Source organism: Curtobacterium uvaldense, assembly GCF_028307415.1.
Taxonomy (GTDB): Bacteria; Actinomycetota; Actinomycetes; order Actinomycetales; family Microbacteriaceae; genus Curtobacterium.
The window spans coordinates 1-98419 of sequence record NZ_JAQMHU010000012.1 but is presented as its reverse complement, the minus strand read 5'-3'; the positions used below and the strand labels follow the sequence as shown (position 1 = coordinate 98419).

Here is a 98419-nt window from a genome sequence, read left to right as displayed (position 1 = left end):
GGCCCGCCGGCCCGCCGGCCCGCCGGCCCGCCGGCCCGCCGGCCCGCCGGCCCGCCGGTCAGCCTCCGTAGTCGGCGTACCGCGTCGTCTCGACGACGTTCCCGAGCACGAACGGGTGCGTCCGACCGTGCTCGACGGCCCACTGCACCCACGCCGTCTGCACGGGCATGAGCAGCCACACCGCCACGGTGACGCCGAGCACGCCGGCGAGGGTGAGTCCCATCACGGTGTGCTCGTCGAACCGGCTCGCGCCTCGGCGGGCGACCGCGACGGCGAACCCGACGAGGGCGATGCCGATGGTCAGGAGCGTCGTCCCGAAGGCCGGCGACGACCGGAAGTCGAACTCCTGCCCGGCGTGGACGAAGGTCGCGCTCCAGCTCGAGCCGGGCTGCTGGAACAGGATGCAGAGCACCACGATGAGGACCAGCCAGCGGGCGTCCTTCGTGAGCTGCGACGGCTCGGGCCGCGGGCGCAGCACCGGTTCGGTCAGCTGTCGTTCGTCCCCCATGGCGTGACCGTAGCACCGCGGGAGGCGCGTGGCGGGGGTGATCCGCGCCTCCCGTCCGAAGCCGCACACCGAGACTCGGCCGAGCGGACAGTTTCGTCCTGCACAGGGGACGGAAGTGTCCGCCTGGCCGAGTCTCGGGCGACCGGGCTCGCGCTACCGCAGGTGGCGCTCGGCCGCCTCGACGACGTTCTTCATGAGCATCGCGCGGGTCATCGGCCCGACCCCGCCGGGCGTGGGCGACAGGAACCCGGCGACGGACGCCACGGCGGGGTCGACGTCGCCGCGCAGCTTCGCCTTGCCCGTCTCCGGGGAGACGACGCGGCTGATGCCGACGTCGATGACCGCAGCACCCGGCTTGACCCAGTCCGGCTGCACGAGCCCGGCGACCCCGGCCGCGGCGACGATGATGTCGGCGCGACGGCACTCGGCGGCGACGTCCTCGGTCAGCGAGTGCGTGAGGGTGGCGGTCGCCTCGAGCCGGGTGAGCAGCAGGCCGAGCGGACGACCGACCGTCAGGCCCTGGCCGATGATCGTCACGTGCTGCCCGCGGATCGGGACGTCGTAGGCCTCGAGCATCGCGACGATGCCCCGCGGGGTGCACGGCAGCGGGGCGTCGATCGTGCCGGCCCCACCGGGCACGGCGAGCACGAGCTCACCGAGGTTCGTCGGGTGCAGGCCGTCGGCGTCCTTCGCCGGGTTCATCAGCTCGAGCATCGGGATCGGGTCGATGCCCTGCGGCAGCGGGAGCTGCACGATGAACGCGGTGACCCGGGGGTCGTCGTTCATCTGCAGGATCGCGGCGCGGATGTCGGCGGCCGAAGCGGTCTCCGGGAGGTCGATGCGGACCGAGTCGAGCCCGATCTGTGCCGAGTCCTTGTGCTTGCCGGCGACGTACGACACCGACCCCGGGTTCGCGCCGACCATGATCGTGCCGAGCCCGGGCCGGAACCCGTGGTCGTGCAGGCGGTCGATGCGGACCTTCAGGTCGTCGAGCGTGCGCGCGGCGAGGGCGGTGCCGTCGATGCGGACGGCACTGCCCTCCCCCGCCCAGCGCTCACGTGGGAGCGCGGCGCTCACGCGTACAGGGGGAACGCGTCGGTCAGGGCCTTCACCCGTGCCGAGAGCGCTGCGATGTCCGGGTTCGGCATGAGCGTCAGCGCGATGATGTCGGCCACCTCGGTGAACTCGGCGTCGCCGAAGCCGCGGGTCGCCAGCGCCGGGGTGCCGATGCGGACACCGGAGGTGACCATCGGCGGGCGCGGGTCGAAGGGGACGGAGTTGCGGTTCACGGTGATGCCGACCTCGTGCAGAAGGTCCTCGGCCTGCTTGCCGTCGACCTCGGACTCACGGAGGTCGACGAGCACCAGGTGCACGTCGGTGCCACCGGTGAGGACGTCGATGCCGGCGGCCTTCGCGTCGGGCTGCGTGAGCCGGTCCGCCAGCAGGCGGGCACCGCGCAGCGTGCGCTCCTGGCGGTCCTTGAACTCCGGCTGGCCGGCGAGCAGGAACGCGGTGGCCTTCGCCGCGATCACGTGCATGAGCGGACCGCCCTGCTGGCCCGGGAACACCGCGGAGTTCAGCTTCTTGAAGAGCGACTCCTCGTTGGACAGGATGATGCCCGAGCGGGGACCGGCGAGCGTCTTGTGCACCGTCGACGACACGACGTGGGCGTGCGGCAGGGGCGACGGGTGCAGGCCCGCGGCGACGAGCCCGGCGAAGTGCGCCATGTCCACCCAGAGCGTCGCGCCGACCTCGTCCGCGATCTCGCGGAACTTCGCGAAGTCGAGCTGGCGGGGGTACGCCGACCAGCCGGCGATGAGGACCTTCGGCTGGTGCTCGATGGCCTTCGCACGGATGTCGTCGTAGTCGACCTCGAACGTCTCCGGGTCGACGCCGTAGGACACCGCGTCGTAGATGCGGCCGGAGAAGTTGAGCTTCATGCCGTGCGTCAGGTGACCGCCGTGGGCGAGCTCGAGGCCGAGGATCGTGTCCCCGGCGGAGGCGATGGCGTGCAGCACCGCGGCGTTCGCGCTCGCGCCGGAGTGCGGCTGCACGTTCGCGTAGGCGGCACCGAACAGGGCCTTCGCCCGGTCGATGGCGAGCTGCTCGGCGACGTCGACGAACTCGCAGCCGCCGTAGTAGCGCTTGCCCGGGTAGCCCTCGGCGTACTTGTTCGTCAGGACGGAGCCCTGCGACTCGAGGACGGCGCGCGGGACGAAGTTCTCGGACGCGATCATCTCGAGGGTGTCGCGCTGGCGGCCGAGCTCGTTCTGCAGCACGGCGGCGATCTCGGGGTCGACCTCGGCGAGCGGGGCGTTGAACGTGGACTGCGCGGTGGCGGGCGTCAGATCGGTGATGGACACGGGACTCCTCGTTGTCTGAGTCGCCGCGCGGACGCGACGAGGTGGACGGGTGGGCGCGGCCCAGGCGTACGGCCGCGCTCCGTGTCAGGTGTCGCTCCCCGATGGTGACCCATCCAACGCCAGTCGCGACCCGTCGATCGTACCGAGCGCGCACGTTCGTGTCACCCTTGGGGACATGCACCCGAGCATCCCCGTCGACGCATGACGCTGATCAGCCCCGACGTCGAGGAGCGCACCGACCTCGCCGCGCGCCTCGACGTGCCGTGGGTCACCGTGGTCTGGGACGACCCGGTGAACCTGATGTCCTACGTCACCTACGTCTTCCAGAGCTACTTCGGCTTCTCGCACGCCCGGGCCGAGCGACTCATGCGCCAGGTGCACGACGACGGCCGGGCGATCGTCGCGACCGGCGCCCGCGAGGCCATGGAGCGCCACGTCGAGGCCATGCACGGCTACGGCCTGCAGGCCACCGTCGACCGCGCGGCGGGACCGGACGCGTGATCCCCTTCAGCCGGCGCCAGGACGGTGTGCACCTCGCCATGTCCGAGGGCGAGCGCGCCGTCCTCACGTCGCTCACCGAACAGCTGCAGCAGGTGCTCGGCGGTGACCTCGCGTCCGACCCCGTCGCCGCGCGGATGTTCCCGGACGCCTACCCGTCGGACACCGAGGCGAGCGACGAGTTCCGCCGTTGGACGCAGGCGGACCTGCTCACCCAGAAGACCGCGAACGCCGACGTCGTGCACGACTGGCTGACCGGTGCGCGGGACGGCGCGATGACCCCGCCGGACGAGCAGGCCTGGCTGCGGTGCCTCACCGACCTGCGGCTGACGATCGCGGAGCGGCTCGGCATCACCGACGCCGCGTCGGAGGAGGCCTCGTCCTCCGGGGACGCCGGCCTCGGTCTGCGCGACGTCTACGACTGGATCGGGTACGTGCAGGAACACCTCGTCACGACCCTCACCACCCGCTGACGGGACGGCCGGGAGGCGCGGCGCACGTTCCGCCTCGTCCGCCCCGGCCCGTCAACTGGTCGCGGTGGTCGCGGTGGCCGCGGTGGTCGCGGTGGTCGCGCATCCGGGCGAGCAACGAGGGGTCGGCACCATCTGATCAGAAGGCAACCTTGCAAGGTGCCCTGTTCAGTCGTACTGTTCCACCGTGGAACCGATCGACACGCTCGCGGACGACCTGCTGACCCTGCACGGTCGCATCCGCCGCACGCTGCTCGCCGGGAAGGCCGACGAGGTCACCGCGTCCCAGACCGCCGCGCTCGGTCGGCTCCTGCGCCACGGCGAGAGCACCGTCGCCGACCTCGCGCGCGCCGAGGGAGTCCGCCCGCAGTCGATGGGCGCGACCGTGCAGGCCCTCGTCGACCTCGGGCTCGCCGAGCGTCGCCCCGACCCGACGGACGGCCGCCGCACGCTCGTCCGGGCCACGGAGACGGGCTCCCGAGCCCGCGCCGACGCGTGGACCACCCGGACCCGGGTGCTCGCGGACCGTCTCGCCGCGCTGCCCGACGAGGACCGGGTGACGGTCGCGCGCGCCCTCGCGATCCTCACGCCGCTCACCGACGACTGACCCCAGGAAGAAGCCCGCCACGTCCACGTCGACCTCCCCCGTCCCGACCGTCCCCGACGCCGGCACCACCGGCGGCAGCGGCTTCGGCCCGAAGCTGCTCGTCCCCGTCCTGGTCGGTCCGCTGCTCAACCCGATCAACACGACGATGGTGTCCGTCGCCCTCGCGCCGATCTCCCGCGACCTCGGCATCGGTGCCTCGCAGGCGATCTGGCTCGTCGCCGCGCTCTACCTGGCGAGCGCGGTCGCGCAGCCGACGATGGGCAAGCTCGCCGACCGGTTCGGCCCGAAGAAGGTCTTCCTCACCGGACTCGTGATCGTCGGCGTCGCCGGTGTCGTGCCCGAGGTGCTGACCGGGTTCGGCGGGGCGGTCGCCGCACGGGTGCTGATCGGGATCGGGACGTCGTCGGCGTACCCGGCCGCCCTCACCACCCTGCGGCAGCACTCCGCCAGGATCGGGAAGCCGACACCGCCGCTCGTGCTCGGGGCGCTCTCGATCACCTCGCTGGTCTCCGCTGCGGCCGGGCCGCCCCTCGGCGGCGCACTGATCGCGGCGTTCGGCTGGCACGCGATCTTCCTGGTGAACGTCCCGCTCGCCGTGTTCGGCCTCGTCGTCGCCGCGATGTGGCTGCCGTCCGACCGGCTCCGACCCCGTGACGCCGAGCAGCTGCCGGTCCGGACCGCGCTCGACCCGCTCGGCATGGTGCTCATGACCGGCACGGTGTCGGCGCTCCTGGTGTTCCTGCTCGACCTCGGCGCCGGACTCTGGTGGCTGCTCGCGGTCGCCGTCGTGCTGCTCGTGGCGCTCGTGCTCTGGGAACTGCGCGCGACGAAGCCCTTCGTCGACGTCCGCCTGCTCGTCCGGAACGGCGCGCTGTCCCGCACCTACGCGCGACTGTTCCTGACCTACCTGCTCGCCTACACGATGACGTACGGGTTCTCGCAGTGGGTGCAGGACGTCGCGGGCTACCCGAGCGACGTCGCCGGGTACCTGCAGCTCCCGGCAGCCGTCGTCGCCGGGGTGGTGTCGTTCATGGTCGCCCGACGCACCGCCGTCCGCCGGCCGCTCGTCGTCGCGGCGCTCGTCCCCCTGGTCGGCGCCGGGCTCCTGCTCCTGCTGCACGCCGGGTCGCCGCTCGTGCTGCTGCTCGTCGTGCCGGCGCTGTTCGGGGTGCCGCAGGCGCTGGCGTCGGTGTCGAACCAGGCGGCGCTGTACACGGTGGTGCCCTCGGAGTACATCGGTACCGCCGCCGGACTGTCGCGCACGAGCATCTACATCGGCGCGATCGCGGCGTCCTCGCTGATCGGCGGGGTGTTCGGCCAGGCCCCGACCACGCCGGACCTGCACGTGCTCGCGTGGGTGATGCTCGGCGTCGGCGTGCTGCTCAGCGTGCTGACGCTCGCGGACCGGGCGCTGGCGCGGGCGGACCGGCGCTGACGTGGCGCGTCAGTGCTCGGCGCCGAACGCCGCTTCGATCTGGTCGGCCCAGTCGGTCAGCCTCCGCTCGACACCCGCCAACTCGGCGGGGGTCACGCCGTACTCACGCACACGCCGCGAACCGATCCTCCGCACCTGTCGGAGCGCCTCGGCGAAGAGCTGTCGATCGAAGCCGTCGTCGTGTTCGGCTGCGCCGTCGAGGAGCTCGGCGTCCGAGAACCTCCCGCTCCGGCGGATCGCGTCGACGTCGAGGTAGTCTCGCGCTTCCGCACGCGAGAACAAGGCTGCAACCTTGTTCGACACCGCGTCGTACTCGTCGAGCACCGGGCCGAGGGCGAGCACGACGGGTTGCCGAGCGCGCCAGTCGACGCCCAGGTCGACCTCGACCACCTCACCATCGAGCGTGACCCGCAGCCTGGCGAAGAGCTCGAAGCGTCTGGCGACGGTGACGACGAAGCCCTCGGAGGCGAGCTGCGCGATGACATCGCCGAGAGCGCGCTCGAACCCACCTGCGTCCCGTCGGTCCGTGAAGAGGTCCACGTCAGCAGTAGGACGGCACGTGAACCCGTGCTCACGGATGGCGCCGGAACCAGCGAGCGCGAACCCGGAGTCGTTCGTCGCGGCGAGCGCGATCGACGCCACGCGTCGCTGCATCGCCTCGCTCGCGATCACGAGACGAGTTCGGGGAACCGGCTCTCCCACGCACATCGGATCCGGACGGGCAGGAAGAGCCGCGACCACCATCGCCGGAGGACCGCCGGACTGACCAGGGCCTGGACGTCAGCGAGCGTGCCCTCACGCAGGGTTGCTTCGTACGCCTTCGCGACATCGTCCCAGTAGGCCAGGTCGACGACCGGGTCGGGCCCCCAGTACACCGTGTCGGGGAGCCGGAGCGAGCCCTCGGCCGGGCCCGTGAGATCGTCCAAGCTGGCGGGCACGGCGAAGCCGCGCGTGGCCTGGGTGCGGACCCGCACCGCTGAGTCGATCGTCATCGCACCCTCCCCTCTCCAGGGTACCGATGCCCCCCACGACAGGACCAGCCCCTGTGGACGCGGCGCCCGAGGGGTCAGCCCCGGCCTGTCGGCGACGTGGGCCGCACGTCGGACGCGCCACGGGCCTCCCGGCCGAACCGCAGGAACGCCGGAGCGCCCCGGTACCCTGATCTCCGTGACCGCCCCGAACCCCACGCACTGGACCCTCACGCTCGTCTGCGACGACCAGCCCGGGATCGTGCACGCCGTCTCCGGAGCCGTGGTCGCGGCCAACGGCAACATCACCGAGTCGCAACAGTTCTCGAGCGCCGACACGAACTCGTTCTTCATGCGCCTGCAGGTCATGGCGCCGGTCGACCGCGAGACGTTCGAGCAGGCCCTCGCACCCGTCGTCGAGCGCTACGGCATGCGGGTCCAGCTCGACGTGGTCGGGCGTCCGATGCGCACCCTGGTGCTCGTGTCGAAGGCCGGGCACTGCCTGAACGACCTGCTCTACCGGCAGCGCGGCGGCCAGCTGCCGATCGAGGTACCCCTCGTGCTGTCGAACCACGCCGACCTGTCCGGGCTGGCGGCGTTCTACTCCGTGCCGTTCGAGCACCGGCCGGTCACCGACGCGGACGCGAAGCGGGCGATGGAGCAGCGGATCCTCGAGGCCGTCGAGGAGCACGACATCGAACTCGTCGTCCTCGCCCGCTACATGCAGATCCTGTCGCCGGAGCTCTGCGCCGCGCTCGAGGGCCGCGCCGTCAACATCCACCACTCGTTCCTGCCCGGCTTCAAGGGCGCCAACCCGTACCGGCAGGCGCACGCGCGCGGCGTCAAGCTCATCGGTGCGACGGCGCACTTCGTGACGAGCGACCTCGACGAGGGCCCGATCATCGAGCAGAACGTCGTCCGGGTCGACCACACGAAGGAGCCCGCCGAGCTGGTCTCGATCGGCCAGGACGAGGAGTCCCGGACGCTGACGCAGGCGGTGCGCTGGATCGCGGAGGACCGCGTCCTCCTCGACGGCGCCCGCACGATCATCTTCAGGTAGGCACCGCATGACGAACGCACCGCAGAGTCCCGTCGACCGGGGCGACGTCCCGCCGCCCACCGATCCGGCACCCGCACGCCGCCGGGCCTCCGTCTCCGGCTGGACGGTGCTGCGCGTGCTGGTGTGCGCGTTCGGGCTGCTGTCACTGGCGTACTGGGGCTACCTCGCGTGGCCGTTCCCGTTCCCCGGCGCGCTGTTCATGGTCGGGGCACCGCTGTTCGCCGCGGTCGTCTGGTTCCTCTTCCGCTCGCCGCGCTCGCCGATCGACACCGACGTGGTGGGCAAGGTGGTCGTCGAGACCGCGCTGGTCATCGCGGCCGGCGGCGCCTGGGTGTCGCTCGGGCACCCGGTGGTCGGGTTGGTCTTCGTGCTGGTCGCGGCGCTCTCCGGCGTGGTCGCGTTCCGGCGGGAGACGGCGTGAGCTCCGGGCCTGCGTCGGTGTCCGGCCTCGGCTCCGGGTCCGGGTTCGGCTCCGGGTCAGGGTCCGGGTCCGGCTCCGGGTCCGGCTCCGGCTCCGGGTCCGGTCTGGAGGCGCGGCGCACGCTGGTCCGAGCCGGTCGCCTGGTCGACGAGGCCGGCTCCACGGCCGACGGGTGGGTCCTGCTCGCCGGCGACGTGATCGAAGCGGTGGGGTCCGGCGCCGACGCGCCCAGCGCCCCGGACGTGGTCGACCTCGGCGACGCCGTCCTGACGCCCGGGTTCATCGACCTGCACGGGCACGGTGGTGGTGGCGCGGCCTACGAGGACGACACCTTCGACGCGGCGCTCGCCGTGCACCGGGCGCACGGGACGACCCGCTCGGTCCTGTCCCTCGTCGCGAACCCCTCGGCAGCGCTCGCGACGTCGCTCGAGCGCATCCGCACCGTCGCCGCGACGGACCCGCTCGTGCTCGGCGCGCACCTGGAGGGGCCGTTCCTCTCCCCCGACAACCGGGGCGCCCACAACGCCGCCCACCTGGTCGATCCGTCGCCGGCGGCCGTGGACGCCCTGCTCGACGCGGGTGCCGGGGTCCTGCGGCAGGTCACGATCGCGCCCGAGCTGCCGGGAGCGCTGGACGCCGTCCGCCGCTTCGTCGACGCCGGGGTCGCCGTCGCCGTCGGACACACCGTCTGCTCGTACGACCAGGCCCGGGCGGCCTTCGACGCCGGTGCCACCGTGCTCACCCACGCGTGCAACGCAATGCCGGGGTTGCACCACCGGGCGCCGGGTCCGATCGCCGCGGCGACCGAGGACGACCGCGTGACGCTCGAGCTCATCCTCGACGGTGTGCACGTGCACCCCGCCGTCGCCCGCGTGCTGCTCCGTGCGGCGCCGGGGCGCGTCGCACTGATCACCGACGCGATGGCCGCGGCCGGGTCGCCCGACGGCTCCTACGCGCTCGGGTCGCTGACGGTGGACGTGGTGGACGGCGTCGCGCGCGTCGCCGGGACGGACACGATCGCGGGCTCGACGCTGACGCAGGACGCGGCGCTGCGGCTCGCCGTGTCGGCCGCCGGAGCGTCGCTGCCCGAGGCGGTCGCGGCGCTGACGAGCGTGCCGGCATCGGCGCTCGGGCTCGGGGACCGGCTGGGCCGGGTCGCGCCCGGGTACGCAGCGGACCTCGTGGCGCTCTCCCCCGCGCTCGAGGTGCACCGGGTGTGGGGCGCCGGCCGGGAGCTGGTGCCCGCAAGGTCTTGACCCGGGCGGCGCGCGGCGGGACCATCTCCGCATGGCGCTCTACGTCTCCTGCCCGGTCGAGAGCGTCGAGCGCGCCACCGCGTTCTACACGGCCCTCGGGTGGACCATCGACCCGCGGATGTCCCGGGACGACGTCGCGTGCGTCGTGTTCGGGACCGACCAGTACCTGATGCTCAGCAGCCGCGAGGCCTACGCGAGCGTCGGCGGCACGGAGGACATGGTGGGTGGACCGGACACCCCGTCGAAGGTCACGCTCTCGTTCGACCTCGACAGCCGACAGGCCGTCGACGAGCTGGTCGAGCGGGCCCGCGCTGCCGGCGGGCGGACCGGGGACACCGACGAGTACCCGTTCATGTACCAGCGGCAGTTCGACGACCCGGACGGGTACCACTGGTCGCCGTTCTGGATGCACGCCGACACCGCCGGCGCGTGACCTCGTCCACGCGCTCCCGCCGGACGGTCACTGGTGCAGGTGGTCCTGGCGGGGCTGCTCCGTCTCCGGCGCGAAGCGGATCCGCAGCACGGGTCCGCTGTCCTCGGTCGTGGAGCCGCTGACCTCCACCTCGAGGGCGTCCGGGGTCCGGTCCCACCGCGTGACGGTCCCGGAGCCGAGCACCGCGACGTCGCTGATCGTGCGGGTGAGCAGCGCCGACGCCGACCCGAGCGACCGCAGTCGTACGACGCCGTCGTCGGGCTGGGCGAGCAGGACCGCGTAGAGGGAGTCGCCCGTGACGTCGTGCCGCACGGTGTAGCGGACGTCCTCCGCCGTGTACGCCGGAGCGGCAGCGTCGACGAACGACCCGGCGGTCACCGCGGTCGGTCCCTCGGACGGTACGGTCCAGGGCCGGGTGCCGTAGATCGCCTCGCCGTGCAGGCCGAGCCAGTGCCCGATGCCCTCGAGCAGGCGCTGCTCCTCGACCGGGATCGTGCCGTCCGGCTTCGGGCCGACGTTGAGCAGCAGGACCCCGCGCTTCGCGACGACGTCGACGAGCTCGGCGACGAGTTCGCGCACGCTCTTGTACTCGTGCCCCTCGACCCAGCACCAGGAGGTCCGTGACACCGACGTGTCGTTCTGCCACACGGTCGGCTCGGTGCCCGCCACGGCTCCGCGCTCGATGTCGTACACCGCGGTGCCGGGCGCGAAGGCTCCCCACTTGTAGTTGATGACGACCTCGCGTCCCCACTCGGCCGCCCGGTTGTAGTAGTACGCGGCGAGGGTCTGCAGCACCGGGGCGAACGCCGGTTGCTCGATCCACCAGTCGAACCAGAGCACCTGCGGCCGGTACTTCTCGATGACCTCGACGGTGCGCAGGAGCCAGTCCTCGAGGAACCGCTCGTTCGGAGCCGTCTCCTCACGCTGCGCGGGACCGTAGAAGTCCGACCACCGCGGGTCGAGCACGTCGGAGTCGAACCGGGCACCGCCGTTCATGAAGAACCAGTGCTCGGCACGGTGCGACGAGGCGCCGCGGACCATCCACGCCTCGTCGACCGCTCGGGAGAGGTCGCCGAAGACGTCGCGCCGTGGCCCCATCCGTGCGGCGCTCCAGCGGGACCGGTCCGTGTCGTACATCGCGAACCCGTCGTGGTGCTCGGCGACGGGCACGACGAACTGCGCACCCGCACGACGGAACAGCGCTGCCCACGCGGCCGGGTCGAAGTGCTCCATCGTGAACGACGGGATGAAGTCCTTGTACCCGAAGTCGCGGTGCTCGCCGTGGGTCGCGACGTGGTGGTCGAAGGCCTCGGTGCCCTGCCGGTACATCTCGCGGGAGTACCACTCGTTGCCGAACGCCGGGACGGAGTACACGCCCCAGTGCAGGAAGACCCCGAACTTGGCGTCCTCGTACCAGCGTGGAGGCTCGTAGGCGGCGAGGGACTCCCACGTCGCGTCGAAGGGTCCGGCGGCGACGACCTCGTGCACGGCACGCAGCGCCTCGGTGTTGTCGCTGACGTCGACCGGCTCCGGGAGCGACTCCGGGTCGAGCGGTGCGTGGCGGTCCGGCATGGGGCACTCCTTCGTGCGTCGGATGCGGTCCCCCACTTCTACCGGTCGAGGTCGGGAGTCGGGTGGGTCACGGATGCCGGCGGTCAGGGCAGCCGGACGACGACCTCGGCGGTCGAGGGCCCACCGCACTGCTCGGACCCGCCGTGCCGTACCCACGTGAAGTGGACGCCACGCTCGACGAGCACCCGGCCGTCCGCGCCGAGGACCGCCACGTGCCCGCGTCCCGCGGTGTCCGACGAGGTCGGCACGGACCACACGTCCCCGTCGTGTTCGACCATGGGGAGCACTGCCGTCGGCGCCGTGCCGTCCGGCAGTGTCCCGACCGCTGGCGCGCCCGGTGTGGCTTCCCCAGGGGCGGTCGGCACGGCTGGTTCGGGCGGCACCCCGGGCGTGCAGTCCGGGCCCTGGCAGACGACGATGCCCGCGACGCCGGACGCCGGGTCCGCGGAACCCGGGACCTCGACGGCGACGGTGTCGGTCCGACCGATCGCCGTGCACGCCGTCGGCCCGATGCCGGCGCAGCCGGTCGTCACGAGCACCAGCACGGCCGATGCCGTGGCGAGTCCCCTCGTCCCCCGACGCATGCGTCCATCGTCACCGATCGATCGCGGACGGGTGGTCACGATCCGGCGACGGTGTCAGGCCGCGACGACGGACAGCAGCCGGAGTCGGTCGTGGCTCTCGGTCCCGGGGACGGCGGTGTAGACGAGCAGCACGTGCGCCTGCTCCGGGTCGAGGAGCACCTGGCAGTGCAGCTCGAGTCGGCCGACCTCCGGGTGGTCGTAGCGCTTGACGGTCCCCGGGACGAGGCCGACCTCCTGCCGGTCCCACAGCGTCCGGAACTCGTCGGAGCGTTGCAGGAGCTCGTCCGCGAGCCGCGCTGCCCGGGACCCGGGACCGCGCCGGGTCGCGACCTCACGCAGTGACGACACGTACAGCCGCGCGGTGGTGTCGCGGTCCTCCGGCGGGAAGAGGTCCCGCGCACCCGGTTCGGTGAACCAGCGCCAGCCGATCGAGCGCGACGGCCCCTGCCGCTGACTCGCGTCCCCGAACAGTGCGGCGGCGAGCGGCGTCTGCAGGAGCGTCTCGCCGAGTTCCGTGACGACCTCGGCCGGCGTGTCCACCAGGCGGTCGAAGATGCGCATCATGCCCGGGCCCACGTGGTCCGAGCCCGCGCCGGACTCCGGCGGTCGGTGCCCGGCGAGGCGGAAGACGTGGTCGCGTTCCGCCCGGCTCAGGTGGAGCCCCTGCGCGATCGCGGCGACCATCTGCTCGGAGGGCTGCGGACCGGTGCCCCGTTCGAGCCGGGCGTAGTAGTCCGGGGACATGTGGCAGACCGCCGCGACCTCCTCGCGGCGCAGCCCGGAGGTCCGGCGCCGCTGTCCCGGCGGGAGGCCGACGTCGGACGGTTGCAGGGCCTCCCGGCGTCCGCGGAGGAAGGCGCCGAGCGCCGGTCGATCGATCACGGGCCCATCCTCGCCGGTCCGCGTCCTCCGCAGCCACGGTCCGTCAGGTCCTGGTTGCGGTCCGGCCGCCGACGCAGGCTGGCACCAGCCCGACGACGGGCGACGATCCCGAGGAGACCACCGTGCCGACACGACCCATCGACATCACCCTGCCGCGACTGGACGGCACCCGCGCCGTCGTCACCGGTGCGAGCGACGGCATCGGCCTGGGCATCGCGACGGCACTCGCGGGCGCCGGCGCCACGGTCGTGCTCCCCGTGCGCAACCCGAGCAAGGGCGAGGCCGCACGCATCCGGGTGCTCCGCGAACACCCGGACGCCGACGTGCAGCTCGGCGCGATGGACCTGTCGTCCCTCGCCTCGGTGGACGCGTTCGCGGAGTCGATGCGGTCGGCCGGTCAGCCGGTCGGCCTGCTCGTGGGCAACGCCGGGGTCATGACCCCACCCGAGCGGCAGACCACGGCCGACGGCTTCGAGCTGCAGCTCGGCACGAACCACCTCGGACACGTCGCACTCGTCCGCGGACTCCTGCCGCTGCTCCGTGCGGCGCGCGGCCACGTCACGTCGCAGATCAGCATCGTCGCGCGCAGCGGCGCCGTGCACTGGGAGGACCCGAACTGGGAGCGGAGCTACGACGGGATGCGCGCGTACCGGCAGTCGAAGATCGCGTTCGGCCTGTTCGGGCTCGAGCTCGCCCGACGGAGCGCCGACCGCGGATGGGGCATCACGAGCAACCTCGCGCACCCGGGCGTCGCGCCGACGAGCCTGCTCGCCGCGCGCCCGGAGCTCGGCCGGAGCGGGGACACCCCGCAGGTCCGGGTGATCCGCTGGTTGTCCGCTCGGGGCCTGCTCGTCGGGACCCCGAGGACCGCCGGGTTGCCGGCGCTCGTCGCAGCCACCGACCCGGCCGTGCGGGACGGCGGGTTCGTGGGTCCGACGGGTGCCGGCGGTGTCGGCGGAGCGCCCGGACGGACGCCGCTGTGGAAGCCGCTCCGCAGTGCCGAGGACGCCCGACGCGTGTGGGAACTGTCCGAGGAACTGCTCGGCACGTCGGTCGCGTGACGTCCGCGGCCGGCGCTGTCAGGATGGCCGCATGAGCGTCATGATCTCGGTGTTCGATGCGCAGCGCACCCGCACGAGCGAGAAGTACACCGCCTACCCGCCCGAGGTCCTGCCGATGTTCGTCGCCGAGATGGACTCGGTCCCCGCCGAGCCGGTGCGCGAGGCCCTCGAGCGCGCTGTCCGCAACGGGGACACCGGGTACGTCGGGCACACCCGGGTGCTGCCCGAGGTCTTCGCCGACTTCGCCGACCGCCGGTGGGGATGGGACGTCGACCCCGACCTCGTCCGGACCACCACCGACGTGTCGGTGGCGGCGGTCGAGATGCTCCGACGGGTCGTCGACCCCGGCGACCAGGTCGTCGTCATGCCGCCCGTCTACCCGCCGTTCTGGGAGTACGTCCGCGAGGCCGGCGGCACCGTGACCGAGGTGCCGCTGCTCGCCCCGGACGGCGAACCCGACCCGTTCGACACCACGGCCGGATGGCGGATGGACCTCGCCGGGGTCGAGCGCGCCTTCGCCGGCGGCGCCCGGACGGTCCTGCTCTGCAACCCGCACAACCCCCTCGGGCTCGTGCACGCCCGCGACGACCTGGTGGCACTCGCCCGGCTCGCCGCGGAGTGGGACGCCGTCGTCGTCTCCGACGAGATCCACGCCCCGCTCGTGCACGCGGACGCGGTGTTCACCCCGTTCCTCACCTGCGGACCCGAGGCGATCGAGCACGGCGTCGCCCTGACGAGCGCGAGCAAGGCGTGGAACCTGGCCGGGACGAAGTGTGCGCTCATGGTCGGGGCGTCTCAGCGGGCGCGCGGCTGGTTCGACGGGCTGCCCGTCGAGGTCGTCGAGCGCACCGGGATCCTCGGGTACACCGCGAGCGTCGCCGCCTTCCGTGACGGGGAGCCGTGGCTCGCGTCGCTGCTCGCCGAGCTGGCCGGCAACCGCCGTGTGCTCGCCGAGGAGCTCGGCTCGGCCCTGCCCGGTGCTGGGTACCGGCAGCCGCAGGCGTCCTACCTGGCCTGGCTCGACCTGCGGGCCCTGCCGTGGGGCGACGACCCCGCCCTGCGGCTGGTCGACCGGGCGAAGGTCGCGCTGACGAACGGTCGCGACTTCGGGCAGCCGGGCATCGGCCACGCCCGGCTCAACTTCGGCTGCTCCGAGGAGACCTTGCGCGAGGGGATGGCGCGCCTGGCGTCCGCCCGCTGATCCCGCTCGGCAGGCGTCACTCGAAGCGTTGCCACTCCGGCTTGTTGGCGTACGTGTACCGGTAGTAGTCCGCCAGACGGAGCCCGGCTGCGGCCTCCTCGTCCACCACGACGGTCGCGTGCTCGTGCAGCTGCAACGCCGACCCGGGCACGAACGACGACAGCGGCCCCTCGACCGCGGCGGCCACGGCGTCGGCCTTCGCCGAGCCCTGCGCGACGAGGACGAGCTCACGCGCCTCGAGGATCGTGCCGAGCCCCTGCGTCATGCAGTGCGTCGGCACCTGATCGAGCGAGTCGAAGAAGCGGGCATTGGCCTCACGCGTGGACGGTGCGAGGGTCTTGATGCGGGTGCGGGACGCGAACGACGACGTCGGCTCGTTGAACCCGATGTGCCCGTTCGCCCCGATCCCGAGGATCTGCACGTCGACCCCGCCGGCGGCCCGGATCGCAGCGTCGTACTCCTTCGCCGCGAACGCCAGGTCCGTCGCGCGGCCGTCCGGCACCCGCACCCGCGAGGGGTCGAACCCGAGCGGCTCCACGACGTCGCGCTGGATCACCGACGCGTACGACTCCGGGTGCTCGAGCGGGATCCCGACGTACTCGTCGAGGGCGAACCCGCGGGCCGCGGCGAAGGACACCTCGCCCGCCTCGACCCGACGACGCAGGTCGGCGTAGATGCCCTGCGGGCTCGACCCGGTGGCGAGACCCACGACGGCGGACGGCTTCTCGGCCACGACCGAGGCGATCTTGGCGGCAGCGACACGACCGACCTCGGCCGGCGTCGACAGGATGATGATCTCCACGCCCTCACCCTACTGGTCATGACCAGTCGCCGACAGGGGTGGTCGGTAGCGTGGGGGCATGCCCACCCCTGACTTCGTCCTGTCCCTGCGCGAGAAGGTCGGCAACGATCCGCTGTGGATGACGGGCATCACCGCCGTCGTCACGCGCGGCGAGGGCCCCGACCGCGAACTGCTCGTCGTCCGGCGCGCGGACAACGGCGCGCTGACGCCGGTGACGGGGATCGTCGACCCGGGTGAGGAACCCGCGGTCGCCGCAGAGCGCGAGGTCCTCGAGGAGGCCGACGTCGTCGCGGTCGCCGAGCGCCTGACCTGGGTGCACGTCCTGCCCGAGATGACCTACCCGAACGGTGACCGGGCGCAGTACCTCGACCTGGTCTTCGCGTGCCGGTACGTGTCCGGCACGCCCGCCCCCGCGGACGGCGAGAACACCGAGGCGTTCTGGGCGCGGCTCGACGCCCTGCCGGAGATGTCCGCGGACATGCTGGAACGGGTCCGGGCGGGCCTGTCCGACGAGCCGGCCGCGCGCTTCGAGCGCTGACCCTCCGCCGACCAGGGCGCGTTCACCTAGCGACCGCGACCCCGAGGCCGGGGCCCGTGCCGCTCCCGTGACACTCCGCGAGACCGCAGCCGGACGAGCCCGCATCCGACGAGCACCGACACGATCCCGATGCTGACCCGGATCGCGACGACGAGCCACGGCACGTCCGTGGCCGTCTGTGCCGCTGTCAGGATCACGACCGCCGCGGACCCGACCAGGACGAGGGTGACGACACGAGCTCGACGAGGGCTCACACGCAACCCGTACGCGCAGCGTGGTTGTTCGAGAAGTAGACCTTCAGCTGCTTGTTGTTCTTGCACGTCCCCTTGATCGTCGCGAGGTAGGCGGCGCCGACTGCGATGATCGCCTGCACGGCGAGGCAAGCGAGCTGGCCGACTGCGGGGATCGCGCAGATCGCGGCACCGAGCACGAAGCCAGCTCCGTTGTACAGCAGGTTCTGGTCGTACTGGTTGAACGTCACGTACTGCCCTCCAGCGTCGTAGCCTCCGCCCAGGCGAGCATCGCCCTTCGGCCGCACGACGTCGAGCTCGAGTCCGTCGCCGAGCGTGACCACCGCGTGGTGCCCGTCCGGGTCGTCCCGTTCGGACTCGACGAGGTCTGCAGCCCGCAGCTGTCGCAGCACCGAGTCGAAGTCCGTCGTCTGCAACAGCTGCTTCGCCTCACGCACGGAGTTCGGCTCCGCGTGCGCCTGTGCAACAGGCACCACTGCCCCTGCGACCACGACGACGCTCGCGATCAACAGCCCGATCTTGCAACCCATCAGTACCTCCTCGGTTCAGTGAGGAGAGACTCTCGTACCGATGTTCCACATCCATGACCAGGAGATGTCCGGGGAGTCAATCACAGTCGTGAGGACTCGCGGGCCGGGGGGGGGGGGGGGGGGGGGGGGGGGGGGGGGGGGCGCGGGGGCGGGGGGGGGGGGGGGGGGGGGGGGGGGGGGGCGGGGGCCCCCCCCCCCCCCCCCCCCCCCCCCGACCGGCACCTGGTCGCCCCGGCCGGGGTCGGGTCTCGCGTCCAGCGACGGATCCCGGGCGGCGCGGCCCGCGATCCGTCGCTCAGCCCGGGTCTCGGCGGGACGGTCCGAGCACGGGGTCGCTACGCGAGCGGAGCGACCGCGGCCGGGGCGCCGAGCAGTCGCAGGGCCACGGCGTCGCCAGCGGCGCGGCGGTCGCCGACCTCGTGCTGCACCGTCACGACCGTGTCGTCGTCCAGCCGGACCGTCGTGCGCCGGATCGACCCGAGGAAGCTCGACGTGACGACGGTGCCGGTGACGCCCTCGGCGGCGAAGGCGACGTCCTCGGGGCGGACGTAGGCGAGCACCGGACCGTCCGCGGTGTCCGCTGCGAGCGCCGGGACGCGGAAGCCGTAGACGAACACGTCGCCGCTGCGCAGGTCGCCACGCAGGCGGTTCGACTGCCCGACGAAGTCCGCGGTGAACGCCGAGACGGGGTGTCGGTAGAGCTCCTCGGGCGTCCCGACCTGCTCGATGCCGCCGGCGTTCATCACCGCGATGCGGTCGGAGACGGCGAGTGCCTCCTCCTGGTCGTGGGTGACGAAGACGGTCGTGATGCCGAGGTCGCTCTGGATGCGGCGGATCTCGTCACGCAGGGACACCCGCACCTTCGCGTCGAGCGCGGACAGCGGCTCGTCGAGCAGGAGCACGCGCGGGCGGGTGACGAGGGCACGGGCGAGGGCGACCCGCTGCTGCTGCCCGCCGGAGAGCTGGTGCGGGAACCGGTCGGCGAGGCCGGCGAGGTGCACCATGTCGAGCGCCTCGATGACGCGCTCGCGACGTGCTGGGGCGGCGACCTTCCGCATCTCGAGGCCGAACGACACGTTCTGCCGCACCGTCATGTGCGGGAAGAGCGAGTACTGCTGGAACACCATGCCGATGTCGCGTCGTTCGACCGGCACCGCGGCGACGTCCGCTCCGTCGATGCGGATCGCGCCGGCGTCGATCGCCTCGAGACCGGCGAGCGCACGCAGCGCGGTGGTCTTGCCGCAGCCGGACGGCCCGAGCAGCGAGACGAACTCGCCGGGCTCGATGCGGAGCGACAGGCCGGCGAGCGCACGGTGGGAGCCGTAGTGCTTCTCGACCGCCTCGAGCTCGACGGTCGCCCCCTCGGTGGACAGCGACGCCGGGGCGGCGGGAGCGGTGACGGTCATGTGGACTCCTTCGGGGTGCGCCGGCGGCCCGCGCCGACCCGGCCGATGACGACGAGCAGCACGAAACCGAACAGCAGTGCGGCGAGCGAGAAGATCGCGGCCACGTACGGGTCGGTCTGCTGCACGAGCACGAGCGCGGTCTGGAACGTGGTGCGGGACAGGAACGAGGCGAGGGTGTACTCGCCGAGGACGACCGTGACGGTCAGGAAGCACGCGGCGGTGATGCCGCGGCGGAGGTTCGGCAGCAGGATCCGCCACGTCACGGTCCACCACGAGGCGCCGAGCGAGCGAGCGGCCTCGGACAGCACCGTGACGTCGACCGAGGTCAGCGCCGCGGCGATCGGGCGGAACGCGAACGGCAGCGACACGATGCCGATCGCGAAGGCCAGGGTCCACGCGCCGGAGCCGAACACCTGCGCGACGACCTGGTACACGGGGATGAAGCCGACGACGAGCACGACGACGGGCACCGTGATCGGCACCAGGCAGACGAACTCGAGCACGCGGCGCAGGCGGGGGTAGCGGAGCGCGGTGACGATCTGGGCGGGCAGGAGCACGAGCAGCACGATCGCGACGGTGATCACCGCGATGAGCAGGGACGACGCGAGGCCGTCGAACACCGGCTGGTAGGTGGACGCGTTCGCCGGGTCGACGATCGCGGCGTAGTGATCGAGCGTGAGCGCCCCGTCGGTGCCCTGGCGGAACGTGAACTGCACCAGGGCGACCAGCGGCACGGCGACGACGAGTCCGACCAGGGCGAGCACGGCGACGGCGGCGCCCCGGGACGGAGCGACGCCGAAGCGGCCGACGCGGGTGGGGCCTCCAGGCCGGGATGCGGCGGCCACGGGGCGGACCGACGAGACGGCGGTCACCGCTGCCACCGCGCAGCGCGACGCTGGAGCAGCGAGTAGGCGCCCATCACGACCGCCATGACCACGACCATGCCGAGGGCGAGCACACCCGCGACGTTCTGCAGACCGATGATCGTCTCGCTGGTGAGCTGCGCGCGGATCGTCAGCGGCACGATGCCGCCCTGCGAGATGAGTGCCGCCGCGGTGGCGAACGACGAGAACGCGTTCGCGAAGAGCAGGAGCAGCGACCCCCAGAACGCCGGCGCGAGCACGGGCAGGGCGATGCGCCGCCATGAGGTCGCACGCGAGGCGCCGAGGGTGGCGGCGGCCTCGCCCCACTGGGGCTTGACGCCCTCGAGGGCGGGCATGAACGTGAGGACCATGAGCGGCACCTGGAAGTAGACGTACGGGATCACGAGACCGGGGACGGTGTACAGGAGGGTCCCGTTCGCGTTGAGGTCGAGACCGAAGGCCGACACCAGCCAGGTGGTGACCAGTCCCTGCGCGCCGATCGTGGCGATGAACGCGAACGCGAGCATCACGCCGCCGAACTGTGCGAGGACGCTGGCGGCGGAGTCGATCATCGAGCGGACGAGCCCGTCGGGCCGGAGCGCGGCGAGCGCCCAGCAGACCAGGGCACCGACGACGGCGCCGATCACGGCCGAGACCGCGGACAGGCCGAACGAACCGGCGAACGCGCGGAGGACGGACGGGTCACGGAGCGCTGCGAGGTTCGCGAGCGTGAACCGCCCGTCGCCGGTGGAGAACCCGCTGCCGACCGCGATCACGGCGGGGACGGCCAGGAAGAGCAGGACGTACGCGGCGAACGGGGTGAGGCCGAGCCAGGCGAGGCCGGGGCGGCGGCGGGCCCGGGCCCCGGTGCGACGGGCGGCGGTGGCCGCATCCGCATCGGCGCCGGACGACGCGACGGGGGCCGCTGCCGCGCTGGTGGCGGCGGGGACCGGGACTGCCGTGCCCGCGCCCGTACCCGTGCCCGTGCCCGTGACCGTGCCTGTGCCCGTGCCCGTGCCCGTGCCCGTGCTCGCGCCCTTGCTCGCGCCCGGGGCGAACGCGCTGCCGCCCGGCGCCGATGCGGTCGTCATGCTGCTCAGGACCCCATCGTGGCGGACCACTTCGCGGCGAGGACCTTCGCTGCATCCGTGACCTGCGCGTCGGTCAGCTCGACGTAGTCCTTCGGCATCCCGCCTGCGGCCCGCAGGGCGTCCTCGTCGACCTTGCCCGACTGCTCCATCGCCGCGAGGGTCGACGGGAAGGCGCCGGCCTGCAGGTACAGGTTCTGGGCGTCGGGGCTCGCGATGTACTCCTGCCACAGGCGTGCCGCCGCGGGGTGCGGTGCGTCCTTGTTGATCGCCTGCGAGTAGTACGAGCCGAGCGCCTGCCCCTCGGGGACGACCGTCTTCCAGTCCTGGTTGCCGCTCGACCCGGCCGCCGGGCCCCAGGCCAGGTTGTTGTACGACCACTGGATCACGACGGGCGTCTCCCCCGAGGCGACCGTCGCCTGCGTGGGCAGCACGTTCTGGAAGTTGCCGGCCTGCTGCAGCTTGCCGAAGTAGTCGACGCCCTTCGTGATGTCGTCCGCCGACCCGCCGTTCTCGAGCGCGGCGAGGTACACCGCGGACGCCGCCTGGTTCGCCTGCGTCGGGTCGCCCGCGATCGAGACCTTGCCCCGGTACTCGCTGCCGAGCAGGTCGTCCAGGTCCTTCGGGGCGTCCGTGATCTTCGACGAGTCGTACCCGATCGACATGAGGCCCGTGTAGTCGCGGGTCCACTTGCCGTCCGCGTCCTTGAGCGTGTCCGGGATGTCCGACCAGTTCGCCACCTTGTAGTCGGTGAGCAGGTCGAGGTTCTGCTGCATCACGGCGTTGCCGAGGTCGAGCACGTCGGGGGCCGTCGACTGGCCCTGCTGCGACTTGACGGCGGCGACCTCGTCGGCGCTGGAGCCGTTCGGGTTGGCCGAGTTGATCTTGATGTCGTACTTCTGCTCGAAGCCGTCGATGATCTTGCCGTAGTTCGCCCACGTCGGCGGGAGGGCGATGACGTTGAGCTGCCCCTCGGCCTTCGCGGCCTTCACGAGGGCGTCCATTCCGCCGGCCGACTCGGCGCTCGTGGCGGTCTTCCAGTCGGTGTCGCTCGACGTCGACGCGCTGCTCGTCGCCGAGCAACCGGCCAGGGTGACGACTGCTGCTGCGGCCAGGGCGATGCCGGCCATGGTGCGGGTGTGCTGCACGGGGTGTGCCTTCCGGGTGCTGTGGGGATTCGGGTGTCCGGGGGTCCGGGTTCGGCACGATCGTGGACGCGCCCGGTTTCGGGGTCGTGCTGCGGCGGTGAACGGTGGCGGAACAGCGGGTACGGCTGTACGGTTTCGCTGCCGGGGACGGTCCCCGGCGAGGGTCGATCGCGGCGGGCTCGACGTCCGGTCGCGCGTCCTGCGCTCGACCGGTACGACGCACGGTCGCGTCGGCCGCGCGGGTGCGGTCACGACCGCGGACAGCCGGGAGGCACGGGTGCAGTTCACGACGACGGTCCTGCAGGCGAGGAAGACGGCCACCGGCCTGCCCGTCCCCGAGGAGGTCATCGACGCCCTCGGCTCCGGGAAGCGCCCCGCCGTGGTGGTCACGATCGACGGCGGCTACACCTACCGGTCCACGGTCGGGGTGATGGGCGGGCAGTTCCTCGTGCCGCTGTCGGAGGCGCACCGCACCGCAGCGGGGATCGGCGCCGGGGACACCGTCGAGGTCACACTCGAGCTCGACACCCTGCCGCGCACCGTCGAGTTGCCCTCCGACCTGGCGGCGGCGTTCGACGCGGCCGGGGTCCGTGCGGCGTACGAGACCCTGTCGGCGTCACGGCAGCGGGCACTCGTGGACCCGGTGCTCGCGGCGAAGGCCCCGGAGACGCGGCAGCGCCGGATCGACAAGGCCGTGGAGGCGTTGCGCGGATAGGCGGGTGAGCGCGGTCGGCCTGGCCCTGGCCGTGGCCGTGGCGCTAGGTCTGGCCCTGGCCGTGGCTGTGGCCGTGGCTTCGCCGGGTGCGATCGGGCGTACGTGGTAGATCCGGGCGTACCTGGTCGTTCGGTTCCACCAGGGACACCCGTTCCGACCAGGTATCGCAGTCGTTCTGGGAAGGAACGAGCGCCGTCGTCAGCCGCCGAGCTCGACCAGGACCCGCGGGATCTCGGTCAACAGTTCGCTGGCGAGGTAGCCCAGTGGCCCGACCTGCACGGCGAGGCGGTCACCCGCGGCGGCGTGCACGTACGACGCCCAGGCGACGGCCTGTGCCGGCTCGGCACCGCGGGCGAGCAATCCGACCACCACACCCGACAACACGTCGCCGCTGCCGCTCGTCCCGAGCCCTCCGGAGCCGGTGCCCTTCACCCAGGCACGGCCGTCCGGCGCCGCGATGACGTCGGACAGCGCGACCACGGCGCCGTACCGCTCGGCGATCTCCCGGGCGTCGGCGACGTCGTCGTCCCCGCAGTCCCGACCCAGCAGCCGCTCGGCCTCACCGCTGTTCGGCGTGAGGACGAGACGACCGCGCAACGGCCTGAGCCGGTCCTCGACGTCCGCCGCGACGCCGAGCGCGAAGGCGTCCAGCACGACGAAGGTGTCCGGACCGACCACGTCCGCGATGCCCGCGACGAGGTCCCGAGCACCGTCCGGCTCGTCCAGCCCGGGACCGACCAGCACCGCGTCGGCAGCACCGGCCGTGTCGAGCACGGCGTCGATCGCGCCGACGGCGACGTGTCCGCCGTCGTCCTCGGCGAGCGGGACCACGCCCGACTCGGGCACGGCGACCGCGACCTGGTTCGCCACGCTCGACCCGACCGCCAGGGACAGTCGGCCTGCTCCGACCCGCAGTGCGGCGAGCGCCGACAGCATGGCGGCACCCGGGGTGTGGGCGGCGCCGCCGACGACGAGGACCTGTCCCCGGCCGTACTTGCCGGCGCCGGCGTCGGGCAGCGCCCACTCGCGGAGGACGTTCGGCGTGATGTGCCGCGGTGCTGCAGGCTCCTGGTCAGTCGACACGGGCGTCGTCCTTCCGGCCGCTGTGCTCGGTGACCTCGTCGTCGTCGAGGTGCCCCACCGCGGAGAACTCCTCGAGCGTCCAGGGGGCACCGGGCCCGTCGCGGTGCAGTCGTGTCAGGGAGGCGTTCGCGACCGTGTGGTCCTCGGCGAACGCCATGAGGGCGTGTTCGTCGAGGTCGAGGCAGACCGCGACGGCGAGCATCACCACGGCGTCGTGCGCGGCGACGAGCAGTCGTTCGGTGCCCTCGAGCCGGTCGACGTCCGTCAGCACGGTGCGGAGGCGGAGCATCACGTCCGCCCAGGACTCCCCGCCGGCGGGACGGTGGTAGTACTTGCCGAGCCACTGTCGTCGGCGTTCCTCGTCCGGGTACCGGTTCCGCACGCCGTCACGGGTGAGCAGGTCGAGGACGCCGAGCTCCCGGTCGCGCAGCCGCTCGTCGACGCGCTTCGGCGGTTCGGTCAGCCCGCCGGCATCGAGCGCGATGCCGATCGTCTGCTGCGCCCGGCGGTACGGCGAGACCCAGAGGGCGACCGGGACGTCGTCGACGCCGCGGTCGGCGAGCTCCTGCCCGAGCGCTCGGGACTGTTCCTCCCCCAACGGACTGAGCGGGACGTCGGCGTCGCGGTGGTCGACCTCGATGACGTCCGCGCCCTCGGCTTCGGCTCTGGCGGCGGCGACGTTCGCGGTCGACTCCCCGTGCCGGACGAGCCAGATCTCGGTGACAGCCATGGGCGCGACGCTAACCGCGGGCCCCTGGGTCGGCTCCCGGCCACGTCGTCGTCGGGCTGCGGCGCGCTCGGGCCGCTGCGCGCGTGCCTGCAGATCAAGCCGCTCCGGGCCGTGCGCTCCTCGATGCGCGTGCCTGCCGGGTCAGGCCGCCCCGGGCCGTGCGCTCCTCGACGGTCGGACCGGGCACGGCAGTCCCGCGGCTCGGAAGCGTCGGACCAGCCCGTCGGGGTCGAACAGGTCGCGCCACTCGAGCCGGACGATCGTCCGCACGCCGGGCACGGTCAGCAACTGCTCGTGCCGCCGCTTCTCGTCGAGGAACACCTCGGTGGGGCTCCGACCCGCAAGGTACCGCTCCTGCGTGTACTTCGCTCGACCGTCGATCTCGACGACCACACCCTGGTCCGGGAACCAGAAGTCCACCGTGAACCGTCTCCCGCCGGCCACGAACTCCTGCTGCAGGACCGGCCCTGGCAGCCCGAGCTCGAGGAACACCACCCGCGCGAAGGACTCGGCGACCGATCCGGCGCGCCCGTCTGCGAGGCCGAGCACGTGCTCCGCTCGACGGTGCCCGCGTGCTCGGGGGTCGACGGCCGCCAGGAGCTCCGCCGCTCCGGTCCCGGCTCGCACCGCAGCGTCCGCCACGACCACCGCGGTGCGCAGGTCGTCCTGCATCGCGATGTCGACGACGGTGCGGGGCACGGTCGTCACCCGGATCCCGTCTGCCGCCAGTCGCTCGTCGCCACGAACGGGACGCGTGTGCAGGACGAGGTCCCGCGTCCGCCCGCGGTACATCGTCTCGGGCACGGTCGCGTGCACGGGGACCTGCCAGCCGCCCAGGGCCGGGAGCCCGAGGACCGCAGCCGCCGACACGTGCGAGGCGACCGCCGCGGTACCGATCCGCCCGAGCCGTGCGTGGACACGGGTCACGTAGCGCTGCCGAGGCCCCGCAGCGTCCCAGCGGGCGCCCTCGACGAAGGCGTTCGGGCCGACGCGGATCAACCGGTCAGCGCCGCTCGATCGTGCGCGGCGGCGCAGGGTCGTCGGGTCACACGCGATCTCGCGTGCCGGTCCCGCACGGAGGATGGGGAGTGGACGTTCCATGCCGCGATCGTGCCCGGTCTCCACGCGCCGACGGGTGCCGATCGCGGCAACTGTGGACGAGCCTCCAGTCCGGTCGCCCTGTGCAGGACGCTCGTTCCTTCCCAGAACAGGTGCGGTACCCAGTGTTTCCGGGCGTACCTGGTCGGAACGGAAGACCAGGTACGCCCGGATCGACCAGGTATGCCCGATTCCGCGGGGCGGGGGCGGGGCGGGGGCGGGGGCGGAGCGAGGGCGGGGGCGGAGCGGGGCGTAGCGCCCCGGGCCAGCGCGGCACAGCACAGCCCGGCGCGCGCGACGCGGCGCCGGGGGAACGCACCCGTGCTCCCCCGGCGCCGCTGTCTCTCCGCCGGACCCGCTGCCTCGGGATCCGGCCCCGCTGCCTCGGGCCCGACGCCGCCGCCCCGCTGCCTCGGGCCCAGCGCCGCCGCCCCGCTGCCACGGGGTCGGCGTGGCCTCAGGCCCGCCGCACCCGCAGCGTGACGATCTCGAACGGGCGCAGGGTGAGCACGACGGGTTCCCCGGCCGCCCACGTCCCCGAGCCGAGCGGCCGCTCGAGCAGGTCCACGGCCTCCACCGAAGCGACGTCGAACCCGAACGACACCCCGACGTCCGACGCCCGACCGCCCGAGGCCTCGTAGAGCCGCACGACGACGTCGCCGGAGCGGTCCTCGGCGAGCTTCACGGCCTCGACGAGCACCTGGGGCGAGGACACGACGACCAGCGGCGACACGTCGGCCGACCCCGACCCCGGCACGGACCGCACCGGCAGGTTGAGCCGGTACCCGGAGTCCGCCGCGTCGAGCACGGACTCCCCGACTCGCAGCACCGTCCGGAAGACGTGGTGCCCCTGGTCGGCGTGCGGGTCCGGGAACGTCGGCGCGCGCAGCAGGGACTCCCGCACCAGCGTCGTCGTCCCGCCGTCGGCCCGGGTCGAGCGGGTGATGTCGTGCCCGTACGTGGAGTCGTTCGCCACCGCGACCCCGAAGCCGGGCTCTGCGACGTGCACCCATCGGTGCGCGGCGGTCTCGAAGCGCGCCATGTCCCACGAGGTGTTCTGGTGCGTCGGCCGGTCGATGTGCCCGAACTGGATCTCGCTCGACGCGACGGACGCCCGGACGTCGAGCGGGAACGCGAGCTTGAGGAGCTTCTGCTGCTCGTGCCACTCGACCTCGGTCTCGACGTGCAGCTCCGGCTGCCCGGCGACGGCCGAGTACCGGGTGGTCACCGACGACGAGCCGAAGGGGCGCGTCACGACGAGCGCATCGCCGACCACCTCGACGGAGGCCGCCGCCAGCACGGTCCCGCTGCGCTGGTAGGCGCGGTCGATGTCCCACGCCTCCCACTGGTTCGGGGTGTCGCGGAACACCGTGTACTGCGCGGCTGCAGCGCCGGGCGCGATCGCGTCGCGTCCGGTCGCGTGGTCGACGAACGACACGACGTGGCCCTCCGCGTCGACGGTCGCGGTGACGACACCGGTGTCGAGGACGAAGCGGTCACCGCTCCGGACGGGAGGCACGGCCTCCGTCGCCGACGCGGCGGAACCCCCCAGGGCGGTCACCCCGCCCGCTGCGACCGGCGAGGCGTTGAAGCGCACGACCGTCCCGCCCTCGGCGCTGCCCCCGGTCCCGGCGGCACCCGGACCACGCGGAGCGTCGAGCGGCGCCCCACCGTCCCCGGCGAAGGCGGTCGCCGACGCCCCGACCCCGGCGAGCGCCGGCGCACCACCGCTCGCGAGCGCGGTCGTCGAGGCACCGATGAGGTCCTCGAGCACCTCCGCCACCCGCGCGTACTCGGCCTCGGCGTTCTCGTACACCCAGGCGATCGACGACCCCGGCAGGATGTCGTGGAACTGCTGCAGGAGCACGGTGTGCCAGACGGACTCGAGCTCGTCGTACGGGTACTCGGCACCGAGTCGCACGGCCGCGGTGGCCGCCCAGAGCTCGGCCTCGCGGAGCAGGTGCTCGGAGCGCCGGTTGCCCTGCTTCGTGCGGATCTGCGACGTGTAGGTGCCGCGGTGGAACTCGAGGTACATCTCCCCCGACCACACGGCGGGCTCCGGCAGGACGCGCTCGAGCTCCTCGAAGACCTGGGCGGGGGTGCCGAGGTCGACCCGCGGCGAGCCGTCGAGGTCGTGCTGGCGCCGTGCTGCCGCGACCATCTCGCGGGTGGGTCCGCCACCGCCGTCGCCGAACCCGTAGAGCAGCATCGACGTGTTCGCGACGCCGCGCTCCTTGTTCCCGCGCTCGCCGCGGTGCAGGTCGGCCGCCGAGACGTCCGAGTTGTAGGTGTCCGCCGGGGGCAGGTGCGTCAGGACGCGCGAGCCGTCGATGCCCTCCCAGTGGAAGGACGTGTGCGGGATGACGTTCGTCTCGTTCCACGAGGGCTTCTGCGTGACGAACCACTTCGACCCGGCGGCGCGGACGATCTGCGGCAGGGCTCCGGTGTAGCCGAACGAGTCGGGCAGCCAGGCCTCGGGGGTGTCGATGCCGAACTCCTCGAGGAAGAGCCGCTTGCCCGCGACGAACTGGCGGGCCAGGGCCTCACCGCCGGGCAGGTTCGTGTCCGACTCGACCCACATGCCCCCGACCGGGATCCACCGCCCCTCGGCGACGCGCTGCTTGATGCGCGCCCAGATCGACGGGTAGCCGTCACGGACCCAGGCGTACTGCTGCGCCGACGAGCAGGCGAAGGTGAAGTCGGGGTCCTGGTCCATCAGGTCGAGCACGTTCGAGAACGTGCGCGCGCACTTGCGGATCGTCTCGCGGACGGGCCAGAGCCAGGCGGAGTCGATGTGGGCGTGCCCGACGGCGACGGCGCGCCCGGCGGACCCGGCCGCCCCCACGGCGAGCAGCGGCGCGAGCACCTCGCGGGTCGCGGCAGCGCTGCCGGCGACGTCGTCGGGGTCGAGGGCGTCCGCCGCACGTTCGAGCCCGCGCAGGATGTCCGCGCCCCGGGTGCCGTCGGTCGGCAGCTCGGCCATGAGTCCGCGGAGCACCCAGACGTCCTGCTGCAGCTCCCACACGGTGTCGTCCCGCTCGACGAGCTCCAGCGCGCGCAGGCGGTAGATCGGCTCGGTGCCGGCGGTGGTCTTCGAACCGAGCGGGGTCGCCCCCTGGAAGTCGTCGCCGCCGATGTCCGGGTTCGCGGCGGCCTCGACGTAGACCTCGAACGTGCCGCCGGGGCCGACCTCGACGGGCACGGTGTCGTTCCGCGGTTCGATGCCCTTGATCGTGGAGCCGTCGGCGCGCCAGGCGAGCCCCTCGGCCTGGAACCCGGGCTGCCGCTTCGAGAAGCCGAGGTCCACCCGGAGCTCGACGGTGGTGCCGGGGTCGACGCCGAAGTCCTCCGGCACGGTGCCGCGGACGCGGAACCAGGTGGTCCCCCACGGCCGCGCTCCCCAGGCGTCACCGACGCGGAACGGCGTGTACTCGGCTGCGACGGCCTCGGCGAACGGCACCGGTTCGTCCGGCACCTGCCAGGCGTCGACGGTGACCGGCGCCGAGCGACGGTGCACGGCGGGGTCGATGCGGTCCCGGACGAGACGGGCGATCCGAGCTTCGACGAGGGGTTCGTCGTGGTGCATGGAGGTGGTTCCTTTCCAGCAGGGACGGTCGGGCGTGGTGCCCGGCGAGCGTGGGGCGCGGTCAGCCCTTGATGCCGCCGGCGAGGGCGTTGCCCCCACCGAGGCCGCGGGACACGAGCACGTAGAGGGCGATGACCGGCACGGAGTACACGATCGAGAACGCGGCGAGCTGCCCGTAGGCGACGGCCCCGTTCTGCCCGAAGAAGTTGAAGATGCTCACCGCGGCGGGCACCTTGTCGGGCGAGAGCAGCAGGACGAAGGGGACGAAGAAGTTCCCCCACGCCTGGATGAACACGAAGATGAACACGACGGCGATCCCCGGACGCATGAGCGGCACGACGATGCGCGTCAGCGTGGTGAACATCGAGGCGCCGTCCGTCCACGCCGCTTCCTCCAGCGAGATCGGCACCGAGTCCATGAAGTTCTTCGCCATCCAGATCGCCATCGGCAGGCTCGTGGCGGCGAGGAAGAAGATGCAGCCGTAGATGTTGTCGATGAGGTTGAGCGACACGAACAGCGCGTAGACGGGCACCATCATCGCGGTGATGGGCAGGCCGGTGCCGAACAGGATGCTGTACAGGAACGGCTTGTTGACCCGCATCTTGTACCGGGACAGCGGGTACGCGGCGAGGAGCGCCGCGACGACCGTCACCACCGCGGTGCCGCCGGAGAGCAGCAGGCTGTTCGCGAGCGGGATGAACGACAGCTCCGGGGTGAGCACCTGGGTGAAGTTGTCGAGCGTGAACTGCGACGGGATCTTCACGGACAGCGAGGCCTGGGCGTCGACGGAGGCGAGCACGAGCCAGAGCAGCGGCACCGCGAAGCACACGGCGATGACGAGCAGGACGATGTTCGACACCCAGCGGAGGGTGCGCCCCCGCGGAGAGGTCATGTGCAGGGCGCCCGGCGCGGTGACGGACCGGGTGACGTTGGACACGGGACGGTCAGCGGTGAGGGCCATGGTCAGTCCACCTCCGGCTTCAGTGCCTTGATGTAGATGATCGAGAAGACCGCCCCCACCACGAGCAGGATGGTCGCGATCGCGGTCCCGAAGCCGAGCTGCGAGAACTGGAACGCCTCCTGGTACGCCAGGATCGGCAGGGTCGACGAGTTGGTGCCGGGTCCGCCGCCCGTCATCACGAAGATGAGGGTGAAGACCGACAGCGTCTGCAGTGTCGTGAGCATGAGGTTCGTCGAGATGGACCGACGGATCACCGGCAGCGTGATGTAGACGAGGCGCTGCCAGCCGGTGGCGCCGTCGACCTCGGCGGACTCGGTGATCTCCTCGGGGACCTCCTGCACGGCCGCCGAGTAGACGAGCATCGAGAACGCGGTACCGCGCCAGACGTTCGCCAGGACGACCGCGATCATCGGGTACGTGTAGAGCCAGTTCGGCCCGCTGATCCCGATGGAGGCGAGGAACGAGTTGAGCGTGCCCTCGTCGTGGAAGAAGGCGTACGCGGCGAACGAGGCGACGATCTCCGGCAGGACCCACGCCGCGACGACGAACGTGCCGACGACCGCGCGGACGACCTTGTTCGCGCTGCGCATGAGGAGCGCGAGACCGAGACCGAGCACGTTCTGCCCGACGACGGCGGACGCGAGCAGGAACACGATCGTCAGGACGACGGACTTCGGGAAGTCCGGGTCCTGGAACAGCTCGACGTAGTTCTGGAACCCGACGAACTGCTGGTTCGCGGCGTCGACGCCGGTCAGGGCCGCGTTGGTGAACGACCCGTAGAACGACGAGATGACCGGCCCGAGCAGGAAGATGACGAGGAGGACCACGGCGGGCAGGAGCGGGACGACCCGCGTCGCGTTCCGGAGGGGCCGCCGCTTGCGCGGCACGGGTGGTTCGGTGCGCTTCGGCGCGCCGGGCGCCGACAGCGTCGGCGCGAGAGGGGTGCTGGACACGTGGATGCCTTCCGGGTGCGGAGGGGTTCCGAAGGTGGGGTGAGTCGGACGGGAGGCGCGGTGCACGGGGTGATCCGCGCCTCCCGTCCGTCAGACGGTCACGTCACTGACCGGCAGCGACGGTGCCGTCCTTGCCGACGACGCCCTCGACGGCCTTGTCGTAGACGGCTGCGGCCTCGGACGGCGACTGCTGGCCGGTCATGACGGACTCCATCGCGACCTGGATGGCGTTCGACACCTGCGCGTACTCGCTCGTCGCCGGGCGGAAGTTGGTGTGCTCCACCAAGCCGGAGAAGAACTCGAACGTGGGGTTGGCGCCGGTGTACTCGGGGTCCTCGGCGACGTCCTTGCGGACGGCGATCTGGCTGTTCTCGGCGTCGTACTTGATGGAGCCGTCCTTGTCGAGGAACATCGTGATGAAGTCGAACGCGGCCTGCGGGTCCTTCGACTTCGCACCGACCGAGAGCGTCCACCCGCCGGACATCGAGTTGTACCCGGGCTCCTGGCCGTTCTGGGTCGGGAAGGGCGCCTGCCCCATCACGTCGTTCCACTCCTTCCACGGAGCGGTGCCCGTCTCGAGCCACGTGCCCGACTGCCACGAGCCGTCGAGGTCGATGGCGAGCTTGCCCTCGGGCAGCCACGTCTGCGTGATCGTGGTGCCGATGTTCGTGTCGAGCGCCTGCTGCGGGGTGGGGCCGAGGTCGCCCTGGTAGACGTCCTCGATGAACTGCAGCGAGTCCTCGAACTGCTTCGACCCGACGACCCACTTGCCGTCCTGGTAGAGCGTGTTGCCGTCACCGTCCGCGCCGTAGAGCAGCATCTCGAAGCCCTGCATGGTCGAGGCTTCGCCCTGTGCCTTGCCGGAGTAGATGTTGAACGGGATGACGTCCGGGTCCTGCTCCTTGATGGTCTTCGCCGCGGCGAGCACGTCGTCCCAGGTCTTCGGCTCCCACGGGACCGGCAGGCCGACCTTCTCGAAGATGTCCTTGTTGTACCAGAGCGCGCGGGTGTCGGTGCCCATCGGGACGCCGTAGATCTTGCCGTCCTCGCCCTCGCCGGCCTGCTTGGCGTTGTCGTAGAACTGGTCCCACTCGTCCCACTTCTCCGTGTACTGGTCGATCGGCAGCAGGTACCCGGCGTCGGCGTCCGCCTTGATGCGGAAGGTGTCCTCGTAGATGACGTCCGGAGCGGTCGCGGGGGCGCGGTTCATGAGGGCGAGCTTCGTGGCGTAGTCGTCCTCCTGCGCCTGGATCGGGACGAGCTCGACCTTCTTGCCGGGGTTGGCCTTCTCGTACTCCTGCTTGACGACCTTCATCTGGGCGTCGAGCTGCTGGAAGGCACCGAACTTCTGGTAGGCGATCTTGATCGTGTCGCTCGAGGCAGAGCCCGAGCTGGAACAACCCGCCAGCCCGACCGCGGCGACTGCCACGGCTGCGAGTCCGGCGATGATTCGGGTGCGGCGTTTCATCGGTGCTCCTTTGCACGGGATGTCCGCGGGCTCCGTCACCCGCGCGCAGGATTAGTACAACGGATGGACTTATTCGTGTCAAGCACTTTCCGTCACGGGTCGGCAACGGCCCCGCGGGCGCGGGGTGGTCCCGTGCGCGCCGGGGCCCGCGGCGTCCGCGCGGGCTCGAAGCTGTCGCGCGTGCCCGGTCGGAGCGGGCGTACCTGGTCGGAACGGGCGTACCTGGTCTGCCGGAACGACCAGGTACGCCCGGAAGCGTCAGGCATCGCGGGCGTCAGGGGAAGGAACGGGCGCCCGAGCATCGCGGGCGTCAGGGGGAGGAACGGGCGCCCGGCGTCGCGCGCAGGCGGTGCCGCCGGGTCAGGCGATGGGGGTGGCGCCGCCGGTCACCGTGATGCCGCCGGACTCGGGCACGTCGACGAGCAGCACGCTCGGACGCCCGACGTGTCGACCCTGCCGGATCACCACGCGTGCCCCGGGCGACACCGCGCCGACCGCGCGCAAGTACGCACCGGTCGAGGCCGCCGCCGAGCCCGTCGCCGGGTCCTCGGTGATCCGGCCGGCGGGGAAGAGGTTGCGCGCCTCGAACTCGAGCGGACCCGTCCGGTGCAGGACGGTGACGGTGCCCTCCCACCCGTACTCCCGCTTGAGTGCGGCGAGCGCGGCGGGGTCGAAGCGGAACTGGTGGAAGAGCTCCACGTCGGCGAGCACGACCACGGGGTGCCGGTTGCCGGCGGAGGACTCGAGCACGGGGAACCCCTCGGCGACGTCACCGTCGACGAGCCCGAGCACGGCGGCGAGCCGCTCCCACCGTGCGGGATCGATCGGACGGGTCGACGGCTCGACGCTCGTCATCGCGACCTGGACACTGCCGTCGGGTGCGGTCGTGGCGTCGACCGCGATGTCCCCCGCGGCCGTCGAGAACACCCGGGCCCCGGTCCCCTCGCGCTCGGCGAGCACGACGGCGGTGGCGACGGTGGCGTGTCCGCAGAAGGGGACCTCGGCGGCCGGCGAGAAGTAGCGCACCCGGGCGCCGTCCGGCGTCCGCGCGACCACGAAGGCGGTCTCCGGGTACGCCACCTCCTGCGCGACCGCGAGCATCTCGTCGTCGGTCATCCCCTCGGCGTCGAGCACGATCCCCGCGGGGTTGCCGCCCCCGGGCTCGGCGGCGAAGGCGGTGTAGCGGAGGACCTCGGAGCGCATCCCCCGACGCTACCGCGGAGGCACCGACGCCATCGCGGCGCTGGGACGCCATCGCGGAGGCACCGACGCCCCCGCGCGGGACACCGACGCCCCCGCTGTCCGGTGGGACGACGGGAGCGTCGGTCGGGTCGTGCAGCGTCAGGCCGGCGAGCCGACCGTCCGACGACGGCGTGCCACGAGGACACCCGCACCGGCTGCCAGGAGCAGGAGCGCCGCGGCGATAACACCGCCCAGCTCGGCACCGGTGAACGCGAGCGACCCCGTCGCGGGGTCGATCGTGATCCCGGTCCACCCGAGCACCGTGCCGTCGAACGCGGCCACCGCGATGCGGTGCTGCCCTGCCGGGACGTCGGCGGGGACGGCCACCGTCACCGTGCCGTCCGCGGCGACGACCGGCGCCCCGAGGAGTCGTGGCTCGGAGACCAGCCAGACCGCGACGCGCTGCCCGGCGTACCGCGTTCCGACGTCGATCGTCAGCGAGCTGCCCGCACGGACGTTCGACGGCGCGGAGACCGAGCCACGGTTCCCGTCGACGAGCGCCGAGACGTCCGGCGCGACCGGAGCCGCGGGCGCCGCCGGCCCCGGAGCCGTCGGGCCAGGAGTCGTCGGGCCAGGAGTCGTCGGGCCAGGAGTCGTCGGGACCGGGGCCGGGCTGCTGCCACCCGTGCCCGGAGCCGGGGTGCTGCCGCCGCCGTCACCCGGCGGGGGCGTCTCCCCGCCACCGGGCGCAGGCGTCTCCCCGTCACCCGGAGCAGGCGTGTCCCCGTCACCCGGCGCAGGCGCCCCGCCGTCGCCGTCGCCGTCACCCGGCTCCTCCACCGCGTCGCACGGGTACGTCCCGGTGCGCAGCGAAGCCCCGTTCGTGTCGTTGTCGTCCGCGTAGAACGTCGCCCGAGCACCGTCCACGCAGCGTCCCGAGATCGCGAAGCCCTCGTTGGCGAGCGCCCGGTCGGCGTTCGCCGGCGCCTCGTACAGCGACGCGAGCGTGAAGGCGCCGTCCTGCACGTCGAACAGCGCGGTGCGGCCGGAGCACGCCTCGTCGCACACGACCCAGAGCGCGTCGAGCGTCGGGTCGAACTGCACCTCGGCGACGAGTGAGAACGGCGTCGCGATCGTGGCCACGCGCTGGGACGAGCCGTCGTCCATCAGCGCGTAGGCGTACGCGCTCGCCGTGCCCTCGACGCCGACGAGGAAGAGCCCCTCGCCGTGCCCCGGGTACGCGGCGGGCGCGTAGGTCGCACCGGTGTGCTGGTCGACGAACCCGCGGGACGTCAGCCACGCGTCGGGTACCCAGGTCACGCCCTCGAGCCCGGCGTTCGCGCCCAGGCCCGGGAAGTCCGCGGCGAGGTCCCACTCGTCCGTGGCGCGCAGGACCGACTCGGAGCCGTCCGTGGTCGCGAAGCGCAGCACGGCGGGGCGGCTCACCTTCGACACGTCGTTGTCGCGCTCGGTCGACACGTACACCGCGCCGGGGTCGTCGGCCGTGACGGTGACGCCCTCGGCGTCGGGCGTCCCGGTGCCGTCGGCGTACCGCAGGTCGACGCCCGCGGTGTTCGTCGGAGCCCAGCCACCCCGGCCGTCCGGGACGAGGTGGTACAGCAGCCCGTCCCCGTTCTGCACGGCCCAGAGCTGCCCGTCCTGCGAGGAGGCGGAGGACGTCCAGTCGAGGCCGCTCAGGTCACCGGTGAAGGTGTCCTCGGCGTCCAGGACGGTCTCGTCCGGGCCGCCGGGCCACGCCTCGGCGGTGACGACGCCGGCGAAGCGGTTCGTCGAGCCCTTCGTCGGCTCGGCCGTCTCGGCGAACGCGCCGGTGCCGTCGGGGTTCCGGCCGTACGTGGTCGCGGCGTGCGCGGTCCACGAGTACCCGTCGACCAGGACGCCGCGGGCATCCGAGAGCCGCACACCGTCGGCCTTCCCGAGCCCGAAGCCGAACCCGGCCCCGGCCCCGGTCCCGGTCCCGGCCCCAGGAGCGGTATCGGCGTCCGCACCGGCCTGCGCCTCGTCGAGCACGGTGAACCCGCCCGGCGCGACGGTGGTGCCGGCGGGGACCGTCCAGGCGTGGTCGTCCTCGCTGTCCCGCAGCACGTACCCGCCGAGGTCGACCGTGGTCGTCCCGACGTTCGTCAGCTCCACCCAGTCACCCGGGATGCCGCCCTGCGACTCGACCTCGTTGATGCGGACGGGCGACGAGCAGTCGTTCGGTCCGCCCTTCGTCGACGCGGTCGTGTCCACGAGCGTGCCGGAGCCGTCCGGGCAGCTGCCGTACGTCACGGCGGCGTGCGTCGTCCACGCGTACCGCAGCGTCAGCGTGCCGGAGGCGTCGTACAGCCGCACCGAGTCGGCACCGCCGAGCCCGAAGTCGAAGCCCGACCGGGTGGTGGTCTCCTGGTCGACGACGAGGTACCCGCCGGCGGCGATCGTCGAGCCCTGCGGCAGCGTGTACGCCGTGTGCGACGAGTCGGAGTCGAGGAAGCGCCAGCCGCTCAGGTCGATCGCGGCGGACGAGGTGTTCACCAGCTCGACCCAGTCGGTGTCGTCGGCGTTCGACTCCACCTCGTTGATCGCGAGCCCGGCGGCGGGGCCGGTGGTGACGCGGGCGCCGACGGTCGGGTCGTCGTCACCGACCGCGGCGACGGCGGGGGTCGCGGTCAGCACGCCGGCGGCGAGGGCGATGCCCGTCGCGAGGCCGGCACCGAGCCGCAGGGCGGGGGTGTGCATGCAGGGTCCTTCTCGGGGAGGTCAGGGGGACCTGCACGACTGTTCAGCATCCCGGCGTCCGGCCGGTGGCTGCCGGGTGAACGACCGGTGCCGCGTCCTCCCAGCAGGCGTCAGGAGGATGGGAGCGACCACGCGAGCGCGTTCGGTCGGAGAGGGAACCGTGACGGACGACACCAGCAACACCGCACTGCAGTCGATGATCGAGCGTGCCGGGCAGATCACCGCCGAGGAGGCCGAGGCGCTCGACGTCGTCTGGAAGGCCGACGAGCAGATCGTGGTGCCGGAGGCGAGCGCCTCGCTCGCGATCCAGGGCGGCGCCGACGGCCGGATGGTGACGAACGCCGACCTGCTGGCCGCGTGGAAGCACGCACTCGACGCCGCCGGCGAGGCCGGTCGCGTCGACGAGATCGAGGCGGCGCAGGAGGCCGGCAAGGCCGTCAAGCACGGCGGTGCACACCTCCGCGACCGCGCCGGGGCCGAGGAAGCGGTCCGCTCGGCGGTCCTCGCCACCGGCGTCCGCGACCTCCTGACGGACGAGGAGTACGACACGCTGACGGCGGCGTGGCGGAGGGTGCTCGGCGCGGCCTGACGGGACGTCGTCGGACGGGAGGCGCGGGGCGGACCGTCACCGCGCCTCCCGGTCGACGGACGACCGGACGGGAGGCGCGGGGCGGGCACGCCCAGGGCCTCCCGTCCGGCACGCGGTCACCGGCGGGTCGTCGGCCAGCCGCTCCTGTCGACCCGCGTCGACGGGTCAGCGGCGGATGAGCAGCGCGCTCGCGCGCGGTGACAGCGCCGCGTCGAGCACGAGGCACGCGGCGCCGACGGCCGCCACGTCCGCACCCCGCCCGCTGTCCACGACCGCGATCGGGTGCTTCGGGACGAGCAGCGGCGACCCCGTGATCGCGGCCCGCGCCGCCGGGAGGGCGACCGGGGCGATGCGGGACCAGAACGGTCCGCCGAAGACCACGCGGTCGACGTCGAGCAGGTTGACGATGACCACGACGGCCCGGCCCATGACGGTCCCGGCGTCGGCCGCGAGTCCCGAGGCGACCTCGTCGCCGGACGCGATCGCCTCGCCGAGGGAGTCCCAGGCCCGCTGCACGGCGGTGACGTCGTCCGCCCGAGCAGCGCCGGGCAGCCGGAGCCCGCGGTCCCGCGCGACCTCGACCAGCCGTGCCGGGGCGACCGCGGCCCCGACCTCACCCCGCGGACCGGAGCCGTCGGGGGTCCCCGCGAGCGCCCCCTGGTCGACCATGATGTGCCCGGCGTCGCCCGCGTTCGAGCCGGTACCGCGGACGGGTTCGTGGTCGACGACGAGCCCGACGCCGAAGCCCGTCCCGAAGTAGACGAAGGCGAAGTTCCGCGCCGAGGACTCCCCCGCCAGGAACATCTCGCCGACGACCGCCGCGGTGACGTCCTTCTCGAGCAGCACCGGGAAGCCGGTCGCCTCGGCGAGCGCGTCGCGCAGCGGCACGTCCCGCCAGCGGGGCAGGAACGGCGGGTCGAGCACGACGCCGGCGTCGACGTCGATCGGCCCGGGGCTCGCGATGCCGACGCCGAGCACGCTCTCCGCCGCGACACCGGCGTCCGCGACGAGGCCGTCGACGGCGGTCGCGATGGTCCGGACGACCTCGGCGGGGTCGTCCGCGGAGGGCGTCGACGTGGTGGTCTCGGCGACCACGCTGCCGGCGAGGTCGAGGAGCACGTACGTCACGACCGCGGGGTCGACGTGCACACCGACCGCGTACCGGCTCGTCGCCTCGAGCCGCAGGATCGTCCGGGGCTTCCCACGGCCGGCGACCACGGTGCCGGACTCGACGATCATGCCGGCCTCGATCAGGAAGCGCGTGACGTTCGACACCGTCTGGGCGCTCAGGCCCGTGCTCGCGGCGAGCTCCACACGGCTCAGCCCGTCGGGCGAGCGGCGGACGGCATCGAGCACGACGGTGCGGTTGAAGCCGCCGATCGACGGCAGGTTCGCCCCGCGCCGATGCTCCGCCATGCCGCGACCCTACCGCCGCCCGTGCGCACGCAACGGTGCTGCAACGCTTCGCACGTCGTCCTGGCACCCGGACGGGGTGCACCGCTACCCTGAGCGGCATGACGGACCTCCGCCTCGAAGCCCTCTCCGCGTCGACCGCCGCCGCGGCCAACTCGCTGACGCTCAAGCCCGGGCAGGAGCAGTTCGTCCAGCCGACGACGTACGGCGTCGCCGAGTCCGACGTGAAGCCGAGCTCGGCGTGGACCCGCGTGGTGCTCGACGGGGACCGCGTGGTCGGGATGATCATCGGCACCTTCGACGAGGACAACAACGAGGAAGAGCTCCGCAGCGCGATCTGGCGCGTCAACGTCGCCGCCGACGCGCAGGGCCGCGGTGTCGGCCGCTTCGCGGTGCACGGTCTCGCGGACGAGGCCCGGAGCCGCGGGTTCGAGCGGCTCACGGTCGTGTACGAGCCGGGCGGCCACGGCGGCCCCGAGGCGTTCTTCCGCGCCCTCGGGTTCGAGGTCGTGCGTGAGACGCAGTACGGCGACCACTACGCCGTCCTCGCGCTCTGACCGGGCGTGGACGGAGCCGAGTCCGGACCCGAGCCGGACTCCGGGGCCGAGCCGGACTTCGGGGCCGCGGTCGCCGAGGTGGTCCGGCTGATCCCGGCTGGGCACGTCATGACGTACGGCGACGTCGCCGCCGTCCTCGGGTCGCGGGCCGCTCGCGCCGTCGGCACGGTGATGGCCCGCGAGGGTGCCGATCTGCCGTGGTGGCGCGTGGTGCGCGCCGGCGGACTGCCGCCCGTCCGGCACGAGGCGCGGGCCCTCGAGCACTACCGTGCCGAGGGCACGCCGCTCGTTGAGCGGTCGTCGGCTGCGTCGGGCTCGTCGGCCTGGAGGATCGACGTGCGTCGTGCGCGCTGGTCACCCGCCACGGACGCCGACGACCCGTTCTGAGCGCTCAGTCGAAGCGCGAGCCCTTCGGGTTCGGCGGCAGCAGGAACATCACCAGCAGCACGAGCGAGCCGATGCCGACGACCACGTGCAGGAACTGCCAGAAGCCGGACAGGTTCGCGTCGTGCAGCCGACGGGCACCGAGGGCGAGCGACCCGATCAGTGTGGCCAGGCCCCAGAGCACGAACAGGTACGAGCCGACCGGGTTCTCGAGCACCGGGGTCCCGGGCGTGAACACCTGCGGGACGAGCTGGAGCACGAGCCCGATCACGAACGACGTCAGCCACCACCACCAGGCCTCGGAGCGGGAGGCCCGTCCGGTGAACACGGTGTACTTCCGCCAGAACCGTCGGACCGCCTCGGCGAAGGGTGCCCCGTAGAAGGGGTCGCGCAGGGCGACGCCGCCGGGCTGCACGCTGTCGTTGCTCATGGAGTCAGCAAACCACGTGCAGCCCGGTCCGTCAGACGAGCGAGTCCCGCCAGGCGGCGTGCAGCTGGGCGAACCGCCCGGTCCCCGCGATCAGGTCGTCCGGCGTGCCGTCCTCGACGATCCGCCCGTACTCCATCACGAGCACCCGGTGGGCGATCGCGACGGTCGACAGGCGGTGCGCGATGATCACGGCGGTGCGGTCCGCGAGCAGGGTCTCGAGGCCCTCCTGCACGAGCCGCTCGGACGGGATGTCCAGCGACGCCGTGGCCTCGTCGAGGATGAGCACCTTCGGGTCGGCGATGAACGCCCGGGCGAACGACAGGAGCTGCCGCTGCCCGGCCGACACCCGGCCACCGCGCTTGTTCACGTCGGTGTCGTACCCGTCGGGCAGGGCCTCGATGAACGCGTCCGCCCCGACCGCCTTCGCCGCGCGCACGATCTCGTCCCGCGTCGCCCCGGGCTTGCCGAGCGCGATGTTGTCCGCGACGGAGCCGGAGAACAGGTACGCCTCCTGCGTGACCATGACGATCGCGCGGCGCATGTCCTTCGGGTCGATGTCCCGCAGGTCCACGCCGTCGAGCCGCACGGAACCCTTCGACGGGTCGTAGAACCGCGCCATGAGCTTCGCGAGCGTCGACTTCCCGGCACCGGTCGACCCGACGAGCGCGATGGTCTGCCCCGCCGGGATGTGCAGGTCGAACTCGGGGAGCACGACCTTCTCCGCGTTGTACGCGAACTCGACGTCGTCGAAGTCCATCGCGCCGGTGGCGTCCGGCAGCCGCACGGGCTTCGCGGGGTCGGGCACCGACGGGCGTTCCTCGAGGACGCCGGAGATCTTCTCCATCGCCGCCGAGGCCGACTGGTACCCGTTGTAGAACATCGCGAGTTCCTGGGCCGGGTCGAAGAACCGCTTGGCGTACAGCGCGACCGCGAGCAGCGCGCCGACCTCGAGCGAGCCCCCCACGATCCGGAAGCCGCCGACGATGACGACGGCCGCGAGCGTGGCGTTGCCGATGAGGACGAGCACGGGGTCGAACGTGCCGAACAGGTTGAAGACCTTCGTGTTCGCCACCCGGTAGTCCTCGACGTAGCCGCCGTACTCGTCGCGGTTGCGGGACTCCTTCCGGAACGCCTGCACCGCCCGGATGCCGGTCATGGTCTCGACGAAGTGCACGATGACGCGCGCCGAGGTCACACGGGTGGCCCGGAACAGGGTCTGCGAGTTCGTCTGGAACCAGCGGATCAGGAACCACAGCGGCACGAGCGACACCGCGAGCACGAGCCCGGAGGTCGGGTCGAGCAGCACGAGCGCGATGCCCGTGAACACCATGTAGAGCACGCCCTGGATGAGCTGGTTCAGGCCGGAGTCGAGCAGCTCGCGGATCGAGTCCAGGTCGCTCGTCTGGCGGGAGATGATCCGGCCGGACGTGTACGTCTCGTGGAACTCGAGCGACAGCCGCTGGGTGTGCAGGAACACGCGCTTCCGCAGGTCGAACAGGATCGCCTGGCTGATCCGCGCCGCGAGCACGGTGTACCAGGCGGTGAGGACCGCGCCGAGCACCGCGACGACGATGTACGTCGCCACGACGCCGAACGCCGGTACCCAGTCGTTCTCGTCCATCACCCGGGGCAGGGCGTTGTCGATGCCCCACGCGATGAGCGCGGGACCCGCGACGGTCCCCGCGGTGGAGACCACCACGACGACGCCGAGCAGCACGAGGCGTGCCTTCAGCGGAGCCGCGAGCGACCCGAGCAGGGCGAGGGAGCGACGCCGCAGGCGCTTGCTCTCCGCCTTGCTGAAGTCCTCGCGCTCCTCGCCGCGCACGCCGAGCGTGGTGACCGCGGCGGTGACGGGGCCGGCCGCCTTCGTGTCCGCGACGTCGTCGAGGACGGGATCGGGGCCTCCCGGCCCGGCTGCCGTGTCCACGGGCGGTACCTGGTCCTGCTGGCTCATGCCATCGCCTCCTCTCGGGCGGGTGCGTCGTCCTCGTCGAGCGAGGAGATGACGTAGCGGTAGTGCTCGTTGGTGGCCATCAGCTCCGAGTGGGTGCCGACGGCGGTGATGCGTCCGCCCTCCATGAGCGCCACCCGGTCGGCGAGCGTCACGGTCGAGGGGCGGTGGGCGACGATGAGCGACGTGGTGTCGGCCAGCACGCGGCGGAGCCCGGCCTCGACCCGCGCCTCGGTGTCGACGTCGAGCGCCGACAGCGGGTCGTCGAGCACCAGGACCGACGGCCGCGCGGCGATCGCGCGGGCGAGCGCCAGACGCTGCCGCTGGCCGCCGGAGAGCGACAGCCCTTCCTCGCCGACGCGGGTGTCGACGCCCTCGGGCAGGTCGTCGACGAAGGACGCCTGCGCGATGTCGAGCGCCTCGCGCATGATGCGCTCGGCCTCGTCGCCGGACAGGTCCGGGCGACCGAGCAGCACGTTGTCGCGGACGCTCGTCGAGAACAGCGTGGCGTCCTCGAAGGCGACACCGACGTGCCGACGGAGGTCCGCGCGGGTGAGGTCGCGGACGTCGACGCCGTCGATCGTGATCGAGCCGCCGGTCACGTCGTACAGCCGCGGCACCAGGGACAGCAGGGTCGTCTTGCCGCTGCCGGTCAGGCCGACGAGCGCCATGGTCTCGCCCGGGTGCAGCTGCAGCTCGACGCCGTCCACCAGGTCCGGGTACTCGTCCGTCGCGTCCTGGTACCGGAAGTGCACGGCGTTGAACGACAGCGCACCGTGCGGCTCGTCGATGGTCCTCGGTGACGCCGGGTCCTGGATCGTGTTCTCGGAGTCCATGACCTCGAAGAACCGGTCGACCGCGGTCCGGGTGTCGAACGTCATCGACAGGAAGAACCCGATCGACTCGATCGGGAACCGCAGCACGGTCGCCGTCGCGAAGAACGCGAACAGCTGTCCGACCGTCAGCTCGCCCTGCGACGCCAGCCAGATGCCGGCGAGCAGGCACAGCGCGAACGCGACGTCCGGCACGAGCAGCAGCCACAGCCAGATGCTCGCGATGGCCTTCGCCTTCTCGATCTCGGTGCCGCGGAGCGCCTCGGCCTGCTCACTGAACTCGTCGAGCTTGAAGCGACCGCGGCCGAACGCCTTGAGCACGCGGATGCCGTGCACCGACTGCTCGACGCTCGTGGCGAGGTCGCCGACCTGGTCCTGGCTGCGCCGCGCGACGACGGAGTACTTCCGCTCGAACAGCAGGCCGTTGATCCACAGCGGGATCGACGCCACGAGGAAGATCAGTCCGAGCAGCCACCCGAAGGTGAACAGCACGACGAAGCCGACGGCGATCGTGACGATGTTCACCACGAGCAGCACGACGCCGAACGCCAGCCATCGGCGGATGAGCGACAGGTCGGACACCGAACGGGACAGCAGCTGCCCGGACTCCCAGCGGTCGTGGAAGGCCACCGGCAGGTCCTGGAGCTTGGCGTAGAGCGCGTTGCGCATGCTCGTCTCGATGCGCGTCGACGGGCGCATCACGAGCCGTCGGCGGGATGCGATGAAGAAGGCCTCGAGGGCGCCGAGTGCGAGCACGCCGAGTCCGGCGGGCCAGATGAGCGCGGCGTCGCGCGAGGACAGCGGTCCGTCGACGAGCCACTGGAGCACGTACGGGATCACCAGGGCGACGAGCGAGGCGCCCATCGCCGCGGCCATGCCGCCGAACAGTCGCCAGCGGTACGGCCTGACGTAGGGCCAGATGCGCCCGATGGCGCGCAGGGTCGAGGGGCGGTCGGTGGAGGGGGTCGCCTGGTCGGGCGTTGTGGACATGCGGTTGCGTCCTCGTGCGTCGTGCGGCGTCCGCCCGGTCGGGTCGTCCGGCCCGCCGACGGGTCGCGTCGGTGGGTGGCGGTCCGGCCGGGAGGCGCGGCGTGGCAGTGCGGTGGTCGTCGGCCGGGCGCGTGGTCGCGCGCCGTCGCCGCCACTCGCGTGACGTCGACCGGGCCGGAGGGCACCGGGGACACGGGTCCCCGGGTTCTCAGCAGGTGGTCCGCGCTCGCCGACGGTGTCGTCGGGCGCGAGGCCGTGGGAGGGGCCTGGCTAGACGGCGGCCGCGCCCGGGTACCGGAGCGGCGGTGCCGTCCGGGTCCGGGGTCGCGGGGCGGGAGTGGTCCCCACGAGGGACACGAGACCCGTCCGGGCAGCCGTCGCCACTGTTCCGGTCGTCGCGTCCATCGTCACTCCAGTCGTCGTCTTCGTCACCGTTGTGTCCGCGGGCACGGCCGATCCGGTTGCGATCGTCCGGTGCGGTGCGGAGCCTTACAGACTATTCACAGTCGCACGTGTTGCGCAATGGTCTCGGCGTTGTTGGACGCCGTCGATCCGAGCGCGTGGCGGTGTCCGGTGTCCGGTGTTCGGTGTTCGGTGACTCAGTGGAAGAAGTGACGCTCGCCGGTGAAGTACATGGTCACGCCGGCTGCCTGCGCCGCCGCGATGACCTCGTCGTCACGGACGCTGCCGCCCGGCTGCGCGACGGCACGGACACCGGCGTCGAGCAGGACCTGCAGGCCGTCGGCGAACGGGAAGAACGCGTCCGACGCTGCGACGCTGCCCCGGGCACGCTCCCCGGCGCGGTCCACCGCGAGGTGGCAGGAGTCAACCCGGTTGACCTGGCCCATGCCGACGCCGACGCTCGCGCCCTGGTCGGCGAGCAGGATCGCGTTCGACTTCACGGCGCGGCTGGCCTTCCACGCGAACGCCAGGTCGGCCAGGGTCGCGTCGTCGGCCGGCTCGCCGGACACCAGGGTCCAGGTCGACTGGTCGAAGGTGGTGAAGCGGTCGGCGTCCTGCACGAGGAAGCCGCCGGAGACCTGCTTGACCTCACGGGACGCGAGCGCGAAGTCCGCCGGCAGGGTGAGGAGCCGGATGTTCTTCTTCTGCGAGAGGATCTCGAGCGCCTCGGGGTCGAAGGCCGGGGCCACGACGACCTCGGTGAAGACGTCGCGCACGGTCTCGGCCATCTGCTTCGTGACCGGGCGGTTCGCGGCGATGACCCCGCCGAAGGCCGACAGCGGGTCGCAGGCGTGGGCGGCGGCGTGTGCCGACGCGATCGGGTCGACGGCGTCCGCCGGGGCGGTCGCGATGCCGCACGGGTTGGCGTGCTTGATGATCGCGACGGCGGGGGTGTCGAAGTCGTACGCGGCCCGGACGGCGGCGTCGGCGTCGACGTAGTTGTTGTACGACATCTCCTTGCCGTGCAGCTGCGTCGCCTGGGCGATGCCCGCTCCGCCGGAGGTCGTGTAGAGCGCGGCGGCCTGGTGCGCGTTCTCGCCGTAGCGGAGCGTCGCGGTCAGTCCGGCCTCGAGCCGGAGCGTCTCGTCGAACGAGCCCGGCGTCTCGAGGTCGCCCGTCACCGTGGGCGCGGCGGCCTGGGCGGCGACGTGTGCCGCGTCCTGCCCGACGACGTCGGTCGCGAAGTACGAGGCGACGGCGGCGTCGTAGGAGGCCGTGTGGGCGAAGGCCTGGGCGGCGAGGCGCTTCCGGAGTTCGAGCGTGGTGCCGCCGGCCCGGACGGCCTCGACGACCTCGGCGTAGGACGACGGCGACACGACGATCGCGACGTTCGGGTGGTTCTTCGCCGAGGCGCGGACCATCGCCGGTCCGCCGATGTCGACGTTCTCCACCACGGTCGCGGCCTCGGCACCCGAGGCGACGGTCTCGACGAACGGGTACAGGTTCACCACGACGAGCTCGAACGCCGCGATGCCGAGCTCGGCGAGCTGCTGCTCGTGCGACTCGAGGCGCAGGTCGGCGAGGAGCCCCGCGTGCACGGCAGGGTGCAGGGTCTTGACGCGGCCGTCCAGCGACTCCGGGAACCCGGTCACGCTCGACACGTCGGTGACGGCGTACCCGGCGTCGCGGATCGTCTGCGCCGTGCTGCCCGTCGAGACGAGCTCCACACCCGCGTCGGCCAGGGCGCCGGCGAGCTCGAGCAGGCCGGACTTGTCGCTCACCGAGACGAGCGCGCGCCGCACGGGGACGACGTCGCGGTGGCGGTAGAGGCTGGGGTCGGCGGCGTGCACGCTCATGCGCTCGGGGTGCCCTTCAGGTCGGTGGTGCCGTTGGCGATGTCGAGGATGGTCTGGATGAGCAGGCGGCGCTCGACCGGCTTGATGCGGTCGTGCAGCGTCGACTCGGAGTCGTCCGGCAGCACCGGGATCCGCTCCTGCGCCAGGATCGGGCCGGTGTCCACGCCGTCGTCGACCTGGATCACGCTGGCGCCGGTCTGCTCGATGCCGGCGGCCAGGGCGTCACGGACCCCGTGTGCGCCGGGGAACTCGGGCAGGTACGCGGGGTGGGTGTTGATGATCGCGGGGGCGAACTCGGACACGACGGCGTGCGGGAGCAGGCGCATCAGGCCGGAGAGCACGAGGAGGTCCGGCGACCACGGCCGGATCTGGGCGGCGAGCTCGGCGCCCCACTCGTCGCGCGAGGCGAAGCGGGAGAACGGCACCGAGAAGGTCGGGACCCCGAACTCCTCGCCCAGCGCCAGGCCCTCGGCATCGCGGTCGGCCCCGATCGCGACCACGCGGGCGGGGTACTCGGCGTCGGTCGTCGCCTCGAGCAGGGCTCGGAGGTTCGAGCCGGTACCGGAGATCAGGACGACCAGTTCGAGCACGGGGACCAGCCTAGCGGCGGCGCGGCGAGCGCTACGCGTCGTGCTTCGGACGGCGCCACCAGGGCAGCTCGTCCTCGGCGATCTGGTCGGTCTGGTCCCACCGCGACCCGGAGCCCGTGGGGGCCGGTGCGGCGGATCCGGGTGCGGCGCGCTCCCCGCGGGAAGCCTCGGTGTCCGCTGCGTCCCGGGCACCGTCGGCGTCGTCGCGCCCGGCGACGAACTCCTCGGTGCTCCACGGGAACGCCGGCTGCTGTTCGGTGCCGGGGGCGTGCGGCAGCGTCTCGTCGCGCTCCGATCGCCCGGACTGCCGGGACTGCCGGGACTGCTGGGACTGCCCCGAGGGGTCGTGTGACGGGTGATGGGCCGAGCCGCCGACCCGGTCGCGCAGCTCGCCGACACGGGCGCGGACGTCACCGGCGGCGCTGCGCAGTCGGTCGCGCAGGCTGCTGGTGCCGCTCCGTGCCGGCTGCGTGCCCGGCGTCGGTGCGGGGGCGACCCGTTCCGCGGCGACGGCGTCCGTCCGGGCCCAGTCGGGCAGGGGGACGTCGTCCGGCTCGGCCGCAGGAGCACGGCCGGCCACGGGAGCACCGCCGGCCTCGGGAGCCCGGCCGGGCTCGGGCTCGGAGACCGACGCCGGAGCACGCCGGTCGGTGGACCCGCCGGCGGGCTCGTCGGTACCACGGGCATGGTCGGTCCGTGCGGCCACCGTCGGTGTCGGCGCGGGCTCGTCGTCCTCGATCGTCTCGGTCGGCTGGTCGTCCCCGCGGTGCGACCCGGTCGCGGACGCCGGGGTCGCGTGGGTCGCGGAGTCGTGCGCCTCGTGGACCCTGAACCGGTGCGTCGCAGGCACGTGGCCCGCTCCGGCCTCGTCCAGCGCCGTGACGAGCGAGCCCGCACGGGCGTCTTCGGCAGTCGCCTCGGCAGCGGCGTCCTCGGCCTCGACCCAGCGCTCACGACCCCACGACCGCTCGGGCATGCGCACCAGATCGCTTCCGACGGCCAGTGCGACCGCGGCGGGCAGCCCGACCTCGAGCGCCGCGAAGAGTCCGACGAGCAGTCCGTTCGGCCCGGCCTCGGCGAGCCGACCGGGGCCGAGCGAGCCTGAGGTCAGTCCCGTGGCGACCCCGGTCAGCACCCCCGCCACGACACCGGTGGCGACGCCCGCGAGTGCGCGGCGGAGCGGGGTGTCCTCGTGGCCCAGGGCACGGACGAGCGCGGGGCGCATGAGACCGCCGACCACGAACCCGGCGACGACGGGCACGAGCACCCCGAGCAGTCCGAAGGTGTGCCCGGACGCCGGCAGCGCGCCGAACACCGGGACACCGGGGATCGGCCCGAGCGACGTGCCGATCGGCGAGACGCTCGACCCGGTGCCGATCGCGAAGCCCGGACCGACCAGCCACGCGACCGCCCAGCCCACGAAGTCGGGCAGGAACGCGAGCTGCCCCACGGTGAGCGCGATGCCCCCGACCACGCCGGCGTGGGAGCGCTCGTACAGCGCGATGACCTCGGCGAACGAGGTGACGAGCAGGAACGCGACGACGATGCCCGCGGCGGCGACCACCACGGCGGTCACCGCGGTGCCGGCACGGAGCGCGAAGCCGGCGACGGTGCGCCACAGCGCGGGGATCCGGTCGACCTGGTCGAGCACCCGTCGTGTGAGCGGGTCGGCCGGCAGTCCCCGACGGACCCGGCACACCTCGCTCGTCGCCAGGGCGGGGACCGCGAACCAGAGCGCGGGCAGCACGACGGCCTGCCACACCACGGGGTCCGAGGCCGCCGACGTCGACGAGAGCGCGACCGCGAGCCCGAGCAACGCGACGGCGGCGGTGCCGACCAGCAGCCCGGTCGTCCGGTGCTCGGTCTCGGCGAACCGGCGACCGGCGCGCCCGCCGAGCCAGGCGGTCACGACCGCGAAGCCGAGGGCTGCGAGCGTCACGTGGATGGGGTCCGCCGCCCCGTCGACCCCGGAGGCCCCGGCGACGTCGCTGCCGAGCCGGAAGGTCACGTCGACGCCGTGGCCGACGAGCCAGACGCTGCCCGCGGCCTTCCAGAAGACGTCCCAGTCGATCTGCAGCCCGTACTCGAAGCCCCAGAGCAGGGTCAGCGGCACGAGGGCGATCCCGACGCCCACGCCGACCGTCACGATCGCCTCGACGGCGGCCAGCAGTGCGGTTCCCAGGCGGTTCATCGTGGTCAGGGTACGTGCCGTCCCGCGGTCACCGAGCGAGCCGCGCGGCACCTGTGGAGACTGGCCGACCGTCCACAGCAGGACGGGAGGCACGGTGCCCACCGGCACCGTGCCTCCCGTCCGTCGGGTCGTGCGGACCGCTACGCCGTCGCGGCGGCGACCACCTCGCGCAGCAGCGCGGCCGTCTCGGACGGCGTCTTGCCGACCTTGACGCCGGCGGCCTCGAGCGCCTGCTTCTTCGCCTCGGCGGTCCCGGCGGAACCGGAGACGATCGCGCCGGCGTGGCCCATGGTCTTGCCCTCGGGCGCGGTGAAGCCCGCGACGTAGCCGACGACCGGCTTCGTGACGTGCGCCTTGATGTAGTCGGCCGCGCGCTCCTCGGCGTCGCCGCCGATCTCGCCGATCATGACGATCGCCGTCGTCTCCGGGTCGGCCTCGAACGCGGCGAGCGCGTCGATGTGCGTCGTGCCGATGACCGGGTCGCCGCCGATGCCGATGGCGGTCGAGAAGCCCAGGTCACGCAGCTCGTACATCATCTGGTAGGTCAGGGTGCCGGACTTCGACACGAGACCGATCGGGCCCTTGCCGGTGATCGTCGCCGGGGTGATGCCGACGAGCGACTCCCCCGGGGTGATGATGCCGGGGCAGTTCGGGCCGATGATCCGGGTCTTCCCGCCCAGCGCCTTCGCGTGCGCCCAGAACTCCGCGGAGTCCTGCACGGGGATGCCCTCGGTGATGACGACGACGAGCGGGACCTCGGCGTCGATGGCCTCCATGACCGCGTCCTTCGCGAACGCCGGCGGGACGAAGACGATCGAGACGTCGGCACCGGTGGTGTCGACGGCTTCACGCACCGAGCCGAACACGGGGAGCTCGACGTCGCCGTGCGAGACGGTGGTGCCGGCCTTGCGGGCGTTCACGCCGCCGACGACCTGCGTGCCGGCCTTGAGCATGAGCGCGGTGTGCTTCGTGCCCTCGCCGCCGGTGATGCCCTGGACGATGACCTTCGAGTCCTTGTTGAGGAAGATCGACATTGCTCTGGTGCTCCTTACGCCGCGGCCGCGGCGAGCTCGGCGGCCTGCTCGGCCGCATCGTCCATGGTCTCGGCGACGGTGACGAGCGGGTGCGCCGCCTCCGCCAGGATCCGGCGACCCTCGTCCACGTTGTTGCCGTCCAGGCGCACGACGAGCGGCTTGGTCGCCGAGTCGCCGAGGATGCCGAGTGCGGCGACGATGCCGTTCGCGACGGCGTCGCAGGCGGTGATGCCGCCGAAGACGTTCACGAACACGCTCTTCACCTGCGGGTCGCCGAGGATGACGTCGAGGCCGTTCGCCATGACCTCGGCCGAGGCGCCACCGCCGATGTCGAGGAAGTTCGCGGGCTTCACGCCGCCGTGGCGCTCACCGGCGTACGCGACGACGTCGAGCGTCGACATGACGAGCCCTGCGCCGTTGCCGATGACGCCGACCTCGCCGTCGAGCTTCACGTAGTTCAGGCCGTGCTGCTTCGCCTTGGCCTCGAGCGGGTCCTCGCTCGCGGTGTCCTCGAGCTGCGCGTGACCCTCGTGGCGGAAGTCGGCGTTGTCGTCGAGCGACACCTTGCCGTCGAGGGCGAGGATCTGCCCGTCGCCGGTGCGGACCAGCGGGTTCACCTCGACGAGGGTGGCGTCCTCGCCGGCGAACACGTCGTAGAGCTTCACGAAGACGTCCGCGACCTGGTCCTGGAGCTCGGACGGGAAGTTCGCCTGGCGCGCGATGTCGAGCGCGGCCTCCTTGTTGATGCCCGTGAGCGGGTTCACCTCGACGCGCGCGAGCGCCTCGGGCTTCTCGACCGCGAGCTGCTCGATCTCCATGCCGCCCTCGACGCTGACGAGCGACAGGTACGAGCGGTTCGCCCGGTCGAGCAGCACCGAGAAGTAGAACTCCTCGGCGATGTCGGCACCCTGGGCGACCATCACGCGCTGCACGGTGTGGCCCTTGATGTCGAGGCCGAGGATCGCCTCCGCGTGCTCGTACGCCTCGTCCGGGGTCTTCGCGACCTTGACGCCGCCGGCCTTGCCGCGACCGCCGACCTTCACCTGCGCCTTGACGACGACCACGCCGCCGATCCGCTCGGCGGCCGCCCTCGCCTCTTCCGGGGTGTCGGCGGTGATGCCCTGCAGCACAGGGACGCCGTAGGACTCGAAGAGGTCCCTGGCCTGGTACTCGAAAAGATCCACGCTGTTCTTCTTCCCGCACGGTTCGTGCGATCGGCATCGGTCATCGGGTCGCGCACTCAACGTCGAGGGTCGCTCGATGTCGAGACAACGGCCGCGACCACCCTAGCGCCGCCACATGGACGGAGAGCACGTCCGTCCGGACACCGGTCGCGCCCGCTCGGCCGCGGGATGCGTCGGCACCGCGGAACGCCGGCCGGGAGGCACGCTCCACCCCCGTCTCGTCCCTCGCGGCCCCGGGTGGCCGGGGGACGCAGTCACCGGGTGGCCGGCCAGGCGGCACGGGGCACGGTCGACGGGTGCAGAAGGAACTCCGTACCCGCGCCGCCGACGTCTTCGGCTGGGACCTCCACCCCGAGCAGGAACAGGTCGTCGACGCCGTCCTCGACGGTCGCGACGCCCTGGCGCTCATGCCCACCGGCTCGGGGAAGTCCGCGATCTACCAGGTCGCCGCGCTCGCCCTGGACGGCCCGGTCGTCGTCGTCTCGCCCCTCGTGGCCCTGCAGGAGGACCAGGTCGTCGGCATCGAGGACCACCCGGACGCGCCCCGAGCCGTCACGATCAACGCCACCAGGGGCAGCCGGCAGCTCGAGGACGCGTGGGACGCCGTGGCGTCCGGCGAGGCCCGGTACGTGTTCCTGGCCCCCGAGCAACTGGCGAAGGACGAGGTCGTCGAGCGGCTGCGGGACGCCGGCGTCGCGCTCGTCACCGTCGACGAGGCGCACTGCGTGTCGAGCTGGGGGCACGACTTCCGCCCGGACTACCTGGTGCTCGGCGAGGTCGTCGAGCGCCTCGGGCGCCCGCCGGTGCTCGCGATGACCGCGACCGGGTCGACGCCCGTCCGCGCCGAGATCGTCGAGCGGCTCGGCATGCGGGACCCGCTGGTCGTCGCCACCGGCTTCGACCGGCCGAACCTGCGCTTCGAGGTCGCCCGGCACGCCGACGACGAGTCGAAGCGCGAGGCGGTCGTGGAGCAGGTCGTCGGACTCAAGGGGGTCGGCATCGTCTACGTCGCCACCCGCGCCGAGACCCTGGTGTACGCGGACGAACTCGTGGAGAGCGGTCGCCGGGCGAAGGCGTACCACGCGGGCCTCCGCGTGCGGGACCGCGAGCGGGTCCACCACGAGTTCCTCGACGGCGAGCTCGACGTCGTCGTCGCCACCAGCGCGTTCGGCATGGGGATCGACAAGCCGGACGTGCGCTTCGTCGTGCACGCCGACGTCCCCGAGTCGGTCGACGCCTACTACCAGGAGGTGGGCCGTGCCGGCCGCGACGGCGACGTCGGCCTCGCCACGATGCACTACCGCGCCGAGGACCTCGGCCTCCGACGCTTCTTCGCGTCCGGGTCGCCGCGCCCGGCCACCCTCCGTGCCGTGTTCGACGCCGTCCCCGCCGAGGGCTCGGTGGCCCGTTCCGAGCTCGCCGAACGCTCCGGGCTCGCCGCTCGCACCGCGGGCCGCGCCGCCAACGCCCTCGTCGACGCGGGCGCGCTCGACGACGGTGAGGACGGTCTCACCCGTCGACCGGACGGCCCCCGCGACGCCGAGGCGGCAGCGGGGCTGGCGAAGGCGCAGGCGAAGGAGCGCGAGGAGATCGAGGAGTCGCGCATCGCGATGATGCGCCGGTTCGCCGAGACCTCGGGCTGCCGCCGGCAGTTCCTGCTCGGGTACTTCGGTGACGAGCTCGCCGAGCCGTGCGGCAACTGCGACACGTGCACGGCCGGGACCGCCCAGGACGCGGACGCCCACGGTGCCGACGGTGCGAACGACGACGCCTGGCCCCCGGAGTCGCCCGTCGAGCACGCGCAGTGGGGTCGAGGGACGGTGATGAGCACGGAGGACGACCGGTTGACGGTGTTCTTCGAGTCCGTCGGCTACAAGACCCTCGGGCTGGCCGACGTCGAGGAACGGCACCTGCTCGAACGCGTCTGACGCGCCGGCGTCGGAGCCGGGGTGGGGAAGGCGCGGTCGCTCGACCACCCGTCGGCGACCGCGCTCCACTCCCCCGAGCACGGCGAGTGTGACCCGCGATCATGGACCGCAGGTGACGCCGAGGTGAACGGGACGCGAAACCGGACGAGGGGTGCGCAGACCGGACGACCACAGACCGGACGACCGGTCAGGCGGACGGCGTACACAGGAAGGCCCGACGGCCCCGGCGACCCGCTCCGGAGCCCGACCCTCCCACGGAAGGACTGCACCATGAGCGACCCCGGCATCAGCCCCGTCGACGACTTCGACGCCCAGGAGCGCCGCACCGACGACCTGGACCGCGAGCACGTGGGTCCGTACGAGGTCGACGAGTCCGAGGAGTCCCTCGAGACCGTCACGAACGACGCCGTCGCCGGCGAGACCGTCGAGCCCCAGCCGGGCGACGGAACCGACGACGGCCCCACCGGTGGCGCTCCGCGCGAGGGCTCGCCCGACCTGTGGGAGCACGACGACGACACCGAGCGTCCGGACCTCGGCGGCGACCTCGGCACGAAGCCGCTCTGAGCACCACACCCGCACGACCCCCACGGAGCACGGCCCAGTACGATCGGGCCGTGCTCCGTGGCGTCCGCGACCGTGTCCGTGCGACGCCCGCGCTGGCCCGGCTCCTCTCGCTGGCGTCCCTGCTGCTCGTCGCCGCGGCGGCGCACTCGGGTGCCCGGAGCGGCGGGGTCGCCTGGCTTCCGCTGCTCGTCGCGGGTGTCGTGCTCGCCCTGGTCACCGGCGCGACGGCGCACCGGTGGCCCCTGCCGGCCATCTGGCTGGTCGTGACACTGCTGGCGGCTGCGGGCGGCACACTCGTGAGCGTCGCGTGGCTGGTCGGCGCACTGATCGGCGGCGCAGTGGCCCTGGCCGCAGCCCTGTTCCTCGACACCGCAGCGCTGCGGCGGGCACGGCGATCCGGGACACGCCCGTGACGCGACGGCCGGGAGGCTCGTCCCACCCCCGCCCCGCCGGCCACGGCGACCGAACGGCGGACGGACGCGGTGCGACGGGCGGACCACGGGCCTCCCGTCCGGCACACGGTCACGTCGCCGACCGCGACCTGCGTCGGTGGCTGGCGGACAGCACACCCGTCGCGGCCGGTGGCCGCGCCATCCTGCTGCAGATCGCGGACCCGGTCGTCGCAGCCGGGGTCCGACGGCACTCCGACTTCGCCCGCCGACCGCAGCAGCGGCTGGCCCACACCCTGATGTTCGTGTACGCCGTCGTGATCGGGACCGAGACCGACGCTGCCGTGGCGACCGCGTTCGTCGACCGGGCGCACCGACCGGTCGAGGGCGCCGACGACGTCGACCGGCAGCGGTGGGTGGCGGCGACCCTGTTCGACTCCGCACGACGGGCACACGAGCTGTTCGGCGACCCCCTGTCGCCCGACGACGCCGAGCGTGTCCTGGCGGCCTACGCCCCGATCGCGACGTCCCTGCGCGTGCCCGCCGACGGTTGGTTCGCCTCGGTGGCCTCCTTCGACGTGTACTGGGGTGCGACCCTGCCCTCCCTGCACGTCACCGACGACGCGCGCGGGATCGTGCGCGACCTCCTGCACCCCCGCTTCGCACCGCTGTGGGTCCGCACCGCGATGCCGCTCGTCCGCATCGTCACCGTCGGCATGCTGCCGGACGCCCTGCGGACCGCGTACGGCTTCGCGTGGGGGCCGCGCGAGCAGCGGCGCTTCCGGCGGACCGTCGCGCTCGTCCGGTGCGTGCGGAGCCTCGTGCCGGGGTGGGCGCTCCGACTCCCGGGGCCGCTGCTGCTGCGGGCCATGCACCGGATCGCCGCGCGGTACGCCCACTGATCCCGACAATTTCTTGTCATGTCGACAAGAACGGTGGTACGGTCGGAGCATGGCAGTCGAACTCAGCACCTGGGACGCCCAGGGCACACCGACGACACCGACGTTCTCCACGATGCGGTTCCCCGCGGGCGAGGCACACGTCAAGGTCCGGGACGACGCCGACGCGGGGGCGACCACCGAGATCGCGACCCTGCGCGGCACCGGCGGCGACGACCTGGTGATGCTCGGCATGTGGGCGGACGCGGTCCGACAGCGCGGGGCACGCTCGGTGGCGCTCGTCCCGTACCTGCCCGGAGCGCGGCAGGACCGCGGACTCCCCTTCGGCGCGAAGGTCTACGCGGACGTCCTGAACGGCTTCGCCATCGACCAGGTGATCGCCTTCGACCCCCACTCGCCCGTCATCGTCGGGCTGGTCGAGCGCCTCACCGTGGTGCCGAGCGAGCGGGTCGTGCACGACGCGGTCCTCGCCGGGTCCGACTACAGCGGCATCATCGCCCCGGACAAGGGCGCGGTCGCCCGGGCGGCGCTCGTCGCCGAGGCAGCCGGTCTCCCCCTGTTCCGCGCCGAGAAGCACCGCAACCCGGACACCGGCAAGCTCGACGGGTTCTCGTGCGAGCCGCTCCCCGAGACCGGTCGGCTGCTCGTCGTCGACGACATCTGCGACGGCGGCGGCACCTTCGCGGGCCTCGCCGGCTCGACCGGCCTGCCGGCGGAGCGCCTGGGCCTCTGGGTCTCGCACGGCGTCTTCTCCGGACGGGCCCCGCAGCTCGCCGAGCACTTCGGCGAGATCGTCACCACCGACAGCTACCCCGCACAGCAGGACGTCCCGGGCCTCCGCACCGTCCCGCTCAGCCCGTACCTCACGAAGGAGATCCGATGACGACCACGACGGGCCTCGAGCCCCGCACCACCACCGCGAGTCCGATCGCCCCGCTGCTGGCGGTCGACGGGTACAAGCACTCGCACCGGCAGGTCTACCCCGAGGGCACGACCCGGATCCTGATCAACTGGACGAACCGCTCGAACGCGCACATGCCCGAGTCGACCCACGCGGTGGTCTTCGGGCTGCAGGCGTTCGTGCAGCGGTACCTGGTCGAGGCGTGGGCGCCGTTCTTCGCCGCCGACGAGGACGAGGTCGCGCGGTTGTTCGAGCAGGCACTGCAGGGCTACTTCGGCCCGAACCACATCGGTGTCGACCACGTCCGCGCCCTGCACCGCCTCGGGTACCTCCCGCTCGAGATCCGGGCGCTCCCCGAGGGCACCCTCGCCCCGATCGGCGTCGCGACGCTGACGGTCGAGAACACCCTCGACGACTTCTTCTGGCTGCCGAACTACATCGAGACCGCCCTGTCGGCGTCGATCTGGCACCCCTCGACCGTCGCGACGAAGGCGCTCGAGTACCGGGACCTCATGGAGGAGTGGGCCGAGCGCACCGGCGCCGACCCGGCGAGCATCGACTTCGCCGCCCACGACTTCTCGTTCCGCGGGCAGACGAGCATCGAGTCCGCCGCCGCGGGCGGTGCCGGACACCTGCTGTCGTTCCTCGGCACCGACTCGATGCCGTCGCTCGACTTCATCGACCGCTACTACCCGGGCGACAACGGCTGGGTGGCGGCCAGCGTCCCCGCCACCGAGCACAGCGTGATGTGCGTCCGCGGCGCCGACGGCGAGCTCGAGACGTTCGCGCAGATCCTCGACGTGTACCCGACCGGCATCGTCTCGGCGGTGAGCGACGGCTTCGACCTGTTCAAGGTGATCACCGAGACGCTCCCGCAGCTCGAGGACCGCATCACGGCCCGCGACGGCAAGCTCGTCATCCGCCCGGACTCCGGCGACCCGGTCGACATCGTCACCGGCACCGTGCACGGCGTCGACCAGGCAGCGCTGACCGACCCGTCGCGCAGCCACGAGGAGAAGGGCGTCGTCGAGCTCCTCGACGAGCTGTTCGGGCACACCGTCAACGAGCGGGGCTTCAAGGTGCTCGACCAGCACATCGGCGTCATCTACGGCGACAGCATCACGCTCGACCGTGCCCGTCGCATCTACGAGCGCCTCGCCGCGAAGGGCTACGCGAGCGACAACGTCGTGCTCGGCATCGGGTCGTACACGTACCAGTACATGACGCGCGACAACCTCGGCAGCGCCGTGAAGGCCACGTGGGCCCTCGTCGACGGGCAGCCGGTCGACATCCAGAAGGACCCGAAGACCGGCAGCGGCAAGAAGAGCGCGAAGGGCCGCATCGCCCTGCACCGCGACGACACCGGCGAGATCCGCCAGACCGACGAGGCCACCGCCGAGGACGAGGCGACCAGCCTGCTCCAGCCCGTCTGGGTCGACGGCCGCTTCCGGGTGCACCAGTCGTTCGCCGACGTGCGCGAGACGCTCCGCACCGAACGCGCCGCCCGCGCGGCCCGCTGGGCGTCGGTGTGACCGACGCCCACACGGCGACCCGCGACCAGCCGCTCATCGCGATCGACGTCGTCCCGGTGTCGTTCACGGTGACGGAGGGTCTGCGGGTCGCCACCGCGCGCCGGGCGTACGACCCGTACGCCGGCCGGGAGGCGCTGCCCGGCGTGCTCCTGGACGCTGCGGAACGCCTCGCCGACGGTGCACGGCGCGCCCTGCGCACCAAGGCCGCCATCGGCACCGGGGCGGTGCGGCACCTCGCACAGGTCGGTGCGTTCGACGGCCCGTCCCGCGACCCGCGGGAGACCGCGATCAGCATCGCGTTCGCGGCGGTCGTGGCACCGGCGGTGGACGGCGGGCCCGTGGTGTGGAGGTCGACCGACGGGGGCGACCTGGGCCTCCCGTTCGACCACGACACGATCGTGCGGGCCGCCCTCGTCCAGGTGCGCACCCGGCTCTGGCGGGACGTCCCGATGACACGCGCCCTGCTCGGTGACGTCTTCCCGACGAGTGCGGCGGCAGTACTCCACGCGGCGCTCCACGGGACCGCCCCGGATGCCGGCAACCTCAACCGTGCACTCCGGACGAACCCCGCGCTCGTCCGGACCGATGCCTCCCCGACGTCCACCGGCCGGGGCGGTCGTCCCCCGGCGACCTGGACGTGGACCGACTGAGCACGGTTGGGTGGAGGCATGTCCAGTTCGCTCTCCGGTGACGACTCCTTGCACCTGCCCGAGTTCGACGCGCCGCCCGCGTCCCCGTTCGACGTCGCCCGAGCCTGGCTCGACGGCGCCGCGGAGCGCGAGGTGTCCGAGCCGATGTCGATGACCCTCGCGACCGCCGGCACCGACGGGCGGGTGTCCGCCCGCACCGTCGACGTGAAGCGGCTCGACGACCGCGGGCTGGTGTTCGGCACCTCGACCCTGAGCCCGAAGGGACGGCAGCTGGCGGACAACCCGCACGCGGCGCTGCAGGTGTACTGGCGCGAGAGCATGCAGCAGCTGCGCTTCGAGGGCCGGGCCGTGCAGCTGTCCGACGAGGAGTCCGACGCGCTGTTCGCCGACCGCTCGCCGAAGTCACGCGCCGCCACCGCGATCGCCGACCAGTCGGACGTGCTCGAACCGCGCACGCTGCAGGACCTGATCGACGACGCGAACGTGCTGCTCGACGAGAGCGACGACGACGTGCCGCGCCCGGAGGGCTGGGTGGCGTGGCGGCTCGAGCCCGACGTGGTGGAGTTCTGGCAGGGCAGCCGCGACCGGATGCACCGGCGGCTGCAGTACGTCCGCGCCAGCGACGGCTGGGACGTGGCGCGGCTGCAGCCGTAGCGCTGCGCGGTCGGCGCGGTGCCGCGGGGTCGCGGTGCCGCGGGGTCGCGGTGCCGCGGGGCGGCGCTGCGTTCCGCACAACCGGGAGCACCTCGCGCCACGGAACCCCACGGCGCGACGTGCTCCGCGTTGTGCAGCGGCACGTCGAACCAGGACTCCGACATCGAACCAGCCGCCGGTGCTGGTTCGACGTCGGGAACGTGGCTCGACGCCGACGGCAGGGCCAGCGGTACCGTCGTCGGATGGGGACCACGCACGCGCTCACCGTCCGACCGGCCGACGTGCGAGACGCCGACGCGATCGCCGCCGTGCACGTGCAGGCGTGGCGCGAGGCCTACGCCCACCTCCTGCCGGCGGAGTTCCTCGCGGCCCTCGACGTCGATGCCCGCGCGGCACGATGGCGCGGGATCATCGCCGAGCCCGGTGTCGACGTGCTCGTCGCCACCGTCGGCGACGCGATCGTCGGCTGGGCGTCCGCGGGGCCCGGTCGCGGCGAGGCCCCGCGGGACCGCGAGCTCGAGGGCATCTACGTCCTCGCCGCGCAGCACGGAGCGGGCGTCGGACAGGCGTTGCTCGACGCCGCGATCGGCACCGCGCCCGCGTTCCTCTGGGTCGCCGACGGCAACGCGCGCGCCGAGGCCTTCTACCGCCGGAACGGCTTCGAGCGGGACGGCACCGTCAAGCACGAACCGATCGGCCCGCACGGGCTCGATGCGGTCCGGATGGTGCGCTGACCTCCCGCCCTCGACCGCGGCGCGGCTCGATCAGCACGCGGGCTGAGCGCCGGGTGGTCATCGTCCAGAGATCACCTGCGAGTGCGAAATCTGGAACATCACATGCTGTTCCCTGGACTCAGGAGCGCCGGACCAGCCGCCGCTCCCCGATCCCAGGAGGAACCATGACCACCTCGAAGCACCTGCTCGCCACCGCCGTCGCCACCTGCGCGCTGGGCGCAGCCCTCGTCGGCGGGACGTCCGTCGCGAACGCCGCGCCCGCGACACCGACCGACCCCGCTGCGAGCACGACGAGCGCCCCGGCTGCCGCCGCACAGGACCCCGGAGCGGGCGGCATCGCGGTCTCGCGCAACGCCGACGGCACGGAGGACGTCCGACCCATGACCGACGAGGAGCGCTCGGAGATGGACGGGAAGTGGTCCCCCGTGGATCGCTGAGCTGACCGGGTGCCGGTCGACCCGCCCGGGTCGACCGGCACCACCGCGCCCGCTGCCGTCAGAGCTTCTCGATCGGCGCGATCTTGATGAGCAACTTCTTGCGACCCGCGGCGTCGAAGGCGATCTCGGCGATGCGCTTCGCGCCCTGCCCGGTCACCGCGGACACCGTGCCCTCGCCGAAGTCGACGTGCTTGATGCGGTCTCCGGCGACGAGTTCCATGTCACCGTTGTCCCGGACCTGCCCGGACACCCGGTTCGCCCACTCGGTCTTCGGACGGGTCTTCGCCGCCGCGGCCGCACGGTCGTAGGAACCGCCGCCGAAGCCGCCACCGCCGCGGTAGCCACCGCCGCCCCCGCCGGCACCGCCGAAGCCACCCGGACCGCCACCGCGACGGGCGTTCAGCGCGCGCGGTTCGGTCCCCCCACGGCTGTTCGCCATGCCGGGCGACTGCTTCCACTCGATCAGTCCCTCGGGGATCTCCTGCAGGAAGCGGGACGGCATCGCCACGTTGACGTCGCCGAACTGCGCGCGGGTCATCGCCAGCGACAGGAAGAGCGACTTCTTCGCTCGGGTGATGCCGACGTAGAAGAGCCGGCGTTCCTCGGCGGGGCCGCCCGGCTCGTTCGCGGACATCCGGTGCGGCAGCAGGTCCTCCTCGACGCCGGTGAGGAACACCGCGTCGTACTCCAGGCCCTTCGCCGTGTGCAGCGTCATGAGCGACACGGTGCCGGACGAGTCGTCGAGCTCGTCGGCCGCTGCGACCAGGGAGACCTCGGTCAGGAAGTCGGACAGGGTGCCCTCGGGGTTGTTCTTCTGGAACTCCCGCGTCACCGCCACGAGCTCGTCGATGTTGTCCGCACGCGCCGCGTCCTGCGCGTCGGGCGACTTCCGCAGGTTCTCGAGCAGCCCGGAGCCGTCGAGCAGCTGCGTGAGCGTGTCGACCACCGGCTGGGTCGCGGCGCGCGAAGCGACGTCGTCGAGCAGCGCTGCGAACGACGTGATCGCGGTCCGCACCTTCGGCCCGAACCCGAGCTCGTCGGCGTGCCGCAGGGCGTCGCGCATCGAGGTCTCGTGCTCGTCGGCGTAGCGCTGCAGTGCCGTCTCCGTCACGGCACCGATGCCGCGCTTGGGCACGTTGAGGATGCGCCGGAGCGACAGCGGATCAGCCGGGTTGGCGACGGTGATCAGGTACGCCATGGCGTCCTTGATCTCGGCACGCTCGTAGAACTTCGTGCCGCCGAGCACCCGGTACGGGATCGCCGAGCGGATGAAGATCTCCTCGAGCGCACGCGTCTGCGAGTTGGTCCGGTAGAACACGGCCATGTCCCGGTACGACGTGCCCTCGTCGTGCAGGCGCTGGATCTCGTCGGCGACGAACTGCGCCTCGTCGTGGCCGGTGTACCCGGTGAAGCCGACGATCTTGTCGCCGGCCCCGACGTCGGTGAACAGGTTCTTCGCCTGGCGGTCGAAGTTGTTCGCGATGACGGCGTTCGCAGCGTCGAGGATCGTCTGCGTCGACCGGTAGTTCTGCTCGAGCAGGATCACCTTCGAGTTCGGGAAGTCCCGCTCGAACTCGACGATGTTCCGGATGTCCGCGCCGCGGAAGGCGTAGATCGACTGGTCCGAGTCACCGACGACGGTGAGCGATGCCGGGGCGATCGACCCGTCGGCCTCGCGCATCCGGGCGACGTGCTGTCCGGTGTCCTCGAGCTTGTCGACCTGCTCGACGGGCACCGGGCGGGTGAGCTCGCGGATCAGGGCGTACTGCGCGTGGTTGGTGTCCTGGTACTCGTCGACCAGGACGAACCGGAAGCGGCGCTGGTAGAGCGCGGCGACCTCGGGGAACGCGCGGAACAGGAAGACGGTCTGCCCGATGAGGTCGTCGAAGTCGAAGGCGTTCGCCCGGCGGAGCTCGTTCGTGTAGCGCCGGAACACCTCCGTGAACATGACCTCCTGCGGGTCGTTCACGTTGATGTTCCGGGCGTAGGTGTCGACGTCCTGCAGCTCGTTCTTGAGCTTCGAGATCTTCGACGCCGCGGCGCCGACGGTCAGCCCGAGGGAGTCCGCCTCGAGCTCCTTGATGATCCGCTTGAGGAGGGCGCGGGAGTCCGCGGAGTCGTAGATCGTGAACGACTGCGGGAACCCGAAGCGCTCGGCCTCGCGCCGGAGTATCCGTACGCACGCCGAGTGGAACGTCGAGATCCACATGCCCTCGGCGGCCTGCCCGACCAGTGCCTGCACGCGCTCGCGCATCTCGGCGGCGGCCTTGTTCGTGAACGTGATGGCGAGGATCTGCGACGGCCAGGCCTCGCGGTTCGCCAGCAGCAGGGCGATGCGGCGGGTGAGCACGCTCGTCTTGCCCGATCCGGCACCGGCCACGATGAGCAGGGACTCGCCGCGGTACTCGACGGCTTCCTTCTGCTGGGGGTTGAGACCCGCTGTGAAGGGGTCGTCGTACCCGCCGGGGCGGTTGCCCGCGCCCGGCTCGGGGGACTGGTCGAAGGGGTCGAGCACGATCGTCATGACCGGGTCAGTCTAGGCGCGCCCTCCGACAGGCGCAGCGGCTGCGGTCCGTGGGCCGCGGGACACACTGCGACGCACCAGGACCGGGATCGGGTCCGACGGCGGACAGGCTGTCGGGCATGAGGACGTGGACCGCAGGTGACGCCGTCGAGCTCGTCGAGCGGAGCTGGGTCTGGATGTCGTTCGTCACGACGCCCGTGACGATCACGGTCGGGGCCGGCTGGTCCTTCCTCGCCGACGGCGGCATCGGGAGCCCCGAGGGCCCGCCCGCTCTCGCCCTCACGATCGTCCTCCTCGCCGTCGTCGCGGGGCTCGTGACGATCGGGGGCGGGGTCGTGGCGCTCCCCTGCACGTACGCACTCGGGTGGGCGCTCGCCCGGATCTCCGCCCGCCGCGGCGTGCACGTCGTCGCGCACGCACTGCTCGCCGGCGGCCTGGCGGCGCTCTGCGTGTGGGTGCTCGAGACGTACTGGTCCCACGCGTGGGCACCCCTCCCGGCCTTCCGCCTGCTCATCTCGGTCTCGGCTGCGGCCGCTGCTGCGATCGCCACCTGGCGGACCGTCCGCGCGACCGCGGCGGTGCAGCGACGTCGACTCCGCGGCGTGCGGACGTGCGGAGCTGACGGATCAGTCGGTGGCGCTCTCGACGAGTGACCGCGCCCGCACCGCCAGGTCCGGGTGGTCCGCGAACACCCCGTCCACCCCGGTCCGCACGACCGAGGTGAACCACCGCTCCCAGTCGCCGTGCGCTGCCACGTCGCCCCCGCGCCGCAGTGGCGCCGGCAGGAACCGGTTCTCCGGCCGGAGCGTCCACGTGTAGACGGCGAGCCCCGCAGCGTGTGCGCGCTCGACGATGACGCTCCGGACCGGGCGCGGGTCGTCGACGGCGACGCTGTCGACCCCCGCCATCAGGGTCTTCAGGTCGACGCTGATGCCGTGGAACTCCGCGGCGAACCCGGCCAGCGCGGCGTCCGTGCGCTCCGACGCCCACGAGGGAGCCGCCGATCCGTGGGCGGCGACCTCGTCCGCGGCACTGCCACGGGCCTCCTGGAGGTACACGAGCCGACCACCCGTCCCCCGTGCGCCGAGCTGACGGAGCACCGTCTTCTCGAACGACTCGATCGTCAGCCGGTCGTCGCCACGCCACCCGGCGTCCCCGAGCGTGTCGTCGAGCAGCTGCGCCATCGGGAAGCCGGCCTGCTCGAAGAAGTGCGCGTGCTTGACCTCGGCGACGAGCCCGACCGGGCGTGGAGCCGCGTCGAGGATGCCGAGCAGGTCCTCGAGTCGCAGGACGCCGTCCTCGCCGTCGTGCGCCGCCGACGCCGGACGCAGCTGGGGAAGGCGCTCCCGGACCCGGAGCGTCCGCAGCTCGTCCCACGTGAAGTCCTCGGTGAACCAGCCCGTCACGCTCTGGCCGTCGACGGTCTTCGTCGTCCGCAGGTGTGCGAACTCGGGGTGGTCGGCGACGTCCGTCGTGCCGGACACCTCGTTCTCGTGCCGCAGCACGAGCACGCCGTCCTTCGTCGGCACGAGGTCCGGCTCGATCGCGTCGGCACCGAGGCCGACGGCCAGTTCGTAGGCACTCCGGGAGTGCTCCGGTCGGTGGCCGGAGGCGCCACGGTGGGCGATCACACGGGTCATGCGCCGAACCGTAGCCGCTCGACCCTGCCCGCAGGTGTCCTCACGGTGTGCCTGTGGACACATCCGTTCAGCCGTCGCCCCTCGTTCCCAGGCCGCCCGCGGAGGGTCGCTCCGTGACCGTCCGACACCTCTCCACCGCCGTCGAGGCCCGCATCGACCGCGCGGCCCGCCGCCTGCTCGACGCCGGGCACCAGCCGCACCGCCCGGGCCGCCTCGCCCTCACCGAGTTCCTGGTGTTCGGCGCGAAGCAGGCGTGGGCGTGCACGTTCGGGGTGCTGCTCCTCGCGACGATGGTCGTGGTTCACCTGACCGTGCCGCCCGGGGCCCGGAACGACGTCCTCACGATGTCCGCGGCGGCGATCCAGGTCGCGATGCTCGTGTTCGGCCTCGAGACGGTCCGGGAGCTCCGGGTGGTGATGGTCTTCCACGTGGTCGGCACGGTGATGGAGGTCTTCAAGACCCACGTCGGGTCGTGGGAGTACGCGGGCGACGGCTGGCTCGTGGTGGCGGGCGTGCCGCTCTTCTCCGGGTTCATGTACGGCGCGGTCGGGTCGTACATGGTCCGGGTCGTGCGGCTGTTCGACCTGCGCTTCGACCGGTACCCGCGGCAGTGGTCGCTCGTGCTCGTCGCGGCGGGCATCTACGCGAACTTCTTCGGGCACCACTTCGTGTGGGACGCGCGGTACGTGCTGCTCGCCCTGGTCGTGGCCCTGTTCGCACGCACCACGATGCACGTCCGCGTGCACCGCGCGACGCTGCGGATGCCGGTCCTGCTCGCGATGGCGCTCGTCGCGCTGTTCATCTGGCTGGCCGAGAACGTCGCGACCTGGGCCGGCGCCTGGTCCTACCCGGCGCAGGCGGGAGCGTGGCAGCCGGTCGCGCCGACGAAGGTCGTCGCCTGGCTGCTGCTCATGGTCGTCTCGGTCGCGCTGGTCTCGTGGCTGTACCCGCAGGTCCGGTCGGCTCCGGCGGTCGCCGACCGACGGCGTGCGGGCACCAACCGGCCGGGAGGCGCGGCCCGACGCCGCCCCGCAGGCGCCCGTCCGGCGGTCGGCCAGCTCACGACGAGCTCGGGGCAGCCACGCAGACCGCGACCGTAGGCTCCCGGTGTCGGGACCACCGGGTCCCGCTTCCGCTCGCCGCGAATCCTCAGCCTTCCGCGACGGGGCGCCCCTAGGCTGAGAGGACGTAAATCTCCGAGGAAGAGGACACCATGGCCTTCAAGCCCGGTTTCGACCAGTCCCCCGCCTTCAACGACCAGGGCCGTGGCGCCTGGGGCGCCGGCGCTGGTCAGCAGCAGGCGGGCTGGGGACGCACCCCACAGCAGGGACAGTACCCGCAGCAGGGCGGCATGACGCCCGAGCAGCTGCAGTACATGTACGACCGCCCGACGGCGAGCCCGGTCGACACCGACCGCATGTCGTACGAGGACACCATCGTCAAGACGCTGCTCGCGTTCGGCGTGCTCCTCGTCGGCGCCGTCGCCGGCTGGAACCTGCCGCCGATCGTCTGGATCGTCGGCGCGATCGTCGGGTTCGTGCTCGCGCTCGTCAACACGTTCAAGAAGAAGCCGTCGCCGGGGCTCGTCCTGGCGTACGCGTTCTTCGAGGGCCTGTTCGTCGGCGGCATCTCGGCGATGTTCAACAGCCAGTTCGACGGCATCGTCACGCAGGCTGTGTTCGGCACCCTCGGTGTCTTCGCGGTGACGCTGCTGCTCTTCACGTCCGGCAAGGTGCGCGCGACGCCGAAGGCGACCCGGTTCTTCCTCGTCGCGATGGTCGGCTACCTGGTCTTCTCGCTCGTGAACCTCGTGCTCATGTGGACCGGCGTGACGAACTCCGCGTTCGGTCTCCGGAGCTTCGAGATCTTCGGCATCCCGCTGGGCGTCATCATCGGCATCTTCGTGGTGCTCATGGCGGCGTACTCGCTGGTGCTCGACTTCGACCAGATCAAGACCGGCGTCCAGCGCGGCGCTCCCCGCATCTACGCCTGGACCGCGGCGTTCGGCCTCATCGTCACCCTGGTGTGGCTGTACATCGAGATCCTGCGCATCCTCGCGATCCTGGCGAGCAACCGCGAGTAGCTCGCACCTGATCGACACGAAGGGCCCCGGCACACGCCGGGGCCCTTCGTCGTGTGCCGGGAGGGCGGCGCCCGCCCCGACATGTTCTCGTCGCATGACCTGCCGCTCACCTCTCGCACGAGCGGCATGTCGTGCAACCGGAACGTCCGCTGGCGGCACGTCGTGCGACCGGGGCGGACCAACCGGGCGACCCGGACGGGCTGAAAGCGGCACGGACACACAGCGAGGGCCCGGCACGCAGTGCGTACCGGGCCCTCGGGGCGTCAGGGAGTGGTCACTCCCACTCGATCGTCCCCGGCGGCTTCGACGTGACGTCGAGCACGACGCGGTTCACGTCGGGGACCTCGTTCGTGATGCGGTTCGAGATCTTCGCCAGGGTGTCGTACGGCAGGCGCGTCCAGTCGGCGGTCATGGCGTCCTCCGACGAGACCGGACGGAGCACGATCGGGTGGCCGTAGGTACGACCGTCACCCTGGACGCCCACGGAGCGGACGTCGGCGAGCAGGACGACCGGGCACTGCCAGATCTCCTCGTCGAGGCCGGCCGCGGTGAGCTCCTCGCGCGCGATCTTGTCCGCGGCCCGGAGCAGCTCGAGGCGGTCCTTCGTGACCTCGCCGACGATGCGGATGCCGAGCCCGGGGCCGGGGAACGGCTGGCGGCCGACGATGACCTCGGGCAGCCCGAGCTCGCGGCCGACGGCTCGCACCTCGTCCTTGAACAGGGTGCGCAGCGGCTCGACGAGCTCGAACGTCATGTCCTCGGGCAGGCCGCCGACGTTGTGGTGCGACTTGATGTTCGCGGTACCGGATCCGCCGCCGGACTCGACCACGTCGGGGTAGAGCGTGCCCTGGACGAGGAACTTGACCTCTCCGGCATCATCGTCGCCGCGCGCCTCGAGCACGAGGGCCTCGGCCGCCGCCTCGAACGTGCGGATGAACTCGCGCCCGATGATCTTGCGCTTCTGCTCGGGGTCGCTGACGCCGGCGAGGGCGTCGAGGAACTGCTGCTCGGCGTCGACCGTGACCAGGCGGACACCGGTCGAGGCGACGTAGTCTTCCTCCACCTGCTTGCGCTCGTCGGCGCGCAGGAGCCCGTGGTCGACGAAGACGCAGGTGAGCTGGTCACCGACGGCCCTGTGCACCAGGGCCGCGGCGACGGCGGAGTCGACACCGCCCGAGAGCCCGGCGATGACGCGTGCCGAGCCCACCTGCGCGCGGATCCGCTCGACCTGCTCCTCGATGACGTTCGCGGAGTTCCAGTCACCGGGGAGGCCTGCGGCGCGGTGCAGGAAGTTCTCGAGCACGGCCTGGCCGTACGCGGAGTGCTTCACCTCGGGGTGCCACTGCACGCCGTAGAGCTTGCGCTCGTCGGAGGCGAACGCGGCGACCGGGGTCGAGGCGCTCGACGCGAGGACCGCGAAGCCCTCCGGCGCCTTCGCCACGGAGTCGCCGTGCGACATCCACGTGACCTGGGACTCGGGCTGGTCACCGAGCAGCACGCTGTCGGTGCCCGACACGGTCACGTCGGTGGCGCCGTACTCGCGGAGGCCGGTGTGCGCGACCTCGCCGCCGAGCGACTTCGCCATGGCCTGGAAGCCGTAGCAGATGCCGAGCACGGGCACGCCGAGGTCGAGGATCTCACCGTCGAGGGACGGCGCACCGTCCTCGTACACGGACGACGGACCACCGGAGAGCACGATGGCCGCCGGGTCCTTCTCGCGGACCTCGTCCGCCGTGATCGAGTGCGGGACGATCTCGCTGTAGACGTTCGCCTCACGCACGCGCCGTGCGATCAGCTGGGCGTACTGCGCGCCGAAGTCGACGACCAGGACGGGGCGCTGTTCGGTCTCGCTCACCGAGCGGCCTCCTTCTCACGCTGCTGGGCAGCGGTCAGCTCGTGGTAGGTGTCCATGGCCTTCTGCTGCATGCGGTGCTCCACCACGAAGGACATGAACGGGATGATGCCGCCGAGGGCGATGAGCAGGAAGCGCGACGGCCTCCAGCGCATGATGCTCCACAGGCGGAAGTCCGTGAACAGGTACAGCACGTAGAGCCAGCCGTGCGCGATGAGGATCGCGATCGACAGGTTGAACGTGCCGGGTGCTTCGCCCGCGGTGCCGTTCGGCACGAAGAACGGGCCGTTGCCGAGCTGCATCTCGAGCTGCAGCGGCGTGTACTTGATGACGACCTCGATCACGAGCGCGAGCAGCAGCACGCCGGTGATGTACGCGGAGACGCGGTACCACTTCACCGCGCCCGGGATCTTCGGGATGTCACGCGTGCGGACGGTCAGGGCCATGGGTCGATCCTACCGGTGCGACCGGGCGGGCTCGGCGGGCTCCCCCGGGCTCCCGGCGGCGTCGGTGTCCGCGGCTGCGGCGTCGCGGGCGTCCTCCTGCTCGCGCTCCCAGGCGTCCTTCACGAACCGGTACCAGAGGAACACGGCGAACCCGGCGAACACGACCCACTCGATCGCGTAGAAGAGGTTGAGCCAGTCGAAGCGGACCTCGCGCGTCGGAGCACGGTCGGCGATGGTGCCGAGGTCGGCGGCCTTCGCGGTGGTGCCGTCGGCGACGACGTACCCGATGTACATCCGGTCGTCGAAGGCCTTCCAGGTGTTCACAAACCGGGCCGGGGCCACGGCCGAGTACTCACCCTTGCTGTAGGCGTCCTGGTCCGGGGACTCTGCCGGGTAGTAGCGCCCCTGCACCGTGAGCTCCTGGCCGTCGGTGAGGCGCTCGCCGCCGGCCTCGGCCTGTCGCCGCTGGTCGGACCAGCCGATCACGACCGGCAGGCTCGCACCGGTCTCCGTGTCGACGAGGTGTCCGATCGCCTGGTAGGTGCCGCCGCCGGACCGCCCGGTCAGGATCGTCGTGTCACCCGCGACGAACGTGCCCGTGACGGAGATGCGCTGCCCGGCGATGGACTCCGACGCCGCACGGCCGGGCTCGGTGACGTCGTCGAGGGCCTTGCGGGTCTCGGTCGTCGCCGGCAGGGGCTTGCCGTTCGCGATGCTCCGCTCGAGCTGCCACTTGCCGAGGCCCGCGAAGGTCCCGGCGAGCACGAGCGCCAGCAGGAGCAGTGCGATCCACCTCGGTCGTCGGGCTACGGCCCACATCTGTATCAGTACTCCGGATCGCGCTGGCGGACCGGGCGCTTCGGGCGCTCGGCAGGGATGTCCACCGGCGACGTCACGGGTTCGCTCGTCGTCGGCTCCGGTGACCCATTCTCGCGCTCTTCCCTGCCCGCAGCCTCCACGAGGGCGAACTCCTCGGCGAACTGGCGGTCCCGCTCGGCACGACGCGCGGCGGCCGCCGCGTCCTGGTCGGCGACGCCGGCCTCGGCGGCGGTGTCGATCGCCTCGTCGAGGGCCGGTCCGGCCGGGATCCCGACACCGGCAGCGCCGGCAGCGCCGTCCGTTCCCGATCGGCCCGTGCCGCGGCCGAGCCGGTCGCGCAGGCGCTGGCGCAGCCGCGCCACCCGGGCGGGACGCACCACGAGGCGGCCGATCCGGTCCGAGTTGACGGCGAGCAGCGGACCCAGGACGGCCATCACGAGGACGTAGAGGCCCGCGAAGGCGGTGATCCGCGCCTCCAGGCCGGCGGCAGCCGACAGCGTCGCGAGGATCAGCGCGAACTCGCCGCGGTTGACCAGGATCACCGCGGTGTTGATCCCCTGCTGGACGTTGAAGCCGTTCATGCGGGCGACGAGCTGCCCGGCGACGGCGTTCAGCACGATGGTCATGCCGATCGCGCCGAGGACGGGCCAGAGCACCTCGCCGAAGGTCGACAGGTCGAGTCCGAGGCCGAAGTTCACGAAGAAGAACGCCGCGAACACGTCGCGCATCGGGAGCGCCAGCTGCTCGATGCGGTCCCGGTACCGGGTCGCACCGCAGAGCAGGCCGATCACGAACGCACCGATGGCGTCGGTCACGCCGAGCAGGTCACCGATGCCGCCGAACATCACCGCCAGCCCGAAGAACAGCACCGTGAACAGCTCGTCGTCGCGGGTGGCGAAGATCTTCGACACCCACTTGCCGGCGAACCGGGCGAGCGTGAACATGACGATGAGGAAGCCGAACGCGAGCGCGAGCTTGCCGACCACGGCCCAGAGGTTCGTGTCGCCGGAGAGCACCACGGAGACGATCGCCAGGTAGATGGCGATGAAGACGTCCTCGATGACGGTGACGCCCAGGATCATCGGGGTCTCGTCGTTCGCCAGGCGCCGCAGCTCGATGAGCAGCTTCGTGACGATCGCACTCGACGACGTGGCCGTCATGCCCGCGATGATCAGGGCCTCTCGCGTGCCCCAGCCGAGCGAGAACCCGAAGGCGAACCCGACGCCCATGTTGATGGCGACGTACGTGCCGCCGGAGACCAGGAGCTTCCCGGCGTTGCCGTAGAACTCCTCCTGGTCGAACTCCAGCCCGAGGTTGAAGAGCAGGAGGATGAGCCCGAAGGTCGCGATGAGCTCGATCGTGTGCGACTCGACGTTGAGGCCGATCCACGGGGTGTGCGGGCTCGCGATGAGCCCGACCACCATGTAGATCGGGATGGCGGGCAGACCGATCGTCTTGCCCAGGCGCCCGAGCACGTAGGCGATGACGAAGAGCACACCGATGGTGAGCAGTTCGCCGCCGAGGTGCACGGGTCAGCTCCCGGGCGGCGCCTCGGCGGCAGCCGCCGCCAGCTGTCCGCTGCGGTAGAAGGAGAACGCCTTGGCGACCTTCTCGGGAGCGCCGGCGACGACGATGGTGTCACCGGGGAACACGACGAAGTCCGGCGAGGGAGCGGGGTTGGCGCTGTCGCCGCGGACCACGGCGACGACGGTCAGGCCGATGAAGCCCGAGTCGTGCAGGTCGCCGAGGGGCTTGCCGGCGATGGCGTCCTCGTAGTCGACGCTGAACCAGTCGATCGACAGGCCGGGGATCTCGTCGAGCTTGTCGAGGCCCTCGGTGATCCGGGTACCGCCGAGCAGTTCGGCGAGGGTGTGCGCCTCGTCCTCGCTCAGGCGGAGCGAGACCTTCTCCGACTTGTCCGCGCCGTCGGAGACGTCGGCGAACGAGATGAGGTCGGAGTGCCCCGACCGGTGCGTGATGACACCGCACTTGCCACCGTCGTCGGTGTAGAAGCTGTGCAGCACGCCGACTCCGGGGAGTTTGACGCGATGGACGTCGACCATGATGGCTCCCTTGGTGAGTACCCCGATGATAACCACCGGGTGCGGCGGCCCATTCCACGGGTCATCCGGTCGGTGGACGCGTGCCGGTCCGGCCCGTCGCTAGCCTCGCCGCATGGGGAACACCGGGGGCCGTGCCCGCATCGTCGTCGCCGTCGTCGGGGTGGTGGTCGTCGCGGCCTACGCGGCGCTGCTGGCCGTGAACGCACTCGTGCTGGATCCGCTCGGCGCGGTGCCGGGGCGCTCGCTCGCGCAGATCTACGCGCGGGTGGACGTGGGCAACGACGTGGCGCAGGACGTCGTCGGCGTGCTCGTGGTCGCAGGGATCGGTGTGGGGCTGGCGCTCACCGCCGCGGTCGTCGGACTCGCGTCGCGGCTGCCGGCGACGACGATCGCGGTGCTGCACCTCGGCGTCCTCGCTGCGGGCGCCCTCGCGACGTTCCAGTCGGGCTTCTGGCTCGGCATGGACGTCGCTGACTCGTGGCCGACCGACGGCGCCGCGCACACGATCTGGTCCGGCGTGCTGTACCTGACGAGCACGGCGGCGGTCATCGCGATCCCGGCCGTGCTCGTCGGCACCGCCGTCCGGACCCGCACCCGCAACACGCAACGTCGGCGACAGCTCGCAGCGGAGTAGCGCTGCGCGGAACCGCCGAGGTTGCGTTTCGCGGGAGGGACGCGGCGAGGCGACGGACGGGAGGCGCATAGCGGGGCCGCCACGCGCCTCCCGTCCGGTGACCTACCGCGGTTCGCTCGTCTTCTCGCCCTCGACCTGCTCGTCCGTCGCCTTCGCGCCGTCGGCACCGCTCGACCGGCCACCGCCGACCACCACGTCGTCCTCGTCGAAGCCGAACGCGATGTCCGGCGCCTCGAGGCGCACCCGGTCGGCCGACTCGTCGTCGGGCTGCAGCTGCGACTCGCGCTCGGCGGCGACGCGCTTCAGGTAGTTCGACACCTCGTGCTCGGTCGTCTCCTGGTCCCACCCGAGCACGCCGGCCATGAGCTTCGCGGCGACCGGGGCCGCCTCTTCTCCGCGGTCCCACGCCTCGATCGAGATGCGGGTGCGGCGAGCGAGGACGTCCTCCAGGTGCAGGGCGCCCTCGTGCGAGGCCGCGTAGACGACCTCGGCACCGATGTAGTCATCCGCCTGCGGCAGCGGCTCAGCGAGCGACGGGTCCTGCTCGACGAGCTGCAGCACCTCGGTGGCCTGGGTTCCGTACCGGTTGAGCAGGTGCTCGATCCGGACCTTGTGCACGCCGAACTGCCGAGCGGTGCGCCCGCGACGGTTCCAGGCCGCCGGGTAGCCCTCGGCACCGACCAGCGGGATGTCCTCGGTCGTCGACGCCGGGATCTTGCCGTCCATCGCCGCGACCGCCTCGTCGATGGCGTCCTTGCCCATCACGCGGTAGGTCGTCCACTTGCCGCCCGCGACCACGACCAGGCCCGGAGCGGTGTGCGCGACGACGTGCTCACGGCTGAGCTGCGACGTCTGGTCCGACTCGCCCGCGAGCAGCGGTCGGAGGCCGGCGTAGACGCCCTCGACGTCCTCGCGGGTGAGCGGCACCGCGAGGACCTTGTTCACGTGCTCGAGGATGTAGTCGATGTCCGCCGCGGTCGCCGCCGGGTGGGCCTTGTCGAGGTTCCAGTCGGTGTCCGTCGTGCCGACGAGCCAGTGCCGGCCCCACGGGATGACGAACAGCACGCTCTTCTCGGTGCGGAGGATCATGCCGGTGTTCGACTGGAAGCGGTCGCGCGGGATCACGAGGTGCACGCCCTTCGACGCCCGCACCTTGAACTGCCCGCGGGTGCCGACCATCGCCTGGGTGTCGTCGGTCCAGACGCCCGTCGCGTTCACGACCTGCTTCGCCCGGATGTCGAACTTCTCGCCCGTCTGGATGTCGTGCGCGTGCGCCCCGACCACCCGCTCCCCGACCTTGACGAACCCCTCGATGCGGACCCGGCTCGCCGCGTGCGCGCCGTACGACGCTGCGGTGCGCACGAGCGACGCGACGTAGCGGGCGTCGTCGACCTGGGCGTCGTAGTAGGTCATGCCGCCGACGAAGGCGTCCTTCTTCAGGCCCGGCATGTTCTTGAGGACCTGCTTGCGACTGAGGTGCCGGTGGTGCGGGACCCCGGGCGGACGACCGCCGGACCAGCTGAACACGTCGTACATCGCCATGCCGATGCCGATGTAGAAGCGCTCCCACACGCGGTGGTTGAGCGGGTAGAGGAACCGCACGGGCTTCACCAGGTGCGGGGCGATGCGCTGCAGCAGCAGGCCGCGTTCGATCAGGGCCTCGCGCACGAGCGCGAAGTTCAGCTGCTCAAGGTAGCGGATGCCGCCGTGCACGAGCTTCGACGAGCGGCTCGACGTCCCCGAGCCCCAGTCGCGGGCCTCGACGATGCCGACGCTCAGGCCGCGGGTGACGGCGTCGAGCGCGCTGCCACCGCCGACGATGCCGCCGCCGACCACCAGGACGTCGAGCTCCCGGGTCTTCATCGCCTCGATCGCGGCGGCGCGCTCCTCCGGACCGAGCTTGGCCGCCGGGTCGAAGCCGACGCTCGCGCTCGGTGCCGTGGCACGCCGGGCGTCCTCGACGGTGCTCTCGGCACCTGCGCTCGTCGCGTCCGTGCTGGTCTGCGTGGTGCTGCTGGCTGGCTTGGCCATCGTCGCCTCCGTGCGGGTTGCGCGCACGGAGCCGGCCTCCGCGCACGGGAGCGCCGAGGCGTCACCCGTGCGGGAGCACGGGTGCCACCGTCACTGCTGGTGGTACGGCGCCACGACCACTTCTACTCGCTGGAACTCCTTGACGTCGGAGTATCCGGTGGTGGCCATCGACCGACGCAGCGCACCGACCAGGTTCGCGCGGCCGTCCCACGACGGCGTCGGCCCGTTCAGCACGTTCTCGAGCGGGGCGATCTGCCCGACCTCGACCCGACGACCGCGGGGCAGCTCGGCGTGGTGTGCCTCGGCACCCCAGTGGAAGCCACCACCCGGGGCCTCGGTCGCGCGGGCCAGTGCGGTGCCGAGCATGACGGCGTCGGCGCCGACGGCGATCGCCTTGACGATGTCGCCGGCGGTGTCGAGCCCGCCGTCCGCGATGACGTGCACGTAGCGGCCGCCGGACTCGTCCATGTAGTCGCGTCGGGCACCGGCGACGTCAGCCACCGCGGTCGCCATCGGCGCGTGGATGCCGAGGGCGGCGCGGGTCGTCGAGGCCGCCCCGCCGCCGAAGCCGACGAGCACGCCCGCGGCACCGGTGCGCATGAGGTGCAGCGCCGACGTGTACGTCGAGGCACCGCCCACGATGACCGGCACGTCGAGCTCGTAGATGAACTTCTTGAGGTTGAGCGGCTCCTGGTTCTGGGAGACGTGCTCCGCCGAGACCGTCGTGCCGCGGATGACGAACAGGTCGACACCGGCGTCGACGACCGTCTGCGAGAACTCCTGCGTGCGCTGCGGGCTGAGCGAACCGGCGACCGGCACCCCGGCGGCACGGATCTCGGCCAGGCGCGCGGTGATCAGCTCGGCCTTGACCGGCTCGGAGTAGATCTCCTGCATGCGCTTCGTGACGTTGCCGTCCGTGAGGGTCTTGATCTCCTCGTAGTACGGCGTCGGGTCCTCGTACCGGGTCCACAGGCCCTCGAGGTCGAGCACGCCCAGGATCCCGAGCTCGCCCATCTGGATGACCGTCGCCGGCGAGGACACCGAGTCCATCGGCGCCGAGAGGATCGGCGACGCGAAGGTGAACGCGTCGATCGACCACTGCACGCTCACGTCGTGCGGGTCGCGGGTGCGCCGCGAGGGGACCACCGCGATGTCGTCGAACGCGTACGCCCGACGGCCGCGCTTGCCTGCACCGATCTCGACTTCAGTCACCGGGCAAGCCTAGCGGGCGGGGTCCCGGAGTGGGACGGGTGGACGGTGCAGGGCGACGCCGTACCGGTGGGGGCACGGTGCTGGGGCTGGTGCGGGTGCTGGGGCTGGTGCGGGTGCTGGTGCTGGTGCTGGTGCTGCTCAGCGTCGCGGTCGTGTCCGTCGCTTCCGCAGGGCCCGGAGGACCAGGCCGAGCAGGAGCGCGAGCACGACGAGGACCGCGAGCAGGGCGGCGGCGACCTTGACCAGCAGTGCGGCGCCCACGAAGAGCACGGCGAAGACGACCCAGACGAGGGCGTCGAGCACGAGGGGGCCGGGGGTCCGCACGTGCGTCACGCTAGCCGACGGACGGGGAGCCGGCGTGCGCGGGCCGGGCCGGCGGGGCGGGGGTGGGTCGCGCCTCCCGGCCGAGCCGGACGCAGGTGGCGGCGGCGAGACGCCGGCGTCGACGCGAGACGCCTCGGTCGACGCGAGACGCACCCGGATCCGACGGCGTCTCGGTGTGTCCGCGGTGTCTCGCTGACGCCGGCGTCTCGGCGCGACGCCGGCGTCTCGGCGCGACGACCACGACGACCACGACGACCGCCACGACCGCGGCGCCGCCCCAGGCCTGACGACGCCCGAGCGTGAGGACGGGGCCGCGCGGCGCATCAGCAGCCTGCGCGGCCCCGTCGGGGTGCGGGTACCACCCCCACAGCAGTACCCGCGGGTCGACCCCGCTCAGCGAGCGGAGTCGACGTCCTTGGCGAGCGTCCCCAGGTAGAGCTCGATGACCTTCGGGTCGTCGGCGAGCTCACGCCCGGTGCCCGAGTACGCGTTCCTCCCCTGGTCGAGCACGTACCCACGATCGCAGATCTGCAGACAGCGTCGCGCGTTCTGCTCGACCATGATGATCGACACCCCGGCCTTGTTGATCCGGCGCGTGCGGATGAACGTCTCGTCCTGGCGCACCGGCGACAGGCCCGCGGAGGGCTCGTCGAGCAGCAGCACCTTCGGGTCCATCATCAGCGCGCGGGCCATCGCGACCGACTGCCGCTCACCTCCCGACAGCGAGCCCGCCCGCTGCGTCCGCCGCTGTCCGAGGACCGGGAACAGGTCGTAGATGACCTCGAGCCGCTCGGCGAACTTCTTCGGGCGCAGGTACAGGCCCATCTGCAGGTTCTCCTCGATCGAGAGCGAGGGGAACACGTTGTTCGTCTGCGGCACGAAGCCGACGCCGGCCTGGACGAGCTTGTTCGCCTTGAGGTTCGTGATGTCCTCGCCCTGCAGGGAGACCGAGCCCTCGCGGATCGACACCAGGCCGAACAGCGCCTTGAGGAGCGTCGACTTGCCGGCACCGTTCGGACCGATGATGCCGATGAGCTCGCCCGGGTAGCAGTCGAGGTCGCAGCCGTTGAGGATGTTCACGCCCGGCAGGTACCCCGCGACGAGGTTCTTCGCGGTCAGGACGGGCTCGCCGCGGTCGATCGTCGCGGTTGCGCTCGTCGCGCTCGTCGCGCTCGTCGCACCCGTCGTCGGACTGGAGGCGCGGCCCGCGTCAGCTGCGTTCGTTGCGTCGGTCATCGGGTCGCCTCCTGCTCGTCCTGCTTGCGGTCGTCCGCCTTCGGGTGGTCGTCCGCTGCTTCCTCTTCGGCCACCTCGTCGGCCAGCTCCTCGTAGGTCTCCTCGGTGAGGAGCGAGTCGTCGCCCAGGTCGGTGTCGTGGTGCGCACCGAGGTACGCGTCGATGACGGCGCGGTCGTCCATCACCGTGTCGGCCGGGCCCTCGGCGACGACCTTGCCCTCGGCCATCACGACCACCCAGTCGGAGATGTGTCGGACCATGTGCATGTCGTGCTCCACGAAGAGCACGGTCATGCCGTCGTCGCGCAGCGACTGGATGTGTCCGAGCAGCGACTGGGTGAGCGCGGGGTTCACGCCCGCCATCGGCTCGTCGAGCATGATCATCGTCGGGTCGGACATCAGCGCGCGGGCCATCTCGAGGAGCTTCCGCTGCCCGCCCGACAGGGAACCGGCGTAGTCGTCCTGCTTCTCGAGGAGCTTGAAGCGGGCGAGCAGGTCCTCGGCCTTGGCGGTGATCTCGCGCTCGCGCTTCCGCCACAGCGCCGGGACGAGGCCGACGAAGAAGTTCTCGCCCGGCTGGTCGCGGGCGCCGAGCAGCATGTTCTGCATCACGGTGAGGCGGCTCAGCGCCTTCGTGAGCTGGAACGTGCGGACCATGCCCTTGTTGGCGATGTGCGTCGCGCTCGTCTTCTGCAGCGTGTCGCCGTTGAAGCGGGTCGTCGCGCCGGGGCTCGGCTTGTCGAAGCCGGTCAGCAGGTTGAAGAACGTCGTCTTGCCGGCACCGTTCGGGCCGATCAGGGCGGTGATGGTGCCGCGCTGCACCTCGAGGTGGTCGACGTCGACCGCGGTCATGCCGCCGAAGTGCCGGGTGACGCCGTCGACCGTCAGGATCGGGTCGGACTTCGTGTGGGTGTAGGTCTCAGACACTGAACGACAGCTCCTTCTTGTTGCCCAGGAGTCCCTGTGGCCGGAACACGATGAGGAGCATGAGCGCGACGCCGACGAGCACGTAGGAGAACTGCTCCGCCTGCTGCGCGTTCATGATCGAGTCGGGGATGAAGTCCCCGGCGAGGGTGCGGACGAAGAGCCGCACGACGAAGAACAGGATCGCCCCGAGCACCGGACCGAACACGGTCGCGGCACCGCCGAGGATCAGCGCGGTCCAGATGAAGAACGTCATGGAACGGCCCATCGCGTCCGGCTGCACGGAACTCGGCAGCACGTAGATCACCCCGGCGAGCGCACCGAGCGCGCCGCCGAACACGAGCGCCTGCATCTTGTACGAGTAGACGTTCTTGCCGAGGGACCGCACGGCGTCCTCGTCCTCGCGGATGGCCTTCACGACGCGACCCCACGGGCTGCGCATGAGCAGGAAGAGCACGAGGGTGAAGAGCGCCACGAGGCCCCAGGCCGCGATGCGGATCCACCAGCCGTTGACGCCGTTGTTCGAGTACGTGAACCACAGGATGCTCGTGGTGCCGTCGGGCAGCGGGCTGAGGGCGTTGAACGGGTCGCGGTAGCTCGACCCGGCGATGCCGTTCGAGCCGCCGGTGGTGTTCGTCAGCAGGCTGGAGCGACCGACCATGCGGATGATCTCGGCGCCGGAGATCGTCACGATCGCCAGGTAGTCGCCGCGCAACCGCAGGGTCGGGATGCCGAGGATGACCGCGAACACGATCGCGACCGCCAGGGCGACGAGCACCGCCATGACGAAGGGCAGGCCGTTCGTGATCGAGATCGCGAAGCCGTAGGCGCCGAGCAGCAGGAACGCCGCCTGGCCCATGTTGATCAGTCCGGTCAGACCGAAGTGCACGTTGAGGCCGATCGCGGCCAGGGCGAACGCCGCCGTGGTGGGGGCGAGGGCCTCCTGCGTCAGCGAGGACAGCAGGTTCAGGATGTAGTCCATGTCGGTGCTCCCTTAGCCGATGCGCTCGGCGCGACCGAAGATGCCCTGCGGCCGGAACAGCAGGATGAGGATGAGGATCACGAGGGCCGTGGCGTACTTGAAGTCACCCGGCAGCACGAGGTTCGTGAGCTCGACGACGATGCCGATGATCATCGAGCCGACGAGGGCGCCGTACGCGGTGCCGAGACCGCCGAGCGTGACGGACGCGAACATGAGCAGCAGCAGCTGGAGGCCGGTCTGCCAGTTCACGCCGTTGAGCACCAGGCCGAGCATCACGCCGGACAGGCCCGCGAGGCCGGCGGCGAGCGTCCACACGAAGCGGATGACGCGGTCGACGTCGATGCCGGACGCCGCGGCGAGCGCCGGGTTGTCCGACACGGCGCGGGTGGCACGGCCGAAGCGGGTCTTGGCCAGGAACAGGCCGGTGCCGACGAGGACGACGAGCGCGATGCCCATCGCGACGTAGGACTGCACGGTCAGCGTGAGACCGGCGAAGGTCACCGTCTCGGGGTTGCCCTGCTGGATGCGGACGGTCGAGGCGCCGAAGAAGTACTGGAAGGCGTACTGCGCGGCGATCGACAGACCGATCGTGACGATCATGAGCTGGGTGAGGCTGATCCGACGGCGGCGCAGTGGCCTCCAGATCGCGGCGTCCTGCAGGTACCCGGTCGCCGCACAGAGCAGCGTGACGACGATGCCGGTCACCCAGATGTTCCAGCCGAGCTGGTTCGCGAAGACGTAGGCGAGGAGACCACCGAGGGTCACCTGCTCACCGTGCGAGAAGCTCGACAGGCCGGTGGTGCCGTAGATGAGCGACAGGCCGACCGACGCGAGGGCGATGAGGAGCCCGAGCCGGATGCCCGACGCGAGCTGCTGCCAGGCGCGTGCGGCGCTGACGCTGCTCGTGTCGTCGCTGGTGGTGGCGCCCTGCTGGTCGGACAGCTGGAAGATCTGGCCGACGTTGGCGTTGAGCGTGGCGTTCACCTTGCGCTCGGCGTCGGCGGCGTTCGTCAGGTACTGCCCCTTCGGCAGCGAGTCCTGGTCGACGCTGACGGTGTACTGCCCCGCCGTGGTCACGGACACCGACCAGCGCCCGGTGTCGTCGGTGGTCGCCGTCTGCGCGAACCCGCCGGCCCCGGCGACGTCGACGTCGACCCCGGTCGCGGGCTTCCGCTCGGAGTCGAGGATGGTGCCCCGGATGCAGCCGTTCGTGGGGCTGACCGTGCAGGGGCCGGAGCTCGCCGGTGCGCCGGTGCTCGGGCTGCTGCTGGCGGAGGGACTGCTCGTCGCCGCGTCGGCTGCGGGCGACACTGCCCAGTCGACCGCGAAGGTGGCGAGGAAAGCGAGGAAGAGTACTGCGGCGAGGACCAGGCGGTTGCGACCTGGTGCCCCACGGCGGAATCGGCGCATGAGCGCTGACCCCGGCGGAGTGATGGAACCCACGGATGAGCCTCTCGTTCGGATAGTCGAGGACCATAGGGATTTTTTGTGTCCCCCGTGTTTCCAGCACGTCTCCTGCACAAATCGTGCTGCATTCGTGACCGAGACCCCGTCGATCCGCGGAAATCCGCCCGTCCAGCCGGTACAGGACTCTCAGGAACGGGTCGTCGGACCACTGTCGGTCCGCGCGCGGCGCCCGCCGAGCCCGGACGGTCGGGGGACGACGGAATGGCGGGAGTGTCGCGCGCGTTACCATGGCCCATCGGGAACCCGACGACGCGCCCCGGTGCCACCACTTCACCTCGCCCACGAAGGGGAACCATGGACCAGCCGGATCCGTTCGGATTCATCGGACTCACGTACGACGACGTCATGCTCCTGCCCGGGCACACCGACGTCATCCCGAGCGAGGCGTCCACGACGTCCCGGCTCACGAAGCGCATCGACGTGCACGTCCCGCTGCTGTCGGCTGCGATGGACACCGTGACCGAGGCGCGCATGGCGATCGCGATGGCCCGTCAGGGCGGCATCGGCATCCTCCACCGCAACATGTCCATCGCGGACCAGGCCGCGTACGTCGACAAGGTCAAGCGGTCCGAGTCCGGCATGATCACCAACCCCGTGACGACGACCCCGGACGCGACCGTGGCCGAGGTCGACGCCGTCTGCGGGCAGTTCCGCGTCTCCGGGCTGCCGGTCGTCGAGTCGGACGGCACCCTCGTCGGCATCATCACGAACCGTGACATGCGCTTCGTCGCACCGTTCGAGACGGCGACCACCCTCGTCCGCGACGTCATGACCAAGGCGCCCCTCATCACCGCGCCCGAGGGCATCGACCCCGAGGACGCGGTCGCGATCTTCGCGCAGCACAAGATCGAGAAGCTCCCGCTCGTCGACGCCGACGGCAAGCTCCGCGGCCTCATCACCGTCAAGGACTTCGACAAGAGCGAGAAGTACCCGGACGCCACGAAGGACGACGAGGGCCGCCTGCGCGTCGGCGCCGCGATCGGCTTCTTCGGCGACGCCTGGCAGCGCGCCGAGGCCCTGCGCGACGCGGGCGTGGACGTGCTCGTCGTCGACACCGCCAACGGCGAGAGCGAGGGCGTGCTCGACATGGTCCGCCGCCTGAAGGCCGACCCGTCGTTCGCCGGCATCGACGTCATCGGTGGCAACGTGGCGACCCGACAGGGCGCGCAGGCGCTCATCGACGCCGGCGTGGACGCCGTCAAGGTCGGCGTCGGGCCGGGCTCGATCTGCACCACCCGCGTGGTCGCCGGCGTCGGCGTCCCGCAGGTCACCGCCGTGTACGAGGCGTCGCTCGCCGCGCGTGAGGCCGGCGTGCCGGTCATCGCCGACGGCGGTCTGCAGTACTCGGGCGACATCGCGAAGGCCCTGGTCGCCGGTGCTGACACCGTCATGCTCGGGTCGCTCCTCGCGGGCACCGACGAGAGCCCGGGCGAGCTCGTCTTCGTCGGCGGCAAGCAGTACAAGGCGTACCGCGGGATGGGCTCCCTCGGCGCACTGCAGACCCGCGGCGAGAAGACCTCGTACTCGAAGGACCGCTACTTCCAGGCCGACGTCCCCTCGGACGAGAAGCTCATCCCCGAGGGCATCGAGGGCCAGGTCCCCTACCGCGGCTCGGTGGCGAACGCCGTCTACCAGCTCGTCGGCGGACTGCGGCAGTCGATGTTCTACGTCGGTGGCCGCACGGTGCCGGAGCTCAAGGCCCGCGGCAAGTTCGTCCGCATCACCGCGGCCGGGCTCAAGGAGTCCCATCCGCACGACATCAAGATGGTCGTCGAGGCCCCGAACTACCGCGGCTGACCCTTCCGCAAGACGCAACGTCGGCGGTTCCTCGCAGCGCTACACCGCTGCGAGGGGCCGCCGACGTTGCGTTTCGCGGAAGGGTTGTCCACAGATCCGGACGACGGCGCTCGATCCCCCCTGTGATCGTCGAGGCTCGGGCGCATGCACGAGCCACTGCCCCTCGTCCTCCTGACGTCCGACGACCGTGCCGCACAGCAGGCCGTCCGGCACGGTGAACTCGTCCGGGTCACCCACGGCGTCGCGGTCGACGCCCGGGGCTGGCGAGCGGCCACCGTGCCCGAACGGCAGCGGGTCGAACTCGAGGCCGTCATCACGACGGTGGGCGAGTGGCGCGTGCTCTCGCACCGCTCGGCAGCGCTGCTCTGGGGGCTCCCCGACGTCGACCGTCCGGACCGGCGGGTCCACGTCACCGATCCCCTGCTCGGGACGACGCACTCGGGGCGTCGGGTCGTCCGGCACGCAGCCGCGCTCGAGGACGACGAGGTGACGGACGTGGACGGGCGCCGCGTGACCACTCCGCTGCGGACGGTCGTCGACGTCGTGCGGAGCACCTCCTACGAGAACGGGGTCGCGGTGCTCGACCACGTGCTGCGTGAACACCTGCTCGAGGCCGACGAGATCCGCCGGGCGTTCGCCGCGTGGCCGACGCCGCGGGGCATGACCAAGGCGCGGCGAGCGCTGCGGTTCGCCGATTCCCGTGCCGAGTCGCCGGGCGAATCGGTCAGCCGGGTCCGGCTGGACGAGGACGGCTTCCCACCGCCCGTCCTGCAGCAGGCGTTCGGCCGGTTCCGGGTCGACTTCTGGTGGCCGCGCGCCGGGATCGTCGGCGAGTTCGACGGTCTCGAGAAGTACGACGGCCAGGACGCAGTCCGCCGTGAGAAGGCCCGCGAGCAGGTACTCCTGCTCCGACCGGAGGTCCGTCGCGTCGTGCGGTGGGGGTGGTCGGAGGTGCGCACCCCGGGACGCCTGCAGACCGTGTTGCGCACCGCGGGCCTCCCGACCGGCGCATGACGGCAGTCCCCGCAAGACGCAACCTCCACGGCTGCTCGCAGCGGTACAGCGCTGCGAGCAGACGCCGAGGTTGCGTTTCGCGGAGAGCCCCCGCCGCCTACGCGCTCCGCCAGTCGTCGGAGGTGATGTGGCTGCCGCCGTGGGGGCCCATCTGGAGCATGCCGCCGTCGACGGGCAGGGACACCCCCGTGATGTACGACGATGCCGGCGACGCCAGGAACGCCACCGCGGCTGCGATCTCCCACGCGTTGCCCGGCCGGCCGAGCGGGACCCCCGGCCGGGAGATCGTGTGCGGGTCCTCGTCCTCGGCACCGGTCATCCGGGTCGCGATCTCGCCCGGCGCGACGGCGTTGGCCGTGATCCCGGACGGAGCGAGCTCGATCGCGATCGTCTTCAGGAGCCCACCGAGCCCGTGCTTCGCTGCGTCGTACGCGCTCGACCCGTACCGGGGCTGGTGCTCGTGGACGCTCGTGATGCCGATGATCCGCCCGCCGGTGCCCTGTCCGACCATGTGCCGCGCTGCTGCCTGGATCGTGACGAACGCCCCGTCGAGGTCGGTGGCGACGGTGTGCCGCCACTGCTCGAGCGTGATGTCCAGGAACGGCGCGTTGTCGCCCGTGCCCGCATCGGCGACGATCACGTCCACGCCGCCGAGCTGCGCCACGAGGCGGTCGATCACGGCGCCCGCCTGGTCGAGCTGCGTCACGTCGATCTGCTCGACGAAGGCCTGCCGTCCGGCCTGTCGGACCTCGGCGGCGGTCTCCTCGGCGCGCTCGGGCTCGGACAGGTAGGTGATGCCGACGTCCATGCCGGCGGCAGCGAGCGCCACCGCGGTGGCCTTGCCGATGCCGGACTCGGCGCCGGTGACGATCGCGCGCGTGGGACGGAAGGTGGTGGTGGAAGCTGCGTCGCTCATGGGCCGGACCGTACGCGCGACCGCCGCAGTGCTCCCCCGGGTCCGCGCCCCCTGCACAGAACGACGCGGACGAGCCCCGCGCGGGAGCGCTCCAGCCGATCCCGAACGGCCCGCACGGGCCTCGGCGAGCGCGAGGACCGTCCGGACGGACTCCTCATCAGGGGTTCCCGTGCACCTCCTCAGTTTCGTCACGGGTGTGTAACGAAACGTCCAGGTGATGATCTCGGACACACACGCGAAACACTTCGGCCCTAGTTTTCTCGGCAACCCACGTGGAGGAGACCGCGCTCGACCCGATGCGGTTGGGCCTCCGCGCAGAGAAAGGGCTCCACGGATGACCAGAACCACCCGTGCCACCACGGCACTGGCAGTGGCGGGAGCGGCAGCGCTCCTCCTCGCCGCGTGTTCCACCAGCGGCAGCGCCGAGACCACTTCCTCCGCCTCCGCCGGCGGTGCGAAGAAGGACCCGGCGGCGAGCTGCAAGGCCCCCGACACCCCCGGTACCGACGCGCTGAAGATCGGCACGATCCTCCCGCTGACGGGCACCCTGTCGTACCTCAACCCGCCCGCCGAGTCCGGCGTCGGCCTCGCGGTCGAGGACATCAACTCGGCCGGTGGCGTGCTCGACAAGGACGTCAGCATCGACCCCGCGACCGACTCGGGCGACAGCAACGACATGACCGTGTCGAGCTCGGCCGCGACGAAGCTCGTCAACGCCAAGGTGCCGGTCGTCATCGGCGCCGAGTCGTCGAGCGTCACGCTCAACGTCATCGACCAGCTGACGAGCAACTGCATCGTGCAGATCTCGCCGGCGAACACCGCGACCGACCTGTCCGGGTACTCGTCGCACTACTACCGGACCGCGCCGCCGGACTCGGTGCAGGGCTCGGCCCTCGGCCAGCTCGTCACGGGCGACGGCAACGCCAAGGTCGCGTTCCTGGTCTTCAACGACACCTACGGGACGGGCCTCCGCGACACCGTGCAGCAGGCGATCGAGGACTCGGGCGGCCAGGTCGTCTACGGCGGCAAGGGCAAGGGTCAGGAGTTCCCGCCCGGACAGACGACGTTCTCGTCCGAGGTCACCGCTGCGCTCGCCGCGAAGCCGGACGCCATCGTGGTGCTCGCCTTCGACGAGACGAAGTCGATCATCCCGGAGCTCAAGTCGCAGAACGCCGACATGTCGAAGATCTACATGTCCGACGGCAACACCGCGGACTACTCGAAGGACTTCGACCCGGGCACCCTCGAGGGCGCGCAGGGCACCATCCCCGGCGCCAGCCCGAAGGACGAGCTGAAGCAGCGCCTGTCGGACTTCTACAAGCAGTCCTCGGGCAAGGAGCTGGCTGACTACTCGTACGCTGCCGAGTCCTACGACGCCACGACCCTCGCTGCGCTGGCCGCGGTGAAGGGCAAGGGCACCGACTCGGGCACCATCCAGGCCAACATGGCCGCGGTGTCCGGTGCGGACGGCGGCACGAAGTGCGAGACGTTCAAGGCGTGCAAGGACCTGCTCGACAAGGGTGAGGACATCCAGTACACCGGCCCGTCCGGCATCGGTCCGTTCGACAGCAAGAACGACCCGTCGAGCGCCTACATCGGCATCTACAAGTTCGACGGCGACAACAAGCCCGTGTACCAGACCGCCATCCAGGGCTCGGTCTCGAAGTAACACGCAGTACGCGACGTCGGCCCCGGACCTCATGCAGGTCCGGGGCCGACGTCGTCCCCGCGAGACTCGCGTCCGCGGACAGTTCCGCGGGCGCGGGCCTGCGGAACTGTCCGCATCGCCGAGCCTCGGCACAGCGCACCGGTCCGCAGATGATGCGACCCGGACGGGAGGCGCGGCTCGTGCCCGTCAGGCCGGCTCGCCCGCCGCAGGGGCGAGCGTCCGCCGCCGCGCGGCCCGGGCCGCCACGAAGCTGTCGACCGTCAGGACCACGAGCGCGACCCAGACGATCCCGAAGCCGATCCACCGCGCGGGCGGCATCGCCTCGTGCTGCACGACCACCCCGACCAGGAGCTGCATCACCGGCGCGAGGTACTGCGTCAGGCCGAGCGTCGACAGGGACACCCGCCGGGCGGACGACGCGAAGAGCAGCAGCGGCACCGCGGTCGCGGGCCCGGTGAGCACCGTGACGAGGACGTGCGGCCACCCCTCGCTCGTGAACGTCACCCCGCCGCCGAGACCCGTGACGCCGAGCACGACGAGCGCCCCCACGGCGATCGGGACCAGCCAGACGGTCTCGATCGTCAGGCCGCTCAGCGCGTCGACGGTGCCCCCGACCCGCTTCTTCACCAGGCCGTAGCACCCGAACGAGAACGCCAGCGCGAGCGAGATCCACGGCACCTGCCCGTAGCCGACCGCGATGACGACGACCGCGACGACGCTGATGCCGACGGCCGCCCACTGCGCCGCACGCAGGCGCTCGCGGAGCACGACCACGCCGAGGGCGATCGTGACGAGCGGGTTGATGAAGTACCCGAGCGCCGCCTCGACCGTGTGGCCCGTCGTCGTCGCGGCGACGTACACGGTCCAGTTCACCAGGATGAGCACGGCCGCGAGTCCCATCACGAGCATCACCCGGCGCTGGGCGAGCAGGGAGCGGGTGCGCAGCCACGACCGGGTGACGGCGATCGCCACCGCGCAGAAGACCAGGCCGAAGACGATCCGCCAGGCGACGATCTCGAACGCGCCGGCGGGGGCCATCGCGGCGAAGAGCAGGGGCATCAGGCCCCAGAGTCCGTACGCGACGATCGCCTGCACGACGCCGACGGATGCCTCGCTGCGTGCCGGACGCGCCGGGGTCGCTCCATTCACGGAACCATCCTAGGAAGGGGCGCGGACGCTGCGGGCGGACAGCGCGCCTCCAGGCCGACCACCTGGACGGGCCGGGAGCGCCGCAGCGACACGCGCCCGAACGCACGAACGCCCCGCCGGCTGCGAGCCGGACGGGGCGTTCGTGACGAGAGCTGCTGGTCTCAGTGCTCGATGACCGCGAGGACGTCGCGCGCCGAGAGGACGAGCAGGTCCTCGCCGGAGTACTTGACCTCGGTGCCGCCGTACTTCGAGTAGATGACCTTGTCGCCGACGGCGACGTCGAGCGGCACGCGGTTGCCGTTGTCGTCGATGCGACCCGGACCCACGGCGACGACCTCGCCCTCCTGGGGCTTCTCCTTCGCGGTGTCCGGGATGACGAGACCGGAAGCGGTGGTCTGCTCCGCCTCGACCTGGCGGATGACGATGCGATCCTCGAGCGGCTTGATGGTGACGGCCACGGTGACCTCTTCTTTCTCGGTACTGACTCGGTACAGATGGGAACCGGTTGGCACTACGCACAGGAGAGTGCCAACCACAACTCTAGGGACAGTCTGGCACTCGGTCAATCCGAGTGCCAGCACGTGTCGGGCCTCCCCGGCGACCTGGGAGGATCGACGGGTGGAAGCCGCCGACCTCGCCCAGCTGCTGACCCCCGAGGGGATGGCCCTGCTCGACCGTACCCCCGGCGTCTCGGACGGGGGCGAGATCGTCCGGGTGGTCTCCCGGCTCCGTGGCGAGGGACACGACCCGGGGCTCGTGGCAGCCGTGCTGACCCAGGCGAAGCTCCGCCAGAAGGCCCGCGCGAAGTTCGGGGACTTCGCCGCGCGGATGCTCTTCACCGAGGCCGGCCTCGAACAGGCCACCCGACTGCAGGTCGCCGCGCAGCACGCCGGTCGCTTCGCCGCCGCCGGACTGACCCGGGTCGCGGACCTCGGCTGCGGGATCGGTGGCGACGCCATGGCGATGGCCGCGCTCGACCTCGACGTCACCGCCGTCGACCGCGACGAGGTGACCGCGGCGGTCGCGACGCACAACCTCGCGCTCTGGCCGAACGCCCGGGTCGAGCTCGGCGACGCGGCCGCCTTCGACCTGTCCCGGGTCGAGGGCGTCTGGATGGACCCCGCGCGACGCACGGCCGGGCACGCGAACACGAGGCGCCTGGCCGACCCGGACGACTGGTCGCCGTCGCTCGACACCGTGTTCGCCGCCGCGACGACGACCCCGACGGGCGTGAAGCTCGGCCCGGGCATCGACCGCGACCTGATCCCGGACACGCTCGAGGCGCAGTGGGTGTCCGTCGACCGCGAGGTCGTCGAGCTCGTCCTGTGGTCCGGGCCCCTCGCCCGTGACGGCGTCCGGCGCGCGGCCACCGTCATCGGCGGTCACGGCATCGCCGAGCTCACCGGCCCGGCCGACGCCGAGGACGTCGAGGTCGGTCCCGTCGGCGCCTACCTGTACGAGCCGGACGGCGCCGTCATCCGTGCGCGGTTGATCGGTGACCTGGCGCGGTCGATCGACGGACGCATGCTGTCCGAGGGCATCGCGTACGTCACGTCGGACCGTGCCGTGACGACGCCGTTCGCGCAGGGGTTCCGGGTGCTCGACACGATGCCCCTCGACGTGAAGCAGCTGTCGGCACGCCTGGCGGCGGAGGACGTCGGCACCGTCGAGATCAAGAAGCGCGGCGTCGACGTCGACCCGGCGCAGTTCCGGAAGCGGTTGCGGCTGCGGGGGCGGCGGTCGGTGACGCTCGTGCTCACCCGTCTGGAGGGACGGCACACCGCGCTCCTGTGCGAGCGCCTCACCGACGTGGCCGGCTCGGCCGCGGGGCGGTAGCGGGGCGGTAGCGGGGCACGAGGCTGCGCGGGCGGTCGGCGCGAGGCGCTCTCGCTGTCGCTGTCGCTGTCGCTGTCGTGTTCACGTCCGCGGCAGCGACAGACCCCCGCCGAACATCGGCGGGGGTCTGTCGATCTCGCGGAACGGAGCCGTGCAGCCCGGCGCGGGTCAGCGGATGAAGGCGCCCGAGTCGTAGCCGTACGGGTCGGAGGACGAGTGGCTCGACGCGATCGCGATGATGAAGATCACCGCGAAGAGCACGTAGAGCCCGGTCAGCACCCACCCGCCGATGACCCCGGCGAGGGCCAGTCCACGGCCACCCTCACCCGTCTGCTTGATCTTCCCGAGGGCGATGTGCCCCATGATCGCGCCGGCGGGGCTCGTGAGGATCACGATCGGCCAGATGACGACCCCGGCGAACGCGAACACGATCGACAGGATCGCCAGGGTGTTCGTCTTCGGGCGCTGGGCGTACGGCTGGTACCCGCTCGTGGCGTACGGCGACGCGTAGGGGTTCCCGCCCTGCTGCGGCGCGTAGGGGTTCTGCTGGGGGCTCGAGGCCGCGTACGGGTTGCCCTGGTGCGACTGCTGCGCGTACGGGTTGCCCTGGTGCGACTGCTGCGCGTACGGGTTGCCCTGCTGCGACTGCTGCGCGTAGGGGTTGCCCTGCTGCGACTGCGGTGCGTACGGGTTGTGCTGGGGCCCCGAGGCCGCGTGCGGGTTGCCCTGCTGGGACTGCTGCGCGTACGGGTTGCCCGACGGCTGCTGGCCCTGACCGTACGGGGCGCCCGACGCCTGCTGGCCCTGGCCGTACGGGGTGCCCTGCGACGGCTGCGCGGAGGGGTTCGCGGGCTGCTGGCTGCCCGACTGCCCGTCCTGCTGCTGCCGGCCGTCGTCTCCCCCGCTCGACTCGCCCGGCTTCGGCCACTGGTTCTGATCGGACACCGTCCACCCCTCCCGGCACCCGGTCGGTCGGTGCCTGCTGAGCATCCTCCCACACGGGCCGGGAGCCGGTTCAGGCGTCGGCGTGCGCCACCCGGCCGCGCGACTCAGACCTGGACGGTCGTCACCGGCAGCGTGGAGTCCGCCGCGATGCCGAGGTCGCTCGGCGCGTGCCCCTCTGCCACCAGGCGCGCACCGACCGCGGCGATCATGGCCCCGTTGTCGGTGCAGAGGTCGAACGGTGGGATCCGCAGCGCGACCCCGGCGGCAGCGCAGCGTTCCTCGGCGACGGCGCGCAACCGTGCGTTCGCGACGACCCCACCCCCGAGCAGCAGGCGGTCGACACCGGTGTCCCGGCACGCGGCGAGCGCCTTCGTGAGGAGCACGTCGACGACGGCCTCGCGGAACGACGCCGCGACGTCGGCGACGGGGACCTCGCGGCCCTCGTCCCGGCACTTCTCGACCCACCGCGCGACGGCGGTCTTCAGCCCGGAGAACGAGAAGTCGTACCGGTGCTGCGCCATGTCCTTCGGCAGCGTCAGGCCGCGCGGGAACCGGATCGCGGTCGGGTCGCCCTCCGCTGCCGCCCGGTCGATCTGCGGCCCGCCCGGGTAGGGCAGTCCGAGCAGGCGTGCGACCTTGTCGAACGCCTCGCCGGCCGCGTCGTCGATCGTCTCGCCGAGCAGTTCGACGTCGCCGACCAGGTCCCGCACGAGCAGCAGCGACGTGTGGCCGCCGGACACGAGCAGCGCCACGGTCGGCAGCTCGATCGCGCTGCCGTCCGCACGCAGGACGTCCGCACCGACGTGCCCGACCAGGTGGTTCACGCCGTACAGCGGCTTGCCCGTCGCGACCGCCAGTGCCTTGGCTGCGCCCACCCCGACCATCAGGGCACCGGCGAGCCCCGGGCCGGCGGTCACGGCGACGGCGTCGAGCTCGTCGAGCGTGACACCCGCGCGGTCGAGGGCCTCGTGCAGGGTCGGGGTCATGGCCTCGAGGTGCGCCCGTGCGGCCACCTCGGGCACGACGCCGCCGTAGCGGGCGTGCTCGTCCATGCTCGACGCGATGACGTTGGCGAGCAGGGTGGTCCCGCGGACGATGCCCACGCCGGTCTCGTCACAGCTCGTCTCGATGCCGAGCACCAGGGGTTCAGTCGCGCTCACCGAGGGTCTCCTGTCCGATCGGTCCGACACCGGTGGACGCACCGGGGGTGACGGGGAGCTCCGCCCGCATCACCCACGCGTCGACACCGTCGGGCTGGTAGTAGCGGGGCCGCACGGCGATGCGCTCGAACCCGGCAGCGGTGTACATCGCCTGCGCCACGGGGTTGTCGGCGCGCACCTCGAGGAACACCTCGTGCACCTCACGCCGTCGGGCCTCGTCGAGGAGCTCCGTGAAGAGCACCTTCCCGATGCCCCGGCCCCGCTGCTCGGCAGCGACCGCGATGGTCTGCACGTCGGCGACGGGGTTGCCCGCGAGCGAGGACAGCCCGGCGTAGCCGACGACCGTCGGGGCGCCGTCCTCGGTCGTCTCGACCACGACGTAGTACCCGTGCGGGGACCACAGCTCCCCCGCCATCTGCGACGAGGTCCAGGCGTCCGTCGGGAACGACGTGTGCTCGAGGAACATGACGTCGTCGAGGTCCTGCGGGACCGCACGGCGCAGCCGCAGGCCGGCGGGCAGTCCGGTCACCGGACGACCCGCTTCGGGGCCCCCGGCACGGTGACGTCGGGGTCACGCAGGTAGAGGGGGGTGTCGTCGGCGAAGGGCGCGCCGGAGGCGAGCCGGTCTGCTGCCAGCGACCCGAGCCTCCCGGCCGGGACGGTCGTGACGGTCTCGCGGGGCCAGTCGACGGCCTCCGGACGGGAGGCGCGGATCGCCTCGTCCAGGTCCGCCGGCTTCGCGAGTCCGGGACCGGCGACCCGCGTGCCGGTCTCGTCGTGGGCGCTCCAGTAGACCTCGCGGCGGCGCGCGTCCGTCAGGACGACGACGGGGTGCCGCTGCAGGTCGGCCGCGATCGCGTCGTGGCTGACGAGCGGGAGAAGGGGGACGCCGCGGGCGGCGGCGAAGGTGCGCGCGGCGGCGATCCCGACGCGCAGGCCGGTGAAGGGGCCGGGGCCCGTGCCGGCGACCACCCCGGTGACGTCGGCACCGGTGACGCCGGCCTCGGCGAGCACCTCGGCGAGGAACGGGCCGATCACCTCGGCGTGCCGGCGGGAGTCGTCGGTGCTGCGCTCGGCGAGCACACGACCGCTGGCCGGGTCGACGACGGCGACCGAGGTGCCGGCGGACGTGTCGATGGCGAGGAGCACGCGTCCATCGTAGGCGCGATCGGGACGGCGGACGGTGGCGTAGTGTCCGGTGATGTTCCACCAGCACGAGGGAGGTCACCGATGCCCTGGACACCGCGCACGGCAGCGCACCGCGATCCCGAGCAGTGGCGTCGTCGAGGCCTGCTGCCGCCCGCGGACGTCGACGCACTCGTGCACGCCCGACTCGGGTGGTTGCCGGTCGACGACCCGGCCTACGCCGACTTCTTCATCGACCCGAGCACCTCGGTGCGGTCGGGCTGAACCGGCGATCCGTCAGAGCGTGACGTCCGCCCAGCGCGGCCCGGACGCGGTGACGATCACCCGTCGCGGCTCGTCGGGAACGTCGTCGGGGTCGAGGTCGTCGGCGTCGCCGTCGGGCGCGTCCGCTCCCGTCGCTCGGACGATCTCCACGTCGAGGATGCTGTCCGCGATGCCGTCGACGAAGCCCCGGCCCCACTCGACCACCACGATCGAGGCGTCCCAGTCGAGGTCGAGGTCGTCGAGCTCCATGGGGTCGCCCAACCGGTAGGCGTCGACGTGGACCAGGTCCGGGCCGGTCGTCGTCGGGTGGGTCCGGGCGAGGACGAAGGTGGGGCTCGACACCTGCCCCCGCGCGCCGAGCGCGGCCCCGAGGCCACGCGTGAGCGTCGTCTTGCCCGCACCGAGCGGCCCGGTCAGCACGACGAGGTCGCCGGCACGCAGGACACGTGCGAGCCGCGCACCGAGCACACCCATCTCGTCGGTCGTCGACACCGTCGTGTCGAGCAGCACCCGGGCGTCCGTCACGGCTGCTCCCGCAGGTAGTCGCCGACCCGGCCCTCGACCTGGTGCCCGACGACCTCGCGCGGGACGCGGGCCCCGATCCGGCAGGTCACCTCTTCCCCGATGGTGCCGAGCGCCTCGCCCCACTCGAGGACGGTCATCTCGCCGTGCTCCCCCGTGCCGAACAGCACGACCTCGTCGCCGACGCGGACCTCGTCGTCGCCGACGTCGACCAGGAACTGGTCCATCGCGACGCGACCGGCGACCGGGTACCGCTTCCCGCCGATCGTCACCTCGACGCGGCCCTGCGCGCGACGCGGCACCCCGTCCGCGTAGCCCACGGGCACGAGCGCCAGGGTGGTCTCCGACGTGGTGCGGTACGTGTAGTCGTAGGAGACGCCGGTGTCGACCGGGACCCGCTTCGTCTTCGCGACCGAGGCCGTGAGCGTCATCACCGGCTCGAGCCCGAGGTCGGCGGCGGACACGCCCTCGGCACCCGGGATGCCGAGCAGGTTCGCGCCCATCCGCACCATGTCCTTGCGGAACTCCTTCCGCTCGAGCCCGGCGAGCGAGGCCGCGACGTGCTCCATCGGCAGGTCGAGCCCGAGGTCCTCCGCGGTCTCGACGGCCCGGTCGAACACGGCGACCGCGGCACTGTCGTCCTCGTCCGACGACTCCGCGAGGTGCGTGTACGCCGCGACGACCTCGATCCGGCCGGCGCGCTGCGCGTCGACCGCGAGTGCCACCAGCTCCGGCCAGGCGTCCGCGGTCGCGCCGTCGCGGTGCAAGCCGGAGTCGACGCCGAGGTGGACCCGTGCCGGACGCTGGTCGACGGCGTCGACGACCCGCTGCAGCTCGGCGACGTTCGAGACGCCGAGGTCGATCGCCGAGTCCACGGCGTCGCGGAAGTCGAGCGCCGGGTCGTGCTGCCAGGTGAACAGGTGCACGTCCTCGCCGACGCCGATCGCCCGGAGGCGCAGCGCGGCCGGCACGGTCAGCACGCCGATCCAGCGGATGCCGGCGTCGACGGCCGCGAGCGCGATCGGCTCGAGACCGTGCCCGTAGGCGTCGGCCTTCATGATCGCCATGACCTCGACCGGGTGCATCCACTCGCGCACGAGGTCGAGGTTCGACCGGTAGGCGTCGAGGTCGATCCGGGCCCGACGAAGGGGGGCGTTCACGTCGTCCTCCGTTCCACGCTGCGGCCGACCCTGGCGACCACCTCGTAGTTGATGGTGTCGATCGCCGCCGCCCAGTCCTCGACCGCGGGGTCGCCGTCCGCCGGGTCGCCCCAGAGCACGACCTCGTCGCCCACCCGGACGTCGGCGTCGCCGATGTCGATGTGCATGGCGTTCATCGCGACGCGGCCGACGACGGGGAACTCCCGGTCGCCGATGCGCACCGACACCCGGTTGCCGAGGTCGCGGTCGAAGCCGTCGGCGTACCCGAGGCCGATCACCGCGAGCCGGGTGTCCGTCGCTGCACGCCAGGTGTAGCCGTAGCTGACGCCGTCGCCCGCGGCCACCGGGACGGTCCGCAGCACCGCGGCGGTCACGCGCATCGCCGGCCGGAGCCCGAGGTCGGCCGAGGTGCGGTCGGCGAAGGGGCTGAGCCCGTAGAGCGCGAGCCCGACCCGTGCGGCGTCGTGGCGCGTCTCCGGCACCGCGATGCCCGCGGCGCTCGCGGCGAGGTGCACGATGTCCGGCACGATGCCGTTCGCCGCCAGGCCGTCGAGCGCCCGCTGGAGTGCGGCGTCCTGGTCGAGATCGTCGGCACGCGACGCGTTCGACAGGTGCGACATGAGCCCCTCGACGCGGGTGCGCCCGCCGGCCCGGGCGATCCGCCCGGCGGTGTCGAAGAGCTCGGCCCACTCGGACTCGACCGCGCCGTTCCGGCTCAGCCCGGTGTCGACGCAGACGTGCACCGCGGGCACCTCGGAGTCGGCCGCGGCCGCGAGCTGGGACACGCTCGACACCGCCGGGGTGACGTCGTACTGCGCGGCGCGGCGGAAGTCCTCGTCCGGGGCGTGCAGCCACGCCAGGATCCGGACGCCCTCGTCGATGCCGGCGCGGCGGAGCGCGATGCCCTCCTCGACGTCGGCGACCCCGAGCCACTCGGCACCGGCGTCGACGAACGCCCGTGCGGCGTCGACCGCACCGTGCCCGTACGCGTTCGCCTTGACGACCGCGATGACACCCGCCGGCGCCACCTGCTCGGACACCGTGGCGTAGTTCGCGATGAGGGCCTCGCGGTCGACCGTGATCCCCGTGAACGCGCTCATGCGCCCCCTCCTTCGATGACGACGAACGCCGTCGCGATCCCGCCGTCGTGCGACAGCGACAGGTGGACGTCCGTCACACCCCGGTCCGCCGCCACCCGACGAGCGCCCTCGTGCAGCGTGAGCGACGGGTTCCGCTGGTCGTCCGACACGACCTCGAGGTCCTGCCAGCTGAGCCCGGCACTGGACCCGAACGCCTTGATGAGTGCTTCCTTCGCCGCGAACCGGGCCGCGAGCGACGACACCGGTCGGGGCTCCCCGTCGCGCAGCTGCTCGGCCGGGGTGAACAGCCGCGTCCGGAGCGCCGGGGTGCGTTCGAGCACACCCCGGAACCGCTCCGTGTCGACGACGTCGACCCCGATGCCGATGATCACGACGCGGGCCTACTCGACGGTGACCGACTTCGCCAGGTTGCGCGGCTGGTCGACGTCGAGCCCCTTGGCGGCGGCGAGCTCCATGCCGAACATGTGCAGCGGCGCGACGGCCAGCAGCGGCTCGAACAGCGGCGTGGCGAGCGGGATGCGCAGGACCTCGTCGGCGAAGGGCAGCACGGCGGCGTCTCCTTCTTCGGCGATGGCGATCACCCGGGCGCCGCGGGCGCGGATCTCCTGGATGTTCGAGACGACCTTCGGGTGCAGCGAGCGCGGGTCGCGCGGCGACGGCACGATCACGAAGACGATCTGCCCCGGCTCGATGAGTGCGATCGGGCCGTGCTTGAGCTCGCCGGCGGCGAAGCCCTCTGCGTGGATGTACGCGAGCTCCTTGAGCTTGAGGGCCCCCTCGAGCGCGATCGGGTACCCGACGTGGCGGCCGAGGAACAGCACGCTCCGGGTGTCCGCCATCCACTTCGCCAGCTCGGCGACACCGGACGCGTCGTCGATGGTCTGCTGGAGCTTCGGTGCGAGGCCCTCGAGCTCGCTGACCTGCTCGGCGATCTGCTCGGCCGTGAGCGTGCCCTTGAGCGTGGCCAGGTGCAGCCCGAGCAGGTACAGCGCGACGCCCTGGGCGATGAAGGCCTTGGTCGACGCGACGGCGACCTCGGGGCCGGCGTGCGTGTAGATCACCGCGTCGGACTCGCGCGGGATGGTGGCGCCCTGCGTGTTGCAGATCGAGAGCACCTGCGCACCCTGCTCGCGGGCGTACTTGACGGCCATGAGCGTGTCCATGGTCTCGCCCGACTGGCTGATCGAGACGACGAGGGTGCGGTCGCTCAGCACCGGGTCGCGGTAGCGGAACTCGTGGGCGAGCTCGACCTCGACGGGGACGCGTGCCCACTGCTCGATGGCGTACTTGCCGAGGATGCCGGCGTACGCCGCCGTGCCGCACGCGATCACGATGACACGGTCGACCTGCTGCAGCCGATCGGCGATCGGGTCGAGGTCGGTCAGCGTCACGGCACCGTCGTGCACGCGACCGAGGATCGTCTTGGCGACGGCCTCGGGCTCCTCGCTGATCTCCTTGGCCATGAAGGAGCTCCAGCCGCCCTTGTCCGCGGCGGAGGCGTCCCAGCTGACCTCGAACTCCTCGGGCGTCGCCGGCGAGCCGTCGAAGTGCACGACCTCGACGCCGTCGGGACGGATCGTCGCGATCTCGTCCTGGCCGATCGCGAGGGCACGCTGCGTGTAGGCGACGAAGGCCGCGACGTCGGAGCCCATGAAGTTCTCGCCGTCACCGAGGCCCACGACGAGCGGCGAGTTGCGGCGCGCACCGACGACGACGCCCGGCTGGTCGGCGTGCACGACGAGGAGCGTGAAGGCACCCTCGAGCCGCTGCACGACCTGCTGCATGGCGGCGGTCAGGTCCCCGGTCTCGCGGAACGCACGACCGACGAGGTGCGCGGCGACCTCGGAGTCGGTCTCGCTGGTGAACTCGACGCCCTCGGCGACGAGCTCCTGCTTCAGCTCGGAGAAGTTCTCGATGATGCCGTTGTGGATGAGCGCGAGCTTGCCGCCGTCCGCCAGGTGCGGGTGGGCGTTGCCGTCGGTCGGGCCGCCGTGGGTCGCCCAGCGGGTGTGCCCGATGCCGGTGGCGCCGTCGGCGATCGGGTGCGACTCGAGCTCCTCGACCAGGGCCTGCAGCTTGCCGGCCTTCTTCGCCGAGACGAGGTCACCCGGCCGGTCGACGACGGCGATGCCCGCCGAGTCGTAGCCGCGGTACTCGAGACGACGGAGACCACCGAGGAGGACCTCCTGGCTGCTCTTGCTGCCGACGTAGCCCACGATTCCACACATGCGCACGATCCTACGGTCTGGCTGGAGATCAACCCTGCAAGTCCGCAGGAGTGGGGATACCGTTCGGGACATGGGACGCTTCGACGACATCGAGATCACCACGCTGCACGGGGAGCACACCACCTTCGCGCAGTTCTCGGACCGGGCCGTCCTCGTCGTGAACGTCGCCTCGCGCTGCGGACTCGCGCCGCAGTACGAGCAGCTCGAGGCCCTGCAGAAGACGTACGGCGACCGCGGCTTCACGGTCCTCGGTTTCCCGAGCAACCAGTTCCTGCAGGAACTCGGCTCGTCGGAGGCGATCGACGAGTACTGCTCCACCACCTGGGGTGTGACCTTCCCGATGTCCGAGAAGGTGAAGGTGAACGGCAGGGGCGCCCACCCGCTCTACCAGGCGCTCAAGGAGACGCCCGACGCCTCCGGCAAGGCCGGCCGGGTGAGCTGGAACTTCGAGAAGTTCCTCGTCGCCCCCGACGGCTCCGTCACGCGCTTCCGTCCGACCACGAAGCCGGACGCCCCCGAGGTCGTCGCCGCCATCGAGGCGGCCCTGCCGGCCTGACGGTCACCGTCCGCACGACGGGTCGCGTCCTGCGGACACGCACCGGGCACCGGACGGGAGGCGCGGATCACCGCAGCCGGTCCACGCACGTCCGCCGCGCCTCCCGTCTGTACGCTCGTGCCCATGCCGATCACGGAAGCCACCGTCGCGCACCCGACCCCGTTCGTGGAGATCCCGCGCGACGAGTGGTCCCAGCTCGCACCGAAGGAGCACCTGTCGCTCACCGAGACCGAGATCGTGCAGCTGCGCGGCCTCGGCGACCGGCTCGACATGCAGGAGGTCCAGGAGGTCTACCTGCCGCTCTCCCGCCTGCTGACGCTGTACGCGGCCGGCGCCAGGGACCTGCACGCCGAGACGAGCCGCTTCCTCGGTGAGCGGGCCGGCCGGACGCCCTTCGTGATCGGTGTCGCCGGGTCGGTGGCGGTCGGCAAGTCGACCGTCGCGCGCCTGCTCCGCGAGCTGACGAAGCGCTGGCCGGACACCCCGCGGGTCGAACTCGTGACCACCGACGGCTTCCTGTACCCGAACGCCGAGCTCGAGCGCCGCGGGATCATGGACCGCAAGGGCTTCCCGGAGTCGTACGACCGTCGTGCGCTGCTGCGGTTCGTCAGCCAGGTGAAGAGCGGGGCGGCCGAGGTGCGTGCGCCGTTCTACTCGCACCTCGTCTACGACATCGTCCCCGACGCCGAGATCGTCGTGCGGCAGCCGGACGTCCTCATCGTCGAGGGCCTCAACGTGCTCGCGCCGCCGGTGCACGGGCGGCTCGCGCTGTCCGACCTGTTCGACTTCACGATCTACGTCGACGCGAAGACGAAGGACATCGAGTCCTGGTACGTCGACCGGTTCCTCGCCCTGCAGGAGGAGGCGTTCTCGAGCCCGGACTCGTTCTTCCACCGCTTCGCCTCGCTGTCGCGCGAGGACGCGGTCCGGACCGCGACCGAGGTCTGGCGGGCGATCAACGAGCCGAACCTGCTCGAGAACGTGCTGCCCACGCGCTCCCGGGCGACGCTCGTGCTCAAGAAGGGCGCGAACCACAAGGTCAACTCGGTGCTGCTCCGCAAGATCTGACGCGGGGCGGTGGGCGAGGCCGCCGTGCCGCCTCGGTCGTCCCGCGGCGCGACCTGCTCGCGAACAACCGGAAGCGGCTCGCGCCACGTGATCACGTGGCG

At 72.1% G+C, this 98419-nt stretch carries 94 protein-coding genes and 1 riboswitch; of the genes, 36 read left to right on the top strand and 58 right to left on the bottom strand.

All coding sequences use genetic code 11. The annotated features are described in order from the left end of the window. Positions 1-58: 58 nt before the first annotated feature. The 3 genes from PIJ49_RS09230 to glyA form a co-directional block, all read right to left on the bottom strand. A complete protein-coding gene (locus tag PIJ49_RS09230) occupies positions 59-508 on the bottom strand; it encodes a hypothetical protein (RefSeq protein WP_271826404.1) in 450 nt (149 codons plus the stop codon). A gap of 153 nt (positions 509-661) precedes the next feature. Then, the gene (locus tag PIJ49_RS09225; protein WP_066656755.1) at positions 662-1585 is read right to left on the bottom strand and encodes a tetrahydrofolate dehydrogenase/cyclohydrolase catalytic domain-containing protein; all 924 of its coding nucleotides are present in this window, start codon (positions 1583-1585) and stop codon (positions 662-664) included. Beyond that, a complete protein-coding gene (gene glyA, locus PIJ49_RS09220) occupies positions 1582-2871 on the bottom strand; it encodes a serine hydroxymethyltransferase (RefSeq protein ID WP_442874623.1) in 1290 nt (429 codons plus the stop codon). The genes PIJ49_RS09225 and glyA overlap by 4 nt, the downstream gene beginning before the upstream one ends. A gap of 51 nt (positions 2872-2922) precedes the next feature. Beyond that, positions 2923-3008: riboswitch (ZMP/ZTP riboswitch) on the bottom strand. A 64-nt stretch (positions 3009-3072) separates the two neighbouring features. Between glyA and clpS the strand changes: the two genes are divergently transcribed. The 4 genes from clpS to PIJ49_RS09200 all read left to right on the top strand — a co-directional run bounded on the left by clpS (position 3073) and on the right by PIJ49_RS09200 (position 5881). Next, positions 3073-3372, top strand: coding sequence for an ATP-dependent Clp protease adapter ClpS (gene clpS, locus PIJ49_RS09215; RefSeq protein ID WP_066656757.1), 300 nt, complete (start codon positions 3073-3075; stop codon positions 3370-3372). Continuing rightward, entirely contained in the window at positions 3369-3842 is a 474-nt protein-coding gene (locus PIJ49_RS09210) for a DUF2017 family protein (protein WP_066656760.1), read from the top strand. Before clpS ends, PIJ49_RS09210 begins: the two co-directional genes overlap by 4 nt. Before the next feature lie 184 nt (positions 3843-4026). Next, positions 4027-4446, top strand: coding sequence for a MarR family winged helix-turn-helix transcriptional regulator (locus PIJ49_RS09205; protein ID WP_209685378.1), 420 nt, complete (start codon positions 4027-4029; stop codon positions 4444-4446). Positions 4447-4540: 94 nt separating this feature from the next. Continuing rightward, complete coding sequence (locus PIJ49_RS09200; RefSeq protein ID WP_334212823.1) at positions 4541-5881, top strand: MFS transporter; 1341 nt, start codon at positions 4541-4543, stop codon at positions 5879-5881. 9 nt (positions 5882-5890) lie between these two features. On the opposite strand, the gene PIJ49_RS09195 is transcribed toward PIJ49_RS09200, so the two are convergent. Continuing rightward, positions 5891-6553: a nucleotidyl transferase AbiEii/AbiGii toxin family protein gene (locus tag PIJ49_RS09195; RefSeq protein ID WP_271826403.1), complete on the bottom strand. Its 663-nt coding sequence runs from the start codon at positions 6551-6553 to the stop codon at positions 5891-5893. After that, positions 6550-6873 (bottom strand): transcriptional regulator, encoded by a 324-nt coding sequence (locus tag PIJ49_RS09190; protein WP_271826408.1) that lies wholly within the window; start codon positions 6871-6873, stop codon positions 6550-6552. Before PIJ49_RS09190 ends, PIJ49_RS09195 begins: the two co-directional genes overlap by 4 nt. A gap of 175 nt (positions 6874-7048) precedes the next feature. Here PIJ49_RS09190 and purU point away from each other — a divergent pair, with 175 nt between their 5' ends. The 4 genes from purU (at position 7049) to PIJ49_RS09170 (ending at position 10019) form a co-directional block, all read left to right on the top strand. Continuing rightward, positions 7049-7909, top strand: coding sequence for a formyltetrahydrofolate deformylase (gene purU, locus PIJ49_RS09185; protein ID WP_066656765.1), 861 nt, complete (start codon positions 7049-7051; stop codon positions 7907-7909). Between the two features lie 7 nt (positions 7910-7916). Then, entirely contained in the window at positions 7917-8330 is a 414-nt protein-coding gene (locus PIJ49_RS09180) for a YrdB family protein (protein WP_271826402.1), read from the top strand. 104 nt (positions 8331-8434) lie between these two features. Beyond that, on the top strand, positions 8435-9586 hold the full coding sequence (gene nagA, locus PIJ49_RS09175) for an N-acetylglucosamine-6-phosphate deacetylase (RefSeq protein WP_374109585.1): 1152 nt from the start codon (positions 8435-8437) through the stop codon (positions 9584-9586). Positions 9587-9617: 31 nt separating this feature from the next. Beyond that, entirely contained in the window at positions 9618-10019 is a 402-nt protein-coding gene (locus PIJ49_RS09170) for a VOC family protein (RefSeq protein WP_271826401.1), read from the top strand. Between the two features lie 27 nt (positions 10020-10046). Here PIJ49_RS09170 and PIJ49_RS09165 read toward each other — a convergent pair whose 3' ends face one another. The 3 genes from PIJ49_RS09165 to PIJ49_RS09155 all read right to left on the bottom strand — a co-directional run bounded on the left by PIJ49_RS09165 (position 10047) and on the right by PIJ49_RS09155 (position 13057). Further along, the gene (locus tag PIJ49_RS09165; protein WP_271826400.1) at positions 10047-11591 is read right to left on the bottom strand and encodes an alpha-L-fucosidase; all 1545 of its coding nucleotides are present in this window, start codon (positions 11589-11591) and stop codon (positions 10047-10049) included. 83 nt (positions 11592-11674) lie between these two features. After that, positions 11675-12175 carry a hypothetical protein gene (locus tag PIJ49_RS09160; protein WP_271826399.1) on the bottom strand — a complete coding sequence of 167 codons (501 nt, stop codon included), beginning with the start codon at positions 12173-12175 and terminating at the stop codon, positions 11675-11677. 54 nt (positions 12176-12229) lie between these two features. Then, positions 12230-13057, bottom strand: a complete 828-nt coding sequence (locus PIJ49_RS09155; protein WP_209685366.1) for a helix-turn-helix transcriptional regulator — start codon at positions 13055-13057, stop codon at positions 12230-12232. Positions 13058-13179: 122 nt separating this feature from the next. On the opposite strand from PIJ49_RS09155, the gene PIJ49_RS09150 reads away from it, so the two are divergent. Together PIJ49_RS09150 and PIJ49_RS09145 are read left to right on the top strand one after the other, a co-directional pair. After that, positions 13180-14118, top strand: a complete 939-nt coding sequence (locus tag PIJ49_RS09150) for an SDR family oxidoreductase (RefSeq protein ID WP_251160973.1) — start codon at positions 13180-13182, stop codon at positions 14116-14118. Positions 14119-14149: 31 nt separating this feature from the next. Beyond that, complete coding sequence (locus PIJ49_RS09145; RefSeq protein ID WP_271826398.1) at positions 14150-15319, top strand: MalY/PatB family protein; 1170 nt, start codon at positions 14150-14152, stop codon at positions 15317-15319. Between the two features lie 16 nt (positions 15320-15335). Here PIJ49_RS09145 and nagB read toward each other — a convergent pair whose 3' ends face one another. Then, positions 15336-16121 carry a glucosamine-6-phosphate deaminase gene (gene nagB, locus PIJ49_RS09140; protein WP_066656784.1) on the bottom strand — a complete coding sequence of 262 codons (786 nt, stop codon included), beginning with the start codon at positions 16119-16121 and terminating at the stop codon, positions 15336-15338. Positions 16122-16179: 58 nt separating this feature from the next. Here nagB and PIJ49_RS09135 point away from each other — a divergent pair, with 58 nt between their 5' ends. Further along, positions 16180-16659 carry an NUDIX hydrolase gene (locus PIJ49_RS09135; RefSeq protein ID WP_066656787.1) on the top strand — a complete coding sequence of 160 codons (480 nt, stop codon included), beginning with the start codon at positions 16180-16182 and terminating at the stop codon, positions 16657-16659. A gap of 250 nt (positions 16660-16909) precedes the next feature. On the opposite strand, the gene PIJ49_RS09130 is transcribed toward PIJ49_RS09135, so the two are convergent. The 5 genes from PIJ49_RS09130 to PIJ49_RS09110 all read right to left on the bottom strand — a co-directional run bounded on the left by PIJ49_RS09130 (position 16910) and on the right by PIJ49_RS09110 (position 21945). After that, complete coding sequence (locus PIJ49_RS09130) at positions 16910-17440, bottom strand: hypothetical protein (RefSeq protein WP_271826397.1); 531 nt, start codon at positions 17438-17440, stop codon at positions 16910-16912. A 335-nt stretch (positions 17441-17775) separates the two neighbouring features. Beyond that, a complete protein-coding gene (locus PIJ49_RS09125) occupies positions 17776-18846 on the bottom strand; it encodes an ABC transporter ATP-binding protein (RefSeq protein WP_271826396.1) in 1071 nt (356 codons plus the stop codon). Beyond that, the gene (locus PIJ49_RS09120; RefSeq protein ID WP_271826395.1) at positions 18843-19691 is read right to left on the bottom strand and encodes an ABC transporter permease; all 849 of its coding nucleotides are present in this window, start codon (positions 19689-19691) and stop codon (positions 18843-18845) included. Before PIJ49_RS09120 ends, PIJ49_RS09125 begins: the two co-directional genes overlap by 4 nt. Positions 19692-19714: 23 nt before the next feature. Beyond that, positions 19715-20800, bottom strand: coding sequence for an ABC transporter permease (locus tag PIJ49_RS09115; RefSeq protein ID WP_334212822.1), 1086 nt, complete (start codon positions 20798-20800; stop codon positions 19715-19717). Positions 20801-20805: 5 nt separating this feature from the next. Beyond that, positions 20806-21945, bottom strand: coding sequence for an ABC transporter substrate-binding protein (locus PIJ49_RS09110; RefSeq protein WP_271826394.1), 1140 nt, complete (start codon positions 21943-21945; stop codon positions 20806-20808). Positions 21946-22222: 277 nt separating this feature from the next. Between PIJ49_RS09110 and PIJ49_RS09105 the strand changes: the two genes are divergently transcribed. Further along, complete coding sequence (locus PIJ49_RS09105) at positions 22223-22660, top strand: YdeI/OmpD-associated family protein (protein ID WP_271826393.1); 438 nt, start codon at positions 22223-22225, stop codon at positions 22658-22660. A gap of 198 nt (positions 22661-22858) precedes the next feature. Here PIJ49_RS09105 and PIJ49_RS09100 read toward each other — a convergent pair whose 3' ends face one another. From PIJ49_RS09100 to PIJ49_RS09060, 9 genes are all read right to left on the bottom strand, one after another. Further along, the gene (locus tag PIJ49_RS09100) at positions 22859-23743 is read right to left on the bottom strand and encodes an NAD(P)H-hydrate dehydratase (RefSeq protein WP_251160940.1); all 885 of its coding nucleotides are present in this window, start codon (positions 23741-23743) and stop codon (positions 22859-22861) included. Further along, complete coding sequence (locus PIJ49_RS09095; protein ID WP_251160939.1) at positions 23733-24473, bottom strand: histidine phosphatase family protein; 741 nt, start codon at positions 24471-24473, stop codon at positions 23733-23735. The genes PIJ49_RS09100 and PIJ49_RS09095 overlap by 11 nt, the downstream gene beginning before the upstream one ends. Positions 24474-24614: 141 nt before the next feature. Further along, on the bottom strand, positions 24615-25574 hold the full coding sequence (locus PIJ49_RS09090; RefSeq protein WP_271826392.1) for a hypothetical protein: 960 nt from the start codon (positions 25572-25574) through the stop codon (positions 24615-24617). Positions 25575-26028: 454 nt separating this feature from the next. After that, positions 26029-29157, bottom strand: a complete 3129-nt coding sequence (locus tag PIJ49_RS09085; protein WP_271826391.1) for an alpha-mannosidase — start codon at positions 29155-29157, stop codon at positions 26029-26031. A 61-nt stretch (positions 29158-29218) separates the two neighbouring features. Beyond that, on the bottom strand, positions 29219-30118 hold the full coding sequence (locus PIJ49_RS09080; RefSeq protein WP_271826390.1) for a carbohydrate ABC transporter permease: 900 nt from the start codon (positions 30116-30118) through the stop codon (positions 29219-29221). Positions 30119-30120: 2 nt separating this feature from the next. Further along, positions 30121-31071 (bottom strand): carbohydrate ABC transporter permease, encoded by a 951-nt coding sequence (locus tag PIJ49_RS09075; protein WP_442874622.1) that lies wholly within the window; start codon positions 31069-31071, stop codon positions 30121-30123. Between the two features lie 103 nt (positions 31072-31174). After that, positions 31175-32539, bottom strand: coding sequence for an extracellular solute-binding protein (locus PIJ49_RS09070; RefSeq protein WP_271826389.1), 1365 nt, complete (start codon positions 32537-32539; stop codon positions 31175-31177). 360 nt (positions 32540-32899) lie between these two features. After that, a complete protein-coding gene (locus PIJ49_RS09065) occupies positions 32900-33742 on the bottom strand; it encodes a PhzF family protein (protein WP_271826388.1) in 843 nt (280 codons plus the stop codon). 138 nt (positions 33743-33880) lie between these two features. Further along, positions 33881-36460, bottom strand: coding sequence for a lamin tail domain-containing protein (locus PIJ49_RS09060; RefSeq protein ID WP_271826387.1), 2580 nt, complete (start codon positions 36458-36460; stop codon positions 33881-33883). Positions 36461-36620: 160 nt separating this feature from the next. On the opposite strand from PIJ49_RS09060, the gene PIJ49_RS09055 reads away from it, so the two are divergent. Beyond that, the gene (locus tag PIJ49_RS09055) at positions 36621-37049 is read left to right on the top strand and encodes a hypothetical protein (protein WP_209685343.1); all 429 of its coding nucleotides are present in this window, start codon (positions 36621-36623) and stop codon (positions 37047-37049) included. Between the two features lie 165 nt (positions 37050-37214). Here PIJ49_RS09055 and PIJ49_RS09050 read toward each other — a convergent pair whose 3' ends face one another. Then, on the bottom strand, positions 37215-38465 hold the full coding sequence (locus PIJ49_RS09050; RefSeq protein WP_066656834.1) for an ROK family transcriptional regulator: 1251 nt from the start codon (positions 38463-38465) through the stop codon (positions 37215-37217). 98 nt (positions 38466-38563) lie between these two features. On the opposite strand from PIJ49_RS09050, the gene PIJ49_RS09045 reads away from it, so the two are divergent. Beyond that, positions 38564-39019: a GNAT family N-acetyltransferase gene (locus PIJ49_RS09045; RefSeq protein WP_066656837.1), complete on the top strand. Its 456-nt coding sequence runs from the start codon at positions 38564-38566 to the stop codon at positions 39017-39019. Positions 39020-39025: 6 nt separating this feature from the next. Beyond that, the gene (locus PIJ49_RS09040) at positions 39026-39406 is read left to right on the top strand and encodes an MGMT family protein (RefSeq protein ID WP_066656839.1); all 381 of its coding nucleotides are present in this window, start codon (positions 39026-39028) and stop codon (positions 39404-39406) included. A gap of 4 nt (positions 39407-39410) precedes the next feature. Here the strand turns inward: PIJ49_RS09040 and PIJ49_RS09035 are convergent, their stop codons facing one another. The 8 genes from PIJ49_RS09035 to sucC all read right to left on the bottom strand — a co-directional run bounded on the left by PIJ49_RS09035 (position 39411) and on the right by sucC (position 50864). Continuing rightward, positions 39411-39833 carry a DUF805 domain-containing protein gene (locus PIJ49_RS09035; protein WP_066656841.1) on the bottom strand — a complete coding sequence of 141 codons (423 nt, stop codon included), beginning with the start codon at positions 39831-39833 and terminating at the stop codon, positions 39411-39413. Positions 39834-39864: 31 nt separating this feature from the next. Further along, on the bottom strand, positions 39865-41787 hold the full coding sequence (locus PIJ49_RS09030) for an ABC transporter ATP-binding protein (RefSeq protein WP_245172345.1): 1923 nt from the start codon (positions 41785-41787) through the stop codon (positions 39865-39867). After that, a complete protein-coding gene (locus PIJ49_RS09025; protein WP_251155226.1) occupies positions 41784-43607 on the bottom strand; it encodes an ABC transporter ATP-binding protein in 1824 nt (607 codons plus the stop codon). Before PIJ49_RS09025 ends, PIJ49_RS09030 begins: the two co-directional genes overlap by 4 nt. A 599-nt stretch (positions 43608-44206) precedes the next feature. Further along, the gene (purH, locus tag PIJ49_RS09020; protein ID WP_271826386.1) at positions 44207-45865 is read right to left on the bottom strand and encodes a bifunctional phosphoribosylaminoimidazolecarboxamide formyltransferase/IMP cyclohydrolase; all 1659 of its coding nucleotides are present in this window, start codon (positions 45863-45865) and stop codon (positions 44207-44209) included. Next, positions 45862-46455, bottom strand: a complete 594-nt coding sequence (purN, locus tag PIJ49_RS09015; RefSeq protein WP_271826385.1) for a phosphoribosylglycinamide formyltransferase — start codon at positions 46453-46455, stop codon at positions 45862-45864. The genes purH and purN overlap by 4 nt, the downstream gene beginning before the upstream one ends. A 31-nt stretch (positions 46456-46486) precedes the next feature. Continuing rightward, positions 46487-48646 (bottom strand): cell division protein PerM, encoded by a 2160-nt coding sequence (locus tag PIJ49_RS09010; RefSeq protein ID WP_271826384.1) that lies wholly within the window; start codon positions 48644-48646, stop codon positions 46487-46489. 140 nt (positions 48647-48786) lie between these two features. Beyond that, positions 48787-49680: a succinate--CoA ligase subunit alpha gene (gene sucD / locus PIJ49_RS09005; RefSeq protein ID WP_271826383.1), complete on the bottom strand. Its 894-nt coding sequence runs from the start codon at positions 49678-49680 to the stop codon at positions 48787-48789. 14 nt (positions 49681-49694) lie between these two features. Next, entirely contained in the window at positions 49695-50864 is a 1170-nt protein-coding gene (gene sucC, locus PIJ49_RS09000; RefSeq protein ID WP_066656857.1) for an ADP-forming succinate--CoA ligase subunit beta, read from the bottom strand. Between the two features lie 296 nt (positions 50865-51160). On the opposite strand from sucC, the gene PIJ49_RS08995 reads away from it, so the two are divergent. From PIJ49_RS08995 to PIJ49_RS08950, 10 genes are all read left to right on the top strand, one after another. Then, on the top strand, positions 51161-52792 hold the full coding sequence (locus PIJ49_RS08995; RefSeq protein ID WP_271826382.1) for a RecQ family ATP-dependent DNA helicase: 1632 nt from the start codon (positions 51161-51163) through the stop codon (positions 52790-52792). Positions 52793-53062: 270 nt separating this feature from the next. Next, complete coding sequence (locus tag PIJ49_RS08990) at positions 53063-53356, top strand: hypothetical protein (protein WP_066656863.1); 294 nt, start codon at positions 53063-53065, stop codon at positions 53354-53356. 50 nt (positions 53357-53406) lie between these two features. Continuing rightward, on the top strand, positions 53407-53769 hold the full coding sequence (locus PIJ49_RS08985) for a hypothetical protein (RefSeq protein ID WP_209685331.1): 363 nt from the start codon (positions 53407-53409) through the stop codon (positions 53767-53769). Then, a complete protein-coding gene (locus PIJ49_RS08980) occupies positions 53766-54647 on the top strand; it encodes an oxygenase MpaB family protein (protein WP_271826381.1) in 882 nt (293 codons plus the stop codon). The genes PIJ49_RS08985 and PIJ49_RS08980 overlap by 4 nt, the downstream gene beginning before the upstream one ends. Before the next feature lie 49 nt (positions 54648-54696). Continuing rightward, complete coding sequence (locus tag PIJ49_RS08975; RefSeq protein WP_066656877.1) at positions 54697-55527, top strand: phosphoribosyltransferase family protein; 831 nt, start codon at positions 54697-54699, stop codon at positions 55525-55527. Next, positions 55524-57077 carry a nicotinate phosphoribosyltransferase gene (locus PIJ49_RS08970; protein WP_271826380.1) on the top strand — a complete coding sequence of 518 codons (1554 nt, stop codon included), beginning with the start codon at positions 55524-55526 and terminating at the stop codon, positions 57075-57077. Before PIJ49_RS08975 ends, PIJ49_RS08970 begins: the two co-directional genes overlap by 4 nt. Beyond that, the gene (locus PIJ49_RS08965) at positions 57074-57727 is read left to right on the top strand and encodes an NUDIX hydrolase (RefSeq protein ID WP_271826379.1); all 654 of its coding nucleotides are present in this window, start codon (positions 57074-57076) and stop codon (positions 57725-57727) included. Before PIJ49_RS08970 ends, PIJ49_RS08965 begins: the two co-directional genes overlap by 4 nt. An 18-nt stretch (positions 57728-57745) precedes the next feature. Beyond that, on the top strand, positions 57746-58381 hold the full coding sequence (locus PIJ49_RS08960) for a pyridoxal 5'-phosphate synthase (protein ID WP_271826378.1): 636 nt from the start codon (positions 57746-57748) through the stop codon (positions 58379-58381). A 242-nt stretch (positions 58382-58623) separates the two neighbouring features. After that, positions 58624-59115 carry a GNAT family N-acetyltransferase gene (locus PIJ49_RS08955; protein ID WP_271826377.1) on the top strand — a complete coding sequence of 164 codons (492 nt, stop codon included), beginning with the start codon at positions 58624-58626 and terminating at the stop codon, positions 59113-59115. Positions 59116-59279: 164 nt separating this feature from the next. Next, positions 59280-59552, top strand: a complete 273-nt coding sequence (locus tag PIJ49_RS08950) for a hypothetical protein (RefSeq protein WP_251160922.1) — start codon at positions 59280-59282, stop codon at positions 59550-59552. A gap of 58 nt (positions 59553-59610) precedes the next feature. On the opposite strand, the gene PIJ49_RS08945 is transcribed toward PIJ49_RS08950, so the two are convergent. Beyond that, positions 59611-62076: an ATP-dependent helicase gene (locus PIJ49_RS08945; RefSeq protein ID WP_066656896.1), complete on the bottom strand. Its 2466-nt coding sequence runs from the start codon at positions 62074-62076 to the stop codon at positions 59611-59613. A gap of 119 nt (positions 62077-62195) precedes the next feature. Here PIJ49_RS08945 and PIJ49_RS08940 point away from each other — a divergent pair, with 119 nt between their 5' ends. After that, on the top strand, positions 62196-62729 hold the full coding sequence (locus PIJ49_RS08940; protein WP_271826376.1) for a hypothetical protein: 534 nt from the start codon (positions 62196-62198) through the stop codon (positions 62727-62729). Here the strand turns inward: PIJ49_RS08940 and PIJ49_RS08935 are convergent. Next, positions 62703-63716: a glycerophosphodiester phosphodiesterase family protein gene (locus PIJ49_RS08935; protein WP_271826375.1), complete on the bottom strand. Its 1014-nt coding sequence runs from the start codon at positions 63714-63716 to the stop codon at positions 62703-62705. The genes PIJ49_RS08940 and PIJ49_RS08935 overlap by 27 nt on opposite strands. Before the next feature lie 113 nt (positions 63717-63829). On the opposite strand from PIJ49_RS08935, the gene PIJ49_RS08930 reads away from it, so the two are divergent. Both PIJ49_RS08930 and PIJ49_RS08925 read left to right on the top strand, forming a co-directional pair. After that, positions 63830-64816: a DUF817 domain-containing protein gene (locus tag PIJ49_RS08930; protein ID WP_271826374.1), complete on the top strand. Its 987-nt coding sequence runs from the start codon at positions 63830-63832 to the stop codon at positions 64814-64816. A gap of 113 nt (positions 64817-64929) precedes the next feature. After that, the gene (locus PIJ49_RS08925; RefSeq protein WP_209685315.1) at positions 64930-65799 is read left to right on the top strand and encodes a Bax inhibitor-1/YccA family protein; all 870 of its coding nucleotides are present in this window, start codon (positions 64930-64932) and stop codon (positions 65797-65799) included. Positions 65800-66073: 274 nt separating this feature from the next. On the opposite strand, the gene guaA is transcribed toward PIJ49_RS08925, so the two are convergent. From guaA to PIJ49_RS08900, 5 genes are read right to left on the bottom strand one after another with little or no spacing between them, the layout of a single operon-like run. Continuing rightward, entirely contained in the window at positions 66074-67654 is a 1581-nt protein-coding gene (guaA, locus tag PIJ49_RS08920) for a glutamine-hydrolyzing GMP synthase (RefSeq protein WP_066656912.1), read from the bottom strand. Continuing rightward, entirely contained in the window at positions 67651-68097 is a 447-nt protein-coding gene (locus PIJ49_RS08915; RefSeq protein WP_066656914.1) for a DUF3817 domain-containing protein, read from the bottom strand. Before PIJ49_RS08915 ends, guaA begins: the two co-directional genes overlap by 4 nt. A gap of 9 nt (positions 68098-68106) precedes the next feature. Continuing rightward, positions 68107-68916, bottom strand: coding sequence for an SURF1 family cytochrome oxidase biogenesis protein (locus tag PIJ49_RS08910; RefSeq protein ID WP_271826373.1), 810 nt, complete (start codon positions 68914-68916; stop codon positions 68107-68109). Between the two features lie 5 nt (positions 68917-68921). Continuing rightward, on the bottom strand, positions 68922-70445 hold the full coding sequence (locus PIJ49_RS08905) for a cation:proton antiporter (RefSeq protein ID WP_209685311.1): 1524 nt from the start codon (positions 70443-70445) through the stop codon (positions 68922-68924). A gap of 3 nt (positions 70446-70448) precedes the next feature. Further along, positions 70449-70979: a cation:proton antiporter regulatory subunit gene (locus tag PIJ49_RS08900; protein ID WP_058728934.1), complete on the bottom strand. Its 531-nt coding sequence runs from the start codon at positions 70977-70979 to the stop codon at positions 70449-70451. A 112-nt stretch (positions 70980-71091) separates the two neighbouring features. Between PIJ49_RS08900 and PIJ49_RS08895 the strand changes: the two genes are divergently transcribed. Continuing rightward, on the top strand, positions 71092-71613 hold the full coding sequence (locus PIJ49_RS08895) for a hypothetical protein (protein ID WP_209685309.1): 522 nt from the start codon (positions 71092-71094) through the stop codon (positions 71611-71613). A 102-nt stretch (positions 71614-71715) separates the two neighbouring features. Here the strand turns inward: PIJ49_RS08895 and PIJ49_RS08890 are convergent, their stop codons facing one another. The 7 genes from PIJ49_RS08890 to PIJ49_RS08860 form a co-directional block, all read right to left on the bottom strand. After that, positions 71716-73476: a glycerol-3-phosphate dehydrogenase/oxidase gene (locus tag PIJ49_RS08890; protein WP_271826405.1), complete on the bottom strand. Its 1761-nt coding sequence runs from the start codon at positions 73474-73476 to the stop codon at positions 71716-71718. A 258-nt stretch (positions 73477-73734) separates the two neighbouring features. Continuing rightward, on the bottom strand, positions 73735-74856 hold the full coding sequence (locus PIJ49_RS08885) for a GuaB3 family IMP dehydrogenase-related protein (protein WP_066656924.1): 1122 nt from the start codon (positions 74854-74856) through the stop codon (positions 73735-73737). Between the two features lie 138 nt (positions 74857-74994). Continuing rightward, positions 74995-75180 (bottom strand): hypothetical protein, encoded by a 186-nt coding sequence (locus PIJ49_RS08880; protein ID WP_144411388.1) that lies wholly within the window; start codon positions 75178-75180, stop codon positions 74995-74997. 393 nt (positions 75181-75573) lie between these two features. Continuing rightward, complete coding sequence (locus PIJ49_RS08875) at positions 75574-76416, bottom strand: ABC transporter ATP-binding protein (RefSeq protein WP_066656928.1); 843 nt, start codon at positions 76414-76416, stop codon at positions 75574-75576. Further along, positions 76413-77342, bottom strand: a complete 930-nt coding sequence (locus tag PIJ49_RS08870; RefSeq protein ID WP_066656931.1) for an ABC transporter ATP-binding protein — start codon at positions 77340-77342, stop codon at positions 76413-76415. The genes PIJ49_RS08875 and PIJ49_RS08870 overlap by 4 nt, the downstream gene beginning before the upstream one ends. Next, positions 77335-78321, bottom strand: a complete 987-nt coding sequence (locus tag PIJ49_RS08865; protein WP_066656933.1) for a branched-chain amino acid ABC transporter permease — start codon at positions 78319-78321, stop codon at positions 77335-77337. The genes PIJ49_RS08870 and PIJ49_RS08865 overlap by 8 nt, the downstream gene beginning before the upstream one ends. Positions 78322-78333: 12 nt before the next feature. Continuing rightward, on the bottom strand, positions 78334-79764 hold the full coding sequence (locus tag PIJ49_RS08860) for a branched-chain amino acid ABC transporter permease (RefSeq protein ID WP_235426391.1): 1431 nt from the start codon (positions 79762-79764) through the stop codon (positions 78334-78336). Between the two features lie 318 nt (positions 79765-80082). On the opposite strand from PIJ49_RS08860, the gene guaB reads away from it, so the two are divergent. Next, positions 80083-81585, top strand: a complete 1503-nt coding sequence (gene guaB, locus PIJ49_RS08855) for an IMP dehydrogenase (RefSeq protein WP_066656935.1) — start codon at positions 80083-80085, stop codon at positions 81583-81585. Positions 81586-81729: 144 nt separating this feature from the next. Then, positions 81730-82599 (top strand): type IV toxin-antitoxin system AbiEi family antitoxin, encoded by an 870-nt coding sequence (locus PIJ49_RS08850; RefSeq protein ID WP_271826372.1) that lies wholly within the window; start codon positions 81730-81732, stop codon positions 82597-82599. A 97-nt stretch (positions 82600-82696) separates the two neighbouring features. Here the strand turns inward: PIJ49_RS08850 and PIJ49_RS08845 are convergent, their stop codons facing one another. Then, positions 82697-83515, bottom strand: a complete 819-nt coding sequence (locus tag PIJ49_RS08845) for an SDR family oxidoreductase (protein WP_251155210.1) — start codon at positions 83513-83515, stop codon at positions 82697-82699. 334 nt (positions 83516-83849) lie between these two features. On the opposite strand from PIJ49_RS08845, the gene PIJ49_RS08840 reads away from it, so the two are divergent. Then, complete coding sequence (locus tag PIJ49_RS08840; protein ID WP_066656937.1) at positions 83850-85184, top strand: ABC transporter substrate-binding protein; 1335 nt, start codon at positions 83850-83852, stop codon at positions 85182-85184. 186 nt (positions 85185-85370) lie between these two features. Here the strand turns inward: PIJ49_RS08840 and rarD are convergent, their stop codons facing one another. Then, on the bottom strand, positions 85371-86333 hold the full coding sequence (rarD, locus tag PIJ49_RS08835) for an EamA family transporter RarD (RefSeq protein ID WP_271826371.1): 963 nt from the start codon (positions 86331-86333) through the stop codon (positions 85371-85373). A gap of 161 nt (positions 86334-86494) precedes the next feature. Further along, positions 86495-86791 (bottom strand): co-chaperone GroES, encoded by a 297-nt coding sequence (groES, locus tag PIJ49_RS08830; protein ID WP_056121496.1) that lies wholly within the window; start codon positions 86789-86791, stop codon positions 86495-86497. A 160-nt stretch (positions 86792-86951) separates the two neighbouring features. Between groES and PIJ49_RS08825 the strand changes: the two genes are divergently transcribed. Next, on the top strand, positions 86952-88169 hold the full coding sequence (locus tag PIJ49_RS08825; protein ID WP_271826370.1) for a class I SAM-dependent methyltransferase: 1218 nt from the start codon (positions 86952-86954) through the stop codon (positions 88167-88169). Between the two features lie 168 nt (positions 88170-88337). On the opposite strand, the gene PIJ49_RS08820 is transcribed toward PIJ49_RS08825, so the two are convergent. From PIJ49_RS08820 to tsaB, 4 genes are all read right to left on the bottom strand, one after another. Then, the gene (locus PIJ49_RS08820; protein WP_251160915.1) at positions 88338-89114 is read right to left on the bottom strand and encodes a DUF4190 domain-containing protein; all 777 of its coding nucleotides are present in this window, start codon (positions 89112-89114) and stop codon (positions 88338-88340) included. 104 nt (positions 89115-89218) lie between these two features. Next, positions 89219-90274, bottom strand: a complete 1056-nt coding sequence (gene tsaD, locus PIJ49_RS08815; protein ID WP_200884118.1) for a tRNA (adenosine(37)-N6)-threonylcarbamoyltransferase complex transferase subunit TsaD — start codon at positions 90272-90274, stop codon at positions 89219-89221. Continuing rightward, on the bottom strand, positions 90261-90803 hold the full coding sequence (rimI, locus tag PIJ49_RS08810) for a ribosomal protein S18-alanine N-acetyltransferase (RefSeq protein ID WP_235426394.1): 543 nt from the start codon (positions 90801-90803) through the stop codon (positions 90261-90263). The genes tsaD and rimI overlap by 14 nt, the downstream gene beginning before the upstream one ends. After that, positions 90800-91423, bottom strand: a complete 624-nt coding sequence (gene tsaB / locus PIJ49_RS08805; protein ID WP_251160913.1) for a tRNA (adenosine(37)-N6)-threonylcarbamoyltransferase complex dimerization subunit type 1 TsaB — start codon at positions 91421-91423, stop codon at positions 90800-90802. The genes rimI and tsaB overlap by 4 nt, the downstream gene beginning before the upstream one ends. An 81-nt stretch (positions 91424-91504) precedes the next feature. Here tsaB and PIJ49_RS08800 point away from each other — a divergent pair, with 81 nt between their 5' ends. Then, positions 91505-91684 carry a hypothetical protein gene (locus PIJ49_RS08800; protein WP_271826369.1) on the top strand — a complete coding sequence of 60 codons (180 nt, stop codon included), beginning with the start codon at positions 91505-91507 and terminating at the stop codon, positions 91682-91684. Positions 91685-91696: 12 nt separating this feature from the next. Here the strand turns inward: PIJ49_RS08800 and tsaE are convergent, their stop codons facing one another. Genes tsaE through glmS form a run of 5 tightly spaced genes read right to left on the bottom strand, consistent with a single transcriptional unit; the run spans position 91697 to position 96694 of the window. Next, on the bottom strand, positions 91697-92209 hold the full coding sequence (gene tsaE, locus PIJ49_RS08795; RefSeq protein WP_271826368.1) for a tRNA (adenosine(37)-N6)-threonylcarbamoyltransferase complex ATPase subunit type 1 TsaE: 513 nt from the start codon (positions 92207-92209) through the stop codon (positions 91697-91699). Then, positions 92206-93366, bottom strand: a complete 1161-nt coding sequence (gene alr, locus PIJ49_RS08790) for an alanine racemase (protein ID WP_251155207.1) — start codon at positions 93364-93366, stop codon at positions 92206-92208. Before alr (PIJ49_RS08790) ends, tsaE begins: the two co-directional genes overlap by 4 nt. Next, positions 93363-94466 (bottom strand): alanine racemase, encoded by a 1104-nt coding sequence (alr, locus tag PIJ49_RS08785; protein WP_271826367.1) that lies wholly within the window; start codon positions 94464-94466, stop codon positions 93363-93365. The genes alr (PIJ49_RS08790) and alr (PIJ49_RS08785) overlap by 4 nt, the downstream gene beginning before the upstream one ends. Next, the gene (locus tag PIJ49_RS08780) at positions 94463-94837 is read right to left on the bottom strand and encodes a holo-ACP synthase (RefSeq protein ID WP_209685290.1); all 375 of its coding nucleotides are present in this window, start codon (positions 94835-94837) and stop codon (positions 94463-94465) included. The genes alr (PIJ49_RS08785) and PIJ49_RS08780 overlap by 4 nt, the downstream gene beginning before the upstream one ends. A 9-nt stretch (positions 94838-94846) precedes the next feature. Then, positions 94847-96694 (bottom strand): glutamine--fructose-6-phosphate transaminase (isomerizing), encoded by a 1848-nt coding sequence (glmS, locus tag PIJ49_RS08775; RefSeq protein WP_209685288.1) that lies wholly within the window; start codon positions 96692-96694, stop codon positions 94847-94849. A gap of 70 nt (positions 96695-96764) precedes the next feature. Here glmS and PIJ49_RS08770 point away from each other — a divergent pair, with 70 nt between their 5' ends. Then, a complete protein-coding gene (locus PIJ49_RS08770; RefSeq protein WP_209685286.1) occupies positions 96765-97250 on the top strand; it encodes a glutathione peroxidase in 486 nt (161 codons plus the stop codon). Between the two features lie 123 nt (positions 97251-97373). Next, a complete protein-coding gene (gene coaA, locus PIJ49_RS08765) occupies positions 97374-98318 on the top strand; it encodes a type I pantothenate kinase (protein ID WP_066656980.1) in 945 nt (314 codons plus the stop codon). Positions 98319-98419 lie beyond the last annotated feature (101 nt).

Coding starts and splice junctions, on each gene's coding strand:
- glmS (WP_209685288.1), bottom strand. CDS start 96,694: ATGTGTGGAATCGTGGGCTACGTCGGCAGCAAGAGCAGCCAGGAGGTC.
- PIJ49_RS08945 (WP_066656896.1), bottom strand. CDS start 62,076: ATGACGATCGTGCTCGACCCCTTCGACCAGTCCCCCGAGCCGGGCGCG.
- PIJ49_RS08915 (WP_066656914.1), bottom strand. CDS start 68,097: ATGGCCCTGACCGTCCGCACGCGTGACATCCCGAAGATCCCGGGCGCG.
- PIJ49_RS09045 (WP_066656837.1), top strand. CDS start 38,564: ATGACGGACCTCCGCCTCGAAGCCCTCTCCGCGTCGACCGCCGCCGCG.
- PIJ49_RS08770 (WP_209685286.1), top strand. CDS start 96,765: ATGGGACGCTTCGACGACATCGAGATCACCACGCTGCACGGGGAGCAC.
- sucD (WP_271826383.1), bottom strand. CDS start 49,680: ATGTCGATCTTCCTCAACAAGGACTCGAAGGTCATCGTCCAGGGCATC.
- PIJ49_RS08975 (WP_066656877.1), top strand. CDS start 54,697: ATGGCAGTCGAACTCAGCACCTGGGACGCCCAGGGCACACCGACGACA.
- PIJ49_RS09125 (WP_271826396.1), bottom strand. CDS start 18,846: ATGACCGTCACCGCTCCCGCCGCCCCGGCGTCGCTGTCCACCGAGGGG.
- PIJ49_RS08940 (WP_271826376.1), top strand. CDS start 62,196: ATGAGGACGTGGACCGCAGGTGACGCCGTCGAGCTCGTCGAGCGGAGC.
- PIJ49_RS09090 (WP_271826392.1), bottom strand. CDS start 25,574: ATGGAACGTCCACTCCCCATCCTCCGTGCGGGACCGGCACGCGAGATC.
- PIJ49_RS09065 (WP_271826388.1), bottom strand. CDS start 33,742: ATGCGCTCCGAGGTCCTCCGCTACACCGCCTTCGCCGCCGAGCCCGGG.
- PIJ49_RS09145 (WP_271826398.1), top strand. CDS start 14,150: ATGAGCGTCATGATCTCGGTGTTCGATGCGCAGCGCACCCGCACGAGC.
- PIJ49_RS08900 (WP_058728934.1), bottom strand. CDS start 70,979: ATGGTCGACGTCCATCGCGTCAAACTCCCCGGAGTCGGCGTGCTGCAC.
- PIJ49_RS09190 (WP_271826408.1), bottom strand. CDS start 6,873: ATGACGATCGACTCAGCGGTGCGGGTCCGCACCCAGGCCACGCGCGGC.
- PIJ49_RS08875 (WP_066656928.1), bottom strand. CDS start 76,416: ATGACCGACGCAACGAACGCAGCTGACGCGGGCCGCGCCTCCAGTCCG.
- PIJ49_RS08840 (WP_066656937.1), top strand. CDS start 83,850: ATGACCAGAACCACCCGTGCCACCACGGCACTGGCAGTGGCGGGAGCG.
- PIJ49_RS08950 (WP_251160922.1), top strand. CDS start 59,280: ATGACCACCTCGAAGCACCTGCTCGCCACCGCCGTCGCCACCTGCGCG.
- PIJ49_RS09130 (WP_271826397.1), bottom strand. CDS start 17,440: ATGGGTTGCAAGATCGGGCTGTTGATCGCGAGCGTCGTCGTGGTCGCA.
- clpS (WP_066656757.1), top strand. CDS start 3,073: ATGACGCTGATCAGCCCCGACGTCGAGGAGCGCACCGACCTCGCCGCG.
- coaA (WP_066656980.1), top strand. CDS start 97,374: ATGCCGATCACGGAAGCCACCGTCGCGCACCCGACCCCGTTCGTGGAG.
- PIJ49_RS09135 (WP_066656787.1), top strand. CDS start 16,180: ATGCCCACCCCTGACTTCGTCCTGTCCCTGCGCGAGAAGGTCGGCAAC.
- PIJ49_RS08990 (WP_066656863.1), top strand. CDS start 53,063: ATGAGCGACCCCGGCATCAGCCCCGTCGACGACTTCGACGCCCAGGAG.
- PIJ49_RS09085 (WP_271826391.1), bottom strand. CDS start 29,157: ATGCACCACGACGAACCCCTCGTCGAAGCTCGGATCGCCCGTCTCGTC.
- PIJ49_RS08925 (WP_209685315.1), top strand. CDS start 64,930: ATGGCCTTCAAGCCCGGTTTCGACCAGTCCCCCGCCTTCAACGACCAG.
- PIJ49_RS09035 (WP_066656841.1), bottom strand. CDS start 39,833: ATGAGCAACGACAGCGTGCAGCCCGGCGGCGTCGCCCTGCGCGACCCC.
- PIJ49_RS08960 (WP_271826378.1), top strand. CDS start 57,746: ATGTCCAGTTCGCTCTCCGGTGACGACTCCTTGCACCTGCCCGAGTTC.
- PIJ49_RS09030 (WP_245172345.1), bottom strand. CDS start 41,787: ATGAGCCAGCAGGACCAGGTACCGCCCGTGGACACGGCAGCCGGGCCG.
- PIJ49_RS09025 (WP_251155226.1), bottom strand. CDS start 43,607: ATGTCCACAACGCCCGACCAGGCGACCCCCTCCACCGACCGCCCCTCG.
- PIJ49_RS09010 (WP_271826384.1), bottom strand. CDS start 48,646: ATGAACCGCCTGGGAACCGCACTGCTGGCCGCCGTCGAGGCGATCGTG.
- PIJ49_RS08845 (WP_251155210.1), bottom strand. CDS start 83,515: ATGAGCGACGCAGCTTCCACCACCACCTTCCGTCCCACGCGCGCGATC.
- PIJ49_RS09170 (WP_271826401.1), top strand. CDS start 9,618: ATGGCGCTCTACGTCTCCTGCCCGGTCGAGAGCGTCGAGCGCGCCACC.
- PIJ49_RS09080 (WP_271826390.1), bottom strand. CDS start 30,118: ATGGCCCTCACCGCTGACCGTCCCGTGTCCAACGTCACCCGGTCCGTC.
- PIJ49_RS08895 (WP_209685309.1), top strand. CDS start 71,092: ATGGGGAACACCGGGGGCCGTGCCCGCATCGTCGTCGCCGTCGTCGGG.
- PIJ49_RS09180 (WP_271826402.1), top strand. CDS start 7,917: ATGACGAACGCACCGCAGAGTCCCGTCGACCGGGGCGACGTCCCGCCG.
- PIJ49_RS08935 (WP_271826375.1), bottom strand. CDS start 63,716: ATGACCCGTGTGATCGCCCACCGTGGCGCCTCCGGCCACCGACCGGAG.
- alr (WP_271826367.1), bottom strand. CDS start 94,466: ATGAGCGCGTTCACGGGGATCACGGTCGACCGCGAGGCCCTCATCGCG.
- PIJ49_RS08850 (WP_271826372.1), top strand. CDS start 81,730: ATGCACGAGCCACTGCCCCTCGTCCTCCTGACGTCCGACGACCGTGCC.
- PIJ49_RS09115 (WP_334212822.1), bottom strand. CDS start 20,800: ATGACGACCGCATCGGCGCCGGGCGGCAGCGCGTTCGCCCCGGGCGCG.
- PIJ49_RS09230 (WP_271826404.1), bottom strand. CDS start 508: ATGGGGGACGAACGACAGCTGACCGAACCGGTGCTGCGCCCGCGGCCC.
- PIJ49_RS09095 (WP_251160939.1), bottom strand. CDS start 24,473: ATGGCTGTCACCGAGATCTGGCTCGTCCGGCACGGGGAGTCGACCGCG.
- PIJ49_RS08890 (WP_271826405.1), bottom strand. CDS start 73,476: ATGAAGACCCGGGAGCTCGACGTCCTGGTGGTCGGCGGCGGCATCGTC.
- PIJ49_RS09160 (WP_271826399.1), bottom strand. CDS start 12,175: ATGCGTCGGGGGACGAGGGGACTCGCCACGGCATCGGCCGTGCTGGTG.
- PIJ49_RS09070 (WP_271826389.1), bottom strand. CDS start 32,539: ATGAAACGCCGCACCCGAATCATCGCCGGACTCGCAGCCGTGGCAGTC.
- PIJ49_RS08910 (WP_271826373.1), bottom strand. CDS start 68,916: ATGTGGGCCGTAGCCCGACGACCGAGGTGGATCGCACTGCTCCTGCTG.
- PIJ49_RS08865 (WP_066656933.1), bottom strand. CDS start 78,321: ATGGACTACATCCTGAACCTGCTGTCCTCGCTGACGCAGGAGGCCCTC.
- guaB (WP_066656935.1), top strand. CDS start 80,083: ATGGACCAGCCGGATCCGTTCGGATTCATCGGACTCACGTACGACGAC.
- PIJ49_RS08955 (WP_271826377.1), top strand. CDS start 58,624: ATGGGGACCACGCACGCGCTCACCGTCCGACCGGCCGACGTGCGAGAC.
- PIJ49_RS09165 (WP_271826400.1), bottom strand. CDS start 11,591: ATGCCGGACCGCCACGCACCGCTCGACCCGGAGTCGCTCCCGGAGCCG.
- PIJ49_RS08970 (WP_271826380.1), top strand. CDS start 55,524: ATGACGACCACGACGGGCCTCGAGCCCCGCACCACCACCGCGAGTCCG.
- PIJ49_RS08800 (WP_271826369.1), top strand. CDS start 91,505: ATGCCCTGGACACCGCGCACGGCAGCGCACCGCGATCCCGAGCAGTGG.
- PIJ49_RS09060 (WP_271826387.1), bottom strand. CDS start 36,460: ATGCACACCCCCGCCCTGCGGCTCGGTGCCGGCCTCGCGACGGGCATC.
- PIJ49_RS09050 (WP_066656834.1), bottom strand. CDS start 38,465: ATGGCGGAGCATCGGCGCGGGGCGAACCTGCCGTCGATCGGCGGCTTC.
- purH (WP_271826386.1), bottom strand. CDS start 45,865: ATGAGCGTGCACGCCGCCGACCCCAGCCTCTACCGCCACCGCGACGTC.